This window comes from Pandoraea commovens (assembly GCF_902459615.1).
Classification (GTDB): domain Bacteria; phylum Pseudomonadota; class Gammaproteobacteria; order Burkholderiales; family Burkholderiaceae; genus Pandoraea; species Pandoraea commovens.
The window spans coordinates 230,687-336,589 of the sequence record NZ_CABPSA010000008.1; the positions used below are offsets into that span (position 1 = coordinate 230,687).

Annotated in this window: 98 protein-coding genes and 1 riboswitch (1 of these 99 running past the window's edge); of the genes, 48 read left to right on the top strand and 50 right to left on the bottom strand. The window is 62.9% G+C overall.

The annotated features are described in order from the left end of the window. The 3 genes from PCO31010_RS21345 to PCO31010_RS21355 all read right to left on the bottom strand — a co-directional run. A protein-coding gene (locus PCO31010_RS21345) for a hypothetical protein (RefSeq protein ID WP_150666131.1) crosses the window boundary here: on the bottom strand, positions 1 to 199 show its 5' portion. The gene continues 287 nt to the left of window position 1, outside the view; only the first 199 of its 486 coding nucleotides appear in the window; the start codon lies at positions 197 to 199; its stop codon lies beyond the left edge, outside the window. 430 nt (positions 200 to 629) lie between these two features. Next, a complete protein-coding gene (locus PCO31010_RS21350; RefSeq protein ID WP_150666038.1) occupies positions 630 to 1,391 on the bottom strand; it encodes a 3-oxoacyl-ACP reductase in 762 nt (253 codons plus the stop codon). A 78-nt stretch (positions 1,392 to 1,469) separates the two neighbouring features. Then, the gene (locus PCO31010_RS21355) at positions 1,470 to 2,204 is read right to left on the bottom strand and encodes a YoaK family protein (protein WP_150666039.1); all 735 of its coding nucleotides are present in this window, start codon (positions 2,202 to 2,204) and stop codon (positions 1,470 to 1,472) included. Between the two features lie 287 nt (positions 2,205 to 2,491). Here PCO31010_RS21355 and PCO31010_RS21360 point away from each other — a divergent pair, with 287 nt between their 5' ends. Both PCO31010_RS21360 and PCO31010_RS21365 read left to right on the top strand, forming a co-directional pair. After that, on the top strand, positions 2,492 to 2,917 hold the full coding sequence (locus tag PCO31010_RS21360; RefSeq protein ID WP_150666040.1) for a TOBE domain-containing protein: 426 nt from the start codon (positions 2,492 to 2,494) through the stop codon (positions 2,915 to 2,917). 46 nt (positions 2,918 to 2,963) lie between these two features. After that, entirely contained in the window at positions 2,964 to 3,548 is a 585-nt protein-coding gene (locus tag PCO31010_RS21365; RefSeq protein ID WP_246184713.1) for a nitrogen fixation protein NifQ, read from the top strand. Between the two features lie 10 nt (positions 3,549 to 3,558). Here PCO31010_RS21365 and PCO31010_RS21370 read toward each other — a convergent pair whose 3' ends face one another. The 3 genes from PCO31010_RS21370 to PCO31010_RS21380 all read right to left on the bottom strand — a co-directional run bounded on the left by PCO31010_RS21370 (position 3,559) and on the right by PCO31010_RS21380 (position 5,946). After that, positions 3,559 to 4,380 (bottom strand): hypothetical protein, encoded by an 822-nt coding sequence (locus tag PCO31010_RS21370; RefSeq protein WP_150666042.1) that lies wholly within the window; start codon positions 4,378 to 4,380, stop codon positions 3,559 to 3,561. Between the two features lie 53 nt (positions 4,381 to 4,433). Beyond that, positions 4,434 to 5,252 carry a hypothetical protein gene (locus PCO31010_RS21375; RefSeq protein ID WP_150666043.1) on the bottom strand — a complete coding sequence of 273 codons (819 nt, stop codon included), beginning with the start codon at positions 5,250 to 5,252 and terminating at the stop codon, positions 4,434 to 4,436. Between the two features lie 70 nt (positions 5,253 to 5,322). Further along, on the bottom strand, positions 5,323 to 5,946 hold the full coding sequence (locus PCO31010_RS21380; protein ID WP_150666044.1) for a hypothetical protein: 624 nt from the start codon (positions 5,944 to 5,946) through the stop codon (positions 5,323 to 5,325). A 334-nt stretch (positions 5,947 to 6,280) separates the two neighbouring features. Here PCO31010_RS21380 and PCO31010_RS21385 point away from each other — a divergent pair, with 334 nt between their 5' ends. Then, complete coding sequence (locus tag PCO31010_RS21385; protein ID WP_150666045.1) at positions 6,281 to 6,802, top strand: DUF1993 domain-containing protein; 522 nt, start codon at positions 6,281 to 6,283, stop codon at positions 6,800 to 6,802. A gap of 108 nt (positions 6,803 to 6,910) precedes the next feature. Here the strand turns inward: PCO31010_RS21385 and PCO31010_RS21390 are convergent, their stop codons facing one another. Then, complete coding sequence (locus PCO31010_RS21390; protein ID WP_150666046.1) at positions 6,911 to 7,438, bottom strand: GNAT family N-acetyltransferase; 528 nt, start codon at positions 7,436 to 7,438, stop codon at positions 6,911 to 6,913. Further along, positions 7,435 to 8,124, bottom strand: coding sequence for a type 1 glutamine amidotransferase domain-containing protein (locus PCO31010_RS21395; protein WP_150666047.1), 690 nt, complete (start codon positions 8,122 to 8,124; stop codon positions 7,435 to 7,437). Before PCO31010_RS21395 ends, PCO31010_RS21390 begins: the two co-directional genes overlap by 4 nt. A gap of 117 nt (positions 8,125 to 8,241) precedes the next feature. On the opposite strand from PCO31010_RS21395, the gene PCO31010_RS21400 reads away from it, so the two are divergent. After that, positions 8,242 to 8,856 (top strand): glutathione S-transferase family protein, encoded by a 615-nt coding sequence (locus tag PCO31010_RS21400; protein WP_150666048.1) that lies wholly within the window; start codon positions 8,242 to 8,244, stop codon positions 8,854 to 8,856. 85 nt (positions 8,857 to 8,941) lie between these two features. Here PCO31010_RS21400 and PCO31010_RS21405 read toward each other — a convergent pair whose 3' ends face one another. From PCO31010_RS21405 to PCO31010_RS21415, 3 genes are all read right to left on the bottom strand, one after another. Continuing rightward, positions 8,942 to 9,703 (bottom strand): ABC transporter permease, encoded by a 762-nt coding sequence (locus tag PCO31010_RS21405; RefSeq protein WP_039402551.1) that lies wholly within the window; start codon positions 9,701 to 9,703, stop codon positions 8,942 to 8,944. 8 nt (positions 9,704 to 9,711) lie between these two features. Next, positions 9,712 to 10,641, bottom strand: a complete 930-nt coding sequence (locus PCO31010_RS21410; protein WP_150666049.1) for an ABC transporter ATP-binding protein — start codon at positions 10,639 to 10,641, stop codon at positions 9,712 to 9,714. A 148-nt stretch (positions 10,642 to 10,789) separates the two neighbouring features. Next, entirely contained in the window at positions 10,790 to 11,218 is a 429-nt protein-coding gene (locus PCO31010_RS21415; RefSeq protein WP_150666050.1) for a VOC family protein, read from the bottom strand. A 220-nt stretch (positions 11,219 to 11,438) separates the two neighbouring features. Here PCO31010_RS21415 and PCO31010_RS21420 point away from each other — a divergent pair, with 220 nt between their 5' ends. After that, entirely contained in the window at positions 11,439 to 12,092 is a 654-nt protein-coding gene (locus tag PCO31010_RS21420; protein ID WP_150666051.1) for a TetR/AcrR family transcriptional regulator, read from the top strand. 19 nt (positions 12,093 to 12,111) lie between these two features. Here the strand turns inward: PCO31010_RS21420 and PCO31010_RS21425 are convergent, their stop codons facing one another. Further along, a complete protein-coding gene (locus PCO31010_RS21425) occupies positions 12,112 to 13,008 on the bottom strand; it encodes a LysR family transcriptional regulator (protein WP_150666052.1) in 897 nt (298 codons plus the stop codon). Positions 13,009 to 13,182: 174 nt separating this feature from the next. Between PCO31010_RS21425 and PCO31010_RS21430 the strand changes: the two genes are divergently transcribed. Next, complete coding sequence (locus PCO31010_RS21430) at positions 13,183 to 13,941, top strand: SDR family NAD(P)-dependent oxidoreductase (protein WP_150666053.1); 759 nt, start codon at positions 13,183 to 13,185, stop codon at positions 13,939 to 13,941. Positions 13,942 to 13,989: 48 nt separating this feature from the next. Here the strand turns inward: PCO31010_RS21430 and PCO31010_RS21435 are convergent, their stop codons facing one another. Both PCO31010_RS21435 and PCO31010_RS21440 read right to left on the bottom strand, forming a co-directional pair. Beyond that, positions 13,990 to 14,949: a DMT family transporter gene (locus PCO31010_RS21435; protein WP_150666054.1), complete on the bottom strand. Its 960-nt coding sequence runs from the start codon at positions 14,947 to 14,949 to the stop codon at positions 13,990 to 13,992. Continuing rightward, positions 14,942 to 15,430 (bottom strand): Lrp/AsnC family transcriptional regulator, encoded by a 489-nt coding sequence (locus tag PCO31010_RS21440; RefSeq protein WP_039396891.1) that lies wholly within the window; start codon positions 15,428 to 15,430, stop codon positions 14,942 to 14,944. The genes PCO31010_RS21435 and PCO31010_RS21440 overlap by 8 nt, the downstream gene beginning before the upstream one ends. A gap of 313 nt (positions 15,431 to 15,743) precedes the next feature. On the opposite strand from PCO31010_RS21440, the gene PCO31010_RS21445 reads away from it, so the two are divergent. The 3 genes from PCO31010_RS21445 (at position 15,744) to PCO31010_RS21455 (ending at position 19,425) form a co-directional block, all read left to right on the top strand. Further along, the gene (locus tag PCO31010_RS21445; protein WP_150666055.1) at positions 15,744 to 17,951 is read left to right on the top strand and encodes a TonB-dependent siderophore receptor; all 2,208 of its coding nucleotides are present in this window, start codon (positions 15,744 to 15,746) and stop codon (positions 17,949 to 17,951) included. A gap of 184 nt (positions 17,952 to 18,135) precedes the next feature. Continuing rightward, the gene (locus PCO31010_RS21450) at positions 18,136 to 18,720 is read left to right on the top strand and encodes a TetR/AcrR family transcriptional regulator (protein WP_150577102.1); all 585 of its coding nucleotides are present in this window, start codon (positions 18,136 to 18,138) and stop codon (positions 18,718 to 18,720) included. A 279-nt stretch (positions 18,721 to 18,999) separates the two neighbouring features. Beyond that, a complete protein-coding gene (locus tag PCO31010_RS21455; RefSeq protein ID WP_150666056.1) occupies positions 19,000 to 19,425 on the top strand; it encodes an organic hydroperoxide resistance protein in 426 nt (141 codons plus the stop codon). Between the two features lie 91 nt (positions 19,426 to 19,516). On the opposite strand, the gene PCO31010_RS21460 is transcribed toward PCO31010_RS21455, so the two are convergent. Both PCO31010_RS21460 and PCO31010_RS21465 read right to left on the bottom strand, forming a co-directional pair. Next, positions 19,517 to 20,161, bottom strand: a complete 645-nt coding sequence (locus PCO31010_RS21460) for a DUF1439 domain-containing protein (protein WP_150666057.1) — start codon at positions 20,159 to 20,161, stop codon at positions 19,517 to 19,519. A gap of 168 nt (positions 20,162 to 20,329) precedes the next feature. Beyond that, positions 20,330 to 20,545: a SlyX family protein gene (locus PCO31010_RS21465; protein ID WP_370855767.1), complete on the bottom strand. Its 216-nt coding sequence runs from the start codon at positions 20,543 to 20,545 to the stop codon at positions 20,330 to 20,332. 114 nt (positions 20,546 to 20,659) lie between these two features. On the opposite strand from PCO31010_RS21465, the gene PCO31010_RS21470 reads away from it, so the two are divergent. After that, on the top strand, positions 20,660 to 20,977 hold the full coding sequence (locus tag PCO31010_RS21470) for a YnfA family protein (RefSeq protein WP_150666058.1): 318 nt from the start codon (positions 20,660 to 20,662) through the stop codon (positions 20,975 to 20,977). Positions 20,978 to 21,010: 33 nt separating this feature from the next. Here PCO31010_RS21470 and PCO31010_RS21475 read toward each other — a convergent pair whose 3' ends face one another. Beyond that, on the bottom strand, positions 21,011 to 21,610 hold the full coding sequence (locus PCO31010_RS21475; RefSeq protein ID WP_343039222.1) for a helix-turn-helix transcriptional regulator: 600 nt from the start codon (positions 21,608 to 21,610) through the stop codon (positions 21,011 to 21,013). Between the two features lie 140 nt (positions 21,611 to 21,750). Here PCO31010_RS21475 and PCO31010_RS21480 point away from each other — a divergent pair, with 140 nt between their 5' ends. Both PCO31010_RS21480 and PCO31010_RS21485 read left to right on the top strand, forming a co-directional pair. After that, the gene (locus PCO31010_RS21480) at positions 21,751 to 23,271 is read left to right on the top strand and encodes an MFS transporter (protein ID WP_150666060.1); all 1,521 of its coding nucleotides are present in this window, start codon (positions 21,751 to 21,753) and stop codon (positions 23,269 to 23,271) included. Further along, complete coding sequence (locus PCO31010_RS21485; protein WP_150666061.1) at positions 23,268 to 24,389, top strand: LysR family transcriptional regulator; 1,122 nt, start codon at positions 23,268 to 23,270, stop codon at positions 24,387 to 24,389. The genes PCO31010_RS21480 and PCO31010_RS21485 overlap by 4 nt, the downstream gene beginning before the upstream one ends. Here the strand turns inward: PCO31010_RS21485 and PCO31010_RS21490 are convergent. After that, entirely contained in the window at positions 24,317 to 25,777 is a 1,461-nt protein-coding gene (locus PCO31010_RS21490) for a sensor domain-containing diguanylate cyclase (protein ID WP_150666132.1), read from the bottom strand. The two genes, PCO31010_RS21485 and PCO31010_RS21490, sit on opposite strands and share 73 nt — an antisense overlap. A gap of 208 nt (positions 25,778 to 25,985) precedes the next feature. Further along, the gene (locus PCO31010_RS21495; protein WP_039396907.1) at positions 25,986 to 26,450 is read right to left on the bottom strand and encodes an Lrp/AsnC family transcriptional regulator; all 465 of its coding nucleotides are present in this window, start codon (positions 26,448 to 26,450) and stop codon (positions 25,986 to 25,988) included. 267 nt (positions 26,451 to 26,717) lie between these two features. Between PCO31010_RS21495 and PCO31010_RS21500 the strand changes: the two genes are divergently transcribed. From PCO31010_RS21500 to PCO31010_RS21525, 6 genes are all read left to right on the top strand, one after another. After that, positions 26,718 to 27,347 (top strand): LysE family translocator, encoded by a 630-nt coding sequence (locus PCO31010_RS21500; RefSeq protein ID WP_150666133.1) that lies wholly within the window; start codon positions 26,718 to 26,720, stop codon positions 27,345 to 27,347. Positions 27,348 to 27,857: 510 nt separating this feature from the next. Beyond that, complete coding sequence (gene cyoA, locus PCO31010_RS21505) at positions 27,858 to 28,916, top strand: ubiquinol oxidase subunit II (RefSeq protein ID WP_150666062.1); 1,059 nt, start codon at positions 27,858 to 27,860, stop codon at positions 28,914 to 28,916. A 15-nt stretch (positions 28,917 to 28,931) separates the two neighbouring features. Next, on the top strand, positions 28,932 to 30,911 hold the full coding sequence (cyoB, locus tag PCO31010_RS21510) for a cytochrome o ubiquinol oxidase subunit I (RefSeq protein ID WP_150666134.1): 1,980 nt from the start codon (positions 28,932 to 28,934) through the stop codon (positions 30,909 to 30,911). Between the two features lie 2 nt (positions 30,912 to 30,913). Next, positions 30,914 to 31,540, top strand: coding sequence for a cytochrome o ubiquinol oxidase subunit III (locus tag PCO31010_RS21515; RefSeq protein ID WP_150577092.1), 627 nt, complete (start codon positions 30,914 to 30,916; stop codon positions 31,538 to 31,540). Then, positions 31,540 to 31,905: a cytochrome o ubiquinol oxidase subunit IV gene (locus tag PCO31010_RS21520; RefSeq protein WP_150577091.1), complete on the top strand. Its 366-nt coding sequence runs from the start codon at positions 31,540 to 31,542 to the stop codon at positions 31,903 to 31,905. Before PCO31010_RS21515 ends, PCO31010_RS21520 begins: the two co-directional genes overlap by 1 nt. Before the next feature lie 510 nt (positions 31,906 to 32,415). After that, positions 32,416 to 33,045, top strand: coding sequence for a hypothetical protein (locus PCO31010_RS21525; RefSeq protein WP_150666063.1), 630 nt, complete (start codon positions 32,416 to 32,418; stop codon positions 33,043 to 33,045). A 59-nt stretch (positions 33,046 to 33,104) separates the two neighbouring features. Here PCO31010_RS21525 and PCO31010_RS21530 read toward each other — a convergent pair whose 3' ends face one another. From PCO31010_RS21530 to PCO31010_RS21540, 3 genes are all read right to left on the bottom strand, one after another. Further along, the gene (locus PCO31010_RS21530; protein WP_150666064.1) at positions 33,105 to 34,889 is read right to left on the bottom strand and encodes a peptidoglycan D,D-transpeptidase FtsI family protein; all 1,785 of its coding nucleotides are present in this window, start codon (positions 34,887 to 34,889) and stop codon (positions 33,105 to 33,107) included. Between the two features lie 269 nt (positions 34,890 to 35,158). Next, entirely contained in the window at positions 35,159 to 35,992 is an 834-nt protein-coding gene (locus PCO31010_RS21535; RefSeq protein ID WP_150666065.1) for a DUF3047 domain-containing protein, read from the bottom strand. Positions 35,993 to 36,036: 44 nt separating this feature from the next. Next, positions 36,037 to 36,663, bottom strand: a complete 627-nt coding sequence (locus tag PCO31010_RS21540) for a LysE family translocator (protein ID WP_150666066.1) — start codon at positions 36,661 to 36,663, stop codon at positions 36,037 to 36,039. A 187-nt stretch (positions 36,664 to 36,850) separates the two neighbouring features. Here PCO31010_RS21540 and PCO31010_RS21545 point away from each other — a divergent pair, with 187 nt between their 5' ends. Continuing rightward, a complete protein-coding gene (locus PCO31010_RS21545) occupies positions 36,851 to 38,212 on the top strand; it encodes a hypothetical protein (protein WP_150666067.1) in 1,362 nt (453 codons plus the stop codon). 14 nt (positions 38,213 to 38,226) lie between these two features. On the opposite strand, the gene PCO31010_RS21550 is transcribed toward PCO31010_RS21545, so the two are convergent. Together PCO31010_RS21550 and PCO31010_RS21555 are read right to left on the bottom strand one after the other, a co-directional pair. Then, the gene (locus PCO31010_RS21550; RefSeq protein ID WP_046292673.1) at positions 38,227 to 38,757 is read right to left on the bottom strand and encodes a chromate transporter; all 531 of its coding nucleotides are present in this window, start codon (positions 38,755 to 38,757) and stop codon (positions 38,227 to 38,229) included. Beyond that, positions 38,754 to 39,410: a chromate transporter gene (locus tag PCO31010_RS21555; RefSeq protein WP_246184714.1), complete on the bottom strand. Its 657-nt coding sequence runs from the start codon at positions 39,408 to 39,410 to the stop codon at positions 38,754 to 38,756. The genes PCO31010_RS21550 and PCO31010_RS21555 overlap by 4 nt, the downstream gene beginning before the upstream one ends. A gap of 159 nt (positions 39,411 to 39,569) precedes the next feature. Between PCO31010_RS21555 and PCO31010_RS21560 the strand changes: the two genes are divergently transcribed. Beyond that, complete coding sequence (locus tag PCO31010_RS21560) at positions 39,570 to 40,493, top strand: LysR family transcriptional regulator (RefSeq protein ID WP_150666068.1); 924 nt, start codon at positions 39,570 to 39,572, stop codon at positions 40,491 to 40,493. Positions 40,494 to 40,506: 13 nt separating this feature from the next. On the opposite strand, the gene PCO31010_RS21565 is transcribed toward PCO31010_RS21560, so the two are convergent. Together PCO31010_RS21565 and PCO31010_RS21570 are read right to left on the bottom strand one after the other, a co-directional pair. After that, positions 40,507 to 41,106: a TlpA family protein disulfide reductase gene (locus tag PCO31010_RS21565; RefSeq protein ID WP_174985023.1), complete on the bottom strand. Its 600-nt coding sequence runs from the start codon at positions 41,104 to 41,106 to the stop codon at positions 40,507 to 40,509. 79 nt (positions 41,107 to 41,185) lie between these two features. Next, positions 41,186 to 42,334, bottom strand: a complete 1,149-nt coding sequence (locus tag PCO31010_RS21570; RefSeq protein ID WP_150666070.1) for a transglutaminase-like domain-containing protein — start codon at positions 42,332 to 42,334, stop codon at positions 41,186 to 41,188. A gap of 193 nt (positions 42,335 to 42,527) precedes the next feature. Here PCO31010_RS21570 and selD point away from each other — a divergent pair, with 193 nt between their 5' ends. Further along, positions 42,528 to 43,625 (top strand): selenide, water dikinase SelD, encoded by a 1,098-nt coding sequence (gene selD, locus PCO31010_RS21575; protein WP_150666071.1) that lies wholly within the window; start codon positions 42,528 to 42,530, stop codon positions 43,623 to 43,625. Between the two features lie 146 nt (positions 43,626 to 43,771). Here the strand turns inward: selD and PCO31010_RS21580 are convergent, their stop codons facing one another. From PCO31010_RS21580 to PCO31010_RS21595, 4 genes are all read right to left on the bottom strand, one after another. Beyond that, complete coding sequence (locus PCO31010_RS21580; RefSeq protein WP_150666072.1) at positions 43,772 to 44,593, bottom strand: alpha/beta fold hydrolase; 822 nt, start codon at positions 44,591 to 44,593, stop codon at positions 43,772 to 43,774. Between the two features lie 283 nt (positions 44,594 to 44,876). After that, on the bottom strand, positions 44,877 to 46,448 hold the full coding sequence (locus tag PCO31010_RS21585) for a benzoate-CoA ligase family protein (RefSeq protein ID WP_150666073.1): 1,572 nt from the start codon (positions 46,446 to 46,448) through the stop codon (positions 44,877 to 44,879). Between the two features lie 214 nt (positions 46,449 to 46,662). Then, positions 46,663 to 48,249, bottom strand: coding sequence for a 3,4-dehydroadipyl-CoA semialdehyde dehydrogenase (locus PCO31010_RS21590; RefSeq protein ID WP_150666074.1), 1,587 nt, complete (start codon positions 48,247 to 48,249; stop codon positions 46,663 to 46,665). Between the two features lie 42 nt (positions 48,250 to 48,291). Further along, positions 48,292 to 48,762 (bottom strand): DUF4863 family protein, encoded by a 471-nt coding sequence (locus PCO31010_RS21595; protein WP_150666075.1) that lies wholly within the window; start codon positions 48,760 to 48,762, stop codon positions 48,292 to 48,294. 118 nt (positions 48,763 to 48,880) lie between these two features. Between PCO31010_RS21595 and PCO31010_RS21600 the strand changes: the two genes are divergently transcribed. The 6 genes from PCO31010_RS21600 (at position 48,881) to PCO31010_RS21625 (ending at position 56,703) form a co-directional block, all read left to right on the top strand. Next, entirely contained in the window at positions 48,881 to 49,795 is a 915-nt protein-coding gene (locus tag PCO31010_RS21600) for a helix-turn-helix transcriptional regulator (RefSeq protein ID WP_150666076.1), read from the top strand. A 112-nt stretch (positions 49,796 to 49,907) separates the two neighbouring features. Continuing rightward, positions 49,908 to 51,563, top strand: coding sequence for a 2,3-epoxybenzoyl-CoA dihydrolase (gene boxC / locus PCO31010_RS21605; RefSeq protein ID WP_150666077.1), 1,656 nt, complete (start codon positions 49,908 to 49,910; stop codon positions 51,561 to 51,563). Positions 51,564 to 51,652: 89 nt separating this feature from the next. Further along, positions 51,653 to 53,080 carry a benzoyl-CoA 2,3-epoxidase subunit BoxB gene (gene boxB, locus PCO31010_RS21610; RefSeq protein WP_046292663.1) on the top strand — a complete coding sequence of 476 codons (1,428 nt, stop codon included), beginning with the start codon at positions 51,653 to 51,655 and terminating at the stop codon, positions 53,078 to 53,080. Positions 53,081 to 53,137: 57 nt separating this feature from the next. Beyond that, entirely contained in the window at positions 53,138 to 54,403 is a 1,266-nt protein-coding gene (gene boxA / locus PCO31010_RS21615; RefSeq protein ID WP_150666078.1) for a benzoyl-CoA 2,3-epoxidase subunit BoxA, read from the top strand. A 156-nt stretch (positions 54,404 to 54,559) separates the two neighbouring features. Continuing rightward, positions 54,560 to 55,141, top strand: a complete 582-nt coding sequence (locus tag PCO31010_RS21620) for a DJ-1/PfpI family protein (protein WP_150666079.1) — start codon at positions 54,560 to 54,562, stop codon at positions 55,139 to 55,141. A gap of 230 nt (positions 55,142 to 55,371) precedes the next feature. Beyond that, positions 55,372 to 56,703 carry a hypothetical protein gene (locus tag PCO31010_RS21625; protein ID WP_150666080.1) on the top strand — a complete coding sequence of 444 codons (1,332 nt, stop codon included), beginning with the start codon at positions 55,372 to 55,374 and terminating at the stop codon, positions 56,701 to 56,703. A gap of 49 nt (positions 56,704 to 56,752) precedes the next feature. Here PCO31010_RS21625 and PCO31010_RS21630 read toward each other — a convergent pair whose 3' ends face one another. Then, positions 56,753 to 57,685 carry a LysR family transcriptional regulator gene (locus tag PCO31010_RS21630; protein WP_150666081.1) on the bottom strand — a complete coding sequence of 311 codons (933 nt, stop codon included), beginning with the start codon at positions 57,683 to 57,685 and terminating at the stop codon, positions 56,753 to 56,755. A gap of 129 nt (positions 57,686 to 57,814) precedes the next feature. Between PCO31010_RS21630 and PCO31010_RS21635 the strand changes: the two genes are divergently transcribed. From PCO31010_RS21635 to PCO31010_RS21655, 5 genes are all read left to right on the top strand, one after another. After that, a complete protein-coding gene (locus PCO31010_RS21635) occupies positions 57,815 to 58,825 on the top strand; it encodes a zinc-dependent alcohol dehydrogenase family protein (RefSeq protein WP_150666136.1) in 1,011 nt (336 codons plus the stop codon). Between the two features lie 31 nt (positions 58,826 to 58,856). Continuing rightward, positions 58,857 to 58,964: riboswitch (ZMP/ZTP riboswitch) on the top strand. A 98-nt stretch (positions 58,965 to 59,062) separates the two neighbouring features. Next, entirely contained in the window at positions 59,063 to 60,310 is a 1,248-nt protein-coding gene (gene glyA / locus PCO31010_RS21640; RefSeq protein WP_150666082.1) for a serine hydroxymethyltransferase, read from the top strand. Positions 60,311 to 60,327: 17 nt separating this feature from the next. Continuing rightward, a complete protein-coding gene (gene nrdR, locus PCO31010_RS21645; RefSeq protein ID WP_039396961.1) occupies positions 60,328 to 60,810 on the top strand; it encodes a transcriptional regulator NrdR in 483 nt (160 codons plus the stop codon). A gap of 754 nt (positions 60,811 to 61,564) precedes the next feature. Further along, positions 61,565 to 64,828 carry an autotransporter family protein gene (locus tag PCO31010_RS21650; RefSeq protein ID WP_174985027.1) on the top strand — a complete coding sequence of 1,088 codons (3,264 nt, stop codon included), beginning with the start codon at positions 61,565 to 61,567 and terminating at the stop codon, positions 64,826 to 64,828. Between the two features lie 419 nt (positions 64,829 to 65,247). Beyond that, on the top strand, positions 65,248 to 68,568 hold the full coding sequence (locus PCO31010_RS21655) for an autotransporter family protein (RefSeq protein WP_150666084.1): 3,321 nt from the start codon (positions 65,248 to 65,250) through the stop codon (positions 68,566 to 68,568). A gap of 112 nt (positions 68,569 to 68,680) precedes the next feature. Here the strand turns inward: PCO31010_RS21655 and PCO31010_RS21660 are convergent, their stop codons facing one another. Both PCO31010_RS21660 and PCO31010_RS21665 read right to left on the bottom strand, forming a co-directional pair. After that, the gene (locus tag PCO31010_RS21660) at positions 68,681 to 69,745 is read right to left on the bottom strand and encodes a porin (protein ID WP_150666085.1); all 1,065 of its coding nucleotides are present in this window, start codon (positions 69,743 to 69,745) and stop codon (positions 68,681 to 68,683) included. A gap of 594 nt (positions 69,746 to 70,339) precedes the next feature. Continuing rightward, a complete protein-coding gene (locus PCO31010_RS21665; protein WP_150666086.1) occupies positions 70,340 to 71,278 on the bottom strand; it encodes a LysR family transcriptional regulator in 939 nt (312 codons plus the stop codon). A gap of 173 nt (positions 71,279 to 71,451) precedes the next feature. Between PCO31010_RS21665 and PCO31010_RS21670 the strand changes: the two genes are divergently transcribed. The 4 genes from PCO31010_RS21670 to PCO31010_RS21685 all read left to right on the top strand — a co-directional run bounded on the left by PCO31010_RS21670 (position 71,452) and on the right by PCO31010_RS21685 (position 77,086). After that, a complete protein-coding gene (locus tag PCO31010_RS21670) occupies positions 71,452 to 72,360 on the top strand; it encodes a VOC family protein (RefSeq protein WP_150666087.1) in 909 nt (302 codons plus the stop codon). A gap of 40 nt (positions 72,361 to 72,400) precedes the next feature. Continuing rightward, a complete protein-coding gene (locus PCO31010_RS21675; RefSeq protein WP_281357769.1) occupies positions 72,401 to 73,375 on the top strand; it encodes an NAD(P)-dependent oxidoreductase in 975 nt (324 codons plus the stop codon). Positions 73,376 to 73,474: 99 nt separating this feature from the next. Beyond that, on the top strand, positions 73,475 to 74,989 hold the full coding sequence (locus tag PCO31010_RS21680) for an aldehyde dehydrogenase family protein (RefSeq protein ID WP_150666089.1): 1,515 nt from the start codon (positions 73,475 to 73,477) through the stop codon (positions 74,987 to 74,989). Positions 74,990 to 75,718: 729 nt separating this feature from the next. Continuing rightward, positions 75,719 to 77,086, top strand: a complete 1,368-nt coding sequence (locus PCO31010_RS21685) for a DUF3100 domain-containing protein (protein ID WP_150666090.1) — start codon at positions 75,719 to 75,721, stop codon at positions 77,084 to 77,086. Between the two features lie 141 nt (positions 77,087 to 77,227). Here the strand turns inward: PCO31010_RS21685 and PCO31010_RS21690 are convergent, their stop codons facing one another. Together PCO31010_RS21690 and PCO31010_RS21695 are read right to left on the bottom strand one after the other, a co-directional pair. Continuing rightward, entirely contained in the window at positions 77,228 to 77,800 is a 573-nt protein-coding gene (locus PCO31010_RS21690) for an EF-hand domain-containing protein (RefSeq protein ID WP_150666091.1), read from the bottom strand. Between the two features lie 93 nt (positions 77,801 to 77,893). Then, a complete protein-coding gene (locus tag PCO31010_RS21695) occupies positions 77,894 to 78,160 on the bottom strand; it encodes a glycine zipper 2TM domain-containing protein (RefSeq protein WP_246184715.1) in 267 nt (88 codons plus the stop codon). Positions 78,161 to 79,455: 1,295 nt separating this feature from the next. Here PCO31010_RS21695 and PCO31010_RS21700 point away from each other — a divergent pair. Then, complete coding sequence (locus tag PCO31010_RS21700) at positions 79,456 to 80,103, top strand: TetR/AcrR family transcriptional regulator (protein WP_174985030.1); 648 nt, start codon at positions 79,456 to 79,458, stop codon at positions 80,101 to 80,103. Between the two features lie 11 nt (positions 80,104 to 80,114). Further along, positions 80,115 to 81,071, top strand: coding sequence for a LysR substrate-binding domain-containing protein (locus PCO31010_RS21705; protein ID WP_150666093.1), 957 nt, complete (start codon positions 80,115 to 80,117; stop codon positions 81,069 to 81,071). 72 nt (positions 81,072 to 81,143) lie between these two features. Here the strand turns inward: PCO31010_RS21705 and PCO31010_RS21710 are convergent, their stop codons facing one another. The 11 genes from PCO31010_RS21710 to PCO31010_RS21760 all read right to left on the bottom strand — a co-directional run bounded on the left by PCO31010_RS21710 (position 81,144) and on the right by PCO31010_RS21760 (position 91,121). Then, on the bottom strand, positions 81,144 to 81,503 hold the full coding sequence (locus PCO31010_RS21710) for a helix-turn-helix domain-containing protein (protein ID WP_150577059.1): 360 nt from the start codon (positions 81,501 to 81,503) through the stop codon (positions 81,144 to 81,146). A 207-nt stretch (positions 81,504 to 81,710) separates the two neighbouring features. Then, a complete protein-coding gene (locus PCO31010_RS21715) occupies positions 81,711 to 82,421 on the bottom strand; it encodes an ABC transporter ATP-binding protein (protein ID WP_039396980.1) in 711 nt (236 codons plus the stop codon). Further along, positions 82,418 to 83,188, bottom strand: coding sequence for an ABC transporter ATP-binding protein (locus PCO31010_RS21720; RefSeq protein WP_150666094.1), 771 nt, complete (start codon positions 83,186 to 83,188; stop codon positions 82,418 to 82,420). Before PCO31010_RS21720 ends, PCO31010_RS21715 begins: the two co-directional genes overlap by 4 nt. Further along, positions 83,185 to 84,159, bottom strand: a complete 975-nt coding sequence (locus PCO31010_RS21725) for a branched-chain amino acid ABC transporter permease (protein WP_150666095.1) — start codon at positions 84,157 to 84,159, stop codon at positions 83,185 to 83,187. Before PCO31010_RS21725 ends, PCO31010_RS21720 begins: the two co-directional genes overlap by 4 nt. Before the next feature lie 17 nt (positions 84,160 to 84,176). Next, entirely contained in the window at positions 84,177 to 85,097 is a 921-nt protein-coding gene (locus PCO31010_RS21730) for a branched-chain amino acid ABC transporter permease (protein ID WP_150666096.1), read from the bottom strand. After that, positions 85,094 to 85,966: an alpha/beta hydrolase gene (locus PCO31010_RS21735; RefSeq protein ID WP_150666097.1), complete on the bottom strand. Its 873-nt coding sequence runs from the start codon at positions 85,964 to 85,966 to the stop codon at positions 85,094 to 85,096. Before PCO31010_RS21735 ends, PCO31010_RS21730 begins: the two co-directional genes overlap by 4 nt. Before the next feature lie 74 nt (positions 85,967 to 86,040). Further along, positions 86,041 to 87,234: an ABC transporter substrate-binding protein gene (locus PCO31010_RS21740; protein ID WP_150666137.1), complete on the bottom strand. Its 1,194-nt coding sequence runs from the start codon at positions 87,232 to 87,234 to the stop codon at positions 86,041 to 86,043. Between the two features lie 212 nt (positions 87,235 to 87,446). After that, positions 87,447 to 88,442, bottom strand: a complete 996-nt coding sequence (locus PCO31010_RS21745) for an amidohydrolase family protein (protein WP_150666098.1) — start codon at positions 88,440 to 88,442, stop codon at positions 87,447 to 87,449. A 43-nt stretch (positions 88,443 to 88,485) separates the two neighbouring features. Next, on the bottom strand, positions 88,486 to 89,037 hold the full coding sequence (locus PCO31010_RS21750) for a 3-hydroxyanthranilate 3,4-dioxygenase (protein ID WP_150666099.1): 552 nt from the start codon (positions 89,035 to 89,037) through the stop codon (positions 88,486 to 88,488). Positions 89,038 to 89,096: 59 nt separating this feature from the next. Beyond that, positions 89,097 to 89,531, bottom strand: a complete 435-nt coding sequence (locus PCO31010_RS21755) for a RidA family protein (protein ID WP_150666100.1) — start codon at positions 89,529 to 89,531, stop codon at positions 89,097 to 89,099. A 117-nt stretch (positions 89,532 to 89,648) separates the two neighbouring features. After that, positions 89,649 to 91,121: a 2-hydroxymuconic semialdehyde dehydrogenase gene (locus tag PCO31010_RS21760; protein ID WP_150666101.1), complete on the bottom strand. Its 1,473-nt coding sequence runs from the start codon at positions 91,119 to 91,121 to the stop codon at positions 89,649 to 89,651. A gap of 331 nt (positions 91,122 to 91,452) precedes the next feature. Between PCO31010_RS21760 and PCO31010_RS21765 the strand changes: the two genes are divergently transcribed. After that, on the top strand, positions 91,453 to 92,787 hold the full coding sequence (locus PCO31010_RS21765; protein ID WP_150666102.1) for a hypothetical protein: 1,335 nt from the start codon (positions 91,453 to 91,455) through the stop codon (positions 92,785 to 92,787). 227 nt (positions 92,788 to 93,014) lie between these two features. After that, positions 93,015 to 93,623, top strand: coding sequence for a hypothetical protein (locus tag PCO31010_RS21770; protein WP_150666103.1), 609 nt, complete (start codon positions 93,015 to 93,017; stop codon positions 93,621 to 93,623). A gap of 77 nt (positions 93,624 to 93,700) precedes the next feature. Here the strand turns inward: PCO31010_RS21770 and PCO31010_RS21775 are convergent, their stop codons facing one another. Beyond that, positions 93,701 to 94,267 (bottom strand): SRPBCC family protein, encoded by a 567-nt coding sequence (locus PCO31010_RS21775; protein ID WP_150666104.1) that lies wholly within the window; start codon positions 94,265 to 94,267, stop codon positions 93,701 to 93,703. A 298-nt stretch (positions 94,268 to 94,565) separates the two neighbouring features. On the opposite strand from PCO31010_RS21775, the gene PCO31010_RS21780 reads away from it, so the two are divergent. The 6 genes from PCO31010_RS21780 (at position 94,566) to PCO31010_RS21805 (ending at position 100,436) form a co-directional block, all read left to right on the top strand. Beyond that, positions 94,566 to 95,618: a LacI family DNA-binding transcriptional regulator gene (locus PCO31010_RS21780; protein WP_150666105.1), complete on the top strand. Its 1,053-nt coding sequence runs from the start codon at positions 94,566 to 94,568 to the stop codon at positions 95,616 to 95,618. A gap of 221 nt (positions 95,619 to 95,839) precedes the next feature. After that, on the top strand, positions 95,840 to 96,853 hold the full coding sequence (locus PCO31010_RS21785; protein WP_150666106.1) for an extracellular solute-binding protein: 1,014 nt from the start codon (positions 95,840 to 95,842) through the stop codon (positions 96,851 to 96,853). A gap of 56 nt (positions 96,854 to 96,909) precedes the next feature. Continuing rightward, positions 96,910 to 97,734 (top strand): ABC transporter permease, encoded by an 825-nt coding sequence (locus tag PCO31010_RS21790; protein WP_039397005.1) that lies wholly within the window; start codon positions 96,910 to 96,912, stop codon positions 97,732 to 97,734. 5 nt (positions 97,735 to 97,739) lie between these two features. Beyond that, entirely contained in the window at positions 97,740 to 98,543 is an 804-nt protein-coding gene (locus PCO31010_RS21795; RefSeq protein ID WP_039402597.1) for an ABC transporter permease, read from the top strand. A 14-nt stretch (positions 98,544 to 98,557) separates the two neighbouring features. Then, positions 98,558 to 99,601, top strand: a complete 1,044-nt coding sequence (locus PCO31010_RS21800; RefSeq protein WP_150666107.1) for an ABC transporter ATP-binding protein — start codon at positions 98,558 to 98,560, stop codon at positions 99,599 to 99,601. 7 nt (positions 99,602 to 99,608) lie between these two features. Then, positions 99,609 to 100,436, top strand: coding sequence for a phosphodiesterase (locus PCO31010_RS21805; RefSeq protein WP_150666108.1), 828 nt, complete (start codon positions 99,609 to 99,611; stop codon positions 100,434 to 100,436). 96 nt (positions 100,437 to 100,532) lie between these two features. Here the strand turns inward: PCO31010_RS21805 and PCO31010_RS21810 are convergent, their stop codons facing one another. The 3 genes from PCO31010_RS21810 to PCO31010_RS21820 all read right to left on the bottom strand — a co-directional run bounded on the left by PCO31010_RS21810 (position 100,533) and on the right by PCO31010_RS21820 (position 104,904). Next, positions 100,533 to 101,735 carry a globin domain-containing protein gene (locus tag PCO31010_RS21810; RefSeq protein WP_150666109.1) on the bottom strand — a complete coding sequence of 401 codons (1,203 nt, stop codon included), beginning with the start codon at positions 101,733 to 101,735 and terminating at the stop codon, positions 100,533 to 100,535. A gap of 218 nt (positions 101,736 to 101,953) precedes the next feature. Beyond that, positions 101,954 to 103,456 (bottom strand): ankyrin repeat domain-containing protein, encoded by a 1,503-nt coding sequence (locus tag PCO31010_RS21815; RefSeq protein WP_150666110.1) that lies wholly within the window; start codon positions 103,454 to 103,456, stop codon positions 101,954 to 101,956. Positions 103,457 to 103,716: 260 nt separating this feature from the next. Further along, a complete protein-coding gene (locus PCO31010_RS21820; protein ID WP_150666111.1) occupies positions 103,717 to 104,904 on the bottom strand; it encodes an ankyrin repeat domain-containing protein in 1,188 nt (395 codons plus the stop codon). A 157-nt stretch (positions 104,905 to 105,061) separates the two neighbouring features. Between PCO31010_RS21820 and PCO31010_RS21825 the strand changes: the two genes are divergently transcribed. Both PCO31010_RS21825 and PCO31010_RS26790 read left to right on the top strand, forming a co-directional pair. Beyond that, positions 105,062 to 105,721: a DUF1415 domain-containing protein gene (locus PCO31010_RS21825; RefSeq protein WP_150666112.1), complete on the top strand. Its 660-nt coding sequence runs from the start codon at positions 105,062 to 105,064 to the stop codon at positions 105,719 to 105,721. Beyond that, positions 105,693 to 105,903 (top strand): hypothetical protein (locus tag PCO31010_RS26790; protein ID WP_217426187.1); only part of this gene is annotated, 211 nt, incomplete at its 3' end. The genes PCO31010_RS21825 and PCO31010_RS26790, both read left to right, overlap by 29 nt.

A 105,903-nucleotide genomic window follows, 5' to 3' on the forward strand; every position in this document is an offset into this window, starting at 1 on the left:
CCAGCGGCTTCGGATTCTTCTTGTCGCGCCCCATCGTCCACGGCCCCACGAGGGCGGGTTCCGACTCGCCGTCCTTGAACATCGCCACCGCCCAGCCGTCGTCCTCTTCGTTCTTGACGACCTTCGCCGTCCAACCGTCGTCGCGCCACAGGCGGGCTTCGTGGATGGCATCGGTGCTGCTGGTGTCGTCAGTCGGGATGTCTTCGGGTGTGGCGGAAGTTGCGGTCACTGTCTGAATTCGGGGTTTGGAAGTGAGATGGGTGTGAGCACGCGCTCACAAAGACGGCAATTTTACCGCGTCCGGCGATAGCACGGACACGTTCCCCGCCTTGCGTACTCCATAGGTTGGACCTAGGGCCTGTTCACACTAATTCCGGGCTCGTGAACGTGTTCTACCGGCTGGCTGGCAAGGCACCGACAGCGCCGCTTGGTGGTCCCAAGCAAGCTGGCAGTAACGCGGCCAGACGGCCGGTAGGGCACGTTCCCTTTGGGTTGCCCACCCAAAGGGGCGATCGCTGCGTCATGATCCTCTCGAATATTCCCGATATTCGCTTCGGCTCATTCCTTGCGCTCGCCCCTTTGGCCGGGCAACACGAGCCCGGAATTAGTGTGAACAGGCCCTAGAGGGCTCAGCCCTTCACCAGCCCGCCGTCAACGATGAGGTTCTGCCCCGTCACGGCGCGCGCCCACGGCGAGAGGAAGTACAGCACGGCGTCGGCGAACTCTTCCGGCGTCGTGACCTGGCGCAACGGCGTAAGGCTTGCGATCAGATCGAACACGGCTTCCGGCGTGGCGGCGCTGGCATCGGTTACACGCAGAAGACCGCCCGATACCATGTTGACGGTGATGCCGTCGGGGCCGAGATCGTTGGATGCCGTGCGCGTGAGCGCGAGCAGGGCGGCCTTGGCGGTCGTGTAATCGTGATACGGCACGACCGGGTTCTGGAACAAGTTAGTGCCCACGTTCACGATGCGCCCGAACCCGGCTTCGCGCATGCCCGGCAGTGCGGCCTGCATCGTGTTGAGCGCGCCTTTGACGGCCCCTTCGAGCTGCTGCGAGAAGCGCGACCAGGAGATGTCGGCGAGTTTGGGACGCGCGTCACCGTCGAAACGGAAGTCGGCCAGCGCGTTGTTGACGACCGACACGATGGGGCCGCCGATGCGTTCGTGGGCTTCGGCGAAGAGGCGGGCGACGGCCTTCTCGTCCGTGACGTCGGCCTGCAACGCGATGGCGCGATCGCCGAGCGACTCGGCCAGTTCGCGAGCGGCCACGTCGCTGCGCAGATAGTTGATGACGACGCCCGCGCCTTCACGCGCCACAGCGCGCGTAATGGCCGCGCCCAGTCCGCGTGCCCCACCCGTCACGAGTACCCACTGCGAATCCAGCTTCATTCCGATCTCCCCCTAATCCCGCAAAAGGCGGTCATTATCGCGCGTTCCGCAGGATTGTTCTTCGGGGACGGAGGTGGCTCATTCGTTGGCGGTGGCGAGCGCGGCGAGCAGCACGACTGGCAACAGCACGCTCCAGAAGCCCGCGCCGTGATACGCGAAGCCGCCAAGGATGGCGCCGACGGCGAAGGCGGCCAGTGCAGGCAACATTTTGCGCAGCCGCGTTCTGGCGGCCTTGTCGTCGCCGCAGTTGCCGCTGGCGAGTTCCACCATGTCGATCACGATCTGCGTGGTGTTGCCGGTCATGATGGTGGTCGGGGCGAGGTCGGCGAGCACCAGCCGTCCGATGGCGTTCTGAATCGCCAGCGCGGCGACGCCGAACATGCCGGAGAGAATGGCGAGCGGCGCGTCGGCCGAGAGAATCGGCTGCGCAGCCATGCCGATGATCATGAACCCCAGCAGCAGCAACGTCTGCAAGATCAGCAACAGCCGGAGCGGACGACGGTCGGTGTTCGCAAAGCCCTGCACGATGAGCTTGACCATCGCGACGAAAATGACGAACACCGGCAAAGCGAGCAACTTGGCGAGCACGCCGACGTGGGTGCTGGCGACCAGTTGCACACCGATCATCACGAAGTTGCCGGTCACGTGCGCCGTGAAGAGGCCGAACAGCGCGATGAAGCCGACCACGTCGATATAACCGGCGACAAACGCGAGTGTCATGCCGATGGCGGTGGGTTTGGAAAATTGGCTCACCCAACTGCGGGCGAGCGTGGCGGCCTCGGTCGGCGTGGGGATGTGGCGGGGAGTACCCATGACGGCTCCTGTGTCGGCATGCGTGGCAGATGGCGTCCCGTGCAGCGTGCAGGGGTGGCCTCGATACTTGCGTGCCCGAAGGGGGCGTCTGTCCGGCCCCGGACGCTGATGAAGCATATCACCGGCCTGCTACGCCGGACGCCACTTCGACCCGCTATACTGCCTCACACCGTCGGTCCGGCGCGACCGTCCGAACGTCTTATTGCATCGCGTGGCCTCGGTTGCATTGTCCACATCGCCGACATGAACGTCACCGGCCACGCGGCCCACATCGACAGGAGATTTTCATGAAGACCAGTGCCCGCAACCAATTCAACGGCAAAGTGATTTCGCTGCAACGCGGTGCAGTGAACGACGAAGTCACGCTGCGCATGGACGCGGGGCAGGAGATCGTTGCCGTCATCACGCATGAGAGCACGGTGAATCTGGGTCTGAAGGAAGGGAGTGACGCGGTGGCGCTGATCAAGGCTTCGTCGGTGATCGTGATGGTCGATGCCGACGCGAGCAAGGTCTCCACGCGCAACGTGATCACCGGCAAGGTCTCGCGCGTCGAGACGGGCGCAGTGAACAGCGAAGTTGAAATTGTGGCCGACAGCGGTGCGATCATTGCCGCCATCGTGACGAACGAAAGCGTGAAGCGTCTGGGCCTGACGGCCGGTCGCGCTGCCGCCGCGCTGGTCAAGGCGTCGAGCGTGATTCTGGCCGTCGCCTGAGTTACTTAGTTCTGAAGAACTGCCTGAACGTAAGGCGATGTCATTCATGCACGGTCTCACACTGACGCCTTCGCATGCACGCCCCGAGGCGGTGTTGTTCGCCTCGCTCCTCGCGGCCAATGCTACGCCCGAGCGCCTTGCGCGTCTCGGGCTGTCGGGGGCGGCGCTGGCGACGTTGCTGCGTCGTCACTTTCTTCCTGCGTCCGACACTTGGCAGATGCTTGCCTCGACATTACCGACGCCCGCGTGGACGTCGCATGCCATCTTCGTCGTCGAGATGAAGGAGGTGTTGCGCCGTCGCGCCGATCCGATGCTGCATCCGGTCGACGCGGCCGACATGGCGACGATCCTCGCCACGGCGTGTCTGCGGCCCGACCATCTCTGGCGCGATCTGGGCCTGACGGGGCGCGACGACGTCACCGCGCTGCTGTCACACTTCTTCCCGACGTTGGTCGCCGAGAATACGGCGAATCTGCGATGGAAGCGATTCCTCGCCGAAGCTTGCGCGCACGCCTACGGACGACCACCCGCACCCGCGCCGGGTTGCCCCGGCTGTGAGGCCTATGGCGAGTGCTACGCGCACTTGCGCCAGACCATCACCCCGATCGATACGGACTCGACGCGTCGTTGACACCGACACCTTATTGGCCGATCTCTCGCCCCGGCATCGGACTGCGGTGCGTCGCGAGACGCTCATGAAACATATCGGTCACAAGCACCATGACGTCCTGTGCCATGCCGCCCATGCGCACACTCGACGTTTGGATGGCTTGCTCATCGGTCTTTCCGCTCCCGACCAGCGCTTCGCGCCACGCCTTCTCGACCAGGATGCCGAGTGCGTGGGATTCGTCGCAGCTCGCGCCATTGCGGTTCATGCCGACGAACTCCAACGCTTCGACGAGCGTAGGTGAGCTTTCCAAGTAAGTTTTTTTGGTACTGAGGTCATGGAAGACAACGTCGTCTTCTTCCACGCTTGCCCGAGGCGGACGCAGCAGGTGGCCGGTTTCCATTTCAACGCGCATGAACGCCGACAGTAGCGACTCGTCGCCGTGATGCGTCCTCAGCAAAATCTGCGCCATGTCGTCGACGTTCAGCGGCTTCTCTCCGCGTGCGGACCAGTCCGGAGCGGCGAGCACGACGCAGTCGCCGATCATGAAATACGGATCGCCGCTATCGCCCGCACACCACTTCAACTGATCCCTGTGTTCCGGTTCGATACAACGCAACAGATCGAGAAATGCGTCGATTTGCGCGCTGGACGACGGGGTGGTGGCCAGCGTGTGAATCGCGGTCATCGCAGTGACCTTGTTCGTGCCGAAGAACCAATCCTTGATGCGCTCCCACAAGCTGGTCAATGCGTAGTCGACGCCGGTTTTCGTGCACATCGTGACGGTCTCGGCATCGAGACCGTGCGGGATATTGCCAATCAGATTTATCGGCGAATTCGTTGCTGAAACGGTCATTGCAAACACTTCCTTCGTTGTTACGTGAATTCTTCATCTGACGGTGATGTCGATCAGGCAGCGCGATTGAATGGGTTGACGTGCAGGTTGAGTGACAGGGCGGTCCGCTTTAGATGCTCGCGATCGTGGAACATATCGGTCACCAGACACATCAGGTTCTCGGCATTGCGCGACATCACGGCGGCCTTGTCGTCGTCCTCACCGCCAAGGGCCTGTTCGACGGCTAGCCGGAGTTGGTAGGCAAGCTCCCCGTCGTCGTCATTTCGATGCAGGCCGATGAGTTCCAGTGCGTCGACAAGCGACGGTGAGCGTCCCAGAAACCACTGTTGTGCGTCGAGCATTCGATCTGCGTTCACTTCGGCCTTTGCCTCAGGGAGCCCTTCCTCGCGCGCCGCTTCGACAATGCGACAGAGACCGACCTCGCGCAGCGTCTCCAGCACCGGCATTCCCTTGTATCGAAGCGACAGCAGCAGCTTTGCCATATCGGTCACGCTCGGCGGCGGCTCCGAGGGCACCTGAGACGCCCAGTCGACCTTCGATGGGACGACGTACCCGCCGATCTGGAAGGCGGGGCGTTCTTGTTCGCCGATGAGCCACGCCAACTGCTGACGATGTTCGGGCTCGACGTAGCGAAGCAGCTCGAGATACGACGTCTGCATCACAGCGGTCGTTTCGGCGTTCAGCATCCGATACAGCGCCAGTTTTGCGTCCACGCGATGCGTGCCGAAAAACCAGTCCTTGATGCGTCCCCAGAGGCTTTCCAGGTCCTTCTCGGTGCGCGCGTTCGTGCACTCATCGATGTTCTTCGCGCTGAGGCTGGACGCGGAGTCGCCGCAGAGTAAGAGTACGGGCGAGGACGAGTTCGTGATCATGGCGATGATTCCTTTGCAATGCGTTTCCAATCTTGAGGCCGCTGGGTTGCGCTATTTACACAGTGACTGCTTAGTAGCGATCCTTGAGCGTCGTCGCGAGCTTGCATAGCTGCTCGGCATTACGGCCGATCTCGCTGCTCACGGGTATGCGGGTACCGTTGATCTCGATCATCAGCGCGTTGATCGCGGCCCTTACGCGCGCACTGAGGCCAGGAATTTCGTCGTCGCGATGCAGGCGCATGATTTGCAGGGCGTCGAGCAGCGTCGGCATGGCGCTCAGCTGCCGCTGGCATCTCCCGACCGTCATGGCACAATGCGGTGCATTCGTCAGATCGTATAGCGGCAGTCCGAAGTGGTCGCCTCCCGTGAGCACATGATGGCCGTCGAACCGAAGGCTGAGCAGCAGATGGCAACTGTCTTCGAAGTCCATCCACGTGGTGTGCTTCATGTAGTCGACGACGTCGTGCGCGGGCGAGAAGACAGGATCGCCGACCTGGAAACCGATGACTTCGTGACTTGAGATATGCCATTGCAGGCGGTGCATATCCTCGGGGGCGACGTAGCGCAGCAGTGCGGCGAATGCGCCGACCTGCTCGTCCATGGTTTTCGGGTGTGCCAGTCGAAACAGCGCGCGTTGTGCAGCTTCCTTGTGCGTGCCCAGGAAGAAGTCCTTGACCTGGCCCCAGGCGCTCATGAGTGCCTTCTCGCTTTCGGCGTCCCTGCACGTCTGGATCGTCTCCTCGCTCAATGCGCACGCGAAGTGGCCGGAGAGCGTTGGCGGAAGAGAAAGAGGGGCGGAAGGCGTCGAACTCGCCATGCGATGAAATCCTTGTGTCGTGATGGGGGGGGCGAGTCGTCGTTGCGCCGCTGCCCCGGGCCATTAATTTTGCGCAAATGTCCGGGTGGCGAATTCCAGAAATCGCCCGGTGCGCGGCAAGAAAATTCCTGCGCTGATAGCATGTGCTTTTGCCCGCATTTCCCCCTTACCCGCGCATTGCGCAATGGGTCATCTCCCGAGGAGTTCCCCGATGTCCATCACCCTCTATCGCGCCACGATTCCCGTTTATCTCCGTGGCCTGACCGTCATGGCCGACTACATCAAGAAGGCGCGCGCGCATTGCGAAGCGACGTCGACCGACCCGGATTCGATTCTCAAGGCGAAGCTCGCGCCGGACATGCTCGACTTCGTCGCGCAGGTGCAGCGCGTGAGCGATACGGCAAAGTTCGCGGTGTCGCGCATCACGGGCGTCGAGTCGCCAAAGTTCGAAGATACGGAGACGACGTTCGATCAATTGCGGGACCGCATCGCCAATACCGAGGCATACATTGCGGGCATTCTCGAAGACCGTTTCGACGGGGCGGAGTCGCGCCCGGTCACGCTGAAGTTCAAGACGCAGCAGACCACGATGGACGCCGTCGACTATCTGTTCAAGTTCGCGCTGCCGAACTTCTATTTCCACGTGACGACGACGCACGACCTGCTGCGTGCGCAAGGTGTGGAAGTGGGCAAGATGGACTATCTGGGACCGTTCGAGATGCAGCCGGTCTGAGGTCTTGACGACGCGCGCCGCGTTGCTGGCGTGCGCGTGCAGGAAGCGAGCGCGCCGACGAGGAAAAGTGTCGGCGCGCTCGTTTTCGTTTGGGTGACGGCTGGCAGTTCAGTGCGTGGCGATCGGCAGATACATGCGAATGTCGTCGCAGAAGCCGTTGCCTACGCGCATGGCGTCGGGCTCGCGGCCGATCTCCACGAAGCCGAAAGACTGGTAGAGCGTAAGCGCTGCACGATTGTCGGCGTTCACCTGAAGGGTGAGATGGCGCAGCCCGGGCTGTGAGCGTGCGAGGGCAAGGGCCGCGTCGAGGAGCGCTCGGCCAACGCCGCGCCCGACGGCGTCCGTATGGACGTACATGCCCCAAAGGAAGCCGACGTGCGCGAAGTTCGCACGTGTCTGGCGTCCCAGGCCGACCACGCCCACAAGCCGCTCGTTTTCGAACGCACCGAAAACGCCCGTGTCCGGGCGCACTGTCAGCCACTCGCGCACCCGTTCGACCGGCCAGTCCTTTTCTTCGGCATAGCTCGATCCGAACGCCTCCGGATGCGCCTGCAAACCGGAAAGACGCAATGCCTGAAACGCGAGTGCGTCGGCGGGAACGAGCCGACGCACCTGAACCGACGAACCTGTCTTCATGGCAGGCGCGGCTCCATCATTGCCAGCACCGTACGTGCGGCCTCTTCCGATGAGGCGGGGTTCTGCCCGGTGACGAGGCGTCCGTCGCCGACAACATGGGATTCCCAGTTGCCACCTTTCTCGTATAGCCCGCCCAGCCGCTTGAGTTCGTCTTCCACGAGGAACGGCACGACGTCGGTGAGGCCGACGGCGGCCTCTTCGTCGTTGGTGAATCCGGTGACGTGCCGTCCGCGTACGAGCGGTTCGCCGTTCGCCGCGCGCACCTGACGCAGCACGCCCGGCGCATGACACACAAAGCCGATGGCTTTGCCTGCGCGCTCGAAGGCTTCGATCAGATGAATGGAGTGAGGGTCTTGCGCGAGGTCCCAGAGCGGGCCGTGGCCGCCGGGGTAGAAGACGGCATCGTAGTCGTCGGCGTTGACGTCGGCGAGTTTGAGCGTGCTGGCGAGCGCCTTCTGTGCGTCGGGGTCTTCGCGAAAGCGCCGGGTGGCTTCCGTTTGCGCGTCCGGCTCGTCGCTCTTGGGATCGAGTGGCGGCTGGCCACCGGCCGGCGAGGCGAGCGTGACGGCGAGTCCTTCGTCGATGAATACGTAGTACGGCGAGGCGAATTCTTCGAGCCAGAAGCCGGTCTTCTTGCCCGTGTCGCCCAGGCGGTCGTGCGAGGTCAGAACCATCAGGATGTTCATGAAACGTCTCCCTGTCGAATCGGCCATGCGAATCATTCTACCCGTCATGTATGATCGACGAAACCGGCCATAACGGCACCATAACGGCGATGAGCGCCTCGAACCTTGGAGCGAGACATGCAGTTGATCGGAATGTTGGATTCGCCGTACGTGCGTCGTACGGCCATTTGCCTGAAGTTGCTTGGGCTGCCCTTCGAACACCGTTCGTTGTCGGTGTTCAGCACCTTCGACGCGTTCGCGGCGATCAATCCGGTCGTCAAAGCACCGACGCTCGTGACCGACGACGGCACGGTGCTCATGGACTCGACCCTCATCCTCCAGTATCTGGAATCGCTGGTCGATCCGGCGCAGCGGCTGGTGCCGGTCGATCCTGCTGAGCGTGTGCGGGCGTTGCGTCTGACGGGACTTGCGCTGGCGGCCTGCGAGAAGTCGGTGCAACTGGTGTACGAGCGCGAACTGCGTCCGAGCGAGAAGCGGCATACGCCGTGGACAGACCGGGTGCGCACGCAAGTGCATGCGGCGTTTCATGAACTGGAACTGGAGTTGGCGCAGGTGCCCATCCTGGCCACGCCGGAACAGATTGGCGAGCATGGCGTGGCAGTAGCCGTGGCGTGGCGTTTCCATCAGTTGCTGCTGCCGGAAGTCGACTTCGGCGCGGAGTTTCCCGAGATTGCCAACTTCTCGGCGCAGGCCGAGGCGCTGCCCGCGTTTCGCGAGACGCCGCCGATCTGACGTATTGGGGAGGGGGTGAAGCGGGGGAGTAGAGACGGGATAAAGACAGGCCGGACGGCATCACCGTCCGGCATTGCTAGCTACGTCAGCTCTTCAGGCGATAGCCCGTCTTGAACATCCACGCGACGACGGCAAGGAAGATCGCAAGGAACAAGAGCGTCATGCCAAGACTCACGGCGACGCTCACATCCGCCAGTCCGTAAAAACTCCAGCGGAAACCGCTGATGAGATACACGACCGGGTTGAACAGCGTGACGGCGCGCCAGAACGGCGGCAGGATGCTCGTCGAGTAGAAGCTGCCGCCAAGGAACGTGAGCGGCGTGATGATGAGCAACGGCACGAGTTGCAGCTTCTCGAAGCCATCGGCCCAGATGCCGATGATGAAACCGAGCAGACTGAACGTGACCGCGGTGAGCACGAGGAAGAAGATCATCCAGATCGGATGCTCGATGCGCAGCGGCACGAACAACGCGGCCGTGCCCAGCATGATGACCCCGAGAATGATCGACTTGGTCGCCGCCGCACCCACGTACGCGCACACGATCTCCATGTAGGACACCGGTGCGGAGAGCACCTCGTAGATCGTGCCGGTAAAGCGTGGGAAATAGATGCCGAACGAGGCGTTCGTCACACTCTGCGTGAGCAGCGAGAGCATGATCAGGCCCGGCACGATGAACGCACCGTACGGCACGCCTTCGATTTCCGGAATACGCGAGCCGATCGCTGCACCGAACACTACAAAGTACAGCGAGGTCGAGATGACCGGCGAGATGATGCTCTGCATCAACGTGCGACGCGTGCGTGCCATCTCGAAGTTGTAGATCGCCTTCATGGCGTAGAAATTCATGGCGCGGCTCATCCTTCTTTCCTGTGCACGAGCGAGACGAAGATGTCTTCGAGCGAGCTTTGCGTCGTGTGCAGATCCTTCACCGATATGCCCGCGCGCTCCATGTCGCGCAGCAGCGAGGCGATGGACGTCTGCTCGATATTGGCGTCGTACGTGAACACGAGTTCGGTGCCGTTGTTGCCGAGCGTGAGGCCGTACGCGGCGAGCGCGTCGGGAATGACGGAGACCGGCTCGGTCAGTTGCAACGCGAGCTGCTTGCTGCCCATGTGCCGCATCAGTTCGGTCTTCTCTTGCACGAGCGTAATCTGCCCGCCGGTGATGATGCCCACGCGGTCGGCCATTTCCTCGGCCTCTTCGATGTAGTGCGTGGTCAGGATCACGGTCACGCCGGTCTCGCGCAGCGACTGCACGAGACGCCACATGTCGCGGCGCAGTTCGACGTCCACCCCCGCAGTCGGCTCGTCGAGGAACAGCACACGCGGCTCGTGCGAGAGCGCCTTGGCGATCAGCACGCGTCGTTTCATGCCGCCCGAGAGCTGCATGATGCGGCTGTCCTTCTTCTCCCATAGCGAGAGCGAGCGCAACACCTTCTCGATGTGCGCCGGATTCGCGGGCTTGCCGAACAGGCCGCGCGAGAAGGAGACGGTGGCCCACACCGATTCGAACGAGTCGGTGGTCAGCTCCTGCGGGACAAGGCCGATGGCTTCACGCGCCGCACGGTAGTCCGTGACGATGTCGTGACCGTCGACCGTCACCGTGCCCGAGGTCGGACGCACGATGCCGCAGATGGTGCTGATAAGGGTCGTTTTGCCGGCGCCGTTCGGGCCGAGCAGGGCGAAGATCTCGCCGCGCTGGATTTCCAGGTTGATGTTCTTGAGCGCCTGGAAACCTGTCGCGTACGTCTTCGACAGATTCTGGATAGAGATCACGGATGGCATGGCGGCGACGATAGCACAGGCGTGAGGAACTTGTCGGACACGAACCGGCGGAAAGCCGAGGAACAAAAAATGCTCGCCGCCCAATGGCGGGCGACGAGCATCGATGCGTGTCTGTCTGCGTGCCGGGAGATTCGGCGTAGGCGAAGGATCAGCCCTTCGGCATTTCCTTGGGGACGATCACCATCCAGTTCATGCCGAAACGATCCTTGACCATGCCGAACGTTTTCGCGAAGAACGTCTCGCCGAGCGGCATGTTGACCGAACCGCCGTCAGCCAGCGCGTGGAACGCCTTTTCGGCAGCGCCGACTTCCGTGAAATCGACCGACAGCGAGAAGCCGTCGAACTTCGGCTTGCCGCTCACCATGCCGTCCGAAGCCATCACCATCGATTCGCCGATGAAGAACTCGCCGTGCATGATCTTGTTGTCGCTGCCCGGCGGCAGCATGCCTTCGGGGCACTTTTCCGGACTTTCGCCATAACGCATCAGCATGCCGCGCCGTGCGCCCAGCGTCTTCTCGTAGAAATCAATGGCTTCTTCACAACGACCTTCGAAAAACAGATAGGAATGAACTTGCATGGAACGCTCCTCGATGTGTCGGTAATAAAGGGCGTGGGGACGCCCCGTTGGGGAAGTGTCATTGGGCGAACGTCTTCGGCACCTCATCAACCATAGTCCCTTCGCATTTAATGCGCGAATGTGACGAAGCCGGTGCCGTCTGACGCACTGCAACTTGCCTTTGTGGACAGTGTACACAAACAATAGCAGACATAATGGACACTGTCCACAAGGGGTAGCAATGACAGAACAAGAAACAACGACCGGGCCGGCGCGGGCGACCTACCGCCACGGCGACCTGCGCCGGGCGTTGCTGGAAGCGGGGATCGCGCTGGCGCGCGATGGCGGGCCGGACGCGGTGATCCTACGTGAAGCGACGCGTCGCGCCGGGGTCGTTCCCAATGCCGCTTACCGGCATTTCGCCAATCGTCAGGATTTGCTCGATGCGGTGCGCGCGGCGGCACTGGCCGAGCTGGCGACGGGGATCGAACATGAGCAGGCGATGATCGACGCCGCATTGATGCCGGACGGCGTGTCGCGCTCGCGCGCCGTGCTTCGCGCGGTGGGCATCGGTTATCTGCATTTCGCGCGTCGGCAGCCGGGGTTGTTTCGCACGGCGTTTGCGCCGTCCGAGAACGTGCGCTCGGCGGGCGGGCCGGAGAAGGCGGGCGCGAGCGGTCTGAATCCGTTTGAGCTGTTGGGCGCGGCGCTAGACGGCATGCTGGCGGCGGGCGTCATCGACGCGGCGCAGCGGCCCGGCGCGGAGTATCTGGCCTGGGCGGCGGTGCATGGCCTCGCTGTGCTCGTCATCGACGGTCCGCTCCGGGACTTGCCCGACGATGAGGTCGGCGCGCTCGGGCAGCGGCTCGTCGCGATGGTGGAGAAGGGGCTGTAGCGCCCCTGAATGGGCCGCGCTACAGACGCGGCGTCAGCAGCTCCGCAAGCCAGTTCATGAAGGCTTGCGCACGACGTGGCAGGTGACGCCGGTTCGCATACAGCAGCGAGACGGCCAGCGGTTCCGCCTGAAATTCCTGCATCACCTCCTGCAACTTGCCCTCGGCGATGAGGCCGCGCACGCCGCCTTCGGGCGCTTGTATGAAGCCGAGTCCGGCGACGCAGGCGGCCTGATAGGCATCGGCGTTGTTCACCGTCAGCACGCCTTCCATAGGCCATTGCGCATAGTGTTCGCCGTCGAAATACTCCCAGCCCGCCGGACGCGTGCCCAGTGTGGTCGTGTAATGGATCAGACGGTGCTGGCTCAGGTCGTCCAGCGTCGTCGGCACGCCGTGCCGTTCGAGATATGCAGGACTTGCCACATTGATCTGACGCATATGACCCAACGGCCGCGCGATGAGCGTGGAGTCGGCGACCGCGCCCACGCGCAGCACGCAATCGAACCCTTCGCTCACCAGATCCACTCGCCGGTCGGTGCTCGACAACTCCACGCGTAGCGCCGGATGCTGCGCGAGAAACGTGGGCAATGCCGGGATGACGGTCGTGCGGGCGAGCGTCGCGGGCAGATCGACCCGTAGACGGCCGGTGAGCGCTTCGTCGCGCGCCACGAACATCGTTTCCCACTCTTCGACGTCGGCAAGCAAGTCCTTGCATCGTTCGAGACACGCCTGACCGTCCTGCGTCAGTTGTACGCGTCGCGTGGTTCGATGCAACAGGCGCGTGCCCAGCTTCGTTTCGAGTTGCTTGATGGCGTTGGAGACGCTCGCGCGCGGCAGGCCGAGACTGTCGGCGGCTTGCGTGAAACTGCCGGTTTCGGTAACGCGTACGAAGATGCGCATGGCGTCGAGCTGATGCATGGGGGCGAGGGGCCAATCGTCTCGACGGACGATCGATTGTTATTTGAATTTGATCAGTGTAATCAAATTCGTCCGGTTTATTGGTGAAATTCGTTGCAATAGGATGTTGAACAGTTCAACGCGGTGTGGCCGGGCGGCCTCGCCGGATCCCATTCAGCATCCAGGAGAATCACCATGACGCACAAGATCGCTCTCATTACCGGTGGCAGCCGTGGTCTGGGCCGTGCATCGGCCATCGCCGCAGCACAACACGGCATCGACGTCATCCTCACTTATCGCAGTCAGCGCGCCGAGGCCGACGCCGTTGTCGCCGAGATCGTCAAACTGGGCGCGAAAGCCGTGGCCTTGCCGCTCGACGTTTCGGAATCTTCGCAGTTCGCGCCCTTCGCCGCAGAGGTCAAGCGTGTGCTGAACGAGGTCTGGAAGCGCGACACGTTCGACTTCCTCGTGAACAACGCCGGTACGGGCTTGCACAAGCCGGTGACCGAGACGACGGAAGACGAGTTCGACTTCCTCGTGCGGCTGCATCTGAAGGGCCCGTTCTTCCTCACGCAGACGTTGCTACCGATGATGGCCGATGGCGGTCGCATCCTCAACGTGTCGAGCGGGCTTGCTCGCTTCACGTTCCCGGGCGCGTCGGCATACGCGATGATGAAGGGCGGTATCGAAGTGTTCTCGCGCTATCTGGCGAAGGAGCTGGGCGCGCGTGGCATTCGTGCCAACACGCTTGCGCCGGGGGCCATCGCCACCGACTTCAACGGCGGCACCGTGCGCGACAACGAGGCCGTGCATCAGATGGTCGCAGGCACCACTGCGTTGGGACGTGTGGGCGAAGCCGACGACATCGGTGGTGTCGTGGCGGCGCTGCTCGGCGACGAAATGGGCTGGATCAACGGGCAGCGCGTCGAAGCGTCGGGCGGGATGATGCTCTAAGGGGCGCGAAGCGGCACAACAACGTCGCTTAGACGAAAGACAGACGGCTCAGTGAGCCGGGCGGCGCGAGCGCATCGAACCGGACCAGGCGACGGCACCGACGATGCACACGCCGCCAATCGCCATCTTGAGTGTGGGTGACGTGCCGAACAGCACCCACGCGAACGCAATCGCGTAGACAGGTTCGAGCGCAATCACGACCGCCGCCTGACTCGCCTTGACGGTACGCAGCGCGTGAATGAAGAGGGTGTAAGCCAGCGCGGTGCAGACGACGCCCAGACACGCGAGCCATCCCCATTGCGCGGCGGGAAGTGTCAGGGACTCGCGCCATGCAAACGGCCCGAGCACGATCAGAATGCCCAGGCATTGCCACCAGCTCGCCTGCAACGGCGAGGCTCGCGCACCCAGCACCCGGTTCGACAGGGCGATGACGGCGTAGATCGCGCCGGACAGCACACCCCACGCAAGGCCGACCGTCGCACCGGCCTGCCAGTCGAACGCGGGCGTCACCAGCGCGAGACCGATACAAACGAGCGCAATCACCCCGGCGTCCCCCAATGAGGGACGTTCACGGCGCAGTGGCCATTCCAGCAGAATCACGAACGCCGGGAAGCAGGCGAAACCGAGTGTGCCGACGGCCACGCCGCCCGCTTTGATGGCGAGGAAGAAGGCCAGCCAGTGCACGGCCAGCAGCACGCCCGCGACGATGAGGCGGGCGCTGGATGCTATCGACAGGCCGCGCCACGGCGCACCGCCGGAAAGACGCGCGGCGCTACGCATACCGGCCAGTCCGGCGAGCGCGATGATGGTGAGGGCGAGCCACGAGAACAGCCCGCGTCCGAAGACGATCATCGTGCTGCTCGCGGCGATGTGTTCGCCGAACAGGGCGGACGCGCCGAAGAGCATGGCCGCCACGTGCAGTGCAATCTGCTGGCTGGCGCCACCCTGCGGCGCGGCGCTCAGTGCGCCGGTCGGTGTGGACGAGGTTTCGGAAGTGGCCTCAGGCATCGCCCGAGGCGTCTGGCGGCTGGGGCACTGGCACGGCCGTGGTGTACATCACTTGCTTGAGCGCGAAGCTCGAACGAATGTTGCGGATACCCGGAATGCGGGAGATGCGGTCGGTGATCAGCGACTCGTAAGCGGCCATGTCGCTGACCATCACGCGCAGGAGGTAGTCGGCGTCGCCGGACATCAGGTAACACTCCATGACGTTCGGCAGCGCGGTCACGGCGGCTTCGAAGGCATCCAATCCGTCACGATTCTGGTTTTCCAGCGTGACGTGGATGAAGACGTTGATGTGCAGCCCGAGGCGCGACGGGTCGAGCAGCGTCACACGCTGCCGGATATAACCCGCGGCTTCGAGCGCCTTGACGCGCGCCAGACAGGGCGACGGCGACAGGTTCACGCGCGAGGCGAGTTCAACGTTGGTGAGGCGGGCGTCGGCTTGCAGCTCCCGCAGAATCTTCAAATCAATGGCGTCGAGTTCCATACCACTCTACGCACGTGCCCCGGATGGGGGCCGGCGTTCCGTTCAATTAGCCGCTCGGTAGGCGACAGTGCCGCGATATTAGCCTATTTGTCGACGTTGCCGGGGCTCATGTGACTCGCGATGCGTGCGTTGCCCATCTTGGACGCGACCGGCATGGTAAGGAACGGAAATGTTGTATTTCGGTGTTGTCGTTGCCGTCTGACGACAACATTTGTTGACGCTGGGCGGTGTTTGTTAATATCCCGAACCTGTGAATGAGAACGTTAACGATTCTCATTAAAAATATATTGTTTAGTCACACGGGATTTCAAGCATGTCTTCCGCTCCGGCTCACCGGGTCAGCCGCGTTTTGCGCGCGAATGGCCGCCTCGCTGCACGTCATCTTTCTCTGGCTCCCCGTAGTACCGTCGCACCGCTCGCGCTCGCCACATTGCTGACGTTTGCCGCTTCGTCGGCGTTCGCTCAGTCGGCTACCGACGCTACCGACACCACGAATACCGGGGCCGCGCCCGCCACGCTCAAGGCGACGACGGTGACCGACTCGACGTTGCGCGAAACGCCGCAGAACCTGAAGCAGTCGGTGCAGGCCGGTGCGCTCGGCTCGCGCAGCCAGCTCGATACGCCGTTCTCCACGACGGTCGTGAGTCAGGAGCAACTTGAGAAGCGTCAGGCGACCAAGCTCGGCGACGTCTTCGTCACGGACGCCTCAGTGACCGACGGCAGCAACGCCTTCGACGCATGGGCCGGGTACATCTATGTGCGCGGCATGCCCATCGACTGGCAATCGGGCTTCAAGCTCGACGGCATGCCGGTCATGACCTACGGCGTGACCATGCCGTACGAACAGTTCGACCGCGTGGAGTTGCTCAAAGGCCTGTCCGGCTTCATGTACGGTTTCGTCGCGCCGGGCGGCGTGGTGAACTACGTCACGAAGAAGCCGACGGATGAGCGTATCGCGAGCATCGACGTCGGTTTTCAGTCGGAAGGCATCTGGCGTGAGCACGTCGACCTTGGCGGGCGCGCCGGTCCGAACGACATGTTCGGCGCGCGTCTGAATTACACGCACGAAGAAGGCCGCACGTACACCGACGGCAATCTGAACCGCGACACGGTGTCGGTCGCCCTCGACGCACGCATCACGCCCGATCTCACGTGGAACTTCGGCGCGATGTATCAGGACCGTCGCGCGACGGGCACGTCGCCGTCGCTCTCGACGTACAACTTCACGGGCAACCAGTTGCCTGCGCCGATCAATGTGTCCAACGCGAACCTGCAAACGCAGGCGACGCACCTGAACACGATCACGCAGTTCTACACGACAGGCCTGCAATACCAGCTCAATCCGGACTGGAAGGTCTCGGCCAACTTCGCCTACAACAAGTCGACGCGCGACCGTAACGAAGCCACCCTCTACCTCCTGAACGGTGCCGGTAACTTCAGCGGCATGAACGACCTCGGCGACGAAGTGAACACGTTCCACGCGTGGCAGGTGACGGCCGAAGGCCGCGTCCGCACCGGCCCGCTGACACATCAACTGACGTTCGGCTACGCTTCGCAATATCAGACGAACGATTACGCCTACACGTACAGCCCGAGCTACACGGGCAACCTGTATCAGGGCACGTCGTATCAGTTCTACGGCAATGGCACGCCGCTTCAGGCGCAACGCTCCAGCGCCATCGAGCAGAAGTCCGTCTTCGCGTCGGATACCGTGCAGATCACGGATCGCTTTTCGGTGCTGGCCGGTGGCCGCTTCACGAACTACGACCAGACGAATGCGCAGGGCGCGTCGACGTACTCGACCAACGGCGTCTTCACGCCGACCCTCGCCGCGATGTACAAGCTCACGCAGAACACCACGGCCTACGCCAGCTATGTGGAAGCGCTCGAAGCGGGTGAAGTGGTCGGTTCGACCTACGCCAACGCGGGCGCGGTGCTCAACCCGTTCAAGAGCCGTCAGTACGAAGTCGGCGTGAAGACGGAGCAGGCGACGTGGAGTACCACGGCGGCGCTGTTCCGCATCGAACGTGGCGCCGTGTACACGAACAGCGCGAACGCCCGTGTGGCCGACGGTCAGTCGATCTATCAGGGGATCGAACTCGCTGGCTCCGTGAAGCTCGGCCCGCAGTGGACGCTGGGTGCCAGCGCCATGGCCCTCGACGCCTGGTACGCACGCACGGCCGGTGGCTTCGATGGCAACCGTGTCGGTGGCGCACCGCGCTTCGTGCTCTCGGGCAACGTCGAATACAAGGTGCCGTACGTGCCGGGCCTGTCGGTCGGCGGCGATATCCGCTACAACGGCCGCACGACGCTCAACCCGCAGAACTCGCTGACGGTCTCCGGCTACACGCTGATTAACATCGGCGCGACGTACCGCACCCGCGTCGCCGGTAAGGACGTGACGCTGCGCGCGGCCGTGAGCAACCTCACCAACCGCAAGTACTGGGAGTACCAGTACGATAACTACATCAAGCCCGCCGACCCGCGCATGGTCAGCCTGAACGCCAAGATCGATTTCTGATCGACGCTGGGTGTCTTGATGTGACGGACTTCATGTGACGAAAATCAGCGGCCTGCGGGTCGCTGTTTTTCATTGGGCGACAGATGCTCGTTGGCGTAGGGCTATCGCCGTCATCGAAACAATCAATCGATGTCCCCGAAGAAAGCGCTTGACTGTCTATCTACTAGTAGATAAAGTTCGTCACATGAACCGCACAACGACATCGCCTGCTGCACCGACCGTCCGGGAACAACTGCTCGATCATGCGCAGACGTTTCTGATGACGCGGGGCTACAACGGCTTTAGCTATCGCGATCTGGCGGAGCGTGTCGGGGTGAAGACGTCGAGCATTCACTACTACTTTCCGGCCAAGGAAGATCTGGTGCTCGAAGCGATCAAGGCGTACGACGGTTTCATCAGCGAAGGACTGGCGGCGATCGACGAGACGCTGCCCGCACCGGAAAAGCTGGCGTTGTATGCGAAGGGTTTTGGACGAATCATCGAAGACGGCCACCGGATTTGCCTGTGCGGCATGCTGGCGGCAGACATCGAAACGCTGCCGGAGACGGTACGCGAAGCGGTGCAGCGGTTCTTCGCGTTTCACGAAGCATGGCTGGCGCGGGTGCTGACACAGGGCACGCAAGCGGGCTCACTGACGTTGACGTCCTCGCCAGAAGCAACGGCCCGCGCGCTGTTCGCCGGGTTTCAGGGCAGTGTGATGGCGTCGCGGTTGTTTCGGGCGCCGTCCAGGCTGGAGGATGTGGTCGCGTCGGTATGTGGCGTGGCCTGAAAGGCTGAAAACGCGCCGCAAACTACTGCGGTGCAGCAGGATCAAGACGGGAGACATCTCCCGCTTATTTGGGTTTGATTATCTATCTAGTGATAGATAGATATAATGAGGTGCGAGAAACGGGACGAGCGAAGCGGTGAGGTTGCTGCGACGTTCACAGAAGGTGTCCCGTGGGTGCATTAAGATGACCGCTTGGCTGCAAGGCACCGCGTTGTGCTGTGTCGGGTCAGGAAGGTCGAAGTTTGGAAGTGAAATTTTTCTACTTACCAGGAGTTCGTCATGTCGATCGAAAAAGTGCTGTACACCGCCCATGCCACCGCCACCGGAGGCCGTGATGGCCGCGCCACGTCGTCGGACGGTGTGCTCGACGTCAAGCTGGTCGTGCCCAAGGAAATGGGTGGCCCCGGCGTTGGCGGCACGAACCCGGAGCAACTGTTCGCCGCTGGTTACTCGGCTTGCTTCCTGGGCGCGCTGAAGTTCGTCGCGGGCAAGGAAAAGGTGGCGCTGCCCGCTGACACGAAGATCGACGGTAGCGTCGGTATCGGTCAGATCCCGACCGGCTTTGGCATTCAGGCCGAACTGAAGATCAGCGTGCCGGGCGTCGACCGCGCCGTCGTCGAAGGCCTCGTGCAAAAGGCACACATCGTGTGCCCGTACTCGAATGCCACACGCGGCAACATCGACGTGACGCTGACGATCGTTTAATCGTCTCCGTCCACGTACGTCGGATGTGAAAAGAGCAGCCCTCGGGCTGCTCTTTCGCTTTCTGCCGCCTGCAATCCTGTGCGGCGTCGCGTTACTTCGTCTTCACTTCGACCTTGATGCCGTCAGGCAGCACGGTGATCGCCCCCGGCTCGACGTCGCGTCCGCCGTACTTCAACTGCTCCGGCTTGAACGTGTAAATCGGGTATTGATTGAGGACCTGCTGCGCGACGTTGCCGCCGATGGCCGTGAGTTGCTGACCGTAGGCGGGCGGCATACCGTTCACGTCGACGCGCTCGACGCTCGGGTTGTCGAGCAGCACCGCGCGTCTGACCGGGTCGTACTTCAGCGCACTGGAGATCGCGAGTACGCCTTTGAGTGGCTGACCTTGCAGCAGCACGTTCTGCACCTGCGCATCGACTTGCGTGTTGATGCGGTTGGCCTGCGGGTTGAAGCCGATTTGCGGATGCGTCAGCTCGACGGCGAGCAACTGACCGTAGTTCAGCGTCGTCGGAAAACGTTTGTCGACGGCGGCCTCGATGTCCTTGCGCGTCATCGTGTATTCGCCGGTCCAGATGTTGTAGGCGGCATCGGCTGGGCGCATGAACGGCGTGAGCGTCAGACCGAGCAACCCGCCGATGGCGAGACGCAGGGTGTCGCGGCGCGACTGGGAAGATGTGTCGTCGAGACGCAGTGTGTGCGCGATCGTTTGGGTGCGGCGTGAGCGTTGCGAAGTCATGTCACTGGGCCCGGCAAGCGGGCGTGCTTGAATCGTCGATGGTCGTGTGACCCGCATGACGTGGAATCGTTCTGAATGCCGCGTTGATCTGCGCAATCGACGTTGGAAACACGATTCCACATTTCCCGTTGCGGGGCAGCCACAAACGTTGCCGCAACGAGGCGCGTCTCAATAGTGCGGCGGGATTTCGTGACGCGGATTACCGTCGCCGCCGCCACTCTGACCTTGGGACTGCATCTGCTGATAAAGCGCCTTGAGCTGCTTTTGCAGCAGGTCGATTTGCTGCTCCTGACGCGTCACGATCTCGTTGAGCGTCTCCAGCAGGTCTTCCTGAAACGCTGCCTTGACTTCGAGTTCGACGACGCGGGCTTCCAACGATTCCATGAGCTTCTCCGGTGAACGCGGCATTGTAGGCCATTGAACGATCCACACGTCCGCGCTGCAACGTGCGACGTGTGTGGCGAGACGTTTCACGAACGTGCCGGGCATAATCGCAACATGAAAACCTTTCTGCTTTATGTCGTCACGGCGGTGGCGGAAATCGTCGGCTGCTACTTGCCCTGGTTGTGGCTCAAACAGGATCGCAGCGCGTGGCTGCTGGTGCCAGGCGCTGCGGCGCTTGCGCTGTTCGCGTGGTTGCTCACGTTGCATCCGGCGGCTGCCGGACGCGTCTACGCCGCGTATGGCGGCGTGTACATCAGTGTCGCCATTGTGTGGTTGTGGCTTGTCGACGGCGTACGTCCGACGTCATGGGACGTTGCGGGTGTCGTCGTGGCGCTGGCAGGCATGAGTCTGATTGCGTTTCAGCCGCGCTGACGTTGTACCCGCAGCAATAGCAAAGACGGCCGTTCAGGCCGTCTTCACCCTATAGGTGCAGCGTTGTCCGCCCGCGAGGATGTGCGTCTCGCGCGACACGGTGCCGCGTTCACCGATCAACTCCTGGAACAGTTCCAGTTCCGTGCGACAAAAACCCTGACAGGTCTTGGCCGCCGCGCAGATCGGGCAGTGATCCTCGATCAGCAGCCAGTCGTCGCCATCGCGCTCCACGCGCGCCATGTAGCCTTCCGCTGAGCGAATCTCCGCAAGCTTTTCCATACGCGCCGATAGGCCGGGGAGCGGGTCGATGGCCTTTTTGTAGCTCGTGCGCGTCTCCGCAGCGCGTTGCGTGATCAGCCGGTCGAGTCCGTCCTCGCCGAACAACTGACGAATCGAGCCGATCAGTTGGATCGTGAGCGTGGAGTGGGCGTCGGGAAAGCGGCTGTGACCGGCTTCGGTGAGCGTCCATGCCTGACGGGGACGTCCCGCACCCCGCGAGGGCATCGTCTCGCCAACAAGCAGACCGTCCGCCACCAGCTTCTGCACCTGCTGACGCGCCGCTTCCGCCGTGATCCCCAACCCCGAGGCGACTTCCGCTGTCGACGCCGGGCCTTGCGTCTTCAACCAATGCAAAACGCGCTCGTGCCCGGCAACCGGGACCACGAGCGGTGCTGCCCTATTATCCAAGTGGTTATTTGGGTAATTCATCGTGAGGCATGTAATATCCAAGAACTTTCTTGCATATTAGTCGCCCGAGAGGTGACTGTCCATCCATGACAACGAGCACGACGAATTCCACGGCGCCGGGCTGGCGCGATTTGTTGAGTGGCAACAACGGCTGGCGGTCGCTGGCGCTCGCGGGCGGGGTCGCGTTGCATGCGACCAACGTGTATGTGGCGACGACGGTGTTGCCGTCCATCGTCAAAGAAATCGGCGGACTGGATCTGTATTCGTGGAACACGACGCTGTTCGTCGTGGCGTCGATCCTCGGCTCGGTCTTCGCGGCCCAGATGCTCTCCACGCTCGGGCCTCGCGTCGCCTATATCGCGGCGCTCGTCGGCTTCAGTGCGGGCACGATCGTGTGCGCAGCTGCGCCGAGCATGCCGTGGATGCTGGCGGGACGCACACTGCAAGGTTTCGGCGGCGGCATTCTGCTTGCATTGAGCTACGCCTTGATCCGCATTGTTTTCGCGCCGCCGTTGTGGTCGCGGGCGATGGGGTTGGTCTCGGGGATGTGGGGCGTCGCAACGCTTTGCGGTCCGGCCGTCGGCGGCGTCTTCGCGCAGTTCGGTCACTGGCGCTGGGCCTTCTGGTCCTTGCTGCCCATTGTGGTGGGACTGGGGCTCATCATCCGCGCGCAGGTCCCGGCCGGACGTGCCGTGAAGGCCGCAGACGGGACCTCGCAAAGCCACGGTGACAACGACGGCGCGCACGCCGTGCCGTGGTTCAAGGTCGTGCTGCTGTGTGCGTCGGCGGTGGCGATTTCGCTCGGCGCGGTCGTGAATTCGCACGTCGTGGCTGCCGGGTGGATGGTGTTCGGCCTCGCGCTCGCGTGGTGGCTAGCTCAGCGAGAGCGCAGCGCGCGCCATGCGTTGCCGCGACTGATGCCCACGGGCGCGTACTCGTTGCGCACGCGTCTGGGCGGACTCTACGCCACGATGAGCCTGCTCGGTCTGGCCATGACGAGCGAGATCTACATCCCCTATTTCCTTCAGACGATTCACGCACAGACGCCGTTCGCTGCGGGCTATCTTGCTGCGCTGATGGCGGCAGGCTGGTCGGTCGGTTCGATGACGAGCGCCAGTCGCCAGGGCGACGCCGCCGAGCGGCGCGTTCGCCTCGGCCCCGTCATCGTCGCCCTGGGGATGTTCGCGCTCGCGTGGTTGCTGCCGCAGGCATCGCTCTTTGACAGCGCCGCAGGGATCACCACGCTCTGCATCGCGTTGTTCGGGGTGGGGATCGGTGTCGGCATCGGCTGGCCGCATTTGCTCACGCGGGTGATGACGGCGGCGCGTCCGGGCGAAGCGGGGCTGGCGTCGGCCTCGATCACCACGGTGCAGTTGTATTCGATGGCGCTCGGCTCTGCGCTCGCGGGACTCGTCGCGAACTCCGCGGGTCTTGCCGACGGCGGACTGCCCGAAATCCAGCGCGCCTCGATCTGGTTGTTTGCGGTATTCGCCCTCGCACCGGCGGGCGCTGCCGTCATCATCCGGCGCGGCAGGACAGCCGCATCCGTTAGCGGACAGAACGGACAAAACGAACAAAACCAACGAGAAGGGCAGGAGGCATCATGATCGATCGAATCACTGCCATGCGCACCTTCGTACGCGTGGCCGAAGTCGGCAGCTTCACGAAGGCGGCGGCGTCGCTCGATATTCCGCGCGCGACGGCAACGACACAGGTGCAGCATCTCGAACGCTGGTTCGGCGTGGCGCTTTTCACGCGCTCCACCCGGCGAGTGGCGCTCACGATGGAAGGTGCGGCGTATTACGAGCGATGCTCGTCGATTCTCGCGGACGTCGAAGAAGTCGAGTCGGGACTGTTCGGCGCGCAGGCGCAGTTGCGCGGACGCCTCGCCGTCGTGCTGCCGCCAGTCATCGCCCGTGAGGTGGTCATGCCGTCGCTCGCTGAGTTTCAGGCGCGTTATCCGGGGCTGGAGATTGCGCTCGACGCGACGCCAGCACACGGGGACTGGCGGGGTGACGGGGTGGATTGCGGCGTTGTGTTGGGGGAGTTGCCGGACTCGCGGCTGGTCGCGCGACATCTGGGCGACCTGCCGCGCGTGACGTGCGCAAGCCGTCGCTATCTCGACCTGCACGGCACGCCGGAGGATCTCGACGGACTGGCGACGCACACGTCGGTCAAATGGCTGTCTGCACCGGCGGAGTCGTTGGCTTCGCTTGCCGCGCCATCGCCGGGATCGTCGGGATCTTCCGGCGAGGGCGGGCAGGGCTTCATGTTGCCGACGCGCTGTGGCGATCTCACGTTGACGGTCGGCGGCAAGGCGACGTGCGTGCGCACGCGCGGACAGTTGCACGTCGGCGACGAAGCGGCCTATCTCGCGGCAGGGCTGGAAGGGTTGGGACTGATTCAGCCGACGCTGCTGGCGGCCGCACCGTATCTGGCGTCGGGGCGGCTGGTGCCGGTGCTGCCGAAGTGTCCGCCACCTGCGTTGCGGCTGTCGGCGGCGTATCCGGCGCAAAAACGCGTGTCGCCGCGTGTGCGCGCGTTCGTTGATTGGCTGGCGTTGATCTGCGAGCCGTTAGGTCATGCGCACACGGCTGCCAGCGACGTGACAGGAGATGCCGGAACGGTCGGCCCGAAGGCCGACGCGAAAGGTTATGTACCTCTGCCGGTCTTGCCCGAGGGGGCACCGTCCAGCACGCGACGCTCGTTGACGCTGCCCGCGTAGTGATTGCGCTTCTCTTCGTACATCAGCAGATCGGCGCGCTGGATCGCGGCTTCGAGCCGTTCGCCAGCTTCGCACGTCGCCATCCCCATCGAGAACGATAGCGGCGTGCCAGGGTAGAACGAGTTGTTCAGTTCCACGAGCTGACGAATGCTCTCGATCATGGCGGCACCGCCTGTCGCGTCGGTCGACGGCAGCAGCAGCGCGAATTCATCGCCACCGATGCGGGCTGCGATCTGAGGTGCTGCGACCGCCTTACCTAGCACTTCGCCCGCGCGACGCAGCAGCGCGTCGCCAGCGGCGTGACCCAACTGATCGTTCACCGCCTTCAGGCCGTTCAGGTCGGCGACCACCACCGTCACCGGATACGGGCCCTTGCGTTCGAGCCGATTGAGTTCGTCCACATAGAACGAGCGGTTGCGCAGCTTGGTGAGCACGTCGTGCTTGCCGAGGAATTCCAGATACGACTCAGCCTTCTTGCGCGCGGTGATGTCGGTGAGCGCAACGAGCACGAGATCCCAGCGCGATTCGTGACCGGGCAGCACGGCGAATTGCAGATGGACGTTGATCTCGTTGCCGTCGAGCGCGTAGTTCACGACTTCGCGCTGCTGAAAGAGCTTGTTCTCCCACAGGTCGATCAACTGCTCGCGGAAGTTGTGACGCATGTCGTCGCGGAACACGTCGGGCAGACGGCCGAGCAGGGTAGCCTTGTCGGGCGCGACGAACATCGCCAGCGTATGACGGTTCACGTCGAGCACATCGATTTCCTGCATGCAGCGCTCGACGAACTCCGGGTGCACGTCGGTGAACGTGCGGAAGTCGGTGATGCCGCGTGCGCGTGCGTCGTCGAGGAGTAATTTGATCGCGCTGAAATCTTCGACCCACAGCGAGACCGGCGAATACTCGAACAGTCCCCGGGCGTATTGCTCGCCCATGGTGACGCGCTCGCGGGCGTGCTCCAGTTCGGTCACGTTCTCCAGCGAGATCAGCACGCGGTCGAGCGTGGCTTCATGACCGGGCAGGACAGCGCCGTTCAGCAATACATCCAGGCGACGGCCATCGAGCGTGTAGTTGACCGTCTTGCTCGTGAATTGGGTGTCGCCGTCCCACAACTGGCAAAGCTCTTCGATGTGCGTCTTGAGCATGTCGTCGCGGAACACACGCGACAGGTTGGCGACGAGTTCATCGAGCGTGGGCGCGTTGAACATCGTCAGGGTCCGACGATTGACCTTGATGACGCGAATGCGTTGGGAGCACTGCGAGACGTGCGCCGGATCGGCTTTGAAGTGTGCGCGCAGATCGACCACGCCCTGTGCACGCCATTCGTCGAACAATCGCTTCACACCGCTGAAGTCTTCGAGCCACAGAGAGACGGGTGCGAGGTCGAACATCAGGGCGTCGTCGGTGACGCTGGCCGCCGCGTTGGTCACAGCTGTCCCGGCGGTGGCGGATGTCGCGTTAGGCGAATTAGCTGAGGGTAAGGCGGGCATGGCGTCCGGCATTTGGCACCTGATCTGTTATGTCTGTTTTAGCCCGCCATTTTACGTTCAAACGATTTGCAAGCTGTCCTGACTTCGTGCGATTTCGCGTTGCGTCGAATTACAGCAGCGGCGCACCGGTATCGCGTTTGACTTCGCGCAGGGAAAGCATCGACTCGATGGACGACACGCCGGGCAGGGCGCGCAACACATCGCGGGTGAAACTGCCGTAATCGTCGAGGTCGGTGGCGACCACGCCGAGCAGATAGTCGGCGCTGCCGGAGATGTTGTGGCACGAGACGATACGGTCGATGGCCTGCACTTCCCGCTCGAACTGTTCGGACAGGGCACGATCGTGCACCGCGAAGCGCACGTGGACGAAAGCGGTCACGCCGAGGCCCAGCGCGCGGTGCGAGAGTTCGGCGCGGTAGCCGGTGATGTAGCCCTCGGCTTCGAGACGCTTGAGGCGTCGTGCGCACGGCGTTTCCGAAAGCGATACACGCTCGGCAAGGCGGGCGTTGGAAATGCGGCCATCGCGTTGGACGATGGCGAGAATCGCCCGATCGATCGCGTCGAGTTCGTTCATTGTGGGTATCCCGCTACAAAATCTGCTGCAAAGATGGCATTCCACCACGATATGGAAGGAGGGGAAAGTGTTTCCCTCGTCCGTTTGGCTTAAGCCGATTGGTAGGGGGATAAAAGCGAGGTTGGTGTTTTTTGTCGATGATGAACAAATGGTGGAGCAATGCACCAATAAATGAAGTTGTAGTGGGTGGAAAACGCCATATATCGCTCATGAAATGGCGAGATCATGGAGCTCATTTTCGTCCGCTTTCATTCATTGGGGAAAAGCATGGTCTCGCCGCAGTTGCTCACCGTATTCATTGGCGCGCTGGTTGTCGTCTACGCGCTGCCCGGCCCCGACATGGCGGTGGTGATGCAAACGAGCATGACGCGCGGCACGCGACACGGACTGGCCACGGCCGCCGGTCTCGCGCTGGCGCGTGCCGCTCACGTGACGCTCTCGGCCTGTGGCGTGGCGGCGCTGCTGCGCGCAGCGCCCTGGCTGTTCGAGACGGTGCGCATTGTTGGCGCTATCTACCTGGCATGGGTGGCTATTCAGATCTGGCGCTCGCCAGCTTTCGGGGTGCAGGCCGTGGCCGCCGCAGACGATGCCGCGCCGCCGCTCTCCCATGCGTTTCGCCGTGGCGTGCTGTCGAGCGTGCTCAACCCGAAGGCGCTGCTGTTCTGTTCGGTACTCCTGCCGCAGTTCGTCCGCCCCGAAGCAGGCCCGGTGTGGACGCAAGTGCTCCAACTCGGCGTGTTGCTGCTGATCGTCGGGGCGATGTTCGACGTCGCACTCTCGTTCGGTGCGGCGCGCATCGCGAACTGGCTGCGCACCCGGCCGTTTGCGCAAAAAGTACAACGCTGGTCGTTCGGGGCGGCGCTCATGGCATTCGCCGTACGTCTGTCGCTCGACTGAAAAGCCGGGCACAATACATCTCCCCTACATCACCTTCCAGCGACTGCACCAAATGAGTGCATTTCGCTGCGACACCGCAAATTGGGGTGCGACACAACGTCGCACCCATTGAATTCCCAGAACCTTCCCGCATTGCTGCATTGCACAGCGTTTACCGTCAAAAAGGTGCCGATCTGCTCGGAAATCGTCGCGCGCGTACGCGTGAGGGCCGCGCGACACATTGTCGCGCAGGCGGGTGTGCGATGTCCGGCCTAATTAAACTTCGGCATAATGCCGCACCGTGATGGAAGTAAAAGACAAGAAGTCGGACAGTGACTTGAGGTCTGCGGGCGGCAATCCGCCCCGGTTCACGTCTTTTCGATGACACAGTCGTCGTAGTTCGACCGGTGCAATACCGGCGAGACGACTGCTCCCGTCCCACCTAACCCTTGCCAACCTCCTGCGACCCTGCATCAGGCCGGTAAGCCCGTGTTGCGCCGTTCGCTGGCCAACTCAACCCTGTCGTGTGACATGAAGAAACACAGAAACCCGCGATTGTTTAGGCTGCTCGCCTTGTGCTCGCCGCTGCTTTTGGCAGGCTGCGACATGACGCTGCTCGACCCTAAGGGGCAGATCGGAATTGAGAACAAGAACCTGATCCTCACGGCCACCTGGCTGATGCTGATCGTGGTCATTCCGGTCATTCTGATGACGCTGTGGTTCGCGTGGAAGTACCGCGCAACCAACAAGACGGCACGCTATGAGCCGAATTGGTCGCACTCGACGGCCATTGAGGTCGTGGTCTGGCTCGTGCCGATCATCATCATTGCGATCCTCGCGCGCATCACCTGGGTCTCCACCCACGAACTCGATCCGTACAAGCCGCTGGAAAGCGACGTGAAGCCGATTACGGTCGAAGTGGTGGCGTTGAACTACAAGTGGCTGTTCATCTACCCGGAGCAGGGCATTGCGTCGATCAACGAACTGGCTGTTCCTGTCGATGTCCCGGTGAATTTCAAGATCACCTCGGAATCGATCATGAACTCGTTCTTCATTCCGCAATTGGGTAGCCAGGTCTACTCGATGGCCGGTATGGAAACGAAGCTGCACCTGATCGCCAACCACGTCGGCACGTACGACGGGATTTCGGCGAACTACAGCGGCGGCGGCTTCTCGGGCATGCGTTTCAAGACGCTGGCGATGACGGACGGCGACTTCCAGCAATGGGTCACGAAGGTGCGCGAGTCGAAGAAGGTGCTCGACCGCGACGCCTACGCCTCGCTGGTGCCGATGAGCGAGAACACGCCGGTCACGTACTACAGCTCGGTCGACGCAAAGATGTTCCAGTCGATCGTGCACGCCCCGATGGCATCGGGCATGGCTGCGCAGCATGAAGGCCATGAAAATCACGGTGCCATGGAAATGAAGGGCATGGACATGAAGATGGAAATGAAGGGCGCGGGCACCGACGCCGCAATGGCTCCGGCCGCTGCAGCCAACGTGCAAGGCCAGTCGATGACCATGGCCATGGACGCCGGCGCGCACGCGATGCACGCTGCCGGTCCGGCTGCGCACGCGCATAAGGAGTAATCAACAATGTCAGCACTGTTTGGCAAACTGACTCTCGAAGCCATCCCGTACCACGAGCCGATCATCGTCGGCGCGGTCGGCATGATGGTGCTGGGCGGGTTGGGCATTTTTGCCCTGCTCACCTACTTCGGTAAGTGGAAGTACCTTTGGAGCGAGTGGGTCACGTCCGTCGATCACAAGAAGATCGGCGTGATGTACGTGCTCGTCGCGCTCGTCATGCTGTTGCGCGGCTTTGCCGACGCCATGATGATGCGTACCCAGTTGGCGCTCGCGCACAACTCGCCCGGCATTCTCCCGCCGGATCACTACGACCAGATCTTCACCGCCCACGGCGTGATCATGATCTTCTTCGTGGCGATGCCTTTCATGACGGGTCTCGTGAACCTCGTGGTGCCGCTGCAAATCGGCGCGCGCGACGTGGCGTTCCCGTTCCTGAACACGCTGTCGTTCTGGCTGTTTGCCGCTGGCGCCGTGCTGGTGAACCTGTCGCTGGGCGTGGGTGAATTCGCACGTACGGGCTGGCTGGCTTACCCGCCGCTTTCGGGCATTCAGTACAGCCCGGGCGTGGGGGTGGATTACTACATCTGGGCCTTGCAGATTTCAGGTCTGGGGACGTTGCTCACGGGTGTGAACTTCGTCGTCACGATTCTGAAGATGCGCGCACCGGGCATGAACCTGATGAAGATGCCGATCTTCACGTGGACGTCCCTGTGCACGATGGTGCTGGTGTGCGCTGCGTTCCCGGTCCTCACCGTGACGCTGGGCCTGCTTTCGCTGGATCGCTACCTCGACTTCCATTTCTTCACGAATGAGTTGGGCGGCAATCCGATGATGTACATCAACCTGATCTGGATCTGGGGTCACCCTGAGGTGTACATCCTGATCTTGCCGGCGTTCGGTATCTTCTCGGAAATCATCTCGACGTTCTCGGGCAAGAAGCTGTTCGGCTACAAGTCGATGGTGTACGCCACGGCCGCGATCATGGTGCTGTCGTTCCTCGTGTGGGCGCACCACTTCTTCACGATGGGTTCGGGCGCAAGCGTGAACGCGTTCTTCGGTATCGCGACGATGATCATCTCGATCCCGACCGGCGTGAAGATCTTCAACTGGCTGTTCACGATGTACCGTGGTCGCGTGCAAATGACGACGCCGGTGCTGTGGACGCTGGGCTTCATCGTCACGTTCGTGATCGGTGGTATGACGGGCGTGCTGCTGGCTGTGCCGGGCGCTGACTTCGTGCTGCACAACTCGCTGTTCCTGATTGCTCACTTCCACAACGTGATCATCGGTGGCGTGCTGTTCGGTTACATCGCCGGTATGAACTACTGGTTCCCGAAGGCCTTTGGCTTCAAGCTCGACGAGCGTCTGGGCAAGGCAAGCTTCTGGTGCTGGCTGATCGGCTTCTACCTCGCATTCATGCCGCTGTACGTGCTCGGCCTGATGGGCATGACCCGTCGTCTGAACCACTACGACAATCCGGCATGGCAGCCGTGGCTGATCGCGGCCCTCATCGGTGCACTGTTCATCGCCGCAGGTATTGGCTTCCAGGTACTGCAACTTGTCGTGTCGATCAAGAACCGCAAGGCGCTGGCCGACACCACGGGTGACCCCTGGAATGGCCGTACGCTGGAGTGGATGACGTCGTCGCCGCCGCAGTTCTACAACTTTGCCGAAGAGCCGCGCGTGCATGACATCGACGAGCTGGCTTACCGCAAGGAACACGGCATCAAGAGCGATCTGAAGACGAGCTACGCCCCGATTCACATGCCGAAGAACACCGGCGCCGGTTTCATCATCAGTGCGTTCTCGCTGGTGTTCGGTTTCGCCGCCATCTGGCACATCTGGTGGCTGGCTATCGTTGGCTTCGTGGGCATGATCGTGACGTTCATCTGCCGCAGCAACAACGATTCGATCGACTACTACGTGCAGTCGCCGGAAGTGGTGGCCATTGAATCGGCTCACCATCAGGCACTGGCCGCAGCAGCAAAGGCTTAATCATGACGAGCGAAGTTCTCAAACACACGGGCGCGCATGCCGATGCGCATGCGCACGACCACGCGCACCACGACACCGGCGGCAATACGATCTTCGGTTTCTGGGTGTACCTGATGACCGACTTGGTGCTGTTCGCCAGCTTGTTCGCCACCTTCGCGGTGCTGCGTGACTCGACGGCGGGCGGCCCCACGGGCAAGGAACTGTTCGACCTGAAGTTTGTGCTGGTCGAAACGTTCATCCTGCTGTTCTCGTCGATCACGTATGGCTTCGCCATGATCGGCCTGCACAACGGCAAGAAGGGCGCCACGATGGGCTGGCTGGCCATCACGTGGCTGCTGGGCGCAGGCTTTATCGCGATGGAACTCTATGAATTCCATCACCTGATCCTCGAAGGCGCAGGTCCGAACCGTAGCGGCTTCCTGTCGTCGTTCTTCGCACTGGTGGCAACCCACGGTCTGCACGTGGCCTCGGGCCTGCTGTGGATGGCCGTGCTGATGTTCCAGATCGCCAAGAAGGGCCTGACGTCGACCAACACGACGCGTCTGCAGTGCCTCTCGCTGTTCTGGCACTTCTTGGACGTGGTCTGGATCGGCGTGTTCACGGTCGTGTACCTGATGGGAGCGATGTAATGAGCAATAGCAAATCGGTGCAATCGCACGGCCACGAAGCTGGCCACAACGCAGCCGGTGGTAGCCACGGTAGCGTGAAGTCGTACCTGATCGGCTTCGTGCTCGCCGTGATCCTGACGGTCATTCCGTTCAAGCTGGTGATGGACGGCACGATGCCCCCCTCGACGGTGCTCCCGCTGATTCTCGGCGCAGCGCTGATCCAGATCATCGTCCACCTGATCTACTTCCTGCACATGGACCGCTCGTCGGAACAACGCTGGAATGTGATGGCGTTCCTGTTCACTGTGCTGATCGTCGCCATCGTGCTCGTCGGCTCGCTGTGGATCATGCACAACGCCAACTCGCTGATGATGCCGGGGATGTAAGTCCCGGAACTTGCCGGTAGTCTTCGGTAAGTGCTAAAGGCGGCTTCGGGTTATACCGAGCCGCCTTTTTCTATTTTTGGCTTCCGTAGTACGCAAAAAGGGCAATTCGACTAATCGAATTGCCCTTTTTGCCCACACGCTATCTGTCCGTCGACACCGCCCGCCATTCCTTCCCCTCCACCCTTGACCCACCCCCGAACCCGCGGCGCTTGCCGGTATCCTGACTCCGCTCCACCTGAAAGTCGCTCCGTCAGGACACCGACAATCACCGCTCATATTTCCTGTGCGGTTATCGCCGTCTATCCTCTCTACGCTCTCGAATTGGGACGCCTGCCCCTACACCGGGCATCGGCCTGCGTTGAAACACTGTGCTCTCGCTAGTACGTGCCGACAACTTCCCATCGTGCACTCGCGCCTGGCGTAAACGGAAAGGTGGCGGTTGGTAACGATAAGTGCGGTATCTCATGAAGGCCAAAATGAAGACTCCTTCACCGAAACAGGAGATTCACGATGGACCCGATAAAGCATGCTGATATTCCACCCACAATTCATCGCCAACCGCCGAGCAATGCGTCCGCCCCGATGGGCTCGACGCCTGCGTTTCACTCAGACCTGAGTGCCACCGTGCAGCGGAGCACTGCTGCTTCAGTATCGGCATATCAATCGCCTCCGCTCGACTCGGCATCCTTTGATATTACCTACAACATTTTGGGGGGAGGGCGAGGGTGGGCCAAAGATTGGTTCTCGCACTTGAACGCGACAAATGAATCCGACGCCCATACCGTAAGAAAGCTCGGAGAGTTGATCAACCGAGTTCAGAACTACGGGCAGTACTCGTCAGATGACGAATATACGTTGGGATCGGTATCGATTTGCCATGCTTTGACAGAGCTCACTTGTGAGAGTGGAATGATGCCAACGGATATCGGTGATGTGCCTTTCGACGGATTGATCGTTCCCGAACACAGGCGGTTAGCTGCATTGACGGCAATCCTCCGAGATCCAAACCATACACCCGAGTCCGCTAGCGATGTGGCACGCCTCGTTTTCAAGTGGAACTACGATCTCTGTGCCTTCCCGGTGCAAGACAGGGAATCGGCGAGGGCCCTACTGGCCGAGTTCAACAATTATCTCGGCTAAAGCAGCAGAATCTGCAGGAAGCCGGTTGAGGCGAGTGCTCGCCTCAACCGTAGACGCTCTCACCCATGCGGCGGCTTGTCGTCCGGCGGCGTATCCGAGGTCGGTGCGGCCAGAATCACCCCCGGTCGCACCGGCAGGTCCGGACGAATGCCCAGCAACGGCAACGCCTGCGACGCAATCTCGGCAAACGCCGGACCCGCTGCCTGACCACCAAAGTGCTGCGATGCCTTCGGCTCATCCACCGACACCGCGATCACCAAACGCGGTGCCGACAACGGCGCAATCCCGACAAACGACGCACGGTACTTCGAATGGTCGTAACCGTGCGCGCCCGCCTTGTATGCCGTCCCCGTCTTGCCGCCGATGCTGTATCCCGCGACCTGCGCCGTCGTTGCCGTCCCGCCCGTGTCCACCACAGCCGCCAGCATCTTGCGCATCTCGGACGCCGTATGCGCATCGATCACCCGCACACCCTCCGGCTGTACCGGCGTATCCGGCTTGATGATCGAAATGGGCACCATCACACCGTCGTTCGCAAAGATCGTGTACGCCCGCGCCAACTGAAACAGCGACGCTGAAATCCCGTAGCCGTATGCCATCGTCGCCTGCTCGATCCGTCGCCACGATTTGTACGGACGCAGTCGGCCCGACACAGCACCCGGGAACCCCAGCTTCGGCTGCTGGCCCAGACCAATCTCGGTGAACATGTCCCACATCTCTTCCGCCCGCAACATCGTCGACACCTTCGTCATACCAATGTTGCTCGACTTCTGAATGACGCCCGCCGCCGTCAGCGTGCCGTTCGCACTGTCGTCGCTGATCGTCGCCCCCTCGAACACATAACGGCCCGGGCCGGTGTCGATGAGCGTCGTCGGCGTCAGACGATGCAGATCCAACGCCAGCGCCATCGTGAACGGCTTGAGAATCGAACCCGGCTCGAAGACATCGGTGAACACGCGGTTGCGCAACTGCTCACCCGTCAGATGCGCGCGGTCGTTCGGGTTGTATGTCGGCAAATTGGCCAGTGCCAGCACCTGTCCCGTCTTGGCATCGATGACCACTGCCATCGCTGCCTTCGCGCCCGTACGATCCAGCGCATTCTTCAACGCCTCGTAAGCGATGTACTGCACGCGGGTGTCAAGCGTCAGACGAATGTCCTTGCCGTCACGCGGCGGACTGGAGTCGTCGAGATCCTGAATGGTTCGGCCGATGCGATCCTTGATCACGCGCCGCACGCCAGCCGCACCTTCGAGCAGTGGCTCCTCGCCCAGCTCCATGCCTTCCTGACCCTTGTCCTCGACATTGGTAAAGCCGACCACGTGCGCGGCCACTTCGCCCTCGGGGTAGAAACGCTTGTATTCGCTACTCTCGTAGACGCCAGGAATGCCCAGCGCTTCGACCTGCTTGCCGATCTCAGGCGACACCTGACGCTTTACATAGACGAACTTTTTCTCGCCGATGAGCTTGGTGCGCAGTTCTTTTGCGGGGATGTCGAGCAGCTTGCTGGCCTTCTGGATGTCGCTGTCGGAAAGGTCGTCCGGCACTTCAGTCGGGACGGCCCAGATGGTGCGCATCGGCAAACTGGTCGCGAGCACACGGCCGTCGCGATCTTCGATCTTGCCCCGCACACCCGGCATGACGATGGCGTGCTCGTAACGCTTTTCACCCTGCGCGATGTAGAAACTGTTGCCCGGCCCGGCAATCCAGAAGGCCCGGACGACCAACCCGATGAAGGCGATCGTGATGACGATGACGACGAATTTGGAGCGCCATAACGACATGCGCGATTGCAAAACAGGACTGGCGGCGAACGTGACGTCCTTGGGCTGGCGATTCTTTTGCATGGCGCTCGCGGGGCGAATGAGAGGCTGGTTACAGCAATTAGCAGCAATGAGCCCGTCAACCAACTATGGCTCAGATTCTAGGCGAGATAGCGTAGCATGCAAGCGACTGTTGCAATAGCGCAAAAGCCCCGTCAGACGGGGCTTTCAGGGTTATTTTGGAGGCTTTCGACACGACATTTTGCATGGGTGTCGGCAGGTGAAACCAGAGGCGAATTTTCGTTCGGTTTGGCGTGCCGGTCAGCGCGAGTGTTAAGGCGTTTATGAATGCCCTATTTCCCCGCGTCGAACCGCACGTCGCCGTACCACGCGTGCGCCGTCGCATGCGTGTTGTCGCTGTCGGTGAAAATGCCGTAACCCAGCAACTTGCCCGGCTTCTCCTTATAGATGCGCTCGTAATCGGCCGCGACGTTGCGTGAGAACGTCTGCCATTTGCCGAGCGACGCGTCGCCGCCCGCTACGACCATCATTTGCACCCTGTCGGTGTGCGGGTTCTGGATGACGCCGCCCACCGGTGCGTCGTTGGACCAAATGTACATGAGCGTGGCGTACGGCAAGTCTTCGCCGCCTGCCTTGGCCAGTGTCATGGTCGCGCGGTCCCCGAAAGACAGCGACGACTTGTCGCCGTCGAAGAAGAACACGAGCCGCGCCGGTGAATCCTCCTTGTCGCTCACCCGGTTATCCGCCCCAGGAATGGCCCTGTCGACCTTCCATCGCCATGCGACGACCGGCGTGGCGTTCAGATCGACGCCGTCACCCTTGGCCATGAGCGCCGACGCCGAATCGGTGGAGTTCGCTTCAATGACGCTGCGCTTGCCGTCGGCCACCACGGTATAGGTGGTGAGCTTCTTGCCGCTCACGACAGGCAGATTCTTCCAGCCCTCTGGTAGCGCACTACCCGGGCTGGCTTTCGAGAAAGGGACGGCTGCCGCGCCGCTACCGGAGGCTGCGTCGGCCGAAACGGCGTTGGGAACATAGGCCAGCACGGCGAGCCACGCGAGGGCCGCAGCCAACGCCACCCCTGTCACGCGACGGGGCGGCGGGTGGAGGGCTTGAGTGGAACGTGAGACGTGCGGCGAACGAAGCGTCGAGACAATGCGTTGCATGGCGAACGACTCCAACGTTGAAGGACGAACTCGGCAGAACGAACTCAGCGCTGCTGCATGGCGACGCGCAGGCCCAGGCCGATGAAGATGGTGCCGATGATCTTGCCCTGCCAGCGCAGCAGCCACGCGAAACGTCCCACGAACTTGCCCAGCGGACGCACCGACATCGCAATGGCCGCCGTATAAAGCGCGCTCATTGCAACGAACACCAGCCCCAACACGAGGAACTGACCGAAGGCGTTGCCCTCGCTCGCATGCACGAATTGCGGCATGAAGGCGAGGAAGAACAGGGCGGTCTTCGGATTGAGCACCTCGGTGGCCACCGCCTGACCGAACGCCCGTCCGGGCGAGACTTTCGGTGCGACGGGCAACTGCGGGTCTGACGGCCGCTCACGCAGCGCCTTGACGCCCAGATAGATCAGGTAGGCCGCGCCCACATATTTAACGACGTCGAACGCCAGCGCGGACGTCATCAACACCGCCGACAGTCCGACCGCCGCGCACAGGGTGTGCACCAGATCGCCGAGCGCAATGCCCATGCCGGTCATGACACCGGCGCGGCGTCCGCCTTGCACGGTGCGGGTGATGGTCAGCAAGACGGCCGGGCCGGGAATCAGAAAAAGCCCGAGGACAACGACAACGAACGTGGCAAGCGTGGCAAGGGTCGGCATGAAAAGCCTCCGGTGGGGTCGAGGGCGGTGCGGGCCGTGACGGCCGTGCAATGGCGACATCATCCCAGATTCCGAAGGAGGGCGCCCAAAAGGGTGCAGAGCGAATCCTGAAGCGCCGCGCGCTCCTGTGACAGACCATGCCCGGTCTTTCGATCCCGCCGGATTACGGCATTCAGGAGCCCGCGCTATGTCACTCATCTCTTCAGCTTCGTCTTCTTCCCTCTCGACGGTCTCGTCTCCTCCCGCGACAGGCACGCTCGTTCAGGTAGCACTGAAAGCAATGCATTGCGCCTTCGACAGCTTCCGTGGCGACTTCTCGGGCGCGGTGGCATGTTTGCGCGAGAGCGGGCTAAGCCAGTTGCTGTCCGACACATGGCAGCACGCAGGCCAGCGGTTCCAACAGCACGCGCCAACACATTCCGGTGTCTCGGACGTCGGCATCGCTTGCGCATTGAGTGCGATCGCCGTGGGCGCGACATACACCTATCTCTGGCCTGAACTCAAGGCGCTGGAACGGGCCATCGACGGGGGCGACGAGACGCAGCGTCAGTGGGCGTTGCAGACGGACACGCAACTGCGACGTCGCACGGTGGCAGACGTGACGGCAATGAGTCAGTGCCTCGCAGTGTTCGACGCCACGGCCCTCGCCGCAACGGCGCAACAAGCGGGTACGGACATGCCCCGGCGCGCGCTGGCCGAAATGCGCATCGCCGAAGCGCTGCTGCTTCATATCGCCGACGTCCCGCAATCCGATTACGCAAGGAGCGATCGGATTGCCGGGCTTTGCCAGCTCATGGCGCACGGCCTCGGGTTCAAACTGCCGAAGACGGTGCGAGACGCCTTGCACATCAGCGACGAGCGGCAATCTCTGATTCGCGACGATAACGCGTTCGCGCTGCTCAAAACCCAGTTGGAGCCGGATTGGCGTCAGGACGAGGCGGGCAGCGCGACCTTCACCGTGCATCCGGTCGATGTGCAGGTGTTCGATCCCGACGAGACAACCGACGACCTTTCGCCGGAGACACGCAACGAACGCCGCTTGCTGACGAACCCGGTTGCACTGCGTCGCGTGCGCGCCCGTCTCGTGGCGCTGTTCGCCGCGAGTGTGCGCGAAGACTGTGGGGGGACGGGCGATTGGCGTGCGCTCGCGCTACGGGCATTGGGGGTTGCCGCACAGCACGGCATGTCGTGCGACAACGTATTGCTCGCGATGGGGATCGCCACGCGCTCAGGTATCAGCGCCCGCTTTGCATGGCGCTGGAGCGACGAGCGGGGGCCCCGGCCGGGCGAAACGCTACCGCCGACGATTCCCGTGGACGTGGCCCAATGGATCGGCCGGGTGATGATCGTCGCGGGCAATCCCGACGCGAACCTGCCGTGCCCGTCGCGTCTTGCCGCACTGGTCAGAGGCGACACCCCGCCGACGCTGAAGATCGGCAGCGACGAATGGGTGCGTCTCACCGATGGCATCGACGCACTGGGCCGCGATCACTGGCATAAGTCGTTCGCGCAGGTCTGCAACGCCGCACGCGGGGCACGCCACGTGTGACGCGCTCGGCACGCTCAGAGGTATGCGCCGCCCAGCAGTCCGGCGACGCTGCCCGCTGCGAGCCACCACAGCGGATGCACGCGGGTTCTGATGGCCAGCACCGCCACGCTTGTCGTGATGCCCGCGAGCAGCCACGACGTGGCCGATGCTTCGGCGATCAGCGCCGCGCTCGCGGCAACGAGCCCCGCCGTCATCGGCATCAGACCCGCCTGCACGATGCGCCGCCACGGCCGATCCCGGAAGCGCTGCCACAGATGCAGCACGCCGACCGTAATGAGCGACGACGGCCCGAACTTGGCCAGTGTCGTGACGAGCATGCCTTGCCAGCCAGCGACATGCCAGCCGACGAGCGTCACGATCATGAGGTTCGGTCCAGGTGCGGCCTGCCCCAGCGCGAACAGCGCGCTGAATTGTTCGGAGGTCATCCAGTGATGCAGATCGACCACCTGCCGCTCCATCTCCGGCAGGATCGTGTTGCCGCCGCCAAAAGCGAGCACGGACAGCTGCGTGAAGATGAGCGCAAGCGAAATGAGGGTGCCGGTCATTGCGAAACCCTCCAGGTGGCGTAAATCGAGATCGGCGTCATCACGATCATGGTGAGCACCAGCGGCACGCGCAGCACGGCAATCGCAATGAAGCACGCCACCGCTACGCCGCCGAGCACGACGGACTTGCGCAGCGGCCACGCCACCTTCCACGCCATCTGAATCAACAGACCGGCCGCCGCTGCCGCCAACCCGGCAAACAGATGCTTCACGTGCGGGTCGTTCTGGAAGTGCTGATAGATCGTGCCCAGCGCAATCACCACGGCCGACGGGGCCGCAATCAAACCGAGGATCGACGCGAGCGCGCCGCGCCAGCCATGAAAGCGCATGCCGAGCGCGACCGACAAGTTGATGATGTTGCCGCCCGGCAGAAACTGGCACAGACCGAGCAGATCGGTGAACTCCGCGCCGCTGATCCAGCGATGCTTGTCGACGATCATGCGGCGCGCGAGCGGCAACGCGCCGCCGAACGCGGTCATGCCGAGGCCGAGAAAGCCGAAGAAGAGGGCGCGAATGCTCGGGCTGTCCGCCACCGCTGTGTCGTGCCCGGTGTTGGGGGCAGCAGCGCTGGCATCGGTGTTCGGCGCAAGACGGGTGTCGGGTGTCCCGGGTGTACCCGGGTTGGGGGAGGTGAAGGGGGCCTGAGTGTTCATGGCGGGCAAACTCTGAAAACTGGACTACGGTGGGGCCGCCCGGCAGAGAATGTCATCGAGGGATGGGATGCATGGGTGCCGCGCGGGACACCCTGAGAGTAAGGCGATTGCGTTATATTGTCCAATATATGGAAGTGACTTGAATCATATTGGATCGATATGACAAACATCGACGTGCGCTTGCTGCGCTATTTCATTGCGGTGGCTGAAACCGGGCACATGACGCGGGCCGCAGAGCGGCTCGGCATCGGGCAGCCACCGCTCTCGCAACAGATCCGCGTGCTTGAGACACAACTGGGCGTGACGCTCTTCGAACGCTTGCCACGCGGCATGGCGCTGACCGACGCGGGGCAGGCTTTCCTCGCCGACGCCTACGAAGTCGTGCGCAAACTCGATCAGGCGGTGGACGACGTGCGGCGCGTGGCAGCGGGCATCAAGGGGCGTCTGTCGGTCGGCTTCACCAGCTCGGCGGCACTGCATCCGTTCGTGCCGACGGTCATTCGCGCGTTTCGTAGCGATGCGCCATCGGTGTCCCTGATGCTGGACGAGTCGAGTACCGGGGATTTGCTGGACGGGTTGCGCGACGGACATATCGACGTCGCGTTCATCCGTCAGCCGCAGGGCAACACCGGCGAGATCACCGTCGTGCAGGTGCTGGAAGAACCGATGGTGCTGGCCGTGCCGTCCGCGCATCCGCTGGCGCTCACGGGTCGAGCCGGGAAGGCCGCCGTGCCGATGACGGCGATTGCGTCGGAAAAGCTGATTCTCTATCGGCGACGCGCAGGGCAGGGGCTGTACGACGCGATCATCGCCGCATGCCACGGCGCCGGTTTCAGTCCGGCCATTGAACAGGAAGCGCCGCGTCTGTTGACGACGCTCTCGCTCGTCGCCGCCGGGCTGGGTGTATCGGTGGTGCCTGCGTCGCTCATGCGCATGCAGATCGAGGGGATCGTCTACCGGCCCCTCGCACCGCCGCCGCGCGCACCGCTGTGCTGTGCCTATCGAGAAGGCGTACTCGCCGGTCCGACGGCGCGTCTGTTAGAGCATGTGCACGCGGCTGTGAAGGCCATCGCCACGGTGTAACCGGCGCGAAAGTTCAGGCCGATGTGCCGCCCTTCTGTGCGACCAGCGCTTCGATGTGGCCGTGCAGTCCCACGTCGTTCCAGTCCAGTTCGCCCATGCGCCAGAAGCGCGCGTTTCCCGCCCGGTCCACGAGATACGTGGCGGGCAGACCGAGCGAGCCGAAGCGTTTGTAGACCGCACCGTCGGTATCGAGCAGCACGGTGCCGTCGATGGGGAGCTTGTCGACGAAAGGCTTCACCGTCGTGGCCGGTTCCTTGTAGTTGACGGCGAGCAACGCCAGACCTCGCCCACGGTACTGGCGCACCACCGCCCCCATCGCCGGAATCTCCTCGCGGCAAGGCCCGCACCACGTCGCCCAGAAGTTGACGATGACGACGCGTCCGCGATACTGCGACAGCGAGTATGTCTTGCCGTCGAGCCCGTCGAGCGAGAACGCCGGTGTCGCACCGCGCCATGCCGAGAGCGTGCCGCCGGACGTCCCGGCGAGCGCGCTGTCGTCGACTTCCGTCGAACCCTTTGCCGGTCCCGCCGCGAGCGCATTGGGGCCAGCGGCCCCGAATGCGCCGACCGCACCGAGCGCCCCCAGCGTGTGAAGAAAGTGACGGCGTTGCATGGCGATGCGCTCCTTCATGGGCGTGTGACGATCACGCCGAGGCCGATGTCTCGGGTGTCGGTGGTGTCGCTTGCGCCGATCAGGCCGAGATTTCGCGGGCGTTCATGCGATAGCGGAAGGTATCCGGATTCAGGCTGTCGAGCTGAGCACGCGCCACTTCGCCGTTCGGATACATAAGGAACGGCACGGTGCTTGCAGGCTTACCTTGCGCGCCGGGCAGCGGAATGTCCGCGCCGTGATTGAACGCGACCCAGTTCATTTCCCACTGACCGAAAAGCATCGCACGCGCGGCGCGAACGCGCAGATCGTCGACCGGCAGACCGCCCGGCACTTCTTCGAGCACGACCTTGCGCACATCCGCCGGATCGACCGGCACCCAGCCGTAACCGGCCGCGTAGAACTCGGCGCGGCAATGCTGGGCGCGCGTGACGTCCCCCGCCTTGCCCAGACTGTTAAAGCCATGACGTGAGGTCGCCACGCGCACACCGTAAGCGTCGCGTGCAGGAATTCCCACGGAGCGGGCCAGCGCCGTAAAGAGTGCGTTGATGTCGGCACACTTGCCCGCGAGGTCGCCGGTGGTGAGCATGTAGCGCACGTCGCCCGTGCCGCAACCGCGCACCGAGCCTTCGCGACGGCAGTTCTCCACGATCCATTGATAGATGGCGCGCGCTTTCTCCACGTCGCCCTTCTCGCCGCGCGTGATCTTCTCTGCGGTTTCGCGCACCAGACCGTCGGTCGGCTGAAGTTCTGTCGGCTGGAGGTACTGACGCAGCACCGCCGCCGATTCGCGCGGGGCGTTGGCCGACGGGGGCTGCGACAGATCGACGACGCGATCGCGCGTGGCGAACGTGTTCGTCAGGGTGACGGTGCGAGCGCCCTGCGCGGCACCCTCGGGCCATGCCACGGCGAGCATTGGCACACCGATGCCTGAGGCGCCACGCACCATGCGCAACTCGGCCTTGGCCCCCGGGGCGTCCCAGCGCGTGCCGAGCGCATGTTGATAGGCCCCGGACGGCGACGTCGCCACCGGTAGCCAGACGTTCGCCGGGCCATTGCCAGCGGGCAGGTCGACCTGCGTCGTCAGCTCGAACGTGCGCCAGCCGTCGGCGGCGCTGGGCGCCTGCGTCGACGATTTGGCCGCGTGGGCGTAACCCGGCAGCAGCGACGTGGAAAGGAACGAGGCGGGCAGGGCGTAAGCGCCCAGAGAGAGGAAGCGGCGGCGTTGCATGATGTAGACCCCTTTTGGCATCAGCGCTCACGGCGCATTGAGGTTAGGGCAATAGCGGTGGCGTCCCATGCAGGGACGATGTAACCCGGTAGCATGACACCGTCGCATGTCGTCCACAGTCATTTCGGGACATGGCGACGGCGCAAAGCTGCTTCATAATACGTCGACTTAAGGAAAACGAACACCAACGACCATGACTGCAATCGAAGCAACTCAAGTGGGTGATCAAACGGCGGCACAATCGTCGGCACAAGCGCCGCGTCTGACGTCGCTTTCGCACGGCGGCGGCTGCGGCTGCAAGATCGCGCCGGGCATCCTTTCCGAATTGCTGGCGCGCACCGACGCGCCGCTGCCTGCCCCGGCTGCGCTGCTGGTGGGCACCGAAACGTCCGACGACGCGGCCGTCTACCAGCTCAACGACGAGCAGGCCATCATCGCGACGACGGACTTCTTCATGCCCATCGTCGACAATCCGTTCGACTTTGGCCGCATCGCCGCGACCAACGCACTCTCCGACATCTACGCGATGGGCGGCAAGCCGATTTTCGCGCTGGCCATCGTCGGCATGCCGATCAACGTATTGCCGCACGAAACGATCCGCGAGATTCTGCGCGGCGGCGAGTCGATCTGCGCCGAAGCGGGTATTCCGATTGCGGGCGGGCACAGCATCGATTCGGTCGAGCCGATCTACGGCCTGGCGGCGCTGGGCGTGGTGCATCCGAAGCGCTTGAAGCGCAATGCCGACGCGCAAGCCGGTGACGTGCTCGTGCTCGGCAAGCCGCTCGGCGTCGGCGTGATGTCGGCCGCACTCAAGAAGAATCAACTGGACGACGAGGGCTACCGCTGCATGATCGACGCCACCACGCGCCTCAATCGCGTGGGCCCGGCGCTCGCCGCGTTGCCTGGCGTACATGCGCTGACCGACGTGACCGGTTTCGGTCTGCTCGGTCACACGCTGGAGATGTGCCGAGGCGCGAATCTCGCCGCCTATCTGCGCATGTCGGACGTGCCGCTGTTCGACGGCGTGCGCGAACTGGCCGACAAGGGCTGCATTACCGGCGCGTCCGGTCGCAACTGGGCGTCGTACGGCAAATCGGTCGAGCTTGGGGAACGCATTACGGAGCGTGACCGCGATCTGCTGTGCGATCCGCAGACGGCGGGTGGCTTGCTAGTGTCGTGCGCGCCGGGCGCGGTGGACGACGTGCTCGCCGTCTTCCGTGCCGACGGCTTCGACGCCGCCGGGATCGTGGGTGCGATGCGTCCGGGCACACCGGGTGTGCGCGTCATCTGACGAGCGGCTTGCCGTCGTCTAACTGCGGTCGTCCAAATGACAACGGGCGCTCTCCGGTCTTCGGGGAGCGCCCGTTTGGTTTCTGCGACGTCAGGCGTCAGCCCACACGTCAGCCCACACGTCAGCCCATAGGTCAGCCGCGGCGATCACGCCGCCTGACGTTGTCCCTGTGCGCCAATGAACGCGACGATAGCCTCGCCGAGCGGTGCCGGAGCGTCGCGATGCGGCGAGTGTCCGCAGTCCGGCAGCTTCACCACCTTCGCGTGTGGCACGTGCGCGGCGATGCTATCCATCTGCGCCATCGTGCCGTACTCGTCGTCCTCGCCCTGAATCGCGAGCAACGGCTTCGAGATGGTCGCCACCGCACCGACCAGATTCCAGTCGCGAAACGCCGGATTCAGCCAGATGTCGTTCCAGCCCCAGAACGCCGAGTCCACATCGTCGTGATAGCGGCCGAGCCTCAAACGCAGGTCCGTCGTCTCGTAGACGGTTTTCGTCTTTGCGATGCTCTCGACGGAAACGTCCTCGACGAACAGATGCGGTGCGATCACGACCGCGCCAGCCAGCCGGTCAGGGAACGCCGCTGAGAACAGCAGCGCAATCGAGCCGCCATCGCTGTGACCGACGAGCCACACGCGGTCCGCCTGCGCCGCACCGATACCGACCGCGTCGAGAAACGCGGGGAGTACTTCGCGCGCCTGACGGTGCATGAAGTCGACGGGCCACTTCTCATCCTTCGGGCGCGGCGTCGAGCGGCCATAGCCGTTGCGTGAAAACACGAGACCGCGATAGCCGCCCGCGTCGCACAATTGCTGCGGCCAGTCCTTCCACATGGCGATGGAGCCGAGCCCTTCGTGCAGAAACACCAGCAGCGGCGCGTCGGTGCGCTCGCGGTTGATCCATCGATACTCCAGCGAGAGCGCACCGTGCGAGGGCGTTTCGATCTCTGCGAACTGTACGTCCGACATTCTGTTTCTGTCTCCTAGGGTCTGTTCACGCTAATTCCGGACTCGTGAACGTGTTCTACCGGCTGGCTGGCAAGGCACCGCCAGCGCCGCTTGGTCGCCCCAAGCAAGCTGGCGGTAACGCGGCCAGGCGGCCGGTAGGGCACGTTCCCTACGGGTTGTCCACCCAAAGGGGCGATCGCGGCGTCATGATCCTCGCGAATATTCCCGATATTCGCTTCGGCTCATTCCTTGCGCTCGCCCCTTTGGCCGGGCAACACGAGCCCGGAATTAGTGTGAACAGACCCTAAAGCATCTCGCGCAGCTTGAAGCGCTGAACCTTGCCCGTGGCGGTCTTCGGAAGATCGTCGACGAACACCAGCTCGCGAGGATATTTGTGTGGCGCGAGGCGCGCCTTGACGAAGGCCTTCAACTCGGTCGCCATGGCGTCCGTGGCGACCAGCCCCGGCTTGAGGACGACGAACGCCTGCGTCTTCGTCAGACCGTTGTCGTCGCGTCCCACGACCCCCGCCTCCAGCACTGCGTCGTGCTGCATCAGTACCATCTCGACTTCGATGGGGGAGACGTATTGGCCGCTGACCTTGAGCATATCGTCACTGCGTCCCGCATAGACGTAATACCCATTGGGCAGACGCTGGTACTTGTCGCCGCTCTTGAGCCAGTCGCCGAGGAACGTCGCGCGCGACTTCTCGCGGTTGCACCAGTACATGAGTGCGGCGCTCGGCCCCTTGATGTACAGATCGCCGATTTCACCGTCGGGCACCGGCTGACCGCTCTCGTCGCGCAGCTCCACGGCGTAGCCGGGCACTGGTTCGCCGGTCGTGCCGTAGGCGACCTGACCTGCGCGGTTCGACAGGAAGATGTGCAGCATTTCGGTCGAGCCGATGCCGTCCAGAATCTCCGCACCGAAGTGCGCGGTGAAGCGCTCGCCGATCTCACGCGGCAGCGCTTCGCCTGCCGACGTGCACAGGCGCAGCGCCACGTCGGCGCGGGCGGGCAGATGCGGCGAGGCGAGCAGCGTGGCGTAGAGCGTCGGCACGCCGTAGAAGATCGTCGGACGATGTTCACGCAGTCGCTTTGCGACCGCCTCCGCCGTGGGGCGCTCCGCCATCAGCACGATGGTTGCGCCGACCGACAGTGGGAACGTTAGCCCGTTACCGAGTCCGTATGCGAAGAACAGTTTGGCCGCAGAGAACACGATGTCGTCTTCGCGAATGCCGAGCACGTTGCGTCCGTAAGTCTCTGCCGTCCAGTAGAGATTGGCGTGCGTGTGCACGGTGCCCTTGGGCTTGCCGGTCGAGCCCGAGGAGTACAGCCAGAACGCGATGTCGTCGCCTGCCGTGTCGACGGGCAGCGCGCTGGGCGCGCCATCGAGAAGTGCGTCGAATGTCGGCAATGCGGTCGCACCATCGGTCTCGGCCGCAATCGGTTGCGAGACGATGCACGGCGGCGGCGACCCGGCCTCGGCGACCTTGTCGAGCGCAGCCTGCACCGTCGGCATCAGTGCGCCGGAGGCGATCACGAGCTGCGCTTTGCAATGCGAGATCATGTACGCGTAGTCGTCGGCCGTGAGCAGCGTGTTCACGACGACCGGCACCACGCCCGCATATAGCGCGCCGAGAAACGCGATGGGCAGATCGATGGTGTCGAGCATGACGAGCAGGATGCGCTCTTCGCGATGCACGCCCGCGCGCGTGAGGCCGGTGGCGAAGCGTCGGCTTTGCTCGGCCAGTTCGCCATAGGTCAGCGCGCGCGTGTCGTCGAGATATGCAGTCTTGGCAGCGCGCTCGCGGTTGAGCGCCTCCAGATGCGCAGCGAAGTTGAAGTTCGCTGGCGGTGGGGTGAGTACGGCTTCCATGTTGCCTCCGGTGGATCACCACACGGCGCAGCGCACTCCAACGGGCGCGGCACGCGTGGCGTGAGTTCTATTCAGCGCTCTGACGGCGCCTCTTTGAATCACCTTGACTGCGACGGCTTGCGACTTCTACGACTGGCGTAAAACGGTGCCGATGGCGGAGGCTGTACCCGCCATCGACTTAAATCTGCGTTGTGTCTGCGACATCGTTGCGACGTTATGACTTCGGCAGTTCGACGGCGTCCTGCGTCAGCGCTTCAACGAGGGCGGCAGGCCCCTGAACGGCAGAGCGCACGTGATAGAAGCGCAGCGCGCGCAGGCCACCGAGTTCTTCGCCGCCACCGGCGCGTCCCGGGCCGCCGTGCAGCGCCTGCGGCATGACGTTGCCGTGACCCGTCTGCGTCTTGGCGACCGACGGATCGACGGCGTGAACGCGACCATGCGCGTCGGCCAGCGCAAGGGCGGGCGCGCGCATGGCGATGGCGTCGTTGCTGTACAGCGAGACAACCAGCGACCCCTGACCGCGCTTGGCGAGTACGACGGCTTCGTCGAGATCGCGATAACCGATGAGCGTCGCCACCGGGCCGAAGACTTCGGTGTCGTGCACGCGCTTGCCTGCCGAACCCTCGCGCAGACCCAGCAGCACGGGCGCGACACAGGCGCTATTCACATCGGCGTCGACAAAGACGGCGTCGCGATTCCCGTCGTAAAGCGTTTCGGCTTCGGCCTGCAAATGCGCAATGCCGTCGAGCACTGCGCGCTTTTGCGCAGCGCTCACGAGCGAACCCATCTTCACGGTCTCGTTGCGCGGGTTGCCGACGACTGTCTTCGCCAGTCGCTCGGCAATGGCGGCCGCCGCCGCGTCGAAATGCTCGACCGGCACCATCGCGCGACGAATCGCCGTGCACTTCTGCCCCGACTTGACCGTCATCTCGCGCGCCACTTCGCGCACGAACTGATCGAAGGCGGCGGTGCCCGGTGCGGCGTCCGGCAAAAGGATGGCGCTGTTCAGGCTGTCGGCCTCCACGTTGATGCGCGCGGAGCGTTCGGTGAAGGCGGGATGTGCGCGCAACGTGGCGGCGGTGTCCGCCGAGCCAGTGAACGAGACCACATCGAACGGTCCGATGCGCTCGAGCAGACCGGCGGCGCTGCCGCAGATCACCGACAGGCTGCCCGGCGGCAGAATGCCTGCGGTGACCACATCGGCCACCATGCGTTGCGTGAGCCACGCGGTCGACGTCGCAGGTTTGACGATGACGGGCACACCCGCCAGCAACGCACCTGCCGCCTTTTCCCAGAGACCCCACGCGGGGAAGTTGAAAGCGTTGATGAAAAGGGCGACACCCGGCGTCGGACGGAATACATGACGCACGGCAAACGACGCGTCTTTGGCAAGCGGCACGGCGGCGCCATCGAGCAGCGTGTGCGCATCGCCCAGTGATGTACCCAGCTTCGCGTAGGTGGAAAGTGTGTAAATCGCGCCGTCGATGTCGACAGCGGAGTCGGTGGCGACCGTGCCCGAGTTGGCCGTCGCGATGGCGTAGTAGTCGTCGCGATTCGTCTGCAACGTGGCGACGATCTGCGAGAGCCGCTGCGCCCGTTCGCCATACGACAGCGCACGCAGCGCGGGGCCTGCCGTGTCGCGCGAGAAGGCAAATGCGGCGTCGAGATCGAGACCGGCGCTCGAGACGAAGGCGAGCGTGTCGCCCGTCACGGGATCGGTCAGCGCAGTGCGCTCGCCGCCACCGGCCACCCATTGGCCAGCGACGTAGTTTTCCAGCAAGGCAGGGGTACTCATATCCATCAACCGAAATGAATCAAGCAGAGATGCAGGGGCGCGCCGGTTTCAGGCGCTGCGCGTAAATTCGATAGCGCCTTCGGGCAACAGGTACAGCACGAGGGCACGGCCGCTCGCCACTGTCGGGCGATGCGCGGTGCCCGGGCCGTACACGCACCAGCCAGCGGGGTGTCCGTCGAAGGTCGCGCCCGGCGTGAGCGGCATGATCAGATCGATTTCGCCATTGGGATGCACGTGGTGCGGTCCGGCCAGATCGGCCATGTCGACGACGTCCACGGAAAAGCCGTGCGTCTCGGGCGTGGGCTTGATGACGCGCCCGTACCGAATGCCGCCGCCTTCGCGATTGCACAGCCAGCCCTCTGCCACGCCAGTGCGGCAGGCGTCGATGAGGGCTTCGTAACCTGGGGAGCCCGCGCCGTAGTTGGCGTTGAGCCAGTCGGCAAGCGAGTTGTCTAGAGGGCGACCGTCGAGCTGACGTGTCACGTCGGCGATCAGCGCCTGAAATTGGGGCACATCCATCCATGTCTCCTGGGGACGTCGTGTTTGCTTTTTTACCGACGCATGGTGAAAATTAGAGCATGCAAATTTGGCTGTCAAGCAATATATTACATGTTACATGCTTCGAGGATCTCATCCGATGAATAAGAGTGCGCAAGCCGATGGGGTGCCGACGGCGCGAGGCGCTGGCGAGAAAGACCCGTTTCTGGTCGCACTGGGCGAGCGGGTTCGGACGCTGCGCGCCCGTCGCGGCCTGACCCGTAAGGCGCTAGCGCTGGATGCCGGAGTCTCCGAGCGTCACGTCGCCAATCTGGAGTCGGGCGTGGGGAACGCCTCCGTGCTGTTCCTGCGTCAGCTCGCACAAGCACTAAATTGCACATTGGCCGAAATCGTGGGTGACGAGACCACGTCGTCCGCCGAGTGGCTGCTGATTCGCGAGATTCTGCACGGGCGCGACGGCGAGGCGCTGACGCGCGCGCGTCAGGCGTTGAGCGAACTCTTCGCGGGCAGCGAGCGAGACCCCGACCGGCGTGGGCGCATCGCGCTGATCGGCCTGCGCGGTGCAGGCAAGTCGACGCTGGGCCGCATGCTTGCCGACGACATGCACGTACCGTTCGTCGAGCTCAATCGCGTGATCGAACAACTGGCGGGCTGCCCGCCGTCGGAGATCTATTCGCTGTATGGCGCGAGCGCCTACCGCCGGTACGAGTTGCGCGCGCTGGAAGCCGTAGTGGCCGAGCATCCGCGCGCCGTGATCGCTTCGCCGGGCGGTATCGTCAGCGACGCCGCCACGTTCAATTTCCTGCTGACCCACTGCTATACGGTGTGGCTGCAAGCGTCGCCCGAGGAGCATATGAAGCGCGTGGTGGCACAGGGCGACCTGCGGCCGATGTCAGGCAATGCGGAAGCGATGGACGACCTCAAGCACATTCTGGCCGGGCGTCAGGACTTCTACGCCAAGGCCGATATGAGCTTCGACACCGGCGGGCGGGCGCTCGCGGACGCCTATCTGCAACTGCGCGGACGCCTGGCAGTGCAGTTGTCATCCGATTGATCGAGTACATTCTGCAAAATAATTCATTTTTGTTTCTGTAAACGGTTGACGATGGGTTTGTGCTGCACTATATTGCAATCCAACAAGATCATTATTCGAGTTGGAGGCAATCATGTTCGGCAAACCCCACGTCGACTACCGTACGGACCCCACGCAGTACAAGCATTGGAAGCTGACCTTCGAAGGCTCGGTGGCCACGCTCGCCATCGACATCGCGGAAGACGGCGGTATTCGCGAGGGCTACAAGCTCAAGCTCAATTCGTACGATCTGGGCGTGGACATCGAGCTGCACGATGCCGTTCAGCGCATCCGGTTCGAACATCCGGAAGTCAAGACGGTGGTGGTCACGAGCGCCAAGGACCGCGTGTTCTGCTCGGGCGCGAACATCTTCATGCTGGGCCTCTCCTCGCATGCGTGGAAGGTCAACTTCTGCAAATTCACCAACGAAACGCGTAACGGTCTCGAAGACTCCAGCCGTCATTCGGGCCTGAAGTTTATTGCCGCCGTGAACGGCGCCTGCGCTGGCGGCGGTTACGAGCTGGCACTGGCGTGCGACGAGATCTATCTGGTGGACGACCGCTCGTCGTCGGTCGCGCTGCCGGAAGTGCCGCTGTTGGGCGTGCTGCCCGGCACCGGCGGCCTCACGCGTCTGACGGATAAGCGTCATGTGCGCAACGACCGCGCCGACATCTTCTGCACTATCGTGGAAGGCATTCGCGGCGAGCGCGCCAAGCAATGGCGTCTGGTCGACGAAGTGGTCAAGCCCGCGCAGTTCGCGCAGGCCGTGGCTGCGCGGGCGCAGGAACTGGCGCAGGACAGCCATCGTCCGGGCGGCAAGGGCGTGACGCTCACGCGCATTGAGCGTACCGACGAGCCGGATGCCATCCGTTACGAATTCGTCGATGTGGAAATCGACCGCGCCAATCGCACCGCAAGCCTGACCGTGAAGGCGCCGAAGTCTGCGCCGCCGAGCGACATCGCCGGTATCGAAGCCGCGGGCATCAATTGGTGGCCGCTGAAGATGGCGCGCGAGCTCGACGACGCAATTCTTAACCTGCGCACCAACGAACTCGACATCGGCACCTGGCTGCTGCGCACTGAAGGCGAAGCGAAGCATGTGCTGGCCGCCGATGCGTCGCTGCTCGCGCATCAGGATCATTGGTTCGTGCGTGAAACCCTCGGCATGCTGCGTCGCACGTTCGCCCGTATCGATGTGTCTTCGCGCTCGCTGTTTGCGCTGATCGAGCCGGATTCGTGCTTCGCCGGCACGCTCGCCGAATTCGCCTTCGCGGCCGACCGCACGTATATGGCCGCGCTTCCGGCAAGCGAAGAAGACGAACCGGCCATCACGCTGAGCGAGGTCAACTTCGGCCTGCTGCCGATGGTCACCGATCAGTCGCGTCTCGCACGCCGTTTCTATGAAGACGCTGCTGAACTGGATGCCGTGCGCGCCACCATCGGCCGTCCGGTGCGTCCGGACGAAGCCGAGCGTCTGGGGCTGGTCACGGCCGCGGTCGACGATCTCGACTGGCCGGACGAAATTCGCATCGCCATCGAGGAGCGTGCGGCGATGTCGCCCGATGCGCTCACCGGCATGGAAGCCAACCTGCGCTTTAACGGCAAAGAGACGATGAACACGCGCATCTTCGGTCGGCTGTCGGCGTGGCAGAACTGGATCTTCATTCGTCCGAACGCCGTTGGCGAAAAGGGCGCGCTCAAGGTCTACGGCAAGGGCAACAAGGCGCAGTTCGATCTGAACCGCGTCTGACGAATTCGCAGGGATGGGCGGCGGCAGTCGCCCCCCGCACCCGATCAAACGTTTCCATAGAACACGTACGAGACACGAGGATTCCCACGATGGCTTCGATCAACTACAGCGAGAAGATCCCCAACAACGTCAACCTGTCGGACGACCGCACGCTGCAACGCGCGCTCGAACAATGGCAGCCGAACTTCCTGTCCTGGTGGGGCGACATGGGACCGGAAGGCTCGCATGGTTTCGACGTCTATCTGCGCACGGCCGTGAGCGTCGACCCGAGCGGCTGGGCGCACTTCGATCACGTGAAGATGCCGGACTATCGCTGGGGCATTTTCCTCACGCCGGGCGAGTCGGATCGCAAGATCCACTTCGGCGAGCACAAGGGCGAAGCCGCGTGGCAGGAAGTGCCGGGCGAGCATCGCGCGAACCTGCGTCGCATCATCGTCACGCAGGGCGACACGGAACCGGCGTCGGTGGAACAGCAGCGTCACCTCGGGCTGACCGCGCCGTCGATGTACGACCTGCGCAACCTGTTCCAGGTGAACGTGGAAGAAGGCCGTCACCTGTGGGCGATGGTCTACCTGCTGCATCGCTACTTCGGCCGCGACGGCCGTGAAGAAGCCGAAGCGCTGCTCGGCCGCCGCTCGGGCGACGAGGACAATCCCCGCATTCTCGGTGCGTTCAACGAGAAGACGCCGGACTGGCTCGCGTTCTACATGTTCACGTACTTCACGGACCGCGACGGCAAGTTCCAGTTGTCCGCACTGGCCGAGTCGGGCTTCGATCCGCTGGCCCGCACCACCAAGTTCATGCTCACGGAAGAAGCGCACCACATGTTCGTGGGCGAGTCGGGCGTGTCGCGCGTGATTGCCCGCACGGCGCAGGTGATGAACGAACTGAAAACGGACGACGTGTCGAAGCTGCGCGCCGCGGGCGTCATCGATCTGCCGACGATCCAGCGCTACATCAACTTCCATTACTCCGTGACGATCGATTTGTTCGGCGCGGACCAGTCGTCGAACGCGGCGATCTTCTATAGCTCGGGCCTCAAGGGTCGCTATGAAGAGAGCAAGCGCGACGACGATCATCAACTGAACGGTCAGATGTACCGTCTGCTCGATGTCGACAACGGCAAGCTCGTGGAGCGCGAAGTGCCGATGCTCAACGCGATGAACGAAGTGCTGCGCGACGACTACATCAAGGACTCGGTCGCCGGTGTGAACCGCTGGAACAAGGTGCTGGAGAAGGCCGGTATCGACTTCCGTCTGACGGTGCCGCACAAGGCGTTCAATCGTCAGATCGGTACGTTCGCAGGCGTGCGCGTGTCGCCGGATGGTCGTGTGGTGAGCGAGACGGAGTGGGCTGCACATGAGCGCGAATGGCTGCCGACGTCGGAAGACCGTGCGTATGTGGCGTCGCTCATGGGCCGTGTGACCGAGCCGGGCAAGTTCGCCAACTGGATTGCGCCGCCTCCGCTGGGCATCAACCGCCAGCCCATCGATTTCGAGTACGTGCGTTTCAACTAAGTCATTGCCAAGTTATTGGAAAGGCCGCAAGAGCCATCCCCACAAGGAGACAGCATCATGAACGGCCCCGTTCCGGTCGAAGTCCTGAAGCAGCATCTGATCGATCCGGAGATCTGCATTCGCTGCAACACCTGCGAGGAGACGTGTCCGATCGACGCGATCACGCATGACGAGAACAACTACGTCGTGCGCGCGGACACGTGCAATGGGTGCATGGCGTGTATCTCGCCGTGCCCGACGGGGGCCATCGACAACTGGCGCGACGTGCTCAAAGCCGAGGCCTACGCTGTCGACGACCAGCTCACGTGGGACGAACTGCCCGTGCAGGACGACGCGCTCGCCGGACAAGGCACGATTGGCGAGGCGTCGGAGGGCGCGGCTGGCGGTGCGTCGGGTGCCTCTGCCGATTCGTCGGAGCCCGTCATCGGTGGCTCGGATCTGGTGCGCGGCTCGGTCGTGCCGCCGTGGTCCGCTGCGAAGCCCTACGTCAACCTCTATAACCACAAGGCCCCGGTGCAGGCCACCGTGGTCGGCAACTATCGCGTGACGGACGCGAGTACCGAGAGCGATATCCATCACATCGTGCTCGACTTCGGCAAGCAACCGTTCCCGGTACTCGAAGGGCAGTCGATCGGCATCATCCCGCCAGGCTCGACGGCGGACGGGCGTGCACACCATGCGCGTCAGTATTCGATTGCGTCGCCGCGCGATGGGGAGCGTCCGGGATACAACAACCTGGCGCTCACGGTGAAGCGCGTGACGAAGGACCATCAGGGGCAGGCCGTTGGCGGCGTGTGCTCGAACTATCTGTGCGACCTGAAGAAGGGCGACGTGGTCAACGTGATGGGGCCGTTCGGCAGCACGTTCCTGATGCCGAACCACGCCGACTCGCATCTGCTGATGATCTGCACCGGCACGGGCGCGGCTCCGATGCGCGCCATGACCGAATACCGCCGTCGCCGTCGCATGAAGGGCGCGACCGGCAAGCTGATGCTGTTCTTCGGTGCGCGCACGCAAGGCGAGTTGCCGTACTTCGGTCCGCTGCTCAATCTGCCGAAAGATTTCATCGATACCAATCTCGCGTTCTCGCGCACGCCGGGAAGCCCCAAGCGTTACGTGCAGGATGCGATGCGCGAGCGTGCGGCCGATGTGGCGGCGCTGCTGCGGCACGAGCATACGTACATCTATGTCTGCGGGCTGAAAGGTATGGAGGACGGCGTGCTCCAGGTGTTGCAGACCATCGCCGGTGAAGCCGGTCTCGACTGGCAGACGCTCTGGCAGCGGATGAAGACGGAAGGGCGTCTGCATCTGGAAACTTATTGACGAATCGATTGACCGACGGCGTTTTGCGCCGACTTGATACCGCGTGCTTCGGCACGCGGTTTTTTTTCGTCCCGATGCTGTCTCAGGTACGTCACCGGAATTGAGTAACATGGAGGGGCTGTTTCCCTTCCATTTTTTCTCTGAACGGAGAGTCACATGGGCAAGAAGCGGATTCTGGTGTTGGCGGGCGACTACGTCGAAGACTACGAGCTGATGGTGCCGGTGCAAGCGCTGATGGCCGTCGGGCATCGCGTGGAAGTCGTCTGCCCTGGCAAGAAGGCGGGCGACAAGGTGCGCACCGCGATTCACGATTTCGAAGGCGATCAGACCTACAGCGAGAAACGCGGTCACGACTTCACCCTCAACGCGACGTTCGACGGCCTCTCGCCAGCGGACTTCGACGCGCTGGTGATCCCCGGTGGCCGCGCCCCCGAGTATCTGCGGTTGAACGAGCAGGTGCTCGCCGCCGTGCGCCACTTTGCCGAGAACGACAAGCCGATTGCCGCGATCTGTCACGGCGCGCAATTGCTGGCGGCCGCCGGTGTGATCGAAGGGCGTGAATGCTCGGCGTATCCGGCGTGTGCGCCGGAAGTGCGTCTGGCGGGCGGGAAGTACATGGAGATCGCCATCGACGACGCCCATACCGACGGCAAACTCGTGACCGCCCCGGCGTGGCCCGCGCACCCCGCGTGGATCGCACAGTTCCTCGTCGTGCTCGGTACGAAAATCGAGCTGTAATGCAGCCGTAATGCGGCCGTAATGCAGCCCTAAAGGCGTTGTAAGGCAAAACCTCCCATCGGACGTCGCCGCCGCTGCGGTCGTGGCCGCAGACGCGCGGCGGATTTGTCCGATCTTGCCTCATTTTCGAAAGCTGGATGCCCGACGCCGCAGCAAGATTGCCGGTCTCAACCGGGGAGGCCGGCGTCCGCACACGTCACGGCCCCCTGCCACGACCAGGGAGCGTCGCGATGCAGGTCAACACTTTCCTCGTTCACGGTGACATCGATCACCACCGCCACGACAAGCTCATCGGCGACGTTGCCGGGCGCGCGAGCTTGTTGCCGGAAGCCGGGCCATTGGGCATCTTCGGAGCGGTCGTCGGGCACGACGGCAGTGGTGCGGCATTGCCGGACATCGGCCCCTACGATTTCTCCAACGCCACGCGCGTGACCGATGCCATGCCGCTGGGCAGCACGGGTGCGGCCATTCGCATGTCGCTCACACCGCACGCGGATATGCCTCAGTACGTCGTCAAGGCGTGCCCGAGCGCGGGGCATGCCGCGCAGGCATGGCTGGCGTCGCGACTCTTCGGCGCAGTGGGACTGGCGACGCCTACGGCCGTGCTGGTGCGCGGGTGCTCGCAAGCGTTCGATGGGACGCACGATCCGGCGCGCGTCTATCTGGCAACGACGTTTCTGTCCCGATATCAAGATCTCGGCGACTGGCTGGAGAGTGACGATGCGTGGCGTGTCTTCGAAGGCGCATCCGGTGCCGATGGACCCGGCGCGCGCGACATCTCCCGGTTGCAATCGGCGAGGGACGAGGCGACGGCGGCGGGACGGCAGATGGCGGGAATGGTGGCATCCAACGGCGCGCCGTTCCATGCGCTGAGCGGCGAGGCGGCGAAGGGGTATGCCGATGCACTGGCGCGTCGCAATGTCATGCGCCATCGGCTTTGTCACGCGTTGCCGGACGTCTATCAATGTGCGCTCGAGCGTCACTATGTCGCCGCGCTCTGGCTCGGCAACCGGGATATGTGCAACGTCTTCATGGAGAACATCGGCGTCTGGCGGGACAAGAACGACCTGCCGTATGCGATGTCGCTCGACTTCGACTCGGCGGATTTCGCCGCCACGCTTGAGGCTAACGCGCTAGCGGATGTCTCTCAACCCTACGGCGATCGTTACGCACCCTTTGCCCGTCGTCTGAAGGGACTCACGGGCGGGGCGTCGAACAAGACAGTGCACGACGAATTGAAGAACCCGGTCGGCGTGCGTGCACTGGCGGCCGAAATGGCCTACCGGCTCGGCCGGATTTCTGCGCAGGACATTCGGCCGTGGGCGCAAAGCGCGCATGCAGTGGCGAGGGCCGGAGATGCGGCGTGCGGTACTTCACCCGGCGCTGCGGCCGCGTGCTGCGAACCGGATGCGCTCGTGCCCCGGCTGCTGGCGCAACGCGATCACTTGGTGGAGCGCCTCGGCGGCACGTGGGCCGCGCAAACCTGGGCGCACATGTATGGCACGCGTGCTAAGGCGATTGATGCTCGGCAGGCGCCGTTCCGGTGTGCGGGGCAGCGTTAATCGCCGACGGTGGCCTCAGACGCTTCGGCGTCTGAGCGCCATCTGACCGTCAGGTCGCCGACGGCATCCCCAGCAATGCCGGTGCGGCGCTCACGAGCGTATCGATGGCGGCGCGCAGCTTGGGAGACGGATGACGCGTGTCGGGCCAGACCAGATGCAACGGTGTGCCCGGCACGCGAATCTGCGGCAGCAAGCGCACCAGTGTGCCGTCGTCGATCGCGCGCATGATGACCCAGTGTGGCATGCAAGCGATGCCGAGCCCCTGTTCGGCGGCTTCCACGAGCGCGATCAGATCGTCGAGGATGAAGCGCGGCGAGCGATGCGGACCGTCGGCGGGCATCATCGGCGTGGGCCATCGATACAGATTGCCCGCACGTCCGTACATCAGACATTCGTGAGCGGCGAGATCTTCAACCGTCTGCGGTGTGCCGTACGTTGCCAGATAAGCAGGGGACGCGCACAGCATCATCGTCTGCTCGCCCAGCGAACGCGCTTTGAGTCCGGGCGTATCGTGGAGCCGCCCGCTGCGCACGGCCAGATCGTAGCCTTCCTCCACCAGATCGATGCGGCTGTCGCAGAACGCCATCTCGAGGCGCAATTGCGGATGCGCCTTCGCCAGCGTCAGCAACACGGGCGCGATGCACTGCCGCCCGATGTGCACGGGCATCGTTACGCGCAGCTTGCCCATCGGCGTTTGCGAACCGGCGCTCAGTTCGTCTTCTGCCTCGGACAATTCCGTCAGCACCTTCGTGCAACGTTGATAGAACGTCTGGCCTTCGCCGGTCAGGTGCTGGCTGCGGGTGGTGCGGTGGAACAGACGTACGCCCAGCCGCGTTTCCAGTCGACCGATACGTTTGGCGACGGCCGAGCGGGTGAGGTGCAGCCGTTCGGCCGCGCCCGCAAAGCTTCCGGCGTCGACCGCCGCGACGAATGCCGAGATGCCCGAAAGCCGGTTGGGTGTGTAGGTCTCATTGGTTCTCATAAGTCGCCAATTAGTAGAGAATTTACCGTCACTGCTGCGAAGTATTCTCCAATAAGCTGATCCTTGTCCACCCGGCACACTGGGATATCCGTTTTGAAAACGTCGACGAGGAAATTGGCAATGACAACGATGCAGCAATGGCAAATGACGACGCTGGGCGAAGCCTCGCTCAAACTGGCGAGCGTGGAAGTCCCGACGCCCGGGGCGGGCCAGGTGCTAGTGAAGGTCAACGCAGTGTCGCTCAACTATCGCGACGCCCTCATGATCGACACCGGCATGGGATTGCCGGTGACATTTCCGTTCGTGCCCGGTTCGGACATGGCAGGGGAAGTGGTGGCCGTGGGCGATGGCGTGACGCGGGTGAGCGTGGGCGAGCGCGTTATCAACACGTTCTGGGATCGCTGGGACGAGGGGGAACTGGCACCGGCCGGTTTGCAGATCTTCGGTGGCACCTTACAGGGTGTGCTTCGGGAGTACGCGGTATTCGACCAGGCGGCGCTGGTGCGCGCGCCGTCCACGCTTGACGATGTGGCCGCGTCGACGTTGACGTGTGCCGGGCTGACCGCGTGGTTTGCGCTGTTCGGGACTGGCCGCAAGCTCGCGCCCGGCGAGACGGTGCTGTCCATCGGCACGGGCGGTGTGGCATTGTTTGGCGCGCAACTGGCGCTTGCACGCGGGGCAAAGGCCATCGTCGTGAGCGGCAGCGAGGAAAAGCTGGCCCGCGCGGCGGCGCTGGGGGTGACGCACGGGGTCCAACGTCGGGAAGGTTGGGCGGACGAGGTCCGTCGACTGACCGAGGGGCGGGGCGTCGAGCAGGTGCTGGAACTGGCTGGCGGCGACATGCGCGAGACGATGTCGGCGCTCGCGCCCAACGGCAAAGTCTCGGTGATCGGCACGCTGGGCGGGGATTTCCTGCAAATCCCGGTCTATCCGGTGCTGCTCAAGCGGGCGCATGTGCAGGGCATCGGGGTGGGGCACCGGCAGGGGCTGGAGGCGCTCAGTGCGATGATCGACCGCCACGGCATTACGCCGGTGGTGGACGCCGTCTACGACTTTGCCGACGCCGCGCAGGCGCTGTCTCACCTGCGCCGCGGGGCGTTCGGCAAGGTGGTGGTGCGTGTCTCCGGGTCAGTTGCCTAACGTCCCAAGCTCGCATAAACTATCGACGCCACAAACCCCGCGTGACTGGCGATTAGGGCCCACACCCTTGTGTGCCCGAGGTGGAGCAACCCACCGGGAAGCGCCGGGGTCTTATTTGCCGTTCGCCTGGGCAGCCGTGATGGTTGGTGCTGCCCTGTCTATCGTCTTCCGAAGCACAAAGGAAGACGCGCCGCAGCATCCCCTCCCGGAAAATCTGTTCAACTCAACGGAACCGCCATGTTCGACAAATCGAAATCTACCGTTGCCTCCGTCGATCCCGACGTCTGGGCAGCGATTCAGAAAGAAAACCAGCGTCAGGAAGATCACATCGAACTGATCGCGTCGGAAAACTACACCAGCCCGGCCGTGATGGAAGCGCAGGGTTCGCAGCTGACCAACAAGTATGCGGAAGGTTATCCGGGCAAGCGCTATTACGGCGGTTGCGAGTATGTCGACGTCGTCGAACAACTGGCGATCGACCGTGTGAAGGCACTGTTCGGCGCAGAAGCCGCCAACGTGCAGCCGAACTCGGGCTCGCAGGCTAACCAGGGCGTGTACTTCGCCATGCTCAAGCCGGGCGACACGATCATGGGCATGAGCCTCGCGCACGGCGGTCACCTCACGCACGGTTCGCCGGTCAACATGTCGGGCAAGTGGTTCAACGTCGTGAGCTACGGCCTGAACGAAGCCGAAGACATCGATTACGACGCCGCCGAGAAGCTGGCGCAACAACACAAGCCGAAGATGATCGTGGCAGGCGCCTCGGCCTTCGCGCTGAAGATCGATTTCGAGCGCATGGCCAAGATCGCCAAGTCGGTCGGCGCTTATTTCATGGTCGACATGGCGCACTACGCCGGTCTGATCGCCGCGGGTGTGTACCCGAACCCGGTGCCGCACGCCGACTTCGTCACCACGACCACGCACAAGAGCCTGCGCGGCCCGCGCGGTGGCGTGATCCTCATGAAGGCGGAGTTCGAGAAGTCGATCAACTCGGCCATCTTCCCGGGCATTCAGGGTGGTCCGCTCATGCACGTGATCGCCGGTAAGGCCGTCGCGTTCAAGGAAGCCGCATCGCCGGAATTCAAGGAATACCAACAGCAAGTCGCGAAGAACGCACGCGTGATGGCCGAGACGCTGGTCAAGCGCGGTCTGCGTATCGTGTCGGGCCGTACCGAATCGCACGTGATGCTGGTCGACCTGCGCGCCAAGAACATCACAGGTAAGGCTGCCGAAGCCGCGCTGGGCGAAGCGCACATCACCGTCAACAAGAACGCGATTCCGAACGATCCGGAAAAGCCGTTCGTGACGAGCGGTGTCCGTCTGGGCTCGCCGGCGATGACCACGCGTGGTTTCAAGGAAGCCGAAGCAGAAAAGGTCGGCAACCTGATCGCCGACGTGCTGGACAACCCGGAAGACGCTGAAAACCTGGCCCGCGTGCGCGCACAAGTGGCTGAGTTGACCAAGCGTTTCCCGGTCTACGGCTAAGCCACGGCGTCGCACGCATGCGCTGCCCGTTCTGCCGGCACGACGACACGCAGGTCATCGACTCGCGTGAAGCGGAAGACGGCGCCGCCATCCGGCGGCGTCGGAAATGCCCGTCGTGTGACAAGCGCTTCACGACTTACGAGCGCGTCGAACTCGCTATGCCGGTCGTCGTCAAGAAAGACGGCAGTCGCGCCGAGTACGACCGCGCGAAAGTGCGCGCCAGTATGCAGTTGGCGATTCGCAAGCGCCCTGTCAGTGCCGAAGCGATGGATGCCGCGATTGCGCGCATCGAGTACAAGCTGCTGGCCGGTGCCGAGCGTGAAGTGATCAGCCAGCGCATCGGCGAACTCGTGATGCGCGAGTTGAAGCGGTTGGACAAGATTGCGTACATCCGCTTCGCGTCGGTGTATCGAAGCTTCGAAGACATCGCAGAGTTCCGCGATGTCCTTGAGGAAATCGACAGTCCAGACGTCAAGCCCAAGCGCAAGCCGGTGGCCTGAGCACGGGTGGCATACGCTGCCAGCGTTTAAGCCTGCCGGACAGACCTAGGTGGGGAAAGCCCCGCCGGTCGAATGAATGACGAAAAACCCGTCGAGCCTGAAAGGGCGCGACGGGTTTTTTTATGGGCATCCGCACGGCATCCTCATACGTTGATAACGGACATCCTCGACGTGGAACTACCCGAAATTCACGCATGGGACGCGGCTGAAAGGTGCTGTCACGCTGTTGCGCGGGCGCTGTACGCATCGACGCTTTTGGGGAAATAAGAAGCGGAATAAACATTGTTTTGGGATGACTCTGAAAATATTTAAATGATTATGATAAGAATCATCCCAAATGAAAATTCTGATTGAATTATAGGGTAAGTACTAAAAATTATCCGAGTTGACAGGATTTCGATAGTTCGTCTCTAGAATTCACAACCTTGATGGTGGCAGGCGTGTCGCCGTTTTGGCGATAGCGAGTTAATTCGCTATTTGATGTGAATTGAAATAAGAGATTTATCGAATGCAAAAGAATCATCCGAAGTCGAATGTCCTGCGTCAGACGAAGGTTTGTGTGGCAGCTGCAGCGGTGGTGACCGCCGTGTTGCCCGTCTACGTTCAAGCGCAAGCGGTGCCACAGCAGCTTGCACAATGGGAAATTAATCGCAATGATCGAATTTCGGAAATTGCGAGTGCAATCGGAGGTTTAAGGGGGGATATCGATAGGGCGAGAATTACATCACGTTTTGCCGATGGAATCGATATTCAATTGTCTTTGGTAAATAAGGTTGTTGCCGATGCTGTGGGGAACGAGGATAGAGAGAAATCTTTCAGGCATCTGGCGTCCTCCATTGCCGATGATCTAAAGATCGAAGATGCGCTGCTTACCGATGCGGGTCGTAAGCAAAAGCTTGCACTGTCGGCGCTTAAGGAAAAGCTCGAAGAAGCCGCTGCCGCAGCAGGGGGTGGTCGGCAAGACGACATCGATCGTGCGCAAAAGGCACTGGAAACGGAGGTCGCAAAGCATGCTCGTTTTCTCGCCGACAGTGAACAGGCGTTGGAGGCGCTCAAGCGCGAAGCGCGTCTGCTGGGGACGAAACGCGACCGCGTGCAAGGTGTGACGTCCGAGGTCGAGCTCAACGGACTCACCAATACCCGTCAGCTCCGCGTCACCACGTCGAACGTAGCGACGCTTGGGGGGGCGCTGACGTGGAGCGACAGACATCTGACGAATTTCATGGGGGCGGACGCGACGACCGACACCCACAATGCGCTTGGCAAGGACAGCATTCTTGAATTCACCCGTCGCTCGGGAGAGGAGTCGGATGCGATCGGAGGAACGGGCGGCGTGCGCGACGTGGGCACGCTCCACGCGCGCGGGTCAGCGGACCACGATGTGCGGGTCGACGGCGGTACGCTGAATGTTCACCGGAAGATAGGGGGCGAAGGCCGACTCGGCGTCACGGTCGGCAAGGGAGGCACGCTGCACTTTGCCGACGGTGGCATCGGCGTCTCGTCGGATGCGAAGGACGTGACGTTGTGGGCCGGTCGCAGCGAAAAGGGATCGCCTGAAGGCGGGGCCATCGAGTTTGGTAAGCACACGAGCGCGGGCACGGCAACGATCATCCTGAAAAAGGGCGGAAGCCTGCACTTCGCCGAGGGTGCGAACGCTGGCGTCAGCGACATCGACATCGCACAGGGGGCGAGCGCGACGTTCCATTCGGCGAATGCCGCTATTGCGAGCATCCAGAACGACGGGACGCTCACGTTGCAGGCAGGGTCGAAGGCCGGTCGCGCCGATATCGTAAACCAGTCGGGCGCGCTTGCGACGTTCCGGAACGCCGATCTTCAACGCGCCGAACTCGTCAATCTGGGCACGACACATCTGGAACGGACGGCGGGCGGATCGGCGACGTTGATAAACGGTGTCGACGCGCACGTCGACGTGCTCGATTCGGACTTGCAACAACTCGGATTGGCCAACGTCGGTGTCGTTACTCTGCGGGGCAATACGCAAGCGCGCGACGCCAAAATCGAAATGCTGGGCGGCAAGCTGAACATCGCGGATATCGAGGCAACGGCTTCGGAAGGCAAGCCCGATAAGACGCTCTCCCTCGGCTCCCTGAGCGGCATCGGCAAGGTCGTCACGGGCCAGACGAAGCTCGTGCTGGGCGAGCGCAACGAAGACGACCGCTTCGACGGCGAGATCCTGCGCGAGGAGGCGTCGTCCGGCGATCAGTCGAACACGCTGCGCCGCGCAACCAGGTCGACCAAACGATCTGCGGTGTTAACGGGTGCGAGCGTCGTTAAGGTCGGTACCGGTGACCTGACGCTGGGCGGTGACCAGCGTGGCGTGGATAGCCTGCGCGTCGAAGGCGGCAGTGTGACGGCCGCACATGCAAATGCATTGGGCTCGGGCACAGTGACAGTGACGGATAAGGGCGGAGTCAAGCTCGCGTCCGATGTCGACGGCGTGAACCACATCGACAATGCCGGTCGGATCGATCTCGGCACGAACAAGCTGGCTGTGCAGAAGTACACGTCGAAGGCGGGCGCGAAAATCAGTTCGCATGTGTCTCGCGTGGGGGATAACGTCGCCGGTGGTGCGATTCAGGTGTCGGAAGACAGCGACTTCACGAACACGGCCATCGACGTCACCGTTGCCAACGACATCGCGCTGGCTGAGGTTCAGGACAAGCTCGGCGTGGTGAGCGTGGCCGAGGGGAAGACGGCCAAGCTCGGCAAAGTCACGATCGGCAGCATCGTCGGCGGGAAGACGGTCGATCCGACCGATCCGACGACGACCACTGATCCCACGGACCCTACCGATCCTACCGATCCGTCAAACCCTTCGGTCGTCGTCACTAGCCAGAACGTCGTGCAGTACCTGGCGACTGACGGCAATTACAGCGCGAACGAACGGGCGGTGCTGGCGTCGGTCGACGGCGTCACCGTGGGCGATCTGACCTCGGGCAGGATCGGCGGCAAAGTCCTCTCGGAGATGGCACTGCAAACGGCGGGTTCGGACGAGCAACGCCGCTCGGCGAGCCTGCTTTCGGGCGAATCGCTGGTGAACAATGCCCTCGCCGCGCAGGGTGCGACGACGGCGTTCCAGCGTGGCATGCAGTCGCGCATGCTGGCGGGCGGTGCAATGTTCGGCGACAAGACCGCTAACGGTGCGAATGCAGACAGCTACGGCATCGCTGGCTGGGCGTCGTTCTCGGGGGGCAACACGTCGCAACGTAGCGATGCCCTGTCGTTCGACGTGCGCGGCATCGATGGTGCGATCGGTGTCGACAAGCGTATCGGCAGCAACACGGTGGTCGGTGCGTCGATCGGTATGGGCAACCAGAACTCGAAGGCGAAGAGCATGCCGGGCGAGTCAAAGATCAACAGCGTGAGCGTCGGTCTCTATGGTTCGTATCTGAACGACGCCAACCTGTTCGTTGGCGGTGGCGTGTCGTACACCCGTCACAGCGTGACGACGGACCGCACGGTGGCGGCACGCGACGCATCGGCGCGTCTGTCGGGCAAGACGAGCGGTAACACGCTCGGCGCTTTCGGCGAGATCGGCAAACGTTTGGATGTGGCGGGCTTCAACGTCGATCCGTCAGTCGGTGTGCGTCTTGCGTCGACCCGTCTGAATGCGTTTGACGAGACGAATCGCGATGGCGCGGGAAACGACGGACTGAAGGTCGGCGCGCAGTCGCAGACGTCGGCACGCAGCGTGCTGGGCGTGCGCCTCTCGCGTGACGTGATCGACTTCGACGGCGGCAAGGTGACGCCGATGCTGCGTCTGGCGTACGAGCATGAGTTCGGCAATACGCAGACGAGCCTGACGAATTCGCTGTACGGCGCACCGCGCGCGTTCAGCGTGAAGGGCGCGAAGCTGGGCCGAGACGTCTTCACAGCTGACCTCGGCGTCGACCTTCAGCTCAAGAAGCGATTCAACCTGCACGTCGGCGGCAATGTCAGTGTGCGTCAGGGCGAGCGCGCGGTGGGCGGTGGCATTTCGGCGAAGTATCGCTTCTAAGTGATGGGCTGGGCCGCGCGTGTTGCGGCTCGGCTGAATGCGGCGACGAAACCCGTCGTGTCCACGAGGACGCGGCGGGTTTTTTCGTTCCGAATTCCCAAAAACTATCGGAGGAAATGTCGCAATTGCACGGGCAATATGTGGCGTCTCAGCGTCAGGCCCACGTCCGTTTGGGATGGGGCGGATAAAACGCATCCGGGTATGAGCGATTTATTGAAATTTAAAAGAAATCGCATTGGGATTTAACGTTTATTGGATTGATCTTTGATGATTGGGTGAAGTACCAAAGCACATTGATATCGGGAGTATTCGGATAAATCGACTCCAGAATTTGCCGGAATGATGGCGGCCGACAAGCCACTGTCTGAAGCGTGATGAGGAAATTCATCATTTGAGGCGAATTGAATAGGAGTTGTCTAATGCGAGGGAATCTTCCGAAGTCGTATGCGCTGTGTCAGACAAAGATTTATGCGGCGATCATCATGGCAGTGGCGGTGATAGGGGGGGCTCCGAATGCTTCGGCAGGAAGTCTTCAGTCAAGTGGGATAGAAAACAGAGAGCAAAGGTTGAAGGAGCTTATTCCCCTCGATGAGCACCAAAAAAACGTCGAAAAAGAGAAAACGGATGATCATGGAAAAAATATGTCTCTGCTGGGAACGGAGATTCCTATTCATAACTCTCTGACAAACATTACCGATGCCAAAGAGTTGAAGAAGGCTCTGGGGAATCAGGTGGAGGATATACAAAGCGCCATCGACGTTGTTCAAAAGCGGATAGATGAAGGCAAGGAGCTGCCGAAGGATAGGGATCTCATTCAGGCACTGAACGTCCTGAGAGGGAAGGTCGATGCGCTGGCGAATAGCCAGAATCCATTGGCCGGGCCGGAGCGCACTGCCTTGGATGATCTCTTGACGAGGGATGCGAACAAATTCAAGGAGTCGCTCGCGGCATTGGTTCAGGCAAAGAAGGATTCCGAGGTCGTGGGCTATAAGCTTCAACGTTGGCGTGACGCCGACGATGAAAAGACGGCGAGTCGTCTGAGCGTCACCAAGGAATTGAACGCCTCTGCCAACGGGGTGGATCTTGTTCCTAATACCGACTACGTCACATGGAATGACAAGAACCAGATCAACTTCATGTCGGATGACGCGCCTGTTGATGGCCAGTCGCTGATCGATGCCGAAACGACGCTTGAGATTTCGGCGCGCTCCGGGCGATTGTCCGACGCCATTTACGGCGCTACCAATCAGCAGCGGGACGTGGGGACGATCCGAGCGGTCAACGGCGCAAATCACACGGTGCGTGTCGATGGCGGCACGCTCTCCGTTCATCAGGGCATCGACGGGGAAGGCACCCTGACGATGAATGTGGGCAGCAAGGGGGCGCTCAATTTCGTGGAAGGCGGGGAGGGCATTTCGGATGCCGCGCAGCACGTCACGCTGAGTGCGGGGAAATCGGATGGGCAGCCACCGGACGCACCGGGGGGCACGATCGAGTTCTTCAAGGGAACGAGTGCCGGTGCGGCGAGGCTCCAGATCCACGATGCAGGCGCACTCACATTCAACCCGGGCTCGACTGGCGGCCGTAGCGTCATCGACGTCGAGAAGGGCGGAGTCGTCGGGTTCGACGAGGCAAATGCCGCCGACGCTACGATCTTTAACAGTGGGTTCGTGGGGATGCGAAAAGCCAGGGGGGGCGCCGGGGTCATTGAAAACAGGAAGGACGGGCTACTCGCTGTGGTGGATAGCGATCTGGAGACGCGCCAGATCGTCAACGCTGGCCTGACCAATCTTTCCGGAACGACAACGGCGGACTCGGCAACCATCGCAATGGAAGACGGCGTGCTCAGTCTGGTGGACTTCGAATCCAACCTCCGAGACGATCCACCGGCCGAACGGTCACTCACCATCGGCTCGCTTTCGGGCAGCGGTCAAGTGATCACTGGCGGCAAGACGCTCAAACTCGGCGCGCTTGGCAAAGATGACGTCTTCAGCGGCGATATCGTCAAGCTCGACACCGATAAGGTCGGTGCCACCGTCGCCAAAGTCGGCACCGGCAACCTCACGTTCAGCGGTGACCAGAGCGGCATCGATTCGCTGACGGTCGAGAACGGTACGCTCACCGCAGCACACCGCAACGCCCTCGGTACCGGCCTGCTCGCGCTCTGGGCACCCGGTACGATCTCGCTGGCCAACGATGTCTATGACGTCAGGAAATTCGAGAATGCCGGCACGCTCAAACTCCACGGTTACCGGATCGTGATGGATGAGTACGAATCGAAAGGCAAGGATGCCAGGATCGAGTCGGACGCCAAGCGTGATCCGAATGCGCCCGATGAAGTGCATCGCGGCACGATTCATATCAAAAAGAAGGGCGACTTTACGGATACCAAGATCGTTCTGACCCCGGATGGATCGGTGACCCCTAAAGAACTGCTCGACAAGAAGATTCAGGTCGTCACGCATGATCCCGATGCCGACGTGAAACTCGGCGAGGTCGACTACGGCAGTATTCCGACACAGCCGGGCGAAGGGGGCGGCGACGGCGGCGACGGTGACGTCGTCATCGATCCGGGCAAGGAGATTGCGTTTCTCGACCCCAGTGCTCCCTACACCGGCAACGAGAAGGGCCTGCTCGATTCGCTTCAGGGCGTGACGCTCAACGACATCATCGAGGGCCGGGTGGGCGGTGCAGTCCTCGGGCAGTTGGTGCTGCTTCCCGCAGGCTCCGCCGAGCAGCGTCGTGCGGCGCGCATGCTCTCGGGCGAATCGCTTGTGAACAATGCGGATGCTGCTTATAACGCGTCAGACGCCTTTCGCAGCAGCATGCAGACGCGTATGCTCGCGGGCGGCTCGCTGCCCGACTGCAATGCAACCAACGGGCAGCGCGCGGGCCAGAACGGCGTGTCGGTCTGGGGCTCGTTCAAGGGCGCGGGCGCGAATCGAAGTGACGGCGAACAGAGCTTCTCGATCTCGGGCATCGACGGCGCCTTTGGTGTCGACAAACGCCTCAATCAGAACGCGCTCGTGGGTGTCGCGTTCGGGTTGGGCAGCCGGACGTCCCGCGCCGACGATCTGCCAGGGGACGCCAGCATCAGAAGCGCCAGCGTCGGCCTGTACGGCTCGTATCTGAGCGACGCACGCTGGTTCGCCAACGGCGGCCTCTTCTTCACCAACCATAACGTGACGACCGAGCGCACCGTGGCCGCGCACGATGTGTCTGCACGTGTGTCCGGCAAGACCAGTGGCCGCACGCTCGGGCTGTTCGGCGAAGTCGGTCAGCGTGTGCTTGCCGGCGGTATGAACGTCGACCCGTTTATCGGCATGCGGATCGCCTCGACGCGTCTGAACGGCTACGACGAAACGGATCGCGACGCCGGACAGGGTAACAACGGCCTGCACGTCGGGTCGCAGATCAGCAACTCGCGACGGGCCATTCTCGGCGTGCGTCTGTGGCGCGAGTTGGTGAATACGAGCGGCGGCAGCGTGATTCCGTCATTAAGGCTGGCGTACGAACACGAGTTCGGCGATACGCAAAGCAGCCTCACGAACGCCATTTATGGTGCACCGCGTGCGTTCACGGTAAAGGGTGTCAAGCTCGGCCGCGATATCTTCACCGCCGATCTGGGCGCAGACGTGCGCGTCACCCGGCAACTCAACGTCCATGTCGGCGGCAATCTGAGCCTGCGCTCGGGGGAGAAGGCCATCGCGGGTGGCGTAACGGCGAAGTACATGTTCTGACGTGAACGCCAGCGACAGGCGCCACAGCGCGTGTCGCAACAAGGAGGCCCCCAAAAGCAAACCGCCCGGTCAACGCCGGGCGGTTTGTTATTTCTGTGGTGCGTCGATGTCGTCAGAACGAGTGCGACACCCCGATGTAGGCACCCATCTGGTTCTTGCCCGCAGGCGGATTGTCCAGCGAGTCGCTCGGAATTGCCGCTACCGAGAAGCTCTGGCCCGAGCTGTTCATCACGTACGCGATCGTGCCGTACAGGAAGGTACGTTTCGAGAGGTTGTAAGTGGTGCCCAGTTCGGCCATCGTGGCGTGCCCGAAGCCGCCTGCCACGTTGACGTGATAGACCGCCGCGTTTGCGGCCCACGCTGCCGTCGCCTGATACTTCACCCCGGCCCAGTAGTGGTCGGCGCGTGTGGCGAAGTTGGGGGCGGGTGCGTCCGGCGCGGACATGTGCGTGTAGCCCAGCGAGATCGTGAAGCGGTTCAGGAAGATATTCGCACCGGCGAAATATTCCCGCGAGGTAGCGAATATGTCGGTGAAGCGTCCGTTGGTGTCGCGAATTTCGTCATACAACGCGCGCAACTGGAACCGGTCGTGCGTGTACGTCAGCTGTGCGCCCATGCCACGGCCGTTGTTGAACTGCCCGGCGATGTTGGAGAAGGCGTACTGACCGGCAATGTCGAACCCGCGCCAGTTCGGGCTTTGATAATTGACGGTATTGCTCGCCTGCGGCCAGTTACGTCCGCGTACCAGCGACGCCGACGAGAAGGCCTGCTGCTGGAACGGATCGAAGTCCCAGACACCGTTGCTGATGAACAGGTTGCGTCCGAGCGTCAACTGGCCCCACGAGCGGGAGTTGAAGCCGACCAGGGCACGGCGGTCGAAGATCGAACCCGAGCCGTTGTTGTTGTAGCCGTTCATCAACTGGAAGCCGCCTTCCAGATTGAATACCGCATGCAATCCCTGTCCGAGATCTTCGTAGCCGCGCAGGCCGAACAGGCTCGTGCCGTAGTCGCCGCCCTGTGCGCTGAAGCGCGAGGTGGTGCCACCGTTGCCGTCCTGCAAGTTATTCATGAACTGAAAGCCGCCGTCGACGCGGCCATAGAGTTGCACGCTCGATTGCGCGTGCGCAAACGTACCGATGCCGCAAAGCAGGCTTGCTGCAATGAGCTTCTTCTTCATGATCTGCTCCCCAGGTTGCGTTTTGCCCCGCACCTTCTTTTGCGTGGTTATGCCCGTCGTCGTCGCGACACGCCCGCGCGGGGGCGTGCACAGACATCGGCGGAAAAGCCTGAAATTTCGTTACGAGTGACGAGAAATCGGCAAGCGGGGACGCCTGGGCAACGGGCGCCGCGTGGGGGAACGCGGCCGGTTGCGAGTGATGCCTGCACGTTCTGCATATCCATTTCGGACACTTCGAACAATTCGAACGTCACGCTCTGGCTTTCAGAGATCGTCGTCATGGCAGTCCACTGGCGTTGGGTCGGCGACAGCGCGATGCGCGCGCTGCCATGCGACCGGAGTGCGTGGCGGGAAGGGGCGTAACGATCCAGCTTGTGGGTCGATTAAGTTCGCATTACGTACGATTTCTCGACGCGATACAAACGCACCTTCGCCTGATTGGCTTCTTTATATCCGAATTCCTCCTGATGCAACATAAGGGAAAGGCTTAGTTTTTCGACTGTTGCGCGCCAACAACCAGAAAGCGCCCGGCGTGACATTCCTGTGGCGAAAAGTCCCGTGGGGACGTTTCAGTCATCCGTTTTGGTCTGCGGCTCAGGCACGTCGGTCCGGCGCACCAAAGGCTTCCATCTTGCTGGCGAGGTGCGTGAGCAAGCGGTTGGCGGCACCGGACAAGCGTCGCCCGGCGCGCGTAATCAGATGCGCCTCGGCACTGTTGAGAATCGGATGGTCGATGGGCAGGGCGCGCAACACGCCAGCGTCGATTTCCTGCGAGACGGCAAAGGTCGGCAAGAACGTTGCGCCGAGACCGGCCCGCACGAAGTGCTTGAGCACAGAAATCGAGTTGGTCGTGACCGTTGGCACGAGCCGGTGCTTCTCCGACTGCTCGGCCAGTTCCATCAGTTGACGCGTGCCGTAGGCGCCGTGCATGAGCGCGAGCGGCACATCGTAGAGCGCGTCGAGTGTGAGCGTGCCGAGCTTGTCCGCCTTCGCGATCAGGGGCGAGCCGGGGGCGACGATCGCGTGCACCGGTTGCGCCAACTGGGCGCGAGAGACGATCTTGGGCTCGGCGGGCGGGTTGTAGACGAGTCCGATGTCCGCATCGTCTTCCGCCACGAGCCGCATCACTTCGTTCGTCCCTGCGAGATCGAGCGTGAGGGTGATGTCGGGATAGCGCTTGCAGAAGAATTGCAGCGGCGCCCCCATCAGATCGCTGACGAAGCCCTCGCCGACGGCCAGCCGGATATGGCCGCGCCGCAGTCCGCGCACTTCCTGAAGCTTGGCGAGCAAGTCCTCCTGGTGCGCGCGCTGCTCGCGGTAGTACTCCATGAGCAAACGGCCAGCCTGCGTCAGGTGGACCCCGCGCTTGTGACGTTCGATGAGCGGTAGCGCCAATTCGGCCTCCAGCAAGGCGATCTGGCGGCTGACGGCGGACGGGGCGATGTCGAGTCTGTCGGCGGCGGCGCGCACCGTGCCGCACTGGACGGCTTCGAACAGATACGACAGACGGCTTTCGTTGATGGCGGGTGTCATGCCCTAAAGACTAATAATTAGAACAAAAATGTTCAAGCGTTGTCATTGAGCGTCATTTTTTTTCAATCCACACTGCGAAGCATGCGGATCGGCCCCGACGCCGTGCAACGAACCCAGGCGAGGCCCGGTGTCGGCGGTCCGATTCCGCGCCACTCACCCCTCGGAGGCACCCGATGAGCCTGACGATTCCACCGCGCAATTCGCGATTCGGCATCGATCATCCGCTGGTGACGGTCCATGACCATCCGCGGCGGCTGGCGCATTACGAGCGCATGGGATTTGCCCCGTCGCCGGTCTCGTATCACCCGTGGGGCACGGTCACGTCGCTGATGATGTTCGGCGACAACTTCATCGAACTGATCGGCGTGGACGACGCGAGCAAGTTCGGCACGAACGCCGTTGGCGACTTCTGCTTCGGACGCTATCTCTGCAGCTTCCTCGCCCGCGAAGAGGGCGTCTCCCTGGTTGCACTGCACAGTAAGGACGCTCGCGCCGACCATACCCGCCTCACGCAGGCCGGGCTGGAGACGCAGGGCATCATCGATTTTCGCCGCGCGATGCGCAAACCCGATGGCGCGCCCGACGAGGCCGTGGTGGCGCTGGGCCTGTTCATCGACGACGCGCTCGGTGACGCTTCCAATTTCATCTGCCACCAGCATCGCCCCGAGCTGATCTGGGTGCCCGAGTGGCAGAACCACGCGAACGGTGTCACCGGCATCGTCGGTATTACGTACGTGACGCCCGACACGGTGTCGTTGCGCACGCTCGCCACACGCTGGCAGCGCATGTACGGTGCGCGCCACGTCGATTTGTACGACGGCGGCGCAGTGGCCGACACGGGGTGCGGGCACTTGCGGGCGATGTCGCCGCAGCGCGCCGAAGCGCGTTATGCCGCCGTAGGCCTGCCGATGGCGCAGGGCGTACGCACGCACGCCGTGGCGATCACGCTGCTCACGCCGGATCTGGCGCACGTCGAGGCGTTGTGGCGGGAGAACGGCGTGCCCTATGGCTATAACGAGCATGGACTGGTAGTGGAGCCCGAATTCGCGGGCAATGTGGTGCTGGAGTTCGTCAATCACTAGCGCCCGCCGCAAAACGCATCAACACATAACGATCCCCTGAATTTACTCACCGACCGGATGTCACGGGCGGTGTCGAGCAACGCGGCGTCGCCCGTGGGGGCGGCGTCATCTTCGCAGTCAAATTGGAGTCAACATGAAAATCATCGGAGTGGTCGGACTGGGCAATATGGGACGCGGCATGGCGCTGTCGTTGCAGCGCGGCGGTTTCACGGTGCTTGGGTTCGATCCGTCGCCGGCCGCCGGTGCCGCGCTGGCGCAGGCCGGTATCGGTCTGCGCGCGTCGGTCGCCGAACTGGCTCGCGAAGCCGACGCCCTCGTGCTGTCGCTGCCGACGTCGCAAGTCGTCGAGGCCGTGGTGAACGGCGCGGACGGCATCGCCGCGAACGGGCGTGAAGGTCTGGTCGTGGTCGACACGTCGACGGCCGATCCGGAAAGCACCCGCGCGCTGGCCGTGACGCTGCGCGAAAAAGGCATTGCCCTGGTCGACGCGCCGGTCTCCGGTGGCCCGAAGGGCGCGCTGAACGGCGCACTCACGATGGTGCTGGGCGGCTCGGCCGAAGACGTCGCCCGCATCGAGCCGGTGCTCGCCGCCATGTCGGCCAAGCGCGTGCACATCGGTGACGTGGGTGCCGGTCACGTGACCAAACTGATCAACAACCTGATGTGCGCCGCCCACCTCGTGGTGGCCGGTGAAGCGATGCGTCTGGCGAAAGCTGCTGGCGTTGCCCCGGAGCAAGTGCTCGAAGGCCTGAACGCCGGGTCGGGCCGCAGTGGCATCACGCAAACCAACTATCCGACGTGGATCCTGAACGACGCCTTCGACTCCGGCTTCACGATGAAGCTCATGCGCAAGGACGTGCGTCTGGCCATGGCGCTGGCCGAGCAGACGGGCACGCTCGCCACGGGCCCGCTGTCGGCGGAAGTCGGACGCCTGTGGGCCGCGAGCGCCGCGACCGTGGGCGACGACGAGGACTTCAACCGCATCGTGCAATTCATCGAGCCGGGCCGCGCCTGAGCGCCGCGCACCTGCATCGATGCTTTACGACGTACCTCTCTGATTTTTTGTTTTGACGACACGATGCGCACCTGAGTGCGCATCGCACGGAGCTTTCTCATGGCAGACCAACAAGCCACCGCTTTGCTCGGCGCATTCGCCAAGTTTTTCCCCAACGCCACCACCATCGGCTCGTTCGTCAATGGCGAACTGGTTGAAGGCTCGGGTGAGTCGAACATCGACATCGTGAACCCGGCCACCGGCCAGACCGTGCTGACCTATCGCGATGCGGGTGCCGCCGTCGTGGCGCAAGCCGCCGATGCCGCGCAAGCTGCACAAAAGACCTGGTGGGCGCTCACGCACGCCGCGCGCGGTCGTGTGATGCAAGCCGTCGGTGCGAAGATTCGCGAAAACGCCGAAGCGCTTGCCCAGCTCGAGTCCATCGGCGCAGGCAAGCCGATCCGCGATTGCCGTGGTGAAGTCGGCAAGGTGGCGGAGATGTTCGAGTACTACGCTGGCTGGACGGACAAGTTCTTCGGCGATGTCATTCCCGTGCCGAGCACCCACCTGAACTACACGCGTCGCGAAGCCATGGGCGTGGTGCTGCAAATCACGCCGTGGAACGCGCCGGTCTTCACGTGCGGCTGGCAACTGGCCCCGGCGATCGCCATGGGCAACGGCGTGTTGCTCAAGCCGTCGGAACTCACGCCGGCCAGCTCGCTGGTCGTTGCCGCCCTTGCCGAGCAGGCCGGTGTGCCGCGCGGTCTCATCAATGTGCTCGCCGGCTTCGGCCATACGACGGGCCAAGCTGCGATTTCGCATCCGGTCGTCAAGAAGGTCGTGTTCGTCGGCTCGCCCGCCACGGGCAGCAAGATCGCCACGGCCGCTGCGCAACGTCTGTTGCCGAGCGTGCTGGAACTGGGCGGCAAGTCGGCCAACATCGTGTTCGACGACGCCGACCTCAAGCGTGCCTGTCTCGGTGCGCAGGCCGCCATCTTCTCGAGCGCGGGTCAGAGCTGTGTGGCCGGTTCGCGTCTGCTGGTGCAGCGCGGCGTGTACGACCAGATGATCGACATGCTCGCGCGTGGCGCGGAAAAGATTCGCGTGGGCGAGCCGATGGACGACACCACCGAAGTCGGTCCGATCTGCAACCGCACGCAGTATCAGCACGTCATGAACATGATCGACGCGGGCGTCGAAGGCGGCGCGCGTCTGGCCGCCGGTTCGCAGCAACGCAGCGACGGCGGCTTCTTCGTGCGCCCGACCGTGCTGGCCGATGCCAATAACGCGATGGGCGTGGCCCGCACCGAAATCTTCGGCCCGGTGGTCGTCGCGATTCCGTTCGACACGGAAGAAGAAGCGCTGGCGATTGCGAACGACAGCGAGTTCGGTCTGGCCGGTGCCGTCTGGACTCAGGACGTGGCCCGCGCGCACCGTGTGGCGTCGCAGGTCAACGCCGGTACGTTCTGGATCAACGGCTACAAGACCATCAACGTCGCCTCGCCGTTCGGCGGCTACGGCCACAGCGGTTATGGCCGTTCCAGCGGTGTGGAAGCGCTGTATGAGTACACGCAGACGAAGAGCGTCTGGGTCGAGACGGCTGCCAACCCGGCCACGCCGTTCGGCTACGTCTGAGCGTGACACCCCGGGTGGCCGGGGGCGAAAGCCCGCAGTCGCCCGGTGGGAATTGCTGTCATCGTGCGTTCAGTTGTCGGGAACGCGTGGCGATAGGGCAATAAATGGGTAGTGAGTTTGCCGGGCACCGGTCGTGAGACGTTGTCCGGCATGCGAGCGTTTCAGCCTGCGGGACAGGGGGCCGAAACGGTGTTTTTGACCGCGTATAATGCCGCCCTCGGGTGGTTCGGCGCGGGGGATTGATTACGCTGTTGCTGTCACTAGGGTCTGTTCACATTAATACGGGCTCGTGTTGCCCGGCCAAAGGGGCGAGCGCAAGGAATGAGCCGAAGCGAATGTCGGTAATATTCGCGAGGATCATGACGCCGCGATCGCCCCTTTGGGTGGACAACCCGAAGGGAACGTGCCCTACCGGCCGTCTGGCGGCGTTGCCCGCAGCTTGCTTGGGGCGACCAAGCAAGCTGCGAGCGCCTTGCCAGCCAGCCGGTAGAACACGTTCACGAGCCCGTATTAATGTGAACAGACCCTAAGGTATGCCAACATGGCGGGCGTTCAGCCGCCATGCCCCAAGAGTTCGCCGGTGTATCCCGTCAGGATCGGATCGACGGAGTGGACCGGACGGACGGCGTGCCGAACTTCCTTAACTACCGAAATGGTGGCCGACCCGCCGAATAGCTCGACGGCGCACGGCATCGGACCGGCTCAATAGCAAGTGCAGTGGAGACCCAGATGGCAGTCATGGAACAAAAAGCGGCCAAGCCGCAGGGAGGCGCCTTCAGCGATGGCGTGCGCCTGTATGTTTGGGCAATCGTGATCCTGGTGGTCGCGGAGCTGATCGGTGCGATCAGCATCAATGCCGGTCACGGCAAGATCGTGTTGTTGCCGATGGTCTGGGCCTTGTTGCTCGGCGCGGCATTGGGCCTGTCGCAGGCGCGCTTGCCGCGTTTCGCACAGATCGACTTGTCGATGCAGCACAAGGCAGCCGCCATTCTGCAACCGGCGCTGCTGCTGTTCGTGGCAAAGCTCGGCCTGCTCGTGGGCGGCTCGCTGCCCAAGCTCGTGGCCGCCGGCTGGGCGCTGGTGTTCCAGGAGTTCGGCCACTTCGTCGGCACGATCATTCTGGGCCTGCCGGTCGCACTGATGCTTGGCATCAAGCGCGAAGCCATTGGCGCGACCTTCTCGGTCGGCCGTGAGCCGAGCCTCGCGATCATCGGCGAAAAGTACGGTTTCGATTCGCCGGAAGGCCGTGGCGTGCTGGCCGAGTACCTGACGGGCACCATCTTCGGTGCAGTGTTCATCTCGCTGTTCGCGGGCTTCGTCGCCAGCCTGAACCTGTTCCATCCGCACTCGCTCGCCATGGGCGCCGGTGTGGGCTCGGGTTCGATGATGGCCGCTGCTGCGGGTGCGATTGCCGCACAGCAGACGCCGGAAGTCGCCAAGGAAGTCGCCACGTTCGCCGCTGCGTCGAACCTGATCACGACGACCATCGGCACGTACTTCACGCTGTTCATCTCGCTGCCGCTCGCCGTGTGGGGCTACCGCGTGATGGAGCCGGTGCTGGGCCGCATGAGCAAGCGTGGCCGTGCCAACGCCGAAGCCGCTGCCGTGGCCGACGCCGAAGCCGCCAAGGAACTCAAGGAAGCCAGCAAGGCGCACACCGTCGAGATGAACTTCGGCGCACGTCTGTTCGCATGGTTCTTCTCGGGCGCCCTTGCGCTGGTCGGCAACAGCATGGCCTTCAAGACGCCGTTCCTCGACGGCGTGCCGGGCATGCTGATCATCATCGGTGCCGTGCTTGTGGGTGAAGCGCTGTACTTCGTCACGCGCCGCAAGGTGCCGGCCGTGTGCTGGGTGTCGCTGATCGCGATGTTCCTGACGTCGCCGGCCTTCCCGTTCGCGCCAGTCGTCGAGCAGTTCACGGGCAAGATCAACTTCCTGTCGCTGGTCACGCCGATGCTGACTTACGCCGGTCTGTCGGTTGCCAAGGACGTGCCCGCCTTCCGTCGTCTGGGCTGGCGCATCGTGGTTGTGTCGTTCCTCGCGAACGCCGGTACGTTCCTTGGTGCCGCGATCATCGCCGAATTCTTCCACGTGTAATGCCTGATGGCGAACGCGCGACGGTGACAGGTCGCGCTTTCGCAGGCAGTCGGAAGACGCAATAGCTGGAATGCTGGAAAGCGAAGGGCCGGGTCCTGCGGTATGCAGGCCCGGCCCTTCGTGTTTTAAGGCGGAGGCAAATCATGGCTTCGTCGTAGCGGCGTCAGCCTGCGCCCGGTCGTGATAGTAGCGACGGAAGAAGCTGCGGATTTCCGCGGCCGAGAGCTTGCCGTCGCGATTGACGTCGATCTCGTCGAAATGCTGGTACAGGAACGGCTCCGAGGCGGCGGCTTCGTCGCGGCTCAGATAACCGTCGCCATCCTTGTCGGCCGCCTTGAAATAGCGCTCGAACGTGGCGCGACGTGCCTGCAACTGGCTGCGTTGATACGCGGCCCATTCGTTGCGGTCGATCTTGCCGTCGTGATTGGTATCGATGGCGTCGAACGAACGCTGCAGGTACAGGCCGAGTGCGGCGTTCTGATCGGCGGCGTCGCCGTAGTCCGGGCCTGCCGTGGGCGGTGGCGGCGGATTCGGCGTGGTCGGCACGACACCGTTGACGGGCGGCATGCCCGACTGTGCGAAGCTCGGCATCGCGGCCAGCGACAGGGCGGCCACGCCCGCACAAACGGTCACGACAGCGAGGGTCCGGCGGCCGAGGCGTCGTGTCTTGAGCGTGCTAAGCGTACGCTGGCGAAGGGTGTCCTGGGAGTTCATAGCTCGCTTCTCCTTATTGCATCGTCAGTTGAGCGGGGGCCGTGCATCGCCCCTTAATGACAGCAGTCGGCTGCCGTCGGCCTTCGGCATGGATCAGCGACGACGGCGATCGTCCGTGATGACATTACCGATCACGCCGCCGACGACGGCGCCGCCCACGGTCGTGCCGAGGTCACCGCCGGAGATGAGGGCGCCGCCCAGTGCGCCGACGCCAGCGCCGACTGCGGTATTACGCGATTCGCGCGGGGTCATCCCGCCGCAACCGGCCAGCGTGCCGATGAGCGCAGCGCCCACGAGGATCGGGGCGACCGAGCGCGAAAGACGTGAGATTTGCGAGATCCGTCGTTGTGTGGTTTTCATGACGCATGACTCCTTCGGGTGGGGCGCCAGGCCCCGGGATATCCGCAAGCAGTTCGCGGTCCGTCGGCTTCGACTCGCTGCCAGATGGCGCACCGCCTGCTGTTCGTAAATTCGTTGATTCGACGTTGATGGCTGACGTTCAGTGGGCTGTGGCCGAGCCGTTCTCCGGCGCGGCCACGCCGTCGGCCGGGTTCGATTCCCGATAAGCCGGCGGAGGCGGGGGCGGCGGATACGGTCGTCCCTGTGCATCTGTCGGATACGGGCGGCCATAAGCGTCCGTCGGCGGATAAGGGCGACCGTAGGCGTCGGTGTTCGGGACCGGTGCCGCGGGGGCTGCATACGGGCTGCACGCAGAACCCGGCGCATACGGCGGTGGCCCGCAGTTCGGATCCGCCGATCGATATGACGGATTCGTACTTTCGATACCTCGGTACGGCAGTCGCGGCTGAGGCGGCGCTTCATACGCGCAACCTGCCAACGTCAACATTACCGACGCGAGTCCGACTGCTGAGGACACCTTGGCAATGCGCGACTTCATGTCACACGCCACCTCTGTATTGGCAACACCTTCACGGTTCATTCTCATCATGACCTCCGTTCGAGCGCGGTGTTTGTCCCGCCCTTCGCCATCATGGATTGCGTGAATCGAAACGATCCACCCAGGTTGGACGCAGATTGTGGGATTTGGATCGCTGCATCTTGTAAATCTTTGTAATTGCTTCGCGATGCACCGTTTCACGCGGCTTTGAGGGCATATTGCGCTGCACACAACACATCTCATATTTCATGCAGTCCGAAGTAATGTAGGAGTGCGCTGACGGTGTATGCCTACGGATCGAACAAAATGTGCTTAAGCCGAAGGCGTGAGCGTCGGATACGTGAAGTGCGTACTCATATGGGTATCTGCCGATTTCGGAGCGCGATTTTCGTATTCATTTTGTATTCGCGTTCATATACGAAACTTCCGGTGCGTCGATGCGCTTCCCATGCGAGAAATGCATGACATCGAAATTGTTCAATTTTGAAATATCGGATGGGCGACGTCGGCGGCAAAGCGGTTTTCCGGCGGCATGCGGCCAACTTGCGATAACCCCACGCATTACGCGATGTCTGTCATCGTAATTCGCGTCGTGTGCGTGGAAATACCGGGAAAGTCCGGGGGAGTGTTTGCGCTTAGTTTTCGCCGCAAGCTGCGTTTGCGCTGGCATACTGTGCGCGCTGACATTGTGTATCGATGTCAGCGGACGTTGAGAATTAACGATCGAGGTGCCCCGCCTAACGGTGCAGGCTCACATATGCCACAAGTCAAGAAAGAAGACATTCGTCTCGCCATTCTCGAAGCCTCGCATGCCCTGTTTCTCGAAAAAGGGTATGTGGACACCACAATGGTGCAGATCGCCAAGCGTGCAGGAATTTCGCACGCGAACATTTACAGCTACTTCACTGCGAAGCTGCAAGTCTTCTTCTGCGTCTACGACAAATGGTTCAAGGCGCGTATCACGACGCTTGAATCGGAAGTCATGTCGGCACACGGCGCGCATGCCCGCATGCGCACGCTGCTCGCTGGCCTGCTAGTCGACACGCCGAGGCTCGACAACGGCTTCTCGCACAATCTGGTGCAGGCGCTCTCCACGGTGACGCCGGGCGATCCCTACGATCCGTCGTTGCTTCAGTGGTTCAGGGAGCGCTTGTCGGCGATGCTGGCGGCCTGTGCGCCGAGTCTGGCGCGTGATGGTGTGCGACGCGCACGTCTTATCGACATGCTCGTGCTGACCTTCGACGGGTGCCTCGTGAACCTCCATGTCAACCCGGCCTCGCTGCCGGACGTGGCCATGCTCGAGGAGTACGTTGCTGCCTTCCTGTCGACGGAGCCCGCTGAGTCGGCGCCTGCGCCGCAGGGGGCAGATTCGGTGACGGCGTCCGGAACGACTGCGACAGCCTGAACAGGACGCCGATGCGATCACTTCCCTGGACAGCCCTTAATCTCGGACGAAAGCTCAAGTTTCACCAGCTTCAGGTCTTCGACCGCGTGCTCGAAACGGGTTCGCTCGTGCGCGCCGCTAACGAAACCGGACTTACGCAGCCTGCGGTGAGCAAGATCGTGCATGAGCTGGAAGCCTGTTTCGAAGGCCCGCTTTTTGTGCGCAGCAATCGCGGCATGCAACCGACCGAACTCGGCGAGCTGCTGGGCCATCGCGTGAAATCGCTGATGGCCGAATTGCGCTACCTGACGGACGAAGTGAACGCGTTCAGTGCGGGCACGAGCGGGCATGTGATTGTCGGCACGCTCATTTCGGCCGCCGCCGACTTGTTGCCGCGCACGATCGCCATGCTCAAAGAGCGTACGCCGGGCGTGCTGGTGACGGTGCGTGAAGCGACGACTGCACAGCTCTTTCCGGCGCTGGCCAGCGGCGATCTGGATATCGTGGTGGGACGCTTGCCCGAGCGCTCGCTGCCGGTGGCCAACGCCTTCGCACTGACTCACGAAATTCTCTTTAACGAATCGCTTAGCGTGATCGGCGGCAAGCGTCACTGGACGCATCTGCCGGACCGTGTGCCGCTCGCTGAACTGCGCGAAGGCGCGTGGATTCTGCCGGTGCCCGAGTCGCCCTCGCGTCTGGCGGCGGAGCGTCTGTTTCACGATGCCGGGCTCGCGTTGCCGGAAGACGTGGTGGAATCGCTCTCAGTGCTCACCAACATCGGCCTGATGCTGGAGACGCCTCGCGTCGCGCTCATGCCGCGTGCGGCGGCCACACCGTTCGTGGAGTCGGGCTTGCTGCGCGTGCTTGCCGACACGATGTCGGGCAGCTTTGGCGACGTCGGCTATTCGCTACGCGCGGACAAGTCGCCCAGTCCGGCCTGTGCGCGCTTCGTCGCCTGCTTGCGCGAGGCATGCGGACTTAAGCCGTAGCGGTCGTGGAACACAGAAAAAGGGCGTGCCGAGGAATCGGTACGCCCTTTTTTCATCCCGCGACGCAAGGACTTACAGGCGCGCGAGCGAAGACACCAGCCCCGGGTTCTGTTGGACCAGCCGTATCAGGCAGGCGGCCTGGGCGTTCGGGCGTGCACGCCCTTGCTCCCAGTTCTCCAGCGTTCGGGGATTGGTCCGGAGATAGTGGGCGAAGACGTTACGGGACATGCCCAGATGTTTGCGCAGGGCAAGCAACTCGTCGGGGAAGACTTCCAGCTTGGGAAGCGGTGTACGCGGCAGCTCCTTGATGTTGAGCGGGAGGTCCGCAGGGAGCCCGTTCTTGACGTGAGCAGGCTCGGCGGGCGGCGGCGCACCGGTGTCCTGCGTGAGCAGCCAGCGGAAGGGATTCGAAGGCGTATTGGTGTAAGCCATAGTCCTGACCGGTGTCGTTAGTTGTGGATCGGGTGCGCTTGCAAAGGCAATCAAGCGGAGCCGATTGCACCACATCCATTTGCTGGGTGCTTTCACAAAACACTCCCGATTTTCGCGTCTGACACCTATCGAGTACTACGCACCTCGTGGAGACGAGGTGCCGTAGAGTGTACGCAGACAGGGGATGCGCGTGGCTTGGCTTGCGCCTCAGACCCCGAGGTAGGCCTGCAATTCCGGCAACGACTGACGCAGCTTCGACGAGTCGCCTTGCCACGCCACACGGCCTTTATCGACGATGTAGTGCTGGTCGCCGAGTTCGAGCATCGGTGCCAGATTTTTGTCGATGCAGAGGATCGACAGGCCGCTGCCTTTGAGTTGCTTCAGACATTGCCAGATTTCACCGCGAATGAGCGGAGCGAGGCCTTCCGTCGCTTCGTCCAGAATGAGTAATTTCGGATTCGTCATCAACGCACGGCCGATGGCGAGCATCTGTTGTTCGCCGCCGGACAGATTGCTGCCGAGGTTTTTCTCCCGCTCGCGCAGACGCGGAAACAGGCCGTAAATACGCTCGAGCGTCCACGGCGACGCCGCGCCATGCCGGTTGCCAGCGGTCGCCACGAGGTTTTCGCGCACGGTGAGCGTGGGAAATATCTGACGGCCTTCGGGGACCAGTCCCATGCCCGCCCGCGCAATGCGGTGCGACGGACTGGCGTGTACCGGTTGCCCGTCGAACACGATCTCGCCGCGTGCGGGGCGCATCAGCCCCGTCATCGACCTGACGGTGGTCGTCTTGCCCATGCCATTACGCCCGAGCAGGGTGACGAAAGCGCCGCGCTCGATGTTCAGTTGCATGCCGAACAGCGCCTGACTCGCGCCGTAGTACGACTCGACGCCGGATAAAGACAACAAGGTGCTCATGCTGTCGCTCCCAGCATTTCGTTGCGGGTTTCGTCCCCGAGATAGGCTTCGCGTACACCCGCGTCGCGGCGGATGGTGTCGGCGTCGCCGCAGGCGATAGCACGTCCGTAGACGAGTACCGTGATGCGGTCGGCCAGCGCAAACACGGCGTCCATGTCGTGTTCCACCAGCACGATGCCGTAGTCGCCCTTGAGGTCGGCAAGCAGGTGCGTCATCTGTTCGGACTCGGCCTGAGACATCCCGGCCATCGGTTCGTCGAGCAGCAGCAGTTTCGGTCGGCCAGCCAGTGCCATCGCCAGTTCGAGCTGACGGTGTTCGCCGTGCGCAAGCGCGCTGGCGGGGACGTTCATGCGAGCGGCCAGCCCGGTGCGCGCCAGTATTTCGCGTGCGGGTTCGACCAGTGCCGCTTCGCGGATCGCGGGACGCCAGAAGCCGAAGCTATGCCCCTGCATCGCCTGCACGGCGACGAGCACGTTCTCCAGCGCCGTGAATTCCCGGAAAACCGAGGTGATCTGATACGAGCGCGCCAGCCCGGCACGCGCACGTTGCTCGATGGGCACCGAGGTGATGTCGTGCCCGTCGAAATGAATGCTGCCTTCGTCGGAGCGCAGCTCGCCCGCCAGTTGGCCGATGAGCGTGCTCTTGCCCGCGCCGTTCGGTCCGATGATGGCGTGCAGCTCGCCCGGTGCGACGTCGAGACAGAAGTGATCGGTGGCGGTCAGTCCACCATAGCGTTTGACCAGTTGGTCGACATGAAGGAGGCTCATGCTTTGCCCTCCACGGTGCGCGTGCGACGCGACAGACGCACTTGCAGGTCGCCCAGCAGTCCGTACAGACCGCGACGCGAGACCAGCACCGCCACAACGATGAGCGGCCCGAAGATGATCATCCAGTGCTCTGTCATGCCCTTGAGCCATTCCTCGATGAGCAGCATCGCAGCGCTGCCCAGCACCGGCCCGAAGAACGAGCCGAGGCCACCCAGCACGACCATCACAATCAGTTCGCCCGAAGCGGTCCACGCCATATAGGCGGGCGAGACAAAGTGCGTGAGATTGGCGTACAACATGCCCGACACGCCGCAAACCATCGCGCTGATGACGTAGGCCACGAGCTTGTAACGCAGCGTCGGGTAGCCGAGGGCGCGCATGCGGCGGTCGTTCTGACGCGCGCCGCGAATCACCATGCCGAAGCGCGCTTCGACCAGACGGCGGCCCGCCCACACGCACAGGCACAGCACGGCGAACGCGACGTAGTACAGCACCGCCGGGTCGTCGAGCGTCACACTCCCGAAGCGGCTGCCCGCGTTGACGGGCAAGCCGTCGTCGCCGCCGTACTGCTTCAGGCTCACGGCGAGGAAGTAGAACATCTGCGCGAACGCCAGCGTGATCATGATGAACGCGATGCCGGTCGTGCGCAGCGACAGCAGGCCCGTGAGCGCGCCGACGAGCGCGCACAGCACCAGCGTCACGCCCAGATGCAGGAAGCCGTTATCGATGCCGTGGAAGCTCATGATGCCCACGACGTAAGCGCCGAGGCCCAGATACAGGGCATGCCCGAAGCTGACCATGCCGCCGTAGCCGAGAATCAGATCGAGCGAGACGGCGGCGATGGCGAACACCACGATGCGGCCGAAGAGGGTGAGGAAGAACGGTTGCTGAGCAAACGTCGCGTAAATGGGCACCAGCGCCAGCAGGACTAGCAGCAGTATCGGCACGGCGGTGCGTAGGTTGAGTTTCATTTCCATCGTTTCCATCGTCAGCCGTGTTTCACCGGGAAGAGACCTTGCGGACGCACCGCGAGGACCGCCGCCATCACCAGATAGATCAGCATCGACGCCAGCGCGGGACCGGCGGTGTCAGCCGTGCTGCGCTCCATCATGCTGCGCAGTATCGAGGGCAGGGCAGTGCGGCCCAGCGTGTCGACCACACCGACGATGAGTGCTGCGAGGAACGCCCCGCGCACCGAGCCGATGCCGCCGATCACGATCACGACCATCGTCAGAATCAGGATCGGCTCGCCCATGCCCGGCTGCACCGACAGAATCGGCCCGGCCATGAGACCGGCAATCCCGGCGAGAATCGCGCCCAGCCCGAACAGCAGCGAATTGAGCAGCACGATGTTCACGCCGAGCGCACCGACCATCTGCCGGTGCGTCGAGCCTGCACGGATCAGCATGCCGATACGGGTGCGGTGAATCAGCAGGTAGCAGCCGAGCGCGACCACGAGTCCCACCACGATGATCAGGAAGCGATAAGCCGGATAGTCGAGACCGAAGAGGTTGACCGTCCCGGACAGCCATTCGGGCACTTCCATGTAATACGGCGACGGGCCCCAGATCATGCGCGCCAGTTCATTGAAGAACAGGATCAGACCGAAGGTCGCGAGTACCTGGTCGAGGTGATCGCGGTCATAGAGCGTCTTGAGCGCGACGAACTCGACGATCAGGCCGATCAGCAGCATTGCCGGAATGATCGCAATGGCGGCCAGCGCGAACGACCCGGTGTAGTTGTAGACGGTGGCGGCGATAAACGCCCCCATCATGTACAGCGAGCCGTGCGCGAGGTTCACGAAGTTCATGATCCCGAACACCAGCGTGAGTCCGGCGGCCATCAGGAACAGCAGCACCCCGAGTTGCAGTCCGTTCAGGCACTGCATGATGAAAAGCGTGAGGCTCATGTCGCCTCCCGGGGCAGGCCCATCTGACGGAAGATGGCTTGCGTGAGCGGGCTTTGCACGTCGTTCAGCGTGAGCACGATGTCGAAGTGGTTCGTGCCCGGCATCGGGACGTACTCGCCCGTGTAACCCTTCTCGCGCCACGCGGCGAGATAGTCGTCGGTCTGGCGCTTGAACTCGGGCGTCTCGGTCTCGCCGTAAGACACGACGAGCGGGCAGCCGCGCACCGGCAGGCGCAAGCACGGGCTGTTGCGTTGTGCGTCGTTTGCCGAGAGCTTCATCCATTCGTTGATGTGCGTGAACGGAATCGGCGTGAGGTCGAACAGACCGGACAGCGGCGCGGCGCCCGCGACGACATCTTCAGGTACACCGTATTCGGCATGCCAGCCCTGCGCGAGCAGCATGCCGACGAGATGACCGCCTGCCGAACTGCCACAGATGTGAATGCGGCGTGCGTCGCCGTGATGCTCGCCGATGTGACGATGGACCCACGCGAGTGCGCGACGCGTCTGGTCGACGATGGTGTCGAGCGACGCGCCCGGCGCGAGTGAGTAGTTGATAGTGACGACCGTGGCACCCGCTTGCGTGAACGCCGGAGCCATGTTGCTCGAATCGCTCTTGTTCAGCGCGCGCCAGTAGCCGCCGTGAACGAAGAAGAACACCGGCGCGCCGGGCTGCGGCGCGGGGAAGATGTCGAGCGTTTCGTCGGGGTGGTCCCCGTAGGCGACATCGAGCACGCACGGCACGGTGGCGCGGGCGTGCGCGCTCTGCTCGGCGTATTGCGTGAGGATGTCGAGAATGTTGGGGGTGGTGGCGCGAGCGTTGTACTGAACGTCCAGCTCGGCTTCGTCGAAATTGCGGTAGCGCTTCATAAACCCTCGATAGTGCTCAAAGACCGCGGGGGCTGGGCGCCCCCGCTTTACTGCATTGCACAACGTTGAGCGGCTTACGAGCGGATCTTGCACATCGACGCGAGGTTGGCGCGCGTCTTGATATCGATCTTGCCCTTGTTCGCGAAGGCGGCACCGCTGGCGTCCTTCACCACATCCACGCGATAGAACGGCGCGATGGGGAACTGGTTGCTGGCGAACTTGAACGATCCGCGCACGGACTGGAAGTCGGCGGACTTGAGCGCGGCGCGCAGCGCCTCGCGGTCGGTCACGCTGCCTTTCGTCTTGGTGAGTGCGGAGTCGATCAGGTTCGCGGCGTCGTACGACTGCGCGGCGTACATCGACGGCACGCGGTTGTACTTCTTCTGGAAGGCCGCAACGAATTGCTTGTTCTGCGCGTTGTCGAGGTCGGGCGAGTAGGGGGCGCTGGTAATGCTGCCTACGGCCTGTTCCTTCAGTGCGGGCAGGGTCGAACCGTCGATGGTCGACACGGAGATCAGCGGAATCTTGCCGAGCAGACCGGCCTGGCGGTACTGCTTGACGAAGTTCACGCCCATGCCGCCCGGGTAGAACACGTAGACGGCGTCCGGCTTGGCGGCGGCGAGTTGGGCGATTTCAGCCGAATAGTCGGGCTGGTTGACCTGCGTGTACACCTCGTCGACGATCTGGCCCTTGTAGTCGCGCTTGAAGCCGTTCACGGCGTCGCGTCCGGCCTGATAGTTCGGGGCCATCACGTACATCTTCTTGTAGCCGAGATCGGTCGAGAGCTGACCGCCGGCTTCATGCAGTTCGTCGTTGTCCCACGAGGTCGAGAAGAAGTTCGGCGAGCATTGCTCGCCCGCAATCGGCGTCGGGCCGGCATTCGAGCCGACCATGACCACGCCTGCGTTCGTCACGTTCTTGTGGATGGCCATCATGACGTTCGAGAACGTCACGCCTGTAATGAGCGAGACCTTGTCGCGCTCCACCAGCTTGGTCGCGGCCTGCACGCCGACGTCCGGCTTGAGCTGGTCGTCTTCCTTGATCACCTGCACCGGCACACCGCCGAGCTTGCCGCCCTTTTGCTCGACGGCGAGCATGAAGGCGTCGTACTGGTCCTGCCCGAGCGCGCCGCCCGGGCCGGAGAGCGTGCCGATGAAGCCGATCTTCACCTGAGCATGGGCACCGCCCGATGCGAACATCGCAGCAGCGGCTGCGATGGCACCCAGCACGGCGATGGCTTTGCGTTGCGTGGTCTTCGTTCCCGTCATCATGGTCTCCAAACGATGAATTCAAGCACTGTCAGCTGCGGACTCGCGCCGGGATACTTGACCGCTTCTTCACGTCGGTCATGGCAGGCCAGGCGCGTCAGACTAATTCAAAACTTCCAGAATTGTTTAAGCATCAAATATTTCTATGCCCAGCCTAAACGACGCCTTTTGCGTAGGCAAGCATTTTCAAAAACACCTCGGGAAAGCACCAGTTACAGCCCGAAGAACTCCAGTGCGTTCCCGGCCAGAATGCGGTGCCGCGCGTTGTCGTCGAGGCCCGGCTGATCGGCCACCAGACGCCCGATGTCCTGTTCGCCGAGCGGGAACGGGTGGTCGGAGCCGAGCATGATGCGCTCCACGCCCATCGTGTCCACGAGCAGACGCAGGGCGCGCGGATCGAACACGGCGCTATCCACGTAGAAGCGGTCCAGATAGTGCGACGGCGGGTGCGGGCTGTCGGCGCGCACGATGTCGCGGCAATGCCAGGCGTTCTCGGCGCGGCCGAGCAGGTAAGGGAAGGCGCCGCCACCGTGCGCGAAGCACAGCTTGAGCGAGCGCGGCAGGCGCTCGAACGCACCGGAGAGGATCAGCGATAGGATGGACAGTTGCGTCTCGGCGGGCATGGCCACGAGCCACGGCATCATCCACTTCTTCATACGGCCGTCGGTCATCATGTCCCACGGATGCACCAGCACGGGGATGTGCTCGTCGCCGCAGTGCCGCAAAAACGCCACGAGCTGTTCGTCGTCCAGATCTTTTTCACCGAGGTGGTTACCGATTTGTACGCCGACGTGGCCGGTGGCCTTGGCGCGCGAGGCTTCGGCGCAGGCCAGGTCGAGGTCTTGCAACGGCACCTGCGCCATTGCCTTCAGACGGTTCGGGGCGTAGGCGCAGTGCTCGAGCGCGAGGTCGTTCATGCGCTGGACCCAGTCCATGACGGCGCGCCCGTCGTAGCGATAGCCGAACATGATCGGCGTGGCGCATACGACTTGCAGGTCGACGCCGTGGCGGTCGAGTTCTTCGATGCGCAGCGACGGATCCCACAGGGCGCGGTAGACCGGACGGAAGGCGCGATTGTCCAGCATGATGTTGCCGGTCTCGCCGCCCTCGTCGATCCGCAGCCACGGGGCGGTGGCGGCGTCGAGGCGGGCCGCTTCTTCCTGCGTGATGCGCGGGAAGAAGTGGGCGTGCATGTCGATTTTCTTCATGACGTGACGTGTGAGTGTCTGTGTGCCTGAGTGACGCGGCCGATCAGGCCGACGTCGCAGTAGTCTTGGGTTGTGCTGCGCGGCCCGGATGGATCTCGCCGCAGCCGGGGCAGCGACGCAGCGATTCGTTACCGTAGAACGCCTCGAAGAGCGGCGGCAGATCGGTCACGATGCTCTTGAGTTGGACTTCCACGCGGTGCACCAGCGTGCCGCAGCTCAGGCAGTACCACTCGAAGCCGTCGAGCAGACCGGCCGGGCGCTGGCGCTCGATCACGAGGCACAGACTGCCTTCCTCGGGACGCTGCGGCGAGTGGCGCACATGCGGCGGCAACAGGAAGATGTCGCCTTCCTTGAGATCGATGCGCTCGGGCTTGCCGTCGATCCAGAGATTGACCCAGGCATTGCCCTTGAACTGATAAAAGAACTCTTCGAGCGGATCGTCGTGATAGTCGGTGCGATGATTCGGACCGCCGACGACCGTCACGATGAAATCGCTGTCCTGCCAGACCTGCTGATTGCCGACCGGCGGCTTGAGCAGGTGCGCGTGATCGTCGATCCAGCGCTGGAAATTGAACGGCTTGCCATACGTCAACATGCTTGTCTCCCGGGTCATGTCGCGCGATGTTATGTGTGTCAGTCTGCGTGAGCGAAGGCTCAGCGTGCGCGCGGCGAATAGGCCACGCACTTGATTTCGATGAGCAGCAGCGGATGCGGCAGCTGATGCACGGCGACCGTCGTGCGGGTCGGGCCGTTCTCGTCGAAATACTCGCCGTACACCTCGTTGTAGCCGCCGAAGTCGTTCATGTTCACCAGGAACGAGCCGACTTCGACGACGTCCGCCAGTGTCGCGCCCTCGCTCGCGAGAATGTCGCGAATGTTCTCGATGACGGCGCGCGTCTGCTCGCGAATGTCGAGCTGCGTGACGCCCAGCGCATCGACCTGCGCGCCGGCATACGAGTTATCGGGGCGTCGCGAGCTGGTGCCCGAGACGAACAGGAAGTCGCCTGCGCGTTTGATGTGCGGGAACTTGCCGCGCGGCTTGGCCTTGCCTTCGACCACGCGGGCCTGGGTGTCTTGCGATGCGCTCATGGATTCGAGTCTCCGTTGTGTTCTTGTCATGGGACGGCGCGCGGGTGCGACAGCCTCGACCCCCATCGAGATTGCCGCACCGTCGCCTCCCTACATGGCTCTGACGTACCGCGTTGTTTACAGCTTGATGCAGATGTTCGTGATTTCGGAATAAAAATCGAGCGAGTGACGTCCGCCTTCGCGACCGAGGCCCGAGAGCTTCACGCCGCCGAACGGCGTGCGCAGATCGCGCAGGAACCACGTATTGACCCACACGAGGCCCGTCTGGAACTGACGCGCCACGCGGTGCGCGCGCGACAGGTTCGTCGTCCACACGCACCCGGCCAGGCCGTAGTCGCTGTCGTTCACGCGGCGGATGACTTCGTCTTCGCTATCGAACGGGGCGACGTGGCACACCGGGCCGAAAATTTCTTCGCGTACGCAGCGGGCCGTGTCGGGGAGTCCCGTCCAGACCGTGGGTTGGACGAAAGCACCTTCGTCGCGGGCGTCGCCAAAGGTCGGGACACCGCCGCCGGTGACTACCGTCGCACCTTCTTCGACCGCAAGTTGATAGTACGAGAGCACTTTCTCGCGATGCTTGCGGGAAACGAGCGGGCCCATCTGAACGCCTTCTGCGTCCGGTGCGTCGATGCGCAGCGCGGCGGCACGCTCGGCGAGGGCGGCGACGAAGCGATCGAAGATCGGGCGCTCGACGTAGACGCGCTCCGAGCACAGGCAGACCTGGCCTGCGTTGGTGAACGACGAACGCACCACACCGTCGACCGCTTTGTCGAAGTCGGCGTCGGCGAACACCACGGCAGCGTTCTTGCCACCCAGTTCGAACGAGATTTCCTTCACGCCGTCGGCCACGGCTTTCATGATCGCGCTGCCGGTGCGTGACTCGCCGGTGAAGGTGATGGCGGAGACGTCCGGATGCTTGGTCAGAAACTCACCGGCTGAGTTGGGACCGAAGCCGTGCACGAGGTTGAAGACACCGGGCGGCACGCCAGCGGCGTCCATAACTTCGGCAAGCAGCGTGGCGGACGAAGGCGTTTCTTCCGAGGGTTTCGCAACGACGCAGTTGCCCATGGCCAGCGCCGGGGCGACCTTCCACGTGAAGAGCAGCAGCGGCAGGTTCCACGGCGAGATGATGCCGATCACGCCGAGCGGCTTGCGCGTCACGTAGTTCATGACGTCGCCGCCGTCGGCTGCGCGCATCTCATAGACTTCGCTACCTGCGGTCTTGATGAGGTCCGCAAACATACGGAAGTTGGCGATGCCACGCGCGATGTCGAGCGTGCGGGCCTGTTCCTCGGGGCGGCCGGTGTCGGCGACTTCGGCCGCGACGAACTCGTCGAAACGTGCCTGAATGCCGTCGGCGATACGGTGCAGCACGGCGGCGCGTTCGGCGGGCGTGGTCTTGCCCCACGGGCCGTCGTGCAGGGCGCGACGGGCGGCGCTCACGGCGCGGTCGACGGTGGCGGCATCGGCTTCGCACACTTTCGCGACGAGGTGGCCGTCCACCGGGCTGACGTTATCGAACTGGCGATCGGTGGCGACGAACGCACCATCCACGTAATGCCGCAGCAGCGGCGCATTCGCAAGGCTCACGAGGTCTCCTGGAGCGGATTGTTTTGCGGGGCGGCAGGTCGCCGGTGACGCCGTGCAACGTAGCGCCACGGCACAACCGCCGGATGCTCACAAGTCTAGGCAACCGTCGATATAAAAAATAATGAAATCTATCGTGGCGTCTATTCCTTAATGGAATAGATGAGGGGAAGGCGCTGGTGGGACTTCCGGGACGTCTCCCCTGCATTCGTTAGGATGCCGCCCGAACGGCACCAAAGTCGTATCGAAAGCCGAAGATCTGCGGAGGTCTCATAAAGTGATGCGCCGCATAGAGGCCAGGATGGAATCTCCTACCACCTGAAGGAGATTCGTCATGATGGAAGTTACCCAGCAGTCAACTGTGCCTGTCGATGTCGCCTCGCAGCAGGAGCCGCCGCCGCAGGCGCGGGGGCAAGAACATATCAGCACAGACTTCGCCGGTGCTGCGCACCTCGCGAATCAGAGTTCGGCAAATGTAACGACAGAAGGCCTTAGTGCTTGTCGGGACTATATGGACACGCCGCCGTATTCCCACTATGCCCTGGCGAGTGCTCAAACAAGAACCGATACGGGTGGGAGCAACGCGTACCTCGGCGGCAAGTTCGTATTCGGCGAGGGTGGGGAAACGGTTTTCATACCGTCACCGGACACCTGCACTGGAACCCCATACGGTGCGAGCGGGCTCGGGTTTGCCCGCGATGTACACCGTTCGATCGCTCCGACATATGAGGGACCAGACGACCATTGGGAGGATGGCGCGCCACGCAATATCGATATGCTTGGACGGCGTGGAAAGTGGCCAGCACCGCCGCCATGGGGATTGCTTTCGGATGGCCAGCGAGCCTATCGGATAGGCAGTGGTGGGTTTGGCGGTAACGCACCGCTCGAGGGTGAGCGCAACAACGGCGGGGGGATGGGCGATCTTTTTGACATGACGGATGTGCAAGGATATTCGGCGGGCCTGCAAACCCATCGGATTGCAGGCGCGGGGCCTTCGGGTGTTTGGCCCGACGATCGCCTGTGGGACGGAGATTTTTCTCAAGTAAGGCACGGAAGATTGTCTTCGACGGGTGAGCAGCCACCCCGGGTGCACGCCACGTTCAATGTCGCCGCAAACGTGCCAGTGAGCGTTCAATTTACGACCCCGGAAAGCTCTGATGCCCGTCAAGGATCGAATCGACAGATTCCCACAGGTTATTCGCAGCGCGTCGCGACGGGCACCGATCAGGGGAGACACCTTCTGGCCGCACCCCGAAACGGTGCTGTCGGTTTCGCCGCGGCACCATCGACTCAAGCGGCGCCGCCGAGTGACCATCATATCGACGAGCCCACCCAAAAATTCGTTGCCGAGTGGTCGGCGGTGATCGGCAAAGGGCCCGAGATTAGCAACCAGTTCCTTATGGGGATAATCGACAACTCCGTCACAGCAGTCAAAAATAGGATCCACGCGGGGCTGGAGCGTGCATTGATCATGATGCTCGGACAGATGGCCGAGCATCTGAGATTTCCGACGCTCAAGAAGCTTCTCACGCAACCGAACGACAATACCTTGGACCTTGTCGAGAAGCATCTGCCGGATATCGGCAAGGTGATCCCAGAAAAACAAAAGAAAGAACTGACTGACCTTCTGGAAAGCGTTGGCATCAAGTGGCCGAAGTTGTTTGGCTGAAGCAGCGCGTATTCGTACGCCCCATGCGACGCCGCTTATATGCTGGCGTCGCATTGTCACAGCTATTACCGCCGATCCTGATGGGACGGCTCCCGCCGCATTCGTTGGGACGCCGCCTGAACGGTGTGCACGCCGTGTCGAAAGCAGAAAATCTACGGACGTCTCATGAAGTGATGTGCCGCATAGCGGCCAAGATGGAATCTCCTACCCCCCGAAGGAGAACCGTCATGAACATTGGAATCACCCCCACAACGTTGTCTACCGTTGTCGCCTCGCAAGAGTCACCGCAGACGCAGCGGCCGGAACACATCAGCATAGACTTCGCCGGTGCCGGACACTCTGCGAATGTGGGGGGAGGCATGCCATATGCCCTGGATATTGGAGGCCAGAATGCCCCGGAGAGGCTCCTTCCGACAGCCACTGGAGCCGGTGCTGCGAATGTCGCGGCCGCCCCGAGTCAAGCGATGCCGCCGAATGCCAGTCGTATCGACGCGAACAACGAAAAATTCCTTGTCGATTGGGCGAAAGCGGTCACAGAGGGGCCTGACACTTGGGACAAGTTCTATCTGGGAGTCATCGGAAATTCCGTCGCTGCGGCCGAAGCGAGGCTCCACACGGGGCTAAAGAGTACATTGATCACGCTGCTCGACAAGCTGCCCGAACATCTGAGACTGTCGGCGCTCACGCAGCTTCTCACGCACGGGAAAGGCAATACCCTGGACCTTGTCACGAAGTTTCTGCCGACGATCGAGGAGGCGATCCCTGAAAAGGATAAGAAAGCACCGACCGGCCTTCTGGATAGCATTGGCTTCAAGCCGGAAAAGGCAACTGCCTGAAGCGGTGAGCAATCGCACGCCCCATGCGACACCGCACTCATGTCGGTGTCGCAGTGGCTAGCGCAATCCCCCGCGCCTCAACGATGCGAATCGTGACTCACACGCGCCCGCGCTTCACGCAGTTCGCGCGGATCGCGCTCCTTGCCTATGGCTGCTGGGGGCAAGTCGCTGTCCAGACATTCGACCAGATGGGCGTTGAGCACGGCAGCCAGCCCTTCTCCGCCGCGTCGCATCACGTAATTGTGGTTCCAGCGGAACAACGGTCGGGCCAGCGGCGCGAGCTTGTTCATCCACTCACGCCGCGTATGGACGTCCCACGCATAGCGCACCACCGTAATCGAGCCTTCCGTCTCGAAGCGCCAAACCCCCGTGCCTTCGGCCTCGCCCGTGGCGACACTGCGCACCTCGCGCATCGGGTCGATGTGCGTGATGCGGGTTTCGAAGGTCAGCGAATAGGGCAATGCCCCGTGCCAGGTCAGTTCACGTACGGCACCGACGCCGTCGGCGTCCCCCGGATCGAGCGTGCGCACCTCCCGCACGCAGGGCCACCAGCGGGCCCAGTGGTCGACGTCCCGTAGCGTGTCCCAGACTTCGTTCAGCGGCGCGGTGAGCCGCCACAAGGTGAGGAAGTGATAGTCGTTCATGGCCGTTCCCGGTCGTGGGTGGTGAGTGTCCTCATGCCGTGATGCCCCCCGTCGAGAGGGGGGATTTTCAGTATAGGCGGCATCCCGAAGAGCGTCGGAAGGCCCGTTTCGATAGCCGCAAATGACTACGTCCGGGTGGACAAGGCGCCGATCCAGCGTCCATGAGGTTTCCCGGACTGTCATGAATCCGTCAAATTGTCTCCATAGAATCCCGGAGTGAAAACGTTTTCGTAAACGTTTACATTTGCGTAAAATCCGTCAACTTCAAAATTCGACGGTCCAGATAAAAGGAGCGGGTGTGGCTGATATTCGGGATGTGGCGCAGCGGGCAGGCTGTTCGATCGCGACGGTGTCGCGCGCGCTGAATTCGCCGCAACTGGTCCGTCCCGAGACGCTCGCCCGCGTGCAGGCGGCCGCCGCCGAACTCAAATTCCGTCCCAACGCGCTGGGCCGCCAACTGCGTGGCGAGCGCACCGGCCTGATCGGCGTGATGCTGCCCACGCTCGGCAACCCGGTCTTCGCCGATTGCCTCGAAGGTATCGAAGCCGCTATCGATGGCACGGGCCGCCGTCTGCTGCTCGTGACCACCCAATATGATCCGGAGCGCGAGCGCAACGCCATCGAAACCCTGCTGCAACAACGGGTCGACGGCTTGCTGCTGACGCTCGCCGATGCCGAACACAGTGCGCTCGTCGACGACCTCGCGGCTGAGGGCGTCGCGTGCCAGCTAGTCTACAACGACGCCCCCGAGCGCCCGTGCGTGTCCGTGGACAACCGCGCAGCGGCCGCGCAGGGCGTGAACATGCTCATCGAAGCCGGACATCGCGACATCGTGATGGTGACGGGGGCGCTGCATGCGTCCGACCGCGCCAAGCGGCGCTATCTCGGCTACGGCGACGCCATGCAGGCCGCCGGTCTCACGCCGTTGCCCGCGTTCGAAATCGACTTCAACAGCGGGGCACGCGGCGAACGGGTGCGCGAATGGCTGGCGCAACTTGAGCGCGACGGCGCGCGCCCCACGGCGCTGTTCTGCTCCAACGATCTGCTCGCGCTCGGTGTCATGCGCGCGCTGCGCGAAGCCGGTCTGCGTGTGCCGGACGACATCTCAGTCCTCGGCTTCGACGGCCTCGCTGTGGGCGAACTGCTCTCGCCGACGCTCGCGACCGTGGTGCAGCCCAGTGTGGAGATCGGCCGTCATGCGGCGCAGCGTCTGCTTGCTCAGATCGATGGACGCGTAGGGGCCGCCGGTGTGACGGCGTCGCACGACCCGTCGCTCAGCCACGCCCTCATCCTGCCGCACGAGATTCGCCGGGGCGGCACAGTGTCGGCCCCGCCCGCCAGACAAGCATGACGATACGCACCACCGATTTCGAAGCAATCGCAGCACTGTGCAGTACGTAGGACCCCAGTACTAGCAAGCAAGAAAGTGGCCGACGACCGACTCCATCAAGAGAGTGCGGCATTGGCCGAGGCAATCAGGCATCGGGCCGCAAGGCCTGTACCACACGGTAGAAACGTAACCTGCGGCGGCACACGCGTGCCGCCAACGCTCAGACTTTCAGGAGCCCAGAAATGAAGCTTTGGATCACCCGCGCCGCTCGCACGCTGGCGTTGTTCACCTTGCTCGGCGCTGGCGCCGCGCATGCCCAGCAGACGGCGATCTGCTACAACTGCCCGCCGGAATGGGCGGACTGGGCCGGTCAGGTCAAGTCGATTGCACAAGACACCGGCATTCGTGTGCCGCTGGACAACAAGAACTCGGGACAAGCGGTCGCTCAGCTGATCGCCGAACAGAAGGCCCCGGTCGCCGATATCGTCTATCTGGGCATCACGTCGGCTATCGAAGCGGCGAAGAAGGGCCTGCTCGCGCCGTACAAGCCTGCAAACTGGGATCAGGTGCCTGCCAACCTGAAGGATCCGAACGGCATGTGGACGACGATCCACTCGGGTACGGTCGGCTTCTTCGTGAACCGCGATGCCCTGGAAGGCAAGCCGGTGCCGCGTTCGTGGGCCGACCTGCTCAAGCCGGAATACAAGGGCATGGTGGGGTATCTGGACCCGAGCAGCGCCTTCGCAGGCTACGCGGCCGCGATTGCCGCCAACCAGGCGCTCGGCGGTTCGATGGACAACTTCGGCCCGGCCATCAGCTTCTTCCAGAAGCTCAAGGCCAACGCGCCGATCGTGCCGAAGCAAACGGCATATGCCCGCGTGCTCTCGGGTGAAATCCCCATCCTGATCGACTTCGACTTCAACGCTTACCGCGCCATCTACAAGGACCGCGCCAACGTGCAGTTCGTGATTCCGATGGAAGGTTCGGTGTCGCTGCCGTACGTGATTGCGCTTGTGAAGAACGCGCCGCACGCCGACAACGGCAAGAAGGTGATCGATTACACGCTGTCGGACAAGGGCCAGGCCCACTGGGCGCAAGCGTTCCTGCGTCCGGTTCGCGCCAGCACCATGCCCGCCGATGTCGCCGCGAAGTTCCTGCCTGCTTCCGACTATGCCCGCGTGAAGCCGGTCGATCTGCAAAAGCTTGCCGCACAGCAGGACGCGTTCGGTCAGCAGTATCTGAAGAACGTGCGCTAAGTCCTCGCGACTGAACGCACGGTAATGTCCAACGAGGAAGAGGAGCAAAGCAAGCGATGCGTGACCTGACTCTGCCGCGCGGCTGGCGCGTGGCACTTCTGCTACCGGCACTGGCGGTCTTTCTGGCCTTCTGGCTTTTGCCGATGGCCGCACTTGTGCAGGTAAGCGGCGACGGTCACGCGTTCGAGACCTATCGCGCCATTCTCACCAATGCGCGTTATCTCGATAGCCTGTGGCAAACCGTGGTGCTGTCGGCCCTTGTCACACTGGCTACTCTGGCGTTGTCGCTTGTGGCGGGCCTCTTCCTCACCCGTCATGACTTTCCGGGCAAATCGGCACTCGTGTCGATGTTGACCCTGCCGTTGGCGTTCCCCGGCGTGGTGGTCGGTTTCATGGTCATCATGCTCGCGGGACGTCAGGGTCTGATCGGCGATCTGACGTCGAAACTCATCGGCCACAAGGTCGTGTTCGCGTACTCGCTCACGGGCCTGTTTCTCGGTTATCTGTATTTCTCGATTCCGCGTGTGATTCTGGCCGTGATGGCCGCCGCGGAATCGCTCGATCATTCGCTCACGGAAGCGGCGTCGTCGCTGGGCGCAGGGCCCTTCGCGATTGCCCGCGACGTGACGCTGCCCGCGCTCGCCCCCGCGCTGATCGCCTCGGGCGCGATGTGCTTCGCGACCTCGGTCGGCGCGTTCGGCACGGCCTTCACGCTTGCCACCGACATCGACGTGCTGCCAATGACCATCTACACCGAGTTCACGCTCAACGCCAACGTGGCGACGGCGGCGGCCCTTTCGGTGATTCTCGGCATCGTCACGTGGGCAGTGCTGATGCTTGCCCGCAATTTCACTGGGCAGGCTGTCGCCGCCGGAGGTTGATCCGCATGCTCAAGAAAACCCTTTTCACGCTGCAACTGCTGCTCACGCTGCTGATGTGCGCGTTCTTGCTGATACCGGTGGGGATGTCGATTCTCGCCGGGCTGTCGGTGAACTATTTCCGTGGCCCGTCGGCCGGTCTCACGTTCAAGTGGGTGATTCAGGTCTGGCAGGACTATCACGACGCAATTCTGAATTCGTTGTACGTCGGCGTCGCCACATTGGTGCTGGTCGCGCTGCTCGGCGTGCCCGCCGGTTACGTGCTCGCCCGCTGGCAGAGCCGTTTCGCGCGCTGGATCGAAGAACTGCTCACGTTGCCCATCGCGCTGCCCGGACTGGCGAGCGCGCTGGCGCTCATCAGCGTGTACGGCGGCATGCGCGGCTTTCGCGAAAGTCTGGCATTCATCGTCGTGGGGCACGTGATCTTCACGCTGCCGTTCATGGTGCGTGCGGTGGCGGCGGCCTGCGCCGACTCGCGCATCAAGATGATGGAGGAGGGCGCAGCGAGTCTCGGCGCGAGCTTCCTGCGACGTTTCATGACGGTGGTGCTGCCTAACATCCGCGGCGAAATCGTGGCGGCGGCGCTGATCGTCGTGACGCTCTCGCTCGGCGAATTCAACCTCACGTGGATGCTGCACACGCCCGACACCAAGACCCTCCCGGTGGGGCTGGCGGACGCCTACGCGTCGCTGCGTCTTGAGATCGGCAGCGCATACACGGCAGTGTTTTTCGTGCTGATCGTGCCGCTGCTCATCGTCATGCAGATGACGGCCCAACGGGCAAAGGTCCGCAATTCTCGCGGGCGCACCTGATTACGGATATGACGATGAAACTGACTTCCATCCCCATTCATCTCGAACGCTGTGCCAAGACGTTTCACGGCAACACCGTCCTGCAGCCGCTCGATCTGACGATCGGTGCGGGCGAGACGCTGGTGCTGCTCGGCCCGTCTGGGTGCGGCAAGACCACGACCCTGCGCATGATCGCCGGGCTTGAGCGCCCCGACGCCGGCGGACGCGTTCGCTTCGGCGACGAAGACGTCACGCGCCTGCCTATCGAGAAGCGTCGCGTTGGCATGGTCTTTCAGAATTACGCCCTGTTCCCGAACTTCACCGTACGCGGCAATGTGGCGTACGGTCTCAAGTTGCGCGGTCTGCCCTCGGCGCAGATCAACAAGCGTGTGGACGAGTTGCTTGATCTGGTGCATCTCACGCCCTACGCAGACCGCGCGATCGCACAGCTCTCCGGCGGTCAGAAGCAGCGCGTCGCACTGGCGCGCGCGCTCGCACCGGAGCCGCGTGTGCTGTTGCTCGACGAACCGCTCACTGCCCTCGATGCCAAGCTGCGCGAGACGGTGCGCGCGGACATGGACCGTCTGCTGCGCGGGCTGGGCGTGACGACGGTGTACGTGACACACGATCAGGACGAAGCGATGGCGCTCGGCGACCGCATCGTGGTGATGAGCGCGGGCCGTATCGAACAGATTGGCGCGCCGCGCGACATCTATTACCAACCGGCGTCGCGTCACGTGGCGAACTTCGTCGGCACGCTCAATCGTCTGGCCGGTGTGTGGCGTGACGGGCACTTCCATCTGGAAGGCGGTCGCGTCGAATGCCCGAACGTGCGTGCCGATGTGCAGGAGTTGTACTTCCGCCCCGAGGACGCCATGGTCGTGCCCGCTGGCGACGCCCCGCTGACCGGGCAGGTCGAAGAGGTGCAGTTCCTCGGCGACCGCACGCGTCTGACGCTCAGTGGCGTGTCCACGGCCGGTGCGGTGCTCGTCGAAGTTTCCAGCCGTCGCGAGTGCCGCGTCGGCGATAAGGTGGGCCTGTCGCTGCCCGCCGCCCATGTCTTTTCGCTTCACGGATAAACCGCTCATGCTGTTCGCGCAAATCAGCGACCTTCACATCAAACGCCCCGGCAAGCTGGCCTATCGCCGCGTCGATACCGCCGCTTATCTTGAGCGTTGCGTGGCACGTCTCAATACGCTTACGCCGCGTCCCGACTTCGTCGTGCTGACGGGCGATCTCGTCGACTTCGGCGCGCGCGAGGAATACGAGCATCTGCGCCGTTTGCTCACGCCGCTGGAAATCCCGTACTACCTCGTCATCGGCAATCACGACGGACGCGACGCGCTGCGCGAAGTGTTCCCCGAGCACACATATCTCGGCAAACCGGGCGACTTCGTGCAATACACGGCCATGTTCGGGCCGTTGCGGCTCGTGGCGCTCGATACGCAGGATCCGCCCAATGGCGGCGGGAAGTTGTGCGACGAGCGTCTGGAATGGCTCGAAGCGACGCTCGCGAGCGATACGCAAACGCCGACGGTCGTCGCCATGCACCATCCGCCGTTCTCGTGCGGCATCGAGCATATGGACGTTCAGGCGCTCGACGCTGCCGATGCGGTGAAGCTGGCCGCGATCGTGCGCCGCTTCGACAACGTGGAGCGTGTGATTTGCGGTCACGTGCATCGTCCGATTCACACGCGCTTTGCGGGCACCGTAGCAAGCGTGTGTCCGTCGCCTGCGCATCAGGTTGCGCTCGATCTGCGCGAAGGCGGACCGTCCGCGTGGGTGCTGGATCCGCCGTCGTTCCAGTTGCATCGATTCACGCCGCAGACGGGACTCGTCTCGCATCTCGCATTTGTCGATGACGCAGGCGGTTCGCATCCGTTCTATGACGCGGCGGGTAAGTTGATCGACTGAGCAGGTTGCGGCAGCGATGTCGCGCTAAATACCCTCATGCAAAAGGCTCCCTCGGGAGCCTTTTGCGTTGCGGGTGTGACAAACGTTTGCGAAGGATTACAGCAGGTGATCCAGAGCGTCCGGCCCGAAGACTTCGCGGCGCATGCGTCCTGCGGGCACACCGGCGTCGCGCAGGGCACGCCATTGCGTCTGCATGAAGGCGGACGGGCCGCACATCAGGTAGTCGGCGTCGGCAGGCAGCGAGAGACGCGAGAGGTCCATGCGTCCGGCATGCGTGTAATCGACGTCTTCACGGTCCGTGCTCAACGGCACTTCAAGGAACGTGACGGTGCGCAGATTCGGCAACTGCGTCTTGGCGAACGCCAGATGACGGCGCAGCGCCACGTGCGAGCCGTTGCGACCGGCGTGGGCAAACAGCACTTCGCGACGCGAGCCCTTGGCGGCCAGCGCTGCGACCATCGACATCATCGGCGTGATCCCCACGCCGGCGCTGAGCAGCACGAGCGGACGGGCGGAATCTTGGGGCAGCGTGAACTCGCCGTAGGCCGGACCGACCAGAATGCGATCGCCTGCCTTGACGTTCGCGTGCAACCAGTTCGAGACCATCCCTTCGGGCTTCGATGCATTGGCTTCTTCGCGCTTGACGGTGATGCGCCAATGCGGGGCTTCGGGGGCGTCCGAGAGGCTGTACTGGCGGCGCTGTTGCAGGCCGTCCGGCAGCGTGACGGCGACGCTAACGTACTGGCCCGGTGCGAACTCGCCCGGCGAGCCGCCTTCCGGCGTGCGCAGGTAGTACGACACGACGTGTTCGGTTTCGCGGTCGACGTCGGCCACGACCAATTCGCGCAGTGCGCCCAGCGGTGCACGCGATTGCTCGGACAGTCGCGCTTCGGCCGCGATCAGTTCGCCCGCGAGCAGCCAGTAGGCTTCGTCCCAGGCGGCGATGAGTTCAGGCGTCGCAGCGTCGCCCAGCACGGCCTTGATGGCGGCGAGCAGATAACGTCCGACGATCGGGTAGTGCGCCGGCGTAATGCCGACAGAGACGTGCTTGTGAACGATGCGCTCAAGCACGGGGGCGAGGGCCGCCGCATTGTCGATGTTCGCAGCGTATGCAAAGACGGCGGAGGCGAGCGACTGCTGTTGTGCACCGCTTGCCTGATTACCCATGTTGAAGAGATTGCGCAACTCAGGATGCGCTTCGAACATGCTCGCGTAGAAGTGGCGCGTGATCGCAAGACCGTGTTCGCGCAAGACCGGAACGCTTGCGTCGATGTAGGGGCGGGATGCGGCGGAAAGCATGGCAAGACTCCTGAATTTATAAGATGCAAATTAAATGCATCTTTTTGGTCGTACTTGTGGGTGTTTCATCGATACCGTGGACGCTCACGCTCTGGGGCGTCCACGGTGCGGCATTCGGTCGCCGGTCCCCGGGGCTCACATCATGGACAACTCGCACAACTCGACAACAACTTTCAGGGGGCCGGCGGAGTGATTATAAGATGCAAATTAAATGCATGTTATATGGCTGCGGCGGAATGTCGCAACGGGTCGGCTGGCGCAGCTTGCTGTGAGGGCAGTTGTTGTCCCAGACGAGGTGCACGGCGGCGCTCGACGATTTGCACCGCGCGCTTGCGTGTCTGATCGATGAAGAAGAAGCCTGCGCGCACGAAGCGAACCCGTTCGGACGAAAGCGCGGTGAGCGCTGTGTTGCCCGCGTTGTTGGGCCGGGTCGGATCGCCGCCGTAGCGCAATGCCGTGTTGAGCAGGTAATCGGCGTAGATGGCATCGCGTGGATGGTGCGTCGTCGCGGCAAGGAAGTGCATGATCGAGTTGCCTTCGTACACGGGTGCGTTGCAGTCGGGATGAAGGGCGAGTAGTACCTCGGCTGCACCGCAAAAGCCCCGCGACGCGAGCCAAATCACCGGCGGTGTGCCGTCTGCATGCTGCTGGGTCAGATCCATGCCGCGTTGCTGGAGCCGCGCGGCCAGCGCAAACAGCGCCTCGTGCGCGAGCAAGGGGTCTTGACCGGCATCGCACAACCGCTTCGCTTCGTGCATCATCGCGGCGCTGGCGGCGGTCACGTTCTCCGTCGTCTCGTTGCCGGGTAGCGTGTCTGGGTTGGTAATGACGTGCACGGCGCGCTCGCGTGCCTGCTTCACCATCTTCTGCGTCAAACGAAGGTAACTCACAAGACTGTCCGGCAAGAGCGAGACGGGGGTGATGCCCGCGTCGTTGGTTCGATCAGGATCGCCGCCGTAGCGCACGGCGAGGATGAACAGAAAATAGGCGGAGAACGAGTAGGGCCGCAACCGTGTGGTGGCCGCGAGCTGATGCATGAGCGTGTTGCCGTCACGGCCGACCTCCGCCGTGCTGCAGGCGGCACCCAGCGAGAGCAAAACGTCGGCCGCTGCGCAGTAGCCGTTGAACGCCAATAGCACAACGGGAGGTGAACCCGTGAGCGCCGGTTGTGTGAGATCAGCACCGTGCGATACGAGCATCTTTCCCAGACGAAAGAGCGAATCGTGTGCCACGAGCAGGTCACAACCGTTCAGATGCAGACGCTCGGCTTCGGCGGCCATCGCCGTGGCAATGAGCGGCACGCCGTTCGCTGTCGCCTGATTGACGTCTGCACCGAGGTCCAATAGAGATGGCAACCATTCCACGGCAACGTGACCGCACAAATGGGTCAGCGGCAGATGAACGTCTCCTGCGACCTCGGACACCGGGACGTTGTTGGTCTTGTCGCGACCGCACGCAATCAGCACGCGCAACGCATTGGAAACGGTCGGCGACGGGAGTGTGGGGAATTCGTTGGCCATGAGTGCGTCAACGAACACCGTAGGGTAGGCGGACGGCTCCGCTGCGTAACGGAGCCAGAGTTGCAGGCCCATGTCGCTTAGCAACAGATCGGCGTTATCCGGCTCGAGGTCGTCGCGTGCTGACCGGTTAATGAAGACACCGGCATTTTCAAGATCGCTCAGGGTTCTGTGCTGCACCGGTGTGCAAAACAGCGTGGACATCGAGAAGACCAGTCCCCCGGGATTTTCCGGTCTCGCTAAGGAACAACTGTCGTGGAGTTCTCGGCCGGCGGCCGTCGCAGGGCTCATCAAGATGTCCCACACTTGGCGCGATGTACAACGCGCCTCGCGCTGCGCGCGCAGGAGTGCTTCGAGCGTGAGGCCGTCCGGCAAGGCAACACTGTCGCTCACGGAACCTAGATGCGTCGCTGGCGATATCGAGTGGGGCGTGACTGAGGGTATGGGCATGTCGGGCGAGAAGGTCAGCTAAGGGCTCTGATGCGACGAAAGGCGGCTGTGCGGACGGTCGTGAGGAATGCGTCGTCGACTTGCGGGCCGAGCAATGTGGGTTCGGGCAAGCATGAGCGGGCCGTGTGTCCCGCTGTGTTCGGCACATCCAGATTGCCGCCGTGGTGGAGGGCTAGGATCAGGACGTAATGAGCGAGCCTGGCGTTTTCCGTATGCGCTGGGGACTCGCGCATGTGAATGGCATGCGCCAGGTGATGCATCAATGTGTTGCCATGCTGGTCGATCGCATTTGGACTGGCTCCGCTCGCGAGCAGCGCTTCGGCCGCACCACACAGCCCGTGAAACGCGAGCAGCGCGACAGCGGGCACGCCGCGCCCGTTCGGTTGTGTCAGATCGGCGCCGTGCCGTTTGAGCAGTTCGGCGAGTTGTCGAAGTGAGGTGTGCGCGCACATGAAGTCTCGCCCGGCGTGGTGCAGCCGGATCGCTTCGGCACGCATGGCGTTCACAATCAGCGGCACGCCCCGTTGGCTCATCTGATGCGGGCAGCCGCCGAGTTCGAGCACGCGACGCAACCAGTGCGGCGCGACCTGACTGCACAGATGAGAGAGCGGATTGATGGGGGGGAGGTCGGACGGATTCGACGGCGTGGCGGCGGTGCGATCGCGTCCGCAGGCTACGAGAATCCGCAGAATCTTGGCAATACGCGTCCGGTCGTGCATGGACGTCGCGCCGAAGATGTCTGAGCCGTCGAACACCCTGAAGTAAGCCGTCGGTGTCGCGGCGTATTGCAGCCAGAGGAGCAGTCCTTCGTTACTGCGTAGCAGGGCCGCGTCTTCGGGGCGCAGATATCCGGCACGCGCCGGAATGAGGAAGACGCCCGCGTCCGTGAGTCGGTCCACTGTGCGCTCCGATTCGGGCATGGTCAGCAGCGTCACCATTTCGAGAAACAGCGGACCGTTCGGCGACGCAGCTTCGCAAGCGCTACGCAACTCGCGCCCCGCACAACTCTGCGGATCGACGAGCATGTTCCAGATGTCCTGTGTGCGGTATAGCGAGCCACGTCGCACGTCGAGCAGGTCGACCAGCGACGTGGCCGACAGATGACGGCCTTCGGGCTGCGGATGAGAGGCGGTGACGCTGTCGCGCGTACTGTGGGAGTAGGTGCTGTGCGCACTGGTAGTGATGGGCGGGGTACCGGGCATGGTCGTTGGGCGCGTGGCGTGAAGAACCGCATGGTCGCGCACACGCCGGGCGCTGGTTTTGGCATTCGCCCCGTCGGGTTCTCCAAGACGGACATGCCGACGCGGTGCGAATGCCGCACTACAATGCGGTATTCATGAATCATCGCCACGCATTTGTATGACGGAGAAAAACATTCCAGACGCCGCGTCCGCCACGAACCCGTTGCAGACGCAGGACAACGAGGCCGTGATTGCGGCGACGCGCCACTGGCTCACGCGCGCCGTGATCGGCCTGAACCTTTGCCCCTTTGCGAAGGCGGTGCACGTCAAGGATCAGATCCGGTATGTCGTGAGCGCCGCGCGCGATATGGAGGGCGTGCTGCTCGATCTGGAGAGGGAGTTGCAGTGGCTGGCGCAGGCCGACCCGCAAGCGGTCGATACGACGCTGCTGATCGTGCCGGACGCGTTGCTCGACTTCCACGAGTACAACGACGCATTGTTCTTTGCCGAGCGGATGCTCAAGCAGTTGCAGCTCGAAGGCGCACTACAGATCGCGAGTTTCCATCCGGACTATCAATTCGAAGGCACCGATCCGGACGACGCCGAGAACTTCACGAACCGCTCGCCGTATCCGATACTGCATTTACTGCGCGAAGCGAGCATCGACCGCGCGGTGGAAGCCTTCCCGGAAGCGGAAACGATTTACGAACGTAACGAGGCGCTGATGCGCAAGATGGGTGTCGCGGGCTACCACGAATGGATGGCGCAACCCGCCGAAGACGAAGACGGTGCGAACGACAATGCCATCGATGCTGACGAAGGTAACGCCGCAAAGTGATGAGGACTGCGGAGAGGGGGAGGATTCGATTCCTCTCTCCGGTATTAGCGATACGCCGAAAAACAAAAAAGCCGCGCGACATAATCGGGCGGCTTTTCTGTTGACTGTGACCCGTCCTGAAATAGGTTGTCACTTTTTCGATGCATTGAAGGAGTGGCAAATGGAGCAAGGGTTTAAGCGGA

Excerpts from the sequence above, each read along its gene's own strand:
- PCO31010_RS21635 (WP_150666136.1), top strand. The coding sequence starts at position 57,815 with ATGCAGCAATGGCAAATGACGACGCTGGGCGAAGCCTCGCTCAAACTG.
- PCO31010_RS21820 (WP_150666111.1), bottom strand. The coding sequence starts at position 104,904 with ATGCCCGGTACCCCGCCCATCACTACCAGTGCGCACAGCACCTACTCC.
- PCO31010_RS21500 (WP_150666133.1), top strand. The coding sequence starts at position 26,718 with ATGGTCTCGCCGCAGTTGCTCACCGTATTCATTGGCGCGCTGGTTGTC.
- PCO31010_RS21785 (WP_150666106.1), top strand. The coding sequence starts at position 95,840 with ATGAAGCTTTGGATCACCCGCGCCGCTCGCACGCTGGCGTTGTTCACC.
- PCO31010_RS21370 (WP_150666042.1), bottom strand. The coding sequence starts at position 4,380 with ATGACCGTTTCAGCAACGAATTCGCCGATAAATCTGATTGGCAATATC.
- PCO31010_RS21390 (WP_150666046.1), bottom strand. The coding sequence starts at position 7,438 with ATGAAGACAGGTTCGTCGGTTCAGGTGCGTCGGCTCGTTCCCGCCGAC.
- PCO31010_RS21725 (WP_150666095.1), bottom strand. The coding sequence starts at position 84,159 with ATGAAACTCAACCTACGCACCGCCGTGCCGATACTGCTGCTAGTCCTG.
- PCO31010_RS21415 (WP_150666050.1), bottom strand. The coding sequence starts at position 11,218 with ATGCAAGTTCATTCCTATCTGTTTTTCGAAGGTCGTTGTGAAGAAGCC.
- PCO31010_RS21685 (WP_150666090.1), top strand. The coding sequence starts at position 75,719 with ATGGCAGTCATGGAACAAAAAGCGGCCAAGCCGCAGGGAGGCGCCTTC.
- PCO31010_RS21585 (WP_150666073.1), bottom strand. The coding sequence starts at position 46,448 with ATGGAAGCCGTACTCACCCCACCGCCAGCGAACTTCAACTTCGCTGCG.
- boxA (WP_150666078.1), top strand. The coding sequence starts at position 53,138 with ATGAACGGCCCCGTTCCGGTCGAAGTCCTGAAGCAGCATCTGATCGAT.
- PCO31010_RS21560 (WP_150666068.1), top strand. The coding sequence starts at position 39,570 with ATGACAAACATCGACGTGCGCTTGCTGCGCTATTTCATTGCGGTGGCT.
- PCO31010_RS21425 (WP_150666052.1), bottom strand. The coding sequence starts at position 13,008 with ATGCATCAGCTCGACGCCATGCGCATCTTCGTACGCGTTACCGAAACC.
- PCO31010_RS21670 (WP_150666087.1), top strand. The coding sequence starts at position 71,452 with ATGAGCCTGACGATTCCACCGCGCAATTCGCGATTCGGCATCGATCAT.
- PCO31010_RS21755 (WP_150666100.1), bottom strand. The coding sequence starts at position 89,531 with ATGAGCGCATCGCAAGACACCCAGGCCCGCGTGGTCGAAGGCAAGGCC.
- PCO31010_RS21520 (WP_150577091.1), top strand. The coding sequence starts at position 31,540 with ATGAGCAATAGCAAATCGGTGCAATCGCACGGCCACGAAGCTGGCCAC.
- PCO31010_RS21545 (WP_150666067.1), top strand. The coding sequence starts at position 36,851 with ATGTCACTCATCTCTTCAGCTTCGTCTTCTTCCCTCTCGACGGTCTCG.
- boxB (WP_046292663.1), top strand. The coding sequence starts at position 51,653 with ATGGCTTCGATCAACTACAGCGAGAAGATCCCCAACAACGTCAACCTG.
- PCO31010_RS21430 (WP_150666053.1), top strand. The coding sequence starts at position 13,183 with ATGACGCACAAGATCGCTCTCATTACCGGTGGCAGCCGTGGTCTGGGC.
- PCO31010_RS21765 (WP_150666102.1), top strand. The coding sequence starts at position 91,453 with ATGATGGAAGTTACCCAGCAGTCAACTGTGCCTGTCGATGTCGCCTCG.
- PCO31010_RS21655 (WP_150666084.1), top strand. The coding sequence starts at position 65,248 with ATGCGAGGGAATCTTCCGAAGTCGTATGCGCTGTGTCAGACAAAGATT.
- PCO31010_RS21770 (WP_150666103.1), top strand. The coding sequence starts at position 93,015 with ATGAACATTGGAATCACCCCCACAACGTTGTCTACCGTTGTCGCCTCG.
- PCO31010_RS21455 (WP_150666056.1), top strand. The coding sequence starts at position 19,000 with ATGTCGATCGAAAAAGTGCTGTACACCGCCCATGCCACCGCCACCGGA.
- PCO31010_RS21795 (WP_039402597.1), top strand. The coding sequence starts at position 97,740 with ATGCTCAAGAAAACCCTTTTCACGCTGCAACTGCTGCTCACGCTGCTG.
- PCO31010_RS21690 (WP_150666091.1), bottom strand. The coding sequence starts at position 77,800 with ATGAACTCCCAGGACACCCTTCGCCAGCGTACGCTTAGCACGCTCAAG.
- PCO31010_RS21565 (WP_174985023.1), bottom strand. The coding sequence starts at position 41,106 with ATGCAACGCCGTCACTTTCTTCACACGCTGGGGGCGCTCGGTGCGGTC.
- PCO31010_RS21395 (WP_150666047.1), bottom strand. The coding sequence starts at position 8,124 with ATGAACATCCTGATGGTTCTGACCTCGCACGACCGCCTGGGCGACACG.
- PCO31010_RS21400 (WP_150666048.1), top strand. The coding sequence starts at position 8,242 with ATGCAGTTGATCGGAATGTTGGATTCGCCGTACGTGCGTCGTACGGCC.
- PCO31010_RS21665 (WP_150666086.1), bottom strand. The coding sequence starts at position 71,278 with ATGACACCCGCCATCAACGAAAGCCGTCTGTCGTATCTGTTCGAAGCC.
- PCO31010_RS21695 (WP_246184715.1), bottom strand. The coding sequence starts at position 78,160 with ATGAAAACCACACAACGACGGATCTCGCAAATCTCACGTCTTTCGCGC.
- nrdR (WP_039396961.1), top strand. The coding sequence starts at position 60,328 with ATGCGCTGCCCGTTCTGCCGGCACGACGACACGCAGGTCATCGACTCG.
- PCO31010_RS21710 (WP_150577059.1), bottom strand. The coding sequence starts at position 81,503 with ATGGCTTACACCAATACGCCTTCGAATCCCTTCCGCTGGCTGCTCACG.
- selD (WP_150666071.1), top strand. The coding sequence starts at position 42,528 with ATGACTGCAATCGAAGCAACTCAAGTGGGTGATCAAACGGCGGCACAA.
- PCO31010_RS21405 (WP_039402551.1), bottom strand. The coding sequence starts at position 9,703 with ATGAATTTCTACGCCATGAAGGCGATCTACAACTTCGAGATGGCACGC.
- PCO31010_RS21490 (WP_150666132.1), bottom strand. The coding sequence starts at position 25,777 with ATGTTCGACCTCGCACCCGTCTCTCTGTGGCTCGAAGACTTCAGCGGT.
- cyoA (WP_150666062.1), top strand. The coding sequence starts at position 27,858 with ATGAAGAAACACAGAAACCCGCGATTGTTTAGGCTGCTCGCCTTGTGC.
- PCO31010_RS21380 (WP_150666044.1), bottom strand. The coding sequence starts at position 5,946 with ATGAGCGCCTGGGGCCAGGTCAAGGACTTCTTCCTGGGCACGCACAAG.
- PCO31010_RS21630 (WP_150666081.1), bottom strand. The coding sequence starts at position 57,685 with ATGAGAACCAATGAGACCTACACACCCAACCGGCTTTCGGGCATCTCG.
- PCO31010_RS21355 (WP_150666039.1), bottom strand. The coding sequence starts at position 2,204 with ATGGGTACTCCCCGCCACATCCCCACGCCGACCGAGGCCGCCACGCTC.
- PCO31010_RS21555 (WP_246184714.1), bottom strand. The coding sequence starts at position 39,410 with ATGAACACTCAGGCCCCCTTCACCTCCCCCAACCCGGGTACACCCGGG.
- PCO31010_RS21705 (WP_150666093.1), top strand. The coding sequence starts at position 80,115 with ATGCGATCACTTCCCTGGACAGCCCTTAATCTCGGACGAAAGCTCAAG.
- PCO31010_RS21825 (WP_150666112.1), top strand. The coding sequence starts at position 105,062 with ATGACGGAGAAAAACATTCCAGACGCCGCGTCCGCCACGAACCCGTTG.
- PCO31010_RS21440 (WP_039396891.1), bottom strand. The coding sequence starts at position 15,430 with ATGGAACTCGACGCCATTGATTTGAAGATTCTGCGGGAGCTGCAAGCC.
- PCO31010_RS21525 (WP_150666063.1), top strand. The coding sequence starts at position 32,416 with ATGGACCCGATAAAGCATGCTGATATTCCACCCACAATTCATCGCCAA.
- PCO31010_RS21740 (WP_150666137.1), bottom strand. The coding sequence starts at position 87,234 with ATGACGGGAACGAAGACCACGCAACGCAAAGCCATCGCCGTGCTGGGT.
- glyA (WP_150666082.1), top strand. The coding sequence starts at position 59,063 with ATGTTCGACAAATCGAAATCTACCGTTGCCTCCGTCGATCCCGACGTC.
- PCO31010_RS21750 (WP_150666099.1), bottom strand. The coding sequence starts at position 89,037 with ATGTTGACGTATGGCAAGCCGTTCAATTTCCAGCGCTGGATCGACGAT.
- PCO31010_RS21495 (WP_039396907.1), bottom strand. The coding sequence starts at position 26,450 with ATGAACGAACTCGACGCGATCGATCGGGCGATTCTCGCCATCGTCCAA.
- PCO31010_RS21515 (WP_150577092.1), top strand. The coding sequence starts at position 30,914 with ATGACGAGCGAAGTTCTCAAACACACGGGCGCGCATGCCGATGCGCAT.
- PCO31010_RS21365 (WP_246184713.1), top strand. The coding sequence starts at position 2,964 with ATGCACGGTCTCACACTGACGCCTTCGCATGCACGCCCCGAGGCGGTG.
- PCO31010_RS21580 (WP_150666072.1), bottom strand. The coding sequence starts at position 44,593 with ATGTCGGACGTACAGTTCGCAGAGATCGAAACGCCCTCGCACGGTGCG.
- PCO31010_RS21660 (WP_150666085.1), bottom strand. The coding sequence starts at position 69,745 with ATGAAGAAGAAGCTCATTGCAGCAAGCCTGCTTTGCGGCATCGGTACG.
- PCO31010_RS21485 (WP_150666061.1), top strand. The coding sequence starts at position 23,268 with ATGATCGATCGAATCACTGCCATGCGCACCTTCGTACGCGTGGCCGAA.
- PCO31010_RS21775 (WP_150666104.1), bottom strand. The coding sequence starts at position 94,267 with ATGAACGACTATCACTTCCTCACCTTGTGGCGGCTCACCGCGCCGCTG.
- PCO31010_RS21570 (WP_150666070.1), bottom strand. The coding sequence starts at position 42,334 with ATGCAACGCCGCCGCTTCCTCTCTCTGGGCGCTTACGCCCTGCCCGCC.
- PCO31010_RS21745 (WP_150666098.1), bottom strand. The coding sequence starts at position 88,442 with ATGAAGAAAATCGACATGCACGCCCACTTCTTCCCGCGCATCACGCAG.
- PCO31010_RS21375 (WP_150666043.1), bottom strand. The coding sequence starts at position 5,252 with ATGATCACGAACTCGTCCTCGCCCGTACTCTTACTCTGCGGCGACTCC.
- PCO31010_RS21350 (WP_150666038.1), bottom strand. The coding sequence starts at position 1,391 with ATGAAGCTGGATTCGCAGTGGGTACTCGTGACGGGTGGGGCACGCGGA.
- PCO31010_RS21735 (WP_150666097.1), bottom strand. The coding sequence starts at position 85,966 with ATGAAGCGCTACCGCAATTTCGACGAAGCCGAGCTGGACGTTCAGTAC.
- PCO31010_RS21805 (WP_150666108.1), top strand. The coding sequence starts at position 99,609 with ATGCTGTTCGCGCAAATCAGCGACCTTCACATCAAACGCCCCGGCAAG.
- PCO31010_RS21480 (WP_150666060.1), top strand. The coding sequence starts at position 21,751 with ATGACAACGAGCACGACGAATTCCACGGCGCCGGGCTGGCGCGATTTG.
- PCO31010_RS21450 (WP_150577102.1), top strand. The coding sequence starts at position 18,136 with ATGAACCGCACAACGACATCGCCTGCTGCACCGACCGTCCGGGAACAA.
- PCO31010_RS21595 (WP_150666075.1), bottom strand. The coding sequence starts at position 48,762 with ATGGATGTGCCCCAATTTCAGGCGCTGATCGCCGACGTGACACGTCAG.
- PCO31010_RS21625 (WP_150666080.1), top strand. The coding sequence starts at position 55,372 with ATGCAGGTCAACACTTTCCTCGTTCACGGTGACATCGATCACCACCGC.
- PCO31010_RS21810 (WP_150666109.1), bottom strand. The coding sequence starts at position 101,735 with ATGCTTTCCGCCGCATCCCGCCCCTACATCGACGCAAGCGTTCCGGTC.
- PCO31010_RS21700 (WP_174985030.1), top strand. The coding sequence starts at position 79,456 with ATGCCACAAGTCAAGAAAGAAGACATTCGTCTCGCCATTCTCGAAGCC.
- PCO31010_RS21790 (WP_039397005.1), top strand. The coding sequence starts at position 96,910 with ATGCGTGACCTGACTCTGCCGCGCGGCTGGCGCGTGGCACTTCTGCTA.
- PCO31010_RS21715 (WP_039396980.1), bottom strand. The coding sequence starts at position 82,421 with ATGAGCACCTTGTTGTCTTTATCCGGCGTCGAGTCGTACTACGGCGCG.
- PCO31010_RS21470 (WP_150666058.1), top strand. The coding sequence starts at position 20,660 with ATGAAAACCTTTCTGCTTTATGTCGTCACGGCGGTGGCGGAAATCGTC.
- PCO31010_RS21620 (WP_150666079.1), top strand. The coding sequence starts at position 54,560 with ATGGGCAAGAAGCGGATTCTGGTGTTGGCGGGCGACTACGTCGAAGAC.
- PCO31010_RS21360 (WP_150666040.1), top strand. The coding sequence starts at position 2,492 with ATGAAGACCAGTGCCCGCAACCAATTCAACGGCAAAGTGATTTCGCTG.
- PCO31010_RS21465 (WP_370855767.1), bottom strand. The coding sequence starts at position 20,545 with ATGGAATCGTTGGAAGCCCGCGTCGTCGAACTCGAAGTCAAGGCAGCG.
- PCO31010_RS21385 (WP_150666045.1), top strand. The coding sequence starts at position 6,281 with ATGTCCATCACCCTCTATCGCGCCACGATTCCCGTTTATCTCCGTGGC.
- PCO31010_RS21460 (WP_150666057.1), bottom strand. The coding sequence starts at position 20,161 with ATGACTTCGCAACGCTCACGCCGCACCCAAACGATCGCGCACACACTG.
- PCO31010_RS21680 (WP_150666089.1), top strand. The coding sequence starts at position 73,475 with ATGGCAGACCAACAAGCCACCGCTTTGCTCGGCGCATTCGCCAAGTTT.
- PCO31010_RS21800 (WP_150666107.1), top strand. The coding sequence starts at position 98,558 with ATGAAACTGACTTCCATCCCCATTCATCTCGAACGCTGTGCCAAGACG.
- PCO31010_RS21720 (WP_150666094.1), bottom strand. The coding sequence starts at position 83,188 with ATGAGCCTCCTTCATGTCGACCAACTGGTCAAACGCTATGGTGGACTG.
- PCO31010_RS21530 (WP_150666064.1), bottom strand. The coding sequence starts at position 34,889 with ATGCAAAAGAATCGCCAGCCCAAGGACGTCACGTTCGCCGCCAGTCCT.
- PCO31010_RS21410 (WP_150666049.1), bottom strand. The coding sequence starts at position 10,641 with ATGCCATCCGTGATCTCTATCCAGAATCTGTCGAAGACGTACGCGACA.
- PCO31010_RS21420 (WP_150666051.1), top strand. The coding sequence starts at position 11,439 with ATGACAGAACAAGAAACAACGACCGGGCCGGCGCGGGCGACCTACCGC.
- PCO31010_RS21535 (WP_150666065.1), bottom strand. The coding sequence starts at position 35,992 with ATGCAACGCATTGTCTCGACGCTTCGTTCGCCGCACGTCTCACGTTCC.
- PCO31010_RS21730 (WP_150666096.1), bottom strand. The coding sequence starts at position 85,097 with ATGAGCCTCACGCTTTTCATCATGCAGTGCCTGAACGGACTGCAACTC.
- PCO31010_RS21435 (WP_150666054.1), bottom strand. The coding sequence starts at position 14,949 with ATGCCTGAGGCCACTTCCGAAACCTCGTCCACACCGACCGGCGCACTG.
- boxC (WP_150666077.1), top strand. The coding sequence starts at position 49,908 with ATGTTCGGCAAACCCCACGTCGACTACCGTACGGACCCCACGCAGTAC.
- PCO31010_RS21590 (WP_150666074.1), bottom strand. The coding sequence starts at position 48,249 with ATGGATATGAGTACCCCTGCCTTGCTGGAAAACTACGTCGCTGGCCAA.
- PCO31010_RS21445 (WP_150666055.1), top strand. The coding sequence starts at position 15,744 with ATGTCTTCCGCTCCGGCTCACCGGGTCAGCCGCGTTTTGCGCGCGAAT.
- PCO31010_RS21600 (WP_150666076.1), top strand. The coding sequence starts at position 48,881 with ATGAATAAGAGTGCGCAAGCCGATGGGGTGCCGACGGCGCGAGGCGCT.
- PCO31010_RS21540 (WP_150666066.1), bottom strand. The coding sequence starts at position 36,663 with ATGCCGACCCTTGCCACGCTTGCCACGTTCGTTGTCGTTGTCCTCGGG.
- PCO31010_RS21815 (WP_150666110.1), bottom strand. The coding sequence starts at position 103,456 with ATGTCCACGCTGTTTTGCACACCGGTGCAGCACAGAACCCTGAGCGAT.
- PCO31010_RS21550 (WP_046292673.1), bottom strand. The coding sequence starts at position 38,757 with ATGACCGGCACCCTCATTTCGCTTGCGCTCATCTTCACGCAGCTGTCC.